This is a genomic window from Novosphingobium guangzhouense, from assembly GCF_002896965.1.
In the GTDB taxonomy this organism is placed as follows: Bacteria; Pseudomonadota; Alphaproteobacteria; order Sphingomonadales; family Sphingomonadaceae; genus Novosphingobium; species Novosphingobium guangzhouense.
Genome location: NZ_LYMM01000001.1, coordinates 1 through 115,343 on the forward strand (window position 1 = coordinate 1; position 115,343 = coordinate 115,343).

Annotated in this window: 92 protein-coding genes and 1 riboswitch (1 of these 93 running past the window's edge); of the genes, 39 read left to right on the plus strand and 53 right to left on the minus strand. The window is 63.9% G+C overall.

What is annotated here, in order from left to right:
* Nucleotides 1-102 precede the first annotated feature (102 nt).
* The 3 genes from pcaF to A8V01_RS00015 form a co-directional block, all read right to left on the minus strand.
* Nucleotides 103-1,311 carry a 3-oxoadipyl-CoA thiolase gene (gene pcaF, locus A8V01_RS00005; RefSeq protein WP_103093905.1) on the minus strand — a complete coding sequence of 403 codons (1,209 nt, stop codon included), beginning with the start codon at nucleotides 1,309-1,311 and terminating at the stop codon, nucleotides 103-105.
* Nucleotides 1,312-1,381: 70 nt separating this feature from the next.
* Nucleotides 1,382-2,038 (minus strand): 3-oxoacid CoA-transferase subunit B, encoded by a 657-nt coding sequence (locus tag A8V01_RS00010; protein WP_103093906.1) that lies wholly within the window; start codon nucleotides 2,036-2,038, stop codon nucleotides 1,382-1,384.
* A 14-nt stretch (nucleotides 2,039-2,052) separates the two neighbouring features.
* Complete coding sequence (locus A8V01_RS00015) at nucleotides 2,053-2,739, minus strand: 3-oxoacid CoA-transferase subunit A (protein ID WP_103093907.1); 687 nt, start codon at nucleotides 2,737-2,739, stop codon at nucleotides 2,053-2,055.
* 155 nt (nucleotides 2,740-2,894) lie between these two features.
* Here A8V01_RS00015 and A8V01_RS00020 point away from each other — a divergent pair, with 155 nt between their 5' ends.
* On the plus strand, nucleotides 2,895-3,632 hold the full coding sequence (locus tag A8V01_RS00020; RefSeq protein ID WP_245892161.1) for an IclR family transcriptional regulator domain-containing protein: 738 nt from the start codon (nucleotides 2,895-2,897) through the stop codon (nucleotides 3,630-3,632).
* Between the two features lie 4 nt (nucleotides 3,633-3,636).
* Here the strand turns inward: A8V01_RS00020 and A8V01_RS00025 are convergent, their stop codons facing one another.
* Nucleotides 3,637-4,401, minus strand: coding sequence for an IclR family transcriptional regulator domain-containing protein (locus A8V01_RS00025; protein ID WP_103093909.1), 765 nt, complete (start codon nucleotides 4,399-4,401; stop codon nucleotides 3,637-3,639).
* Between the two features lie 348 nt (nucleotides 4,402-4,749).
* Here A8V01_RS00025 and A8V01_RS00030 point away from each other — a divergent pair, with 348 nt between their 5' ends.
* From A8V01_RS00030 to A8V01_RS00045, 4 genes are all read left to right on the plus strand, one after another.
* Nucleotides 4,750-6,066, plus strand: a complete 1,317-nt coding sequence (locus A8V01_RS00030; protein WP_103093910.1) for a M24 family metallopeptidase — start codon at nucleotides 4,750-4,752, stop codon at nucleotides 6,064-6,066.
* Nucleotides 6,063-7,412: an MFS transporter gene (locus A8V01_RS00035; protein ID WP_103093911.1), complete on the plus strand. Its 1,350-nt coding sequence runs from the start codon at nucleotides 6,063-6,065 to the stop codon at nucleotides 7,410-7,412. Before A8V01_RS00030 ends, A8V01_RS00035 begins: the two co-directional genes overlap by 4 nt.
* On the plus strand, nucleotides 7,396-7,881 hold the full coding sequence (locus A8V01_RS00040) for a nuclear transport factor 2 family protein (protein WP_103093912.1): 486 nt from the start codon (nucleotides 7,396-7,398) through the stop codon (nucleotides 7,879-7,881). Before A8V01_RS00035 ends, A8V01_RS00040 begins: the two co-directional genes overlap by 17 nt.
* 258 nt (nucleotides 7,882-8,139) lie before the next feature.
* A complete protein-coding gene (locus A8V01_RS00045) occupies nucleotides 8,140-10,668 on the plus strand; it encodes a TonB-dependent receptor (protein ID WP_103093913.1) in 2,529 nt (842 codons plus the stop codon).
* A 53-nt stretch (nucleotides 10,669-10,721) separates the two neighbouring features.
* Here the strand turns inward: A8V01_RS00045 and A8V01_RS00050 are convergent, their stop codons facing one another.
* Entirely contained in the window at nucleotides 10,722-11,201 is a 480-nt protein-coding gene (locus A8V01_RS00050; protein ID WP_103093914.1) for a nuclear transport factor 2 family protein, read from the minus strand.
* Between the two features lie 227 nt (nucleotides 11,202-11,428).
* Between A8V01_RS00050 and A8V01_RS00055 the strand changes: the two genes are divergently transcribed.
* On the plus strand, nucleotides 11,429-12,544 hold the full coding sequence (locus A8V01_RS00055; protein ID WP_103093915.1) for a class I SAM-dependent methyltransferase: 1,116 nt from the start codon (nucleotides 11,429-11,431) through the stop codon (nucleotides 12,542-12,544).
* A gap of 51 nt (nucleotides 12,545-12,595) precedes the next feature.
* On the opposite strand, the gene A8V01_RS00060 is transcribed toward A8V01_RS00055, so the two are convergent.
* From A8V01_RS00060 to A8V01_RS00080, 5 genes are all read right to left on the minus strand, one after another.
* On the minus strand, nucleotides 12,596-12,895 hold the full coding sequence (locus A8V01_RS00060; protein ID WP_103093916.1) for a hypothetical protein: 300 nt from the start codon (nucleotides 12,893-12,895) through the stop codon (nucleotides 12,596-12,598).
* A gap of 37 nt (nucleotides 12,896-12,932) precedes the next feature.
* Nucleotides 12,933-14,375 (minus strand): MFS transporter, encoded by a 1,443-nt coding sequence (locus tag A8V01_RS00065; RefSeq protein ID WP_170065781.1) that lies wholly within the window; start codon nucleotides 14,373-14,375, stop codon nucleotides 12,933-12,935.
* A 99-nt stretch (nucleotides 14,376-14,474) separates the two neighbouring features.
* The gene (locus A8V01_RS00070; RefSeq protein ID WP_170065782.1) at nucleotides 14,475-15,680 is read right to left on the minus strand and encodes an MFS transporter; all 1,206 of its coding nucleotides are present in this window, start codon (nucleotides 15,678-15,680) and stop codon (nucleotides 14,475-14,477) included.
* Nucleotides 15,681-15,696: 16 nt separating this feature from the next.
* Entirely contained in the window at nucleotides 15,697-15,984 is a 288-nt protein-coding gene (locus A8V01_RS00075) for a hypothetical protein (RefSeq protein ID WP_103093919.1), read from the minus strand.
* Nucleotides 15,981-17,042: a class I SAM-dependent methyltransferase gene (locus A8V01_RS00080; RefSeq protein WP_103093920.1), complete on the minus strand. Its 1,062-nt coding sequence runs from the start codon at nucleotides 17,040-17,042 to the stop codon at nucleotides 15,981-15,983. The genes A8V01_RS00075 and A8V01_RS00080 overlap by 4 nt, the downstream gene beginning before the upstream one ends.
* A gap of 167 nt (nucleotides 17,043-17,209) precedes the next feature.
* On the opposite strand from A8V01_RS00080, the gene A8V01_RS00085 reads away from it, so the two are divergent.
* Nucleotides 17,210-18,454: a serine hydrolase domain-containing protein gene (locus A8V01_RS00085; protein ID WP_103093921.1), complete on the plus strand. Its 1,245-nt coding sequence runs from the start codon at nucleotides 17,210-17,212 to the stop codon at nucleotides 18,452-18,454.
* On the opposite strand, the gene A8V01_RS00090 is transcribed toward A8V01_RS00085, so the two are convergent.
* Entirely contained in the window at nucleotides 18,430-19,242 is an 813-nt protein-coding gene (locus A8V01_RS00090; RefSeq protein WP_170065783.1) for an SDR family NAD(P)-dependent oxidoreductase, read from the minus strand. The genes A8V01_RS00085 and A8V01_RS00090 overlap by 25 nt on opposite strands.
* 236 nt (nucleotides 19,243-19,478) lie before the next feature.
* On the opposite strand from A8V01_RS00090, the gene A8V01_RS00095 reads away from it, so the two are divergent.
* Nucleotides 19,479-20,858 (plus strand): FAD-dependent oxidoreductase, encoded by a 1,380-nt coding sequence (locus A8V01_RS00095; RefSeq protein ID WP_245892164.1) that lies wholly within the window; start codon nucleotides 19,479-19,481, stop codon nucleotides 20,856-20,858.
* Nucleotides 20,859-20,861: 3 nt separating this feature from the next.
* Here A8V01_RS00095 and A8V01_RS00100 read toward each other — a convergent pair whose 3' ends face one another.
* From A8V01_RS00100 to A8V01_RS00110, 3 genes are all read right to left on the minus strand, one after another.
* Nucleotides 20,862-21,995, minus strand: coding sequence for an acyltransferase family protein (locus A8V01_RS00100; RefSeq protein WP_103093923.1), 1,134 nt, complete (start codon nucleotides 21,993-21,995; stop codon nucleotides 20,862-20,864).
* The gene (locus A8V01_RS00105; RefSeq protein ID WP_103093924.1) at nucleotides 21,992-24,349 is read right to left on the minus strand and encodes an alpha-N-acetylglucosaminidase; all 2,358 of its coding nucleotides are present in this window, start codon (nucleotides 24,347-24,349) and stop codon (nucleotides 21,992-21,994) included. The genes A8V01_RS00100 and A8V01_RS00105 overlap by 4 nt, the downstream gene beginning before the upstream one ends.
* A gap of 101 nt (nucleotides 24,350-24,450) precedes the next feature.
* Entirely contained in the window at nucleotides 24,451-27,168 is a 2,718-nt protein-coding gene (locus tag A8V01_RS00110) for a TonB-dependent receptor (protein WP_103093925.1), read from the minus strand.
* Nucleotides 27,169-27,680: 512 nt separating this feature from the next.
* Here A8V01_RS00110 and A8V01_RS00115 point away from each other — a divergent pair.
* The 8 genes from A8V01_RS00115 to pnuC all read left to right on the plus strand — a co-directional run bounded on the left by A8V01_RS00115 (nucleotide 27,681) and on the right by pnuC (nucleotide 39,243).
* Complete coding sequence (locus tag A8V01_RS00115; protein ID WP_103093926.1) at nucleotides 27,681-28,703, plus strand: SIS domain-containing protein; 1,023 nt, start codon at nucleotides 27,681-27,683, stop codon at nucleotides 28,701-28,703.
* Nucleotides 28,700-29,854, plus strand: a complete 1,155-nt coding sequence (gene nagA, locus A8V01_RS00120; protein ID WP_103093927.1) for an N-acetylglucosamine-6-phosphate deacetylase — start codon at nucleotides 28,700-28,702, stop codon at nucleotides 29,852-29,854. Before A8V01_RS00115 ends, nagA begins: the two co-directional genes overlap by 4 nt.
* 34 nt (nucleotides 29,855-29,888) lie before the next feature.
* Nucleotides 29,889-32,429, plus strand: coding sequence for a phosphoenolpyruvate--protein phosphotransferase (ptsP, locus tag A8V01_RS00125; RefSeq protein ID WP_103093928.1), 2,541 nt, complete (start codon nucleotides 29,889-29,891; stop codon nucleotides 32,427-32,429).
* Between the two features lie 17 nt (nucleotides 32,430-32,446).
* On the plus strand, nucleotides 32,447-34,156 hold the full coding sequence (gene nagE, locus A8V01_RS00130; protein WP_170065784.1) for an N-acetylglucosamine-specific PTS transporter subunit IIBC: 1,710 nt from the start codon (nucleotides 32,447-32,449) through the stop codon (nucleotides 34,154-34,156).
* Nucleotides 34,157-34,261: 105 nt separating this feature from the next.
* Nucleotides 34,262-35,038, plus strand: a complete 777-nt coding sequence (locus tag A8V01_RS00135; protein WP_103093930.1) for a GntR family transcriptional regulator — start codon at nucleotides 34,262-34,264, stop codon at nucleotides 35,036-35,038.
* 64 nt (nucleotides 35,039-35,102) lie between these two features.
* Nucleotides 35,103-35,212: riboswitch (TPP riboswitch) on the plus strand.
* 32 nt (nucleotides 35,213-35,244) lie between these two features.
* The gene (locus A8V01_RS00140) at nucleotides 35,245-37,530 is read left to right on the plus strand and encodes a TonB-dependent receptor (RefSeq protein WP_103093931.1); all 2,286 of its coding nucleotides are present in this window, start codon (nucleotides 35,245-35,247) and stop codon (nucleotides 37,528-37,530) included.
* A 1-nt stretch (nucleotide 37,531) separates the two neighbouring features.
* Entirely contained in the window at nucleotides 37,532-38,665 is a 1,134-nt protein-coding gene (locus A8V01_RS00145) for a phosphotransferase enzyme family protein (RefSeq protein ID WP_103093932.1), read from the plus strand.
* A complete protein-coding gene (gene pnuC, locus A8V01_RS00150; protein ID WP_103093933.1) occupies nucleotides 38,665-39,243 on the plus strand; it encodes a nicotinamide riboside transporter PnuC in 579 nt (192 codons plus the stop codon). Before A8V01_RS00145 ends, pnuC begins: the two co-directional genes overlap by 1 nt.
* Here pnuC and A8V01_RS00155 read toward each other — a convergent pair.
* From A8V01_RS00155 to A8V01_RS00210, 12 genes are all read right to left on the minus strand, one after another.
* Nucleotides 39,238-40,737: an aldehyde dehydrogenase family protein gene (locus A8V01_RS00155; protein WP_245892166.1), complete on the minus strand. Its 1,500-nt coding sequence runs from the start codon at nucleotides 40,735-40,737 to the stop codon at nucleotides 39,238-39,240. The genes pnuC and A8V01_RS00155 overlap by 6 nt on opposite strands.
* Nucleotides 40,738-40,739: 2 nt before the next feature.
* The gene (locus A8V01_RS00160) at nucleotides 40,740-41,885 is read right to left on the minus strand and encodes an FAD-dependent oxidoreductase (RefSeq protein ID WP_103093935.1); all 1,146 of its coding nucleotides are present in this window, start codon (nucleotides 41,883-41,885) and stop codon (nucleotides 40,740-40,742) included.
* A gap of 15 nt (nucleotides 41,886-41,900) precedes the next feature.
* Entirely contained in the window at nucleotides 41,901-43,739 is a 1,839-nt protein-coding gene (locus A8V01_RS00165) for an alpha/beta fold hydrolase (RefSeq protein ID WP_103093936.1), read from the minus strand.
* A gap of 122 nt (nucleotides 43,740-43,861) precedes the next feature.
* Nucleotides 43,862-44,764, minus strand: coding sequence for a LysR family transcriptional regulator (locus A8V01_RS00170; protein WP_103093937.1), 903 nt, complete (start codon nucleotides 44,762-44,764; stop codon nucleotides 43,862-43,864).
* Between the two features lie 50 nt (nucleotides 44,765-44,814).
* Entirely contained in the window at nucleotides 44,815-45,273 is a 459-nt protein-coding gene (locus A8V01_RS00175) for an EF-hand domain-containing protein (RefSeq protein WP_103093938.1), read from the minus strand.
* A gap of 38 nt (nucleotides 45,274-45,311) precedes the next feature.
* Nucleotides 45,312-46,103, minus strand: a complete 792-nt coding sequence (locus tag A8V01_RS00180; protein ID WP_103093939.1) for a DUF4198 domain-containing protein — start codon at nucleotides 46,101-46,103, stop codon at nucleotides 45,312-45,314.
* Between the two features lie 32 nt (nucleotides 46,104-46,135).
* A complete protein-coding gene (locus A8V01_RS00185) occupies nucleotides 46,136-46,939 on the minus strand; it encodes an energy transducer TonB family protein (RefSeq protein WP_103093940.1) in 804 nt (267 codons plus the stop codon).
* A 16-nt stretch (nucleotides 46,940-46,955) separates the two neighbouring features.
* Nucleotides 46,956-48,944 (minus strand): TonB-dependent receptor plug domain-containing protein, encoded by a 1,989-nt coding sequence (locus A8V01_RS00190; RefSeq protein WP_103093941.1) that lies wholly within the window; start codon nucleotides 48,942-48,944, stop codon nucleotides 46,956-46,958.
* Between the two features lie 128 nt (nucleotides 48,945-49,072).
* The gene (locus A8V01_RS00195) at nucleotides 49,073-50,398 is read right to left on the minus strand and encodes a dicarboxylate/amino acid:cation symporter (RefSeq protein ID WP_103094170.1); all 1,326 of its coding nucleotides are present in this window, start codon (nucleotides 50,396-50,398) and stop codon (nucleotides 49,073-49,075) included.
* A gap of 79 nt (nucleotides 50,399-50,477) precedes the next feature.
* Nucleotides 50,478-51,107 (minus strand): glutathione S-transferase, encoded by a 630-nt coding sequence (locus tag A8V01_RS00200; protein ID WP_103093942.1) that lies wholly within the window; start codon nucleotides 51,105-51,107, stop codon nucleotides 50,478-50,480.
* 8 nt (nucleotides 51,108-51,115) lie between these two features.
* The gene (locus A8V01_RS00205) at nucleotides 51,116-51,700 is read right to left on the minus strand and encodes a hypothetical protein (protein ID WP_103094171.1); all 585 of its coding nucleotides are present in this window, start codon (nucleotides 51,698-51,700) and stop codon (nucleotides 51,116-51,118) included.
* Nucleotides 51,701-51,735: 35 nt separating this feature from the next.
* Nucleotides 51,736-51,978: a hypothetical protein gene (locus A8V01_RS00210; protein ID WP_103093943.1), complete on the minus strand. Its 243-nt coding sequence runs from the start codon at nucleotides 51,976-51,978 to the stop codon at nucleotides 51,736-51,738.
* Between A8V01_RS00210 and A8V01_RS00215 the strand changes: the two genes are divergently transcribed.
* From A8V01_RS00215 to A8V01_RS00225, 3 genes are all read left to right on the plus strand, one after another.
* Complete coding sequence (locus A8V01_RS00215) at nucleotides 51,977-52,474, plus strand: methylated-DNA--[protein]-cysteine S-methyltransferase (RefSeq protein WP_103093944.1); 498 nt, start codon at nucleotides 51,977-51,979, stop codon at nucleotides 52,472-52,474. The two genes, A8V01_RS00210 and A8V01_RS00215, sit on opposite strands and share 2 nt — an antisense overlap.
* A gap of 75 nt (nucleotides 52,475-52,549) precedes the next feature.
* Nucleotides 52,550-53,380, plus strand: a complete 831-nt coding sequence (locus tag A8V01_RS00220) for a hypothetical protein (RefSeq protein WP_103093945.1) — start codon at nucleotides 52,550-52,552, stop codon at nucleotides 53,378-53,380.
* 89 nt (nucleotides 53,381-53,469) lie between these two features.
* Nucleotides 53,470-54,435 carry a VOC family protein gene (locus tag A8V01_RS00225; protein WP_103093946.1) on the plus strand — a complete coding sequence of 322 codons (966 nt, stop codon included), beginning with the start codon at nucleotides 53,470-53,472 and terminating at the stop codon, nucleotides 54,433-54,435.
* A 3-nt stretch (nucleotides 54,436-54,438) separates the two neighbouring features.
* Here A8V01_RS00225 and A8V01_RS00230 read toward each other — a convergent pair whose 3' ends face one another.
* Nucleotides 54,439-55,497: a family 43 glycosylhydrolase gene (locus A8V01_RS00230; protein WP_425437237.1), complete on the minus strand. Its 1,059-nt coding sequence runs from the start codon at nucleotides 55,495-55,497 to the stop codon at nucleotides 54,439-54,441.
* Between the two features lie 166 nt (nucleotides 55,498-55,663).
* Between A8V01_RS00230 and A8V01_RS00235 the strand changes: the two genes are divergently transcribed.
* The 7 genes from A8V01_RS00235 to A8V01_RS00260 all read left to right on the plus strand — a co-directional run bounded on the left by A8V01_RS00235 (nucleotide 55,664) and on the right by A8V01_RS00260 (nucleotide 63,486).
* A complete protein-coding gene (locus A8V01_RS00235) occupies nucleotides 55,664-57,244 on the plus strand; it encodes a sodium/sugar symporter (protein WP_103094172.1) in 1,581 nt (526 codons plus the stop codon).
* Nucleotides 57,241-58,110, plus strand: a complete 870-nt coding sequence (locus tag A8V01_RS00240) for a 2-dehydro-3-deoxygalactonokinase (protein ID WP_170065785.1) — start codon at nucleotides 57,241-57,243, stop codon at nucleotides 58,108-58,110. The genes A8V01_RS00235 and A8V01_RS00240 overlap by 4 nt, the downstream gene beginning before the upstream one ends.
* Nucleotides 58,107-58,742, plus strand: a complete 636-nt coding sequence (locus A8V01_RS00245; protein ID WP_103093949.1) for a 2-dehydro-3-deoxy-6-phosphogalactonate aldolase — start codon at nucleotides 58,107-58,109, stop codon at nucleotides 58,740-58,742. Before A8V01_RS00240 ends, A8V01_RS00245 begins: the two co-directional genes overlap by 4 nt.
* Complete coding sequence (locus A8V01_RS00250) at nucleotides 58,739-59,785, plus strand: glycoside hydrolase family 43 protein (protein ID WP_103093950.1); 1,047 nt, start codon at nucleotides 58,739-58,741, stop codon at nucleotides 59,783-59,785. The genes A8V01_RS00245 and A8V01_RS00250 overlap by 4 nt, the downstream gene beginning before the upstream one ends.
* Nucleotides 59,786-60,289: 504 nt before the next feature.
* Nucleotides 60,290-60,979 (plus strand): TonB-dependent receptor plug domain-containing protein, encoded by a 690-nt coding sequence (locus A8V01_RS29070; RefSeq protein ID WP_245892171.1) that lies wholly within the window; start codon nucleotides 60,290-60,292, stop codon nucleotides 60,977-60,979.
* A gap of 9 nt (nucleotides 60,980-60,988) precedes the next feature.
* Nucleotides 60,989-62,749, plus strand: coding sequence for a TonB-dependent receptor (locus A8V01_RS00255; RefSeq protein WP_245892173.1), 1,761 nt, complete (start codon nucleotides 60,989-60,991; stop codon nucleotides 62,747-62,749).
* Nucleotides 62,750-62,811: 62 nt separating this feature from the next.
* Complete coding sequence (locus tag A8V01_RS00260; RefSeq protein ID WP_103093951.1) at nucleotides 62,812-63,486, plus strand: GntR family transcriptional regulator; 675 nt, start codon at nucleotides 62,812-62,814, stop codon at nucleotides 63,484-63,486.
* Between the two features lie 109 nt (nucleotides 63,487-63,595).
* Here A8V01_RS00260 and A8V01_RS00265 read toward each other — a convergent pair whose 3' ends face one another.
* Both A8V01_RS00265 and A8V01_RS00270 read right to left on the minus strand, forming a co-directional pair.
* Nucleotides 63,596-66,043: a TonB-dependent receptor gene (locus A8V01_RS00265; RefSeq protein ID WP_103093952.1), complete on the minus strand. Its 2,448-nt coding sequence runs from the start codon at nucleotides 66,041-66,043 to the stop codon at nucleotides 63,596-63,598.
* A gap of 176 nt (nucleotides 66,044-66,219) precedes the next feature.
* The gene (locus tag A8V01_RS00270) at nucleotides 66,220-67,017 is read right to left on the minus strand and encodes a DUF1838 family protein (RefSeq protein WP_170065786.1); all 798 of its coding nucleotides are present in this window, start codon (nucleotides 67,015-67,017) and stop codon (nucleotides 66,220-66,222) included.
* A 515-nt stretch (nucleotides 67,018-67,532) separates the two neighbouring features.
* Here A8V01_RS00270 and A8V01_RS00275 point away from each other — a divergent pair.
* The 4 genes from A8V01_RS00275 to map all read left to right on the plus strand — a co-directional run bounded on the left by A8V01_RS00275 (nucleotide 67,533) and on the right by map (nucleotide 71,478).
* The gene (locus A8V01_RS00275; protein ID WP_103093954.1) at nucleotides 67,533-68,162 is read left to right on the plus strand and encodes a GntR family transcriptional regulator; all 630 of its coding nucleotides are present in this window, start codon (nucleotides 67,533-67,535) and stop codon (nucleotides 68,160-68,162) included.
* Between the two features lie 107 nt (nucleotides 68,163-68,269).
* Entirely contained in the window at nucleotides 68,270-70,378 is a 2,109-nt protein-coding gene (locus A8V01_RS00280) for a TonB-dependent receptor (RefSeq protein WP_103093955.1), read from the plus strand.
* A gap of 102 nt (nucleotides 70,379-70,480) precedes the next feature.
* Nucleotides 70,481-70,693 (plus strand): ParD-like family protein, encoded by a 213-nt coding sequence (locus A8V01_RS00285; RefSeq protein WP_103093956.1) that lies wholly within the window; start codon nucleotides 70,481-70,483, stop codon nucleotides 70,691-70,693.
* Entirely contained in the window at nucleotides 70,690-71,478 is a 789-nt protein-coding gene (gene map / locus A8V01_RS00290; RefSeq protein ID WP_103093957.1) for a type I methionyl aminopeptidase, read from the plus strand. The genes A8V01_RS00285 and map overlap by 4 nt, the downstream gene beginning before the upstream one ends.
* Before the next feature lie 43 nt (nucleotides 71,479-71,521).
* On the opposite strand, the gene A8V01_RS00295 is transcribed toward map, so the two are convergent.
* The 3 genes from A8V01_RS00295 to A8V01_RS00305 all read right to left on the minus strand — a co-directional run bounded on the left by A8V01_RS00295 (nucleotide 71,522) and on the right by A8V01_RS00305 (nucleotide 75,933).
* On the minus strand, nucleotides 71,522-73,786 hold the full coding sequence (locus tag A8V01_RS00295; RefSeq protein ID WP_103093958.1) for a S9 family peptidase: 2,265 nt from the start codon (nucleotides 73,784-73,786) through the stop codon (nucleotides 71,522-71,524).
* Between the two features lie 93 nt (nucleotides 73,787-73,879).
* A complete protein-coding gene (gene pncB, locus A8V01_RS00300; protein WP_103093959.1) occupies nucleotides 73,880-75,184 on the minus strand; it encodes a nicotinate phosphoribosyltransferase in 1,305 nt (434 codons plus the stop codon).
* Between the two features lie 11 nt (nucleotides 75,185-75,195).
* Nucleotides 75,196-75,933: an NUDIX hydrolase gene (locus A8V01_RS00305; protein WP_103093960.1), complete on the minus strand. Its 738-nt coding sequence runs from the start codon at nucleotides 75,931-75,933 to the stop codon at nucleotides 75,196-75,198.
* Between the two features lie 80 nt (nucleotides 75,934-76,013).
* Here A8V01_RS00305 and A8V01_RS00310 point away from each other — a divergent pair, with 80 nt between their 5' ends.
* The 4 genes from A8V01_RS00310 (at nucleotide 76,014) to A8V01_RS00325 (ending at nucleotide 79,881) form a co-directional block, all read left to right on the plus strand.
* Nucleotides 76,014-76,598, plus strand: a complete 585-nt coding sequence (locus A8V01_RS00310) for a cysteine hydrolase family protein (RefSeq protein WP_103093961.1) — start codon at nucleotides 76,014-76,016, stop codon at nucleotides 76,596-76,598.
* A gap of 133 nt (nucleotides 76,599-76,731) precedes the next feature.
* A complete protein-coding gene (locus tag A8V01_RS00315; protein ID WP_103093962.1) occupies nucleotides 76,732-78,063 on the plus strand; it encodes an MFS transporter in 1,332 nt (443 codons plus the stop codon).
* Between the two features lie 2 nt (nucleotides 78,064-78,065).
* Complete coding sequence (locus A8V01_RS00320; protein ID WP_103093963.1) at nucleotides 78,066-78,884, plus strand: alpha/beta fold hydrolase; 819 nt, start codon at nucleotides 78,066-78,068, stop codon at nucleotides 78,882-78,884.
* 88 nt (nucleotides 78,885-78,972) lie between these two features.
* Nucleotides 78,973-79,881: a LysR family transcriptional regulator gene (locus tag A8V01_RS00325; protein WP_146037149.1), complete on the plus strand. Its 909-nt coding sequence runs from the start codon at nucleotides 78,973-78,975 to the stop codon at nucleotides 79,879-79,881.
* 7 nt (nucleotides 79,882-79,888) lie between these two features.
* Here the strand turns inward: A8V01_RS00325 and A8V01_RS00330 are convergent, their stop codons facing one another.
* The 6 genes from A8V01_RS00330 to A8V01_RS00355 all read right to left on the minus strand — a co-directional run bounded on the left by A8V01_RS00330 (nucleotide 79,889) and on the right by A8V01_RS00355 (nucleotide 89,038).
* Nucleotides 79,889-80,818 carry an alpha/beta fold hydrolase gene (locus A8V01_RS00330; RefSeq protein ID WP_103093965.1) on the minus strand — a complete coding sequence of 310 codons (930 nt, stop codon included), beginning with the start codon at nucleotides 80,816-80,818 and terminating at the stop codon, nucleotides 79,889-79,891.
* A gap of 33 nt (nucleotides 80,819-80,851) precedes the next feature.
* On the minus strand, nucleotides 80,852-82,219 hold the full coding sequence (locus A8V01_RS00335; RefSeq protein WP_103093966.1) for an LLM class flavin-dependent oxidoreductase: 1,368 nt from the start codon (nucleotides 82,217-82,219) through the stop codon (nucleotides 80,852-80,854).
* 19 nt (nucleotides 82,220-82,238) lie between these two features.
* Nucleotides 82,239-83,561, minus strand: coding sequence for an MFS transporter (locus A8V01_RS00340; protein WP_103093967.1), 1,323 nt, complete (start codon nucleotides 83,559-83,561; stop codon nucleotides 82,239-82,241).
* Nucleotides 83,551-84,723 (minus strand): M24 family metallopeptidase, encoded by a 1,173-nt coding sequence (locus A8V01_RS00345; protein WP_103093968.1) that lies wholly within the window; start codon nucleotides 84,721-84,723, stop codon nucleotides 83,551-83,553. The genes A8V01_RS00340 and A8V01_RS00345 overlap by 11 nt, the downstream gene beginning before the upstream one ends.
* A gap of 23 nt (nucleotides 84,724-84,746) precedes the next feature.
* A complete protein-coding gene (locus tag A8V01_RS00350; protein ID WP_103094173.1) occupies nucleotides 84,747-86,480 on the minus strand; it encodes an N-acyl-D-amino-acid deacylase family protein in 1,734 nt (577 codons plus the stop codon).
* Between the two features lie 77 nt (nucleotides 86,481-86,557).
* Entirely contained in the window at nucleotides 86,558-89,038 is a 2,481-nt protein-coding gene (locus A8V01_RS00355; RefSeq protein ID WP_103093969.1) for a TonB-dependent receptor, read from the minus strand.
* A 343-nt stretch (nucleotides 89,039-89,381) separates the two neighbouring features.
* Between A8V01_RS00355 and A8V01_RS00365 the strand changes: the two genes are divergently transcribed.
* Nucleotides 89,382-90,734 carry an LLM class flavin-dependent oxidoreductase gene (locus A8V01_RS00365; protein ID WP_103093971.1) on the plus strand — a complete coding sequence of 451 codons (1,353 nt, stop codon included), beginning with the start codon at nucleotides 89,382-89,384 and terminating at the stop codon, nucleotides 90,732-90,734.
* Nucleotides 90,735-90,816: 82 nt separating this feature from the next.
* Nucleotides 90,817-92,043 (plus strand): M24 family metallopeptidase, encoded by a 1,227-nt coding sequence (locus tag A8V01_RS00370; RefSeq protein ID WP_103093972.1) that lies wholly within the window; start codon nucleotides 90,817-90,819, stop codon nucleotides 92,041-92,043.
* A 34-nt stretch (nucleotides 92,044-92,077) separates the two neighbouring features.
* Here A8V01_RS00370 and A8V01_RS00375 read toward each other — a convergent pair whose 3' ends face one another.
* The 14 genes from A8V01_RS00375 to hutI all read right to left on the minus strand — a co-directional run bounded on the left by A8V01_RS00375 (nucleotide 92,078) and on the right by hutI (nucleotide 110,936).
* The gene (locus tag A8V01_RS00375; RefSeq protein ID WP_103093973.1) at nucleotides 92,078-93,001 is read right to left on the minus strand and encodes a diguanylate cyclase; all 924 of its coding nucleotides are present in this window, start codon (nucleotides 92,999-93,001) and stop codon (nucleotides 92,078-92,080) included.
* Nucleotides 92,998-95,835 carry a response regulator gene (locus A8V01_RS00380; RefSeq protein ID WP_103093974.1) on the minus strand — a complete coding sequence of 946 codons (2,838 nt, stop codon included), beginning with the start codon at nucleotides 95,833-95,835 and terminating at the stop codon, nucleotides 92,998-93,000. The genes A8V01_RS00375 and A8V01_RS00380 overlap by 4 nt, the downstream gene beginning before the upstream one ends.
* Nucleotides 95,832-96,209, minus strand: coding sequence for a hypothetical protein (locus A8V01_RS00385; protein WP_103093975.1), 378 nt, complete (start codon nucleotides 96,207-96,209; stop codon nucleotides 95,832-95,834). Before A8V01_RS00385 ends, A8V01_RS00380 begins: the two co-directional genes overlap by 4 nt.
* Before the next feature lie 121 nt (nucleotides 96,210-96,330).
* Entirely contained in the window at nucleotides 96,331-98,139 is a 1,809-nt protein-coding gene (locus tag A8V01_RS00390; protein ID WP_103093976.1) for a putative bifunctional diguanylate cyclase/phosphodiesterase, read from the minus strand.
* A 113-nt stretch (nucleotides 98,140-98,252) separates the two neighbouring features.
* Nucleotides 98,253-99,371 (minus strand): pectinesterase family protein, encoded by a 1,119-nt coding sequence (locus A8V01_RS00395; protein WP_103093977.1) that lies wholly within the window; start codon nucleotides 99,369-99,371, stop codon nucleotides 98,253-98,255.
* Nucleotides 99,372-99,373: 2 nt separating this feature from the next.
* Nucleotides 99,374-100,336, minus strand: coding sequence for an alpha/beta hydrolase (locus A8V01_RS00400; RefSeq protein ID WP_103093978.1), 963 nt, complete (start codon nucleotides 100,334-100,336; stop codon nucleotides 99,374-99,376).
* 72 nt (nucleotides 100,337-100,408) lie between these two features.
* Nucleotides 100,409-103,447: a TonB-dependent receptor gene (locus A8V01_RS00405; protein ID WP_103093979.1), complete on the minus strand. Its 3,039-nt coding sequence runs from the start codon at nucleotides 103,445-103,447 to the stop codon at nucleotides 100,409-100,411.
* 99 nt (nucleotides 103,448-103,546) lie between these two features.
* Complete coding sequence (locus tag A8V01_RS00410; RefSeq protein WP_103093980.1) at nucleotides 103,547-104,515, minus strand: FecR family protein; 969 nt, start codon at nucleotides 104,513-104,515, stop codon at nucleotides 103,547-103,549.
* Nucleotides 104,509-105,114, minus strand: a complete 606-nt coding sequence (locus A8V01_RS00415) for an RNA polymerase sigma factor (RefSeq protein ID WP_245892175.1) — start codon at nucleotides 105,112-105,114, stop codon at nucleotides 104,509-104,511. Before A8V01_RS00415 ends, A8V01_RS00410 begins: the two co-directional genes overlap by 7 nt.
* Before the next feature lie 73 nt (nucleotides 105,115-105,187).
* The gene (locus A8V01_RS00420) at nucleotides 105,188-105,715 is read right to left on the minus strand and encodes a HutD/Ves family protein (RefSeq protein WP_103093982.1); all 528 of its coding nucleotides are present in this window, start codon (nucleotides 105,713-105,715) and stop codon (nucleotides 105,188-105,190) included.
* On the minus strand, nucleotides 105,712-107,379 hold the full coding sequence (hutU, locus tag A8V01_RS00425) for a urocanate hydratase (RefSeq protein WP_103093983.1): 1,668 nt from the start codon (nucleotides 107,377-107,379) through the stop codon (nucleotides 105,712-105,714). The genes A8V01_RS00420 and hutU overlap by 4 nt, the downstream gene beginning before the upstream one ends.
* Before the next feature lies 1 nt (nucleotide 107,380).
* Nucleotides 107,381-108,193: an N-formylglutamate deformylase gene (gene hutG / locus A8V01_RS00430; RefSeq protein WP_103093984.1), complete on the minus strand. Its 813-nt coding sequence runs from the start codon at nucleotides 108,191-108,193 to the stop codon at nucleotides 107,381-107,383.
* The gene (gene hutH / locus A8V01_RS00435; protein WP_103093985.1) at nucleotides 108,190-109,719 is read right to left on the minus strand and encodes a histidine ammonia-lyase; all 1,530 of its coding nucleotides are present in this window, start codon (nucleotides 109,717-109,719) and stop codon (nucleotides 108,190-108,192) included. Before hutH ends, hutG begins: the two co-directional genes overlap by 4 nt.
* On the minus strand, nucleotides 109,716-110,936 hold the full coding sequence (hutI, locus tag A8V01_RS00440; protein WP_103094174.1) for an imidazolonepropionase: 1,221 nt from the start codon (nucleotides 110,934-110,936) through the stop codon (nucleotides 109,716-109,718). The genes hutH and hutI overlap by 4 nt, the downstream gene beginning before the upstream one ends.
* Before the next feature lie 89 nt (nucleotides 110,937-111,025).
* Between hutI and A8V01_RS00445 the strand changes: the two genes are divergently transcribed.
* The 3 genes from A8V01_RS00445 to A8V01_RS00455 all read left to right on the plus strand — a co-directional run bounded on the left by A8V01_RS00445 (nucleotide 111,026) and on the right by A8V01_RS00455 (nucleotide 114,780).
* Nucleotides 111,026-112,405 carry a formimidoylglutamate deiminase gene (locus A8V01_RS00445; RefSeq protein WP_103093986.1) on the plus strand — a complete coding sequence of 460 codons (1,380 nt, stop codon included), beginning with the start codon at nucleotides 111,026-111,028 and terminating at the stop codon, nucleotides 112,403-112,405.
* A gap of 2 nt (nucleotides 112,406-112,407) precedes the next feature.
* On the plus strand, nucleotides 112,408-113,115 hold the full coding sequence (hutC, locus tag A8V01_RS00450; protein WP_103093987.1) for a histidine utilization transcriptional repressor HutC: 708 nt from the start codon (nucleotides 112,408-112,410) through the stop codon (nucleotides 113,113-113,115).
* Nucleotides 113,116-113,238: 123 nt separating this feature from the next.
* Complete coding sequence (locus A8V01_RS00455; protein WP_170065787.1) at nucleotides 113,239-114,780, plus strand: glycosyl hydrolase family 79 N-terminal domain-containing protein; 1,542 nt, start codon at nucleotides 113,239-113,241, stop codon at nucleotides 114,778-114,780.
* Nucleotides 114,781-115,035: 255 nt separating this feature from the next.
* Here the strand turns inward: A8V01_RS00455 and A8V01_RS00460 are convergent, their stop codons facing one another.
* A protein-coding gene (locus A8V01_RS00460; RefSeq protein ID WP_103093989.1) for a M14 family metallopeptidase crosses the window boundary here: on the minus strand, nucleotides 115,036-115,343 show its 3' end. 2,293 nt of this gene lie beyond the right edge of the window; 308 of the gene's 2,601 nt are visible here — the last part of the coding sequence; its start codon lies off the right edge, out of view; it ends in the stop codon at nucleotides 115,036-115,038.

Consider the following 115,343-nt stretch of genomic DNA (forward strand, 5'->3'; position numbering starts at 1 on the left):
CACGCCGGACGTGGAGCAGCTGGCCGACGCGGGCGTGCCGCTCAAGGAACTGGTCTGAACCCATTCCTCCCCGAGAAAGCTCGGGGAGGAATTACCCACGGATCAGACCCGCTCCACCGCCAGCGCCAGGCCCATGCCCACGCCGATGCAAAGGGTAGCAAGGCCGCGCTTGCCGCCGGTCTTTTCCAGCTGATGGACAAGGCTCATGGCGATGCGGGCACCCGACATGCCCAGCGGGTGGCCCAGTGCGATCGCGCCGCCGTTGGGGTTCACATGCGGCGCGTCGTCCGGCAGGCCCAGACCGCGCATGACGGCAAGGCCTTGACTGGCGAAAGCCTCGTTCAGCTCGATCGCATCGAAATCTGCGATGGTCAGACCAAGGCGGTCCATCAGTTTGAGCGTCGCGGGCAGCGGGCCGATGCCCATGACGCGAGGCTCGACACCTATAGAGGCCATGCCGAGAATGCGCGCGCGCGGCGTCAGGCCATGGGCCTTGGCGGCGGCTTCGCTGGCGACGAACATCGCTGCGGCGCCATCGTTGATGCCCGATGCATTGCCTGCGGTCACGGTGCCTTCGGGGCCGAACAGGGGCTTGAGCTTTTGCAGCGCTTCGATGGTGGTGTCGGCGCGGGGGTGCTCGTCGATGGATACTTCCAGCGTCTCGCCGCGCTTCTTGCCCGGCACGGTGACGGGCACGATTTCCTCGGCGAAGAAGCCATTTGCCTGCGCGGCTGCAGCCCGCTGCTGGCTGCGCAGGGCGAAGGCATCCTGATCGGCACGGCTGATGCCGTGATCCTGCGCCACATTCTCGCCGGTGCGGGGCATCGTCTCGGTGCCGTAGAGGGCATCGAGCGCCGGGTTGACGAAGCGCCAGCCCATCGTCGTGTCCTCAAGCTTCTGCGCGCGTCCAAACGCGCTGTCGGACTTGCCCATGACGAAGGGCGCGCGCGTCATGCTCTCGACGCCGCCGGCAATGGCCAGCGCCATTTCGTCATTGCGGATCGCGCGCGCCGCCGTGCCCACCGCTTCAAGGCCGGATGCGCACAGGCGATTGAGCGTGACGCCGGGCACCGTATGCGGCAGCCCCGCCAGCAGCAGGCTCATGCGCGCGACGTTGCGATTGTCTTCGCCGGACTGGTTGGCGCAGCCGTAGAAGACCTCCTCGATGGCGGCGGGGTCGAGCGAGGGGTTGCGCTCGATCAGCGTGCGCATCGGCACGGCTCCGAGGTCGTCGGCGCGGATTTTCGACAGGCCACCGCCGTAGCGGCCGATGGGCGTGCGGATGGCGTCGCAGATGAATGCTTGCGTCATGTCAGGGTCGTCCTATGCCCCCCTTAGGGGTGCGTTGAGTGCCGTTAGGTGCCGTTTGGGTGCCGCGCGCTCAGGCGGCTTCGACGGACTTGGAAAAGTTCAGGTTAAGGCCGGTAACCCGCTGCAATTCCTCGATTGTCAGCCCTTCGACCATCTCGATGACGCTTGCTCCGTCGGGGCCGACGTCAAACACGGCCAGATCGGTATAGACCCGCGATACGCAGCCCAGACCGGTCAGCGGATAAGTGCATTCCTCGACCAGCTTGCTCTCGCCCTGCTTGGTCAGAAGTTCCATCATAACAAAGGTTTGCTTGGCGCCGATGGCAAGGTCCATGGCCCCGCCGACGGCCGGAATCGCATCAGGCGCCCCGGTGTGCCAGTTGGCAAGGTCGCCGGTTGTCGAAACCTGGAAAGCACCCAGAACACAGATGTCCAGATGCCCGCCGCGCATCATCGCGAAGCTGTCTGCATGATGGAAGAAACACCCTCCGGTTAGCAGCGTAACTGCTTGTTTTCCAGCGTTTATAAGTTCCCAGTCTTCCTCGCCGGGAGCAGGGGCGGGCCCCATTCCCAGCAGGCCGTTTTCACTCTGCAGGAATATCTCGCGCTCGGCTGGCAAGTAGTTGGCGACCTTGGTGGGCAGGCCGATGCCGAGGTTGACGTAGGCACCTTCGGGAATGTCGCGGGCCACGCGGGCGGCCATCTGATCGCGGTTGAGGCGATTCATTTTATCCTCTCCTTTCAGGCAGCTATGGCGATATTGTCAGAAACGATTGGAACAACGCGCTGGACGAAGATACCCGGCGTCACCACGACTTCGGGGTCGAGATCGCCAAGCGGCACGATCTGCGCAACCTGCGCGATGGTGGTCTTCGCTGCCATCGCCATGATCGGCCCGAAATTGCGGGCAGTCTTGCGGAACACGAGGTTGCCCCAGCGGTCGCCCTTGTGCGCCTTGATCAGCGCAAAATCGGCGTGAATCGGGTATTCGAGCACATAATGCTTGCCATCGATCTCGCGCACTTCCTTGCCTTCGGCCAGCAGGGTGCCATAGCCGGTCGGCGTAAAGATCGCGCCAAGCCCTGCCCCGGCGGCCTGAATACGCGCAGCCAGATTGCCTTGCGGAACCAGCTCCAGTTCGATCTTTCCGGCGCGATAGGCGGCGTCGAAATGGTGCGAGTCCGACTGACGAGGGAACGAGCAGACGATCTTGCGCACTCGTCCTTCGCGGATCAGCGCGGCGACACCGTGTTCTCCGTTTCCGGCATTGTTGTTGATGATGGTGAGGTCGCCGACGCCGCGTGCGATCAGCGCGTCGATCAGTTCATCGGGCATGCCCGCGGTGCCGAAACCGCCGATCATCACCGAAGCACCGTCATGAATATCTGCGACGGCCGCAGCGGCGCCGTCGATGGCCTTGTCGATCATCCGACTCTCCAAAGGCTTTGATTGATGTTGATTTGCATCTTGGCGCGGTCCGGTATTGCGTCAATCGGTAAACGTTATATTGTCCGGTAATCGGTTGATTAGGTGTGCCAATGCAGGATTTCGGACAAATGGATGCCCAAGGCGATCCGGAGTTCATGACCTCCCTTGCCCGCGGGCTTGCGGTTTTACGCTGCTTTGCCGATGGGGAGCGGCCAATGACGATTGCCCAGGCGGCGCGACTGACGGGGTTAAGCCGTCCGGCGGTAAAGCGCTGCCTGCACACTCTGGTCAGACTGGGGTACGCCGTGCAGGACGGGACGCTCTACGCGCTGCGGCCAAAGGTGCTGGCGCTGGGTTTCGCGTATCTTTCGTCCAGTAGCCTCGCGATGCGCGCGCAGCCTTTGCTGGACCAGCTTCGCGACGATCTGCACGAATCCTGCTCACTTGGCGTGATCGAGGAGGACGAGGTCTATTACGTTGCGCGGGCGGAAGTTTCGCGGATCATGTCTATCGCGTTGCGAGTGGGTAGCCGGCTCCCGCTCTACTGCACATCGATGGGCCGGGTCATACTGGCGGGGCTCGACCGGCCGTCGCAGCAGGCTTACCTACGGCGAACGGAGTTGACCGCGCGCACCGACCGGACGGTGACGGAGCCCTCGGCCTTGCTGGAGATACTCGATCACGTTGCACAGGAAGGCTACGCGATCATGGATCAGGAACTGGAGCGCGGCTTGCGCTCGGTTGCAGTGCCGGTAATCGTCGACGGCCGCGTGATCGCAGCCGTCAACATCGGCACGCAGGCAGACCGGGTGACGATGGCCGACCTGCACTCACGCTACTTGCCTGCATTGCGGCGTGTTGCGCGCGATCTTGCAGCCCTGCGGCCGGTATGACGGTTCAGTGCAAAGGTGTGGTTGCGATGGTTTCGGCGGAACTGCGCAAGCGGTCGAGGTATCGGTCGACAGCCACGGTTTCCTTCATGGCCGAGGCGAAATACGTCATTGTCAGCACATTTTCGACGCTGCCGTCACGCACGATCGGGATGGCCAGCGAGGCGGTTTTCCCGTTGCGTTCGTAGACCGACGGACGCCACGCATAGCCGTTCGTGCGCACCTGCTCCAGCGAACGCAGGAGTTCTTCGACATCGAACATATCGTTGCGGGTGTCGGGGTCCATCTCGCCACGCAGCAGATCGTGCGCGCAGTTTTCCGACTGGTACGCAAGCCAGGCCATCCCGGTCACGCTGCCAAGCACCGGAAAGGTGCAGCCAGGCTTCCAGTTGAAGAAGGTCAGCGTCGTTTCGTGATGGGTCGATGCACGGATTACGAAGCGGCGGCCGACGCGTTCGGACAGGAACACCGGCCAGCCGATCTCCCGCGTCAGATCACTCATCAGCGGTTGCGCGGCGGTGCGCAGCTTCTGCCCTTCGTAACCGCTGGCCAGCGACTGGACGAGAGCGGTCGGGCGGTAGCGCTTGCTGCGATCTTCGCGCTCGATCATCCCTTCGTGCAGCAGCGTCTGCATGATGCGGAACGCGGTAGGGTAGGGCAGATTTTCATGTCGGGCGATTTCCGACATCGACACGCTGCCAAATTCGTTGATTGTCCGAAGTACACCCAGGGTCCGGCTGACCGACCGAATGGGAACGCCGCTTTCCATCATCTGCCTTGCCCCTTTTTAGGCTCATCCGATCGGCTATAGCCCTCATGCCGTCGGTATGGCTGATTGTCTGAGAGCGATGACACGACAGTTTTTTGAAATCGCTCAGATCGAATTTGAATCTGTTCGCCTGTCGGACATTTGGCGCTCGATAACACGACGACTGGCGCACCGTGTCGTTGGAATGTGAAAATTGTCATCTTTAAACAATGATATAGCCGTAAATTTTCAACTAACGAATAACTCGCCGGGTTCTCCGTGACCGTCGCGCACCGTGAGTCAATCATCTCCAGTGAAAGCAACTGGGCGCCCACCGACCACTAGGCGAGGTGCCCGTCAGGAGTTGACGTGATGATCGATGGTGCGGACTTGTGCGAACGAACGCTGGCCGGGTGGCTGGCCCCCGAACTGATCGAACATACGCGCCGGGGCGAGATGCTGGTGCACCGCGACCGGGCCGATCGGATCATGGACAAGTACGGGCTCGACGGGCTCGTTGCGGCGCTCCCCAGCAACATCTACTACCTTTCCAGCCACCTCGGCATTTCGGCGATGATGGGGCGCCATTATTCGAGCTTCGCAGTGCTGCCGCGCAACCGGGAGGCGCCAGCGTCGCTGATCGTCAACGGATCGATGGTCTATCATCTGGACTACCGGCCGACCTGGATGCCCAATGTCGAGGTGTTCAGCTACCCGATCGGAACGGACGCAGCAGGACGGGCTGTTCCCGAACCTTTGCCGAGCCCCTGGGCCAAAGCGATCCGCGAAGACAGCATGACCGACCGTGATCGTCTGCTCATGGCGCTCTACGCCGAATATGAGGGCAAGACCAGCGTTTCGGCGGGCGGATCGCTGGCGAATGCGCTGGCCAAGGCGGGGCTGACGCGCGGGACACTGGGCTTCGACGACATGCGCGTTCCTGGCGTGTTAGGGGCCGATTTCCATGGCAGGGCGGTCGATGCGCTCAACATTTTCCGAGAAATCCGCATGGTCAAATCGGAGCCTGAGATCGCCATTCTGCGGCAGGCGGCAATTCGCAACGAGGCGGCGCTGGATGCGGCCATAGCCACCATGCACGTTGGCCAGCCGCTGCAGGACATCGACCTTGGGCACCAGCGCAAATGGGGCGAACTGGGCGGCAAGTCGCTGTGGCTCATCGTCAACCAGCGCGGACTGAATTCAGGCGTAGTCGAGAAGGATGAGCCGACCAAGATCGACAGCGTGGGCGAGTATCTGGGCTACAAGGGCGACGTTGGTCGCACGATCGTCGTCGGCACGCCGCCCGATGAAGTGGCGCGTCGGGCAGAGGCGAACACGGCTGCGCTTGCGGTTTTCTATGCGGAAGTGCGTCCCGGCATGACCTATGCACGCGGATCGGAGATCATCCGCGATGTGCTGTGTCAGCATGGCTTCGAGCGCGGGCTGGGTGGGGCGCATCCGGTAGGACTGGAGCATACCGACCAGCCCTGGCCGGTCGGGAGCGAGCCCGATCCCGCGTACTTCGAGGAGGTCATGGTGTTCGAGGAGGGCACCGTGTTCACCATGGACATGCCCTATCACGAGGTCGGCTATGGCACGTCCCATGTGGAGGACATGATGGTCGTGCGGGCGGATGGAGCGGAGGCCCTGTCCTCTACCGATACCTCGCTGCGCATCCTGCCGGCATGAGTGTGGGTACTGCCGAGGTAGACTATCCAAGCCGGTTGAGGGCATGGTGGGTGGTCGTGGCGATGTTCGCGGCGTCGATCGTATCGGTGATTGACCGGGGCATCCTGACGCTGGTGGTCGATCCGGTGCGGCGCGATCTTGGCATTTCAGATGTGCAGATCAGCCTGTTGCTGGGGCTGGCGTTCGGATTGTTCTATGCCGTTGCGGGTATTCCGCTTGGGCTCATGGCGGATCGTTTCTCGCGGCGGCGGCTTCTGATAGTGGGCATCGCGGTGTGGAGCGCGGCGACGTTCCTTGGCGGGTTGGCAGGCTCATTCGGAGAACTGTTCACGGCGCGTCTTCTGGTGGGGCTGGGCGAAGCGGCGCTGGCGCCCTGTGCGGTCTCGATGATCGGGGATATGTTCCCGCCCGATCAGCGTGGAAAGCCGATAAGCATTTACCTGCTTGGACAATCGTTCGCAGGCGGGCTTTCGATCATGCTGACCGGGGCGATTGTCAGCGCGGTTCCCGCAGGCCATTTTGCGTGGATCGGGGTGCTCGACGGACTGAGCGCGTGGCGTGTGGCATTTGTGCTGTCCGGGCTGCTGGGCATTCCGGTGATCGCGCTGCTGATGACCTTTCGCGAGCCGGTGCGGCGGGGCTCGGCCAGCGCTGTCGCACGCGTGCCGTTTTCCGATGTGCTGGCCTATCTGAGGCGCAACTGGACCGTATTCGTGCCCTTCTATGGCGGCTTCGCGATGCTGGTGATGATGACGTACAGCATCAACGCGTGGGGCGCGACATATCTGATGCGTCGCTTTGCGATGATCCCGGCTGAGGTCGGGCAGTGGCAGGGCTCGGTGGGTATGGTACTTGGCACACTGGGCGCCTTGCTGGCAGGCGTGATCGTCGACCGGGTGTCGCGTCATGGGCATCCGGGAGGCAAGTTCCTCTACCTTTTCGCCGTTTGCGCCATGCTGTTCCCGGCGACGCTGATGGTATTCATGCCGACGCCGGCGACAGCGATCATGACGCTGGGGCTTGTCAGCTTCTTCATGCCGATGATTGGTACAGGGATGGTGACCGGCGTGCAGGAACTGGTGCCTGGCAATATGCGCGGCATCTGCGTTTCGCTATTCGGCCTGTTCAACACGATCACGGGCCAGACGCTTGGCCCTTATCTGGTCGCGGCGGCGCGCGGTGGCGGCGCGGAGGACGGCCATGCGCTGGGTCTGGCCCTGACGCAGATCTGTTTGCCGGCGCTGACCTGCGCGGCGGCACTCTATCTTCTGGGCTATTTCGCCGTTCGCGCGCGCCTGCCCCACATGCTTTCTCGACACGGGATCGACCATGCGTTTCCATCGTAAACTGACGCTTGCGTGTTGTGTACTGGCGGCATCTTGCGGCTTGCTTGCCGCTGAGGCTTTCAGCAAGGCCAGCGAGGCCGCCGCAGTCCAGCGCATCATCTGGGCCAAGGAAATGGCCATCTATCAGGGCCGCAGCAAAGGCATGGTCGATTTCTACGTCGACAATGCCTCTCCCAACTTCCTGGCCTGGACCGCCGGAACGACGACGCCTTTCCGGATCGACAAGCTGCGCGCAGGCAAGATGGCGATGCGCGGGCGCGACAAGGAAGTCATCGAGACGACCTTCCGCGACTTCAGCCTCTCTGGCGATACCGCGATCATCTATTACCAGAACCACCGCACGCGGATGCCTGACGGCACGGCGGTCAACCAGACATACGATAACATCCACGTCTGGCAGAAAACGGACGGTGACTGGAAAGTGCTGGCCAGCATGTCACGCCCGATGCACGGCTGCCCGCTGAGCTGAATTCTTCGCAGACGCACTGGACGATGCCGGCCCGCGAATTTGCGGTCCGGCATCTTGTCATATTCACCAGGCGAGAGCCTGCATGCGTAATCCACGTCGCAAGTATCCACGATAAGAATATCTCGATCCGAACGAGTTGGCGGTTGGCGCCCCTCGGGTGAACTTCTCCCCTGTATCCCGCAGCCGGCGTATCCGCCTTGGCCGGGGACGATCGACACGTCGGTCCAGAACAATCAGATCGAAAAGGGGGCTGTATCCATGAAGAACTACGCCATCATGCGCGCGGCGAGCATCATCGCCCTTGCTCATGCCTACTCCGGGACAGCGCTTGCGCAGGAGCGCGGCTCTGCGCCGCGCACGGAGGAAGGCGGCCAACTGACCGAGATTACCGTCACCGCCCGCCGTCGTGAAGAAACGCTGCAGTCGGTGCCGTTGACGGTGCAGGCTTTCAGCTCCGATGCGATCGAAAGCAAGGGCATCCGCGACATGGCCGACGTCGTGAAGCAGACGCCCGGGATCTTCATGGACAAGGGCTTTGTCCAGCAGGACGTGCGCCCTAACATCCGCGGTCTTCCCGCCACGCGTGGCCGTCCTCCCGTGGGTATCCTGCTGGACGGGATCGACATCTCATCGGAATCCATCGCGTCTGCTGGCGGCGGCAACCTTGCCAACATGAAGCTTGTCGACCTTGAGCGGATCGAGGTGGTGAAAGGTCCGCAATCCGCCCTGTATGGTCGCGTGGCGTTCGGCGGGGCGATCAACTATATCAGCAAGGAACCGACGAGCGACCGGGTGGAAGGTTACGTCAGCGGCGAAGTTGCGACTTACAGCCAGGCCGAATTGAGAGGCGCGATCAATCTGCCGGCAACAGATACGCTCTCGTTCCGCTTCAACGGGGCCTATTCGTACTTCGACGGTTTCTATGACAACGACGTCACCGGAAAGCGCATCGGCGGCTTCGAATCCAAGGGCGGCGCGGTGGCGGCCAAGTTCCAGCCTTCCAGCGACGTCAAGCTTGTCGCGCGGGCCAGCTATTCGGACGACACGTATGAAGTGCGCCCGCAATACTACATCGGCGGCGCGCCCGAGGTGGACATGCGCGAGGCTATCCCTCTGCCCTCGGACGTGGCCGGGCAGCAGGTCGGGGTCATCGGAGCACCACAAACCACGCTGGGTTCGGTCGGCTACGTCGCGCAGCGCGGGAAGATCGGCAAGGGTATAGGGCGCGTGATGCTGTCGGCCGATCCGGCGACGGGAGAAGACTTTCCCGGCACGCATGTGAAGACTTTCCTATCCAGCCTGCGCGGCGAATTTTCCGTCAGCGACAGCATCGTGGTGTCCACCTGGACCGGCTTTGCCCGGTCACGTTCGCGCCAGCGGCAGGATGCGGACTTCTTCGGCCGCCCGCTGACATCCTATACACAAGCTGGCGTGACCCAGCTTGCCGAAGTTCCCGAAGGCGGCATCGCGACGGGCTTCTTCTTCTTCGACGCGGCGACCCTGACCAAGCAGTTCAGCCAGGAAGTGCGCATCGGCGATCAGGCCAGCAGCGGCTTTCGCTGGGCCGTTGGCGGGCTTTACTGGTGGGAAGACGTGACGCAGCAACTTGGCAGCATTTCAAATGCGGGCTTCAGCGTGGATGGCCAACCGGTGAACATCTACTCCAACCTGGCGCTACTGGGCGGCTATGGCCCGGCGCAGGATCAGGGGCGCACGACCAAGCATTATTCCGCCTATGCTCTCGCTGAATATGACCTGACAGATCAGCTGACGATCTCGGCTGAAGGGCGCTATGGCAAGGAAAAGTACGATTACCTCTTCGCGCGCAGCATAGGTATTTCCACCACGGCGGTGGACGGGGTCTACCCCTTCACGCTGACCGGCAGCGTGTTCGAGGCGAGCACGTCCACCAATTACTTCGCGCCGAAGGTGGGGCTGACCTACAAAGTTAACCCGGACCTCATGTTTTATGGCTCGTTCTCGCGCGGGATTAAGCCGGCGGGCATGTCTCAGGTCCAGACGCCGAACCCCGATGACGCGGCATTCGGCACCGAAAAACTCAACAACTACGAGATCGGCTTCAAGTCCAGCCTGTTCAACAGGCGCCTGCGGTTCAACGCCTCGATCTTCCGCATGGACTACAAGGACAAGCAGGAATCGACGTTGGTTCCGGTGCCTTACAGCGTGAACCCGCAAGGCAACGTCAGCCTTGTTCAGAACGTCGGCGGCGCGCGGATCGATGGCGCAGAAGTGGAACTGGCGGGCGTGATCGCGCCGGGCCTGACTTTCTCGGTCGGCTACACCTATCTTGATGCACGTTATACCGACTACGATTTACCTTCGACCAGTCCGATCACCATCGCCCTTGCCGGTGGTTGCACGATCCGTACCGAGGGCAATCTCAAGGGCTGCTTCGTCAATCTGGACGGCAATCGCCTGGAGGCATCGGCGCGCCATTCTGCGGTCGGCAGCCTGAACTATCGCACGCCGCTTACGGGGGATCTCGACCTGCTGCTGCAAAGCGATATCCAGTATCGCAGCCGCCGCTATCAGGACAACACCAATAGCTACTGGTACGCGCCTTATGCCAACGTCGATCTGCGGGCAGGGGTGGAGAACGATCGCTATTCGATCATCTTCTTCGTGACCAACCTGTTCGACAATCGCTCAATCCAGTCGGCGCAATCGGGCGGCGATACGCAGGCGCTTCCTTCCGGCGGGCTTGCGATGGCGGCATTCGCGGCGGACAAACGACAGTTCGGCCTGCGCGGCCGCTTCAACTTCTGATCATGAGGAAAGCCCCGGACATGCGTCCGGGGCCGCTTTGGCGATGGTGGTTTTCAGCGGGCCGCCGTGCCGGGTGTGATGCGCGCCATGCCCGCGAAGACGTGCCACTTTCCGTCTTCACGCAGCCAGGTGTGGGTGGTGTCGAAGTGATCGTCGCACGGCGTACCGTCCGCCCGGCGCGTGCGGTGGGTGTTGTAATAAATGACGGCGGTGTTCCCGTTCATGGAAAAATCCACGAAGGTCATTTCCAGCTTTTCCTGCGAGGTATGGGTGCTTGCAGCGCTTGCCTTGAGGGTCGTGGTGCCGAGCGGTTTGGTTGAGACGGGCGGCCAGGCAAGATAGCCCTTCGCAAGATTGTCTGCATAGCTGCTGAGGTCGCCCCTGGCGCGCCCCGCATAGATGGCGCGTTCCAGCGCCCAGATCTCGGTCCGGGCGGCTTCGATCTCGGCTACGCTTTGTGCGTTCAGGGTGGTTGGGGCGATCCCCGTAACAAGGCCCGCGCTAAGGGCCAACCCGATCATCGTGCGCTTCATGAAGCTTTCGTCCTTCCGAATGGTACGGGCCAGATGGTAGCGGCTGGCCTGCCCCCGATCGTGGAGCGACGCAGAGCGGCGCGAAACCGCGCGCTGAAACCTCTCTCATCAGCCGAAAGAATGCAGACGGATTTCACCTGACGAAAACCGCATGCCCTGACCGGCGACGGAGGGAGGGAGGCCATTGTATCCCTGGGTCCTGTCTTACCAGCGATGGAGCCGGGGTCATGGCCATGCAGATCAACACCACGTCGAACCCGAATTCCAGCAATATCCTGCAGCGCAGCAGGGCCGGTCTGGATGTGCTGGGCGCGATGCTGAAATATTCCTCCACCAGCCTGAGGTCCGTCGCGCGCGAAGATTTCCTTGCGACCGAACAGGGCGCAAAGCTGGCCCGTGAGCACGCCGAGGGCAATTCTTCGGCTGACGATATCGCCGAACGTGTCGACGCTGCGATCGATCTTGCCGCCAGCCTGCCGATCCATCGGATCGAACGCTTCGTCCAGCGCTATGTCGCCGAAGAGATGATGAGCCGCAATGTCGTTTCGGTAGAGGAAATGCGCGACTATCACATGATGCAGGATGCCACGCCGGTGCAGGGCGCGGGCGGAACGCTGGAACTCGACCCCGCGGCGCCGCTGCCTGCCTATTACGAAGGCGTCCACTACCACCTCTCGCCCCATGGTACTGACGATTATGATCTAGGCGGCAAGGGATCAGGGATCGGTCGGGTGTTTCGCTATGGCGGCTTTGCAGCTGTCCCACCCGGTTCGAACATTGGCGCGCAGCGGGTGAATGTGGTGCAGCAATTCCGGCAGAGCGACTTGAAGCGCATCCTTGAAATCGGGTGCGGCGGGATCTTCACGCTCATGTCGATCAATCGCGTGTTTCCCAAGGCCGAACTGATTGGTTGCGACCTTAACGGGCAAGGTCTTGTCGAAGGCTTCCGGATGGCGGAGCGCGTCGGTTTGAAGGTGACGCTGCGCCAATGTGATGCGCGCGATACCGGCGAGGCGGACGGCAGCATCGACGGCGTGTTCAGCTACGCGCTCCATCACGAGGCGCCGGTAGAGGTCAACCGCGAGATATTCCGCGAAGTGTTCCGGATACTGCGATCGGGCGGGGAAATCGTCATCTCTGATCCTCCGCCGTTCCGTGCGGTCGATATCTTCGATGCGGTCTTGCTGGAGTGGGACAACGATCACCGGGAAGAGCCGTATTTCCGCGAGACGTGCCTGGCGAATTGGGAAGACGAACTGCGCGCGATCGGTTTCGTCGATGTCGAAGGCTATGCGCTGGGGGACCACGGCTATCCCTGGGTGACCCGCGCCGTGAAGCCCTGACAGCTGCAAAAAAAGAGGGCGCCGTTACGGTCAGCCCTCCCTTTTTGTCCGTCACGCAGGCCGGGAATATCCCGCCCGTGCAAGCATCTGATCCACATGCCGTTCGCGCGCGCCCAGCGAGGCACCAAGGACGGAGCCGACCATCTGATCGCGCAGCGCTTCCACCTTTTCGGCCTGTTCCGGGGCCCAGTCGAACCCGTCGATCGTTGCGCTGTCGAGGATGCCCTGACGGGCCAGCAGTTCCTCCATCACCATCATCCGGTCACGCATGATCCATAGCTCGGACAGCAGGCTTGTGACCATTCGGCCAAGATCGTCGACGTTGGTTTCATCAAGATAGACGTTCGCCATCGGGCGGCTTCCTTCATTTCGAAATGGAAAGGACGGGTCAACGTGCGGCGCGCTGCATCAGGCGGCGTTCGATGATCGCATGACGGCGGCGGTCGATCGGAAAATTCCAGATGATCAGACCCCCGCCGATCTTCAGGATCGCAGGCACCACGGCGACCGTGAACAGGATACCGAAAGCGGCGGTTCCCGTATTCACCGCGCCTGCCGAGGCGTCGTACCCGAAGGCGCTGAGTAGCAGGAATGCCGTCCCAGCACCGATGGCGGTCGCGATCTTGCTGGTCAGCATGTAGAAGGCATAATAGCTGCCGGTGCGCTGTTCGTGGGTGCGCAGACGTCCATAATCGACCACGTCGGCCAGGATCGCCGGGCTCAGGACCATGATCGCGCTTGCTCCCATGCCGATGAAGAACACGATCACCATGCTGACCGAAACGATGAACTCCTGCGTCAGCGTGTCGGGATCGAGGAACCAGTAGCCCTGCGTAGCAAGGCTGACGATGGTGACCGACACCACGTAAGCGCGGTGCTTGCCGATGCGGCGCGCCATCCATGTCCACAGAGGCGTGGTGCAGGCCATGGTGATCGCGAACACCGTCATCAGATAGGGATACCATGAGCCCAGCCGCAGGTAGCCGTCATAGAACGTGAACATGATCTGCAGCGTGCCAAGCCCCATTCCGCCAAGGCAGAAGGCGGCAAGGTAGAGCCAAAGCGGCCGGTTCCCGCGCACGCTGCGAAGAAACGTCCAGAACCGGGGCCGCTCTACCGGCGGAGCCGTCCCCTGTGGAGCCCGCGCCAGACTGATCGCGGTCGTCAGCGGGATCACGATCACCGCGACGACGAAGAAGTACCCCAGAACCGGAATGGAATAGGCAGACGTGGCCACAAGTCCCGCCCATGCCAGAATGATAGGCAGCGCGTCGTTGCACAGGTTCCCGATCTGGCTGACCAGCCCGCGCATCCCGGTGATGCGAGACCGGGTGTCGTAATTGCTCGACAGTTCCGCGCCCCAGGACGTGTAGTTGATATCGCCAAGGGTGTAGGCAAAGTCGTAGAGGATCTTCCATCCGACAAGGTAGGCAAGGCTGGCCATCGGCGGTGGTCGCAGCAGGAAGAACGCGGCGACGAGGATCAGCGCTGCGCCTATGGCGATAGCCGGTTTTCGCGCGCCCCAGCGCGTCCGTGTGCGGTCTGAGATGAAGCCGATGACCTGATCGGTAAAGGCGTTGACGATCCGCAGCACCACCAGCGCAGTGCCAAGGGCGGCAAGGCTGATGCCGAATTCCTTGGCGTAGATCTGCGGGACATATAGCGTCATCGGGTTCAGCAACAGGCCGGGGCCGAACGCCGCAAGGCCGTAAGCGACGAGATCGGCCTGGCTGAGCTCACGCGGTGCGCCGCCTTCTCGGCGCGGCGCGCGGATATCCGGCTCGGCGGGAGGCTGCGTCACCTCAAGCACCAGTTCCGCCGCTTCGCTCATTGCCGTCTCCATCGATCAGGCGGCAATTAGGCGGTCGATTGGCGACGAAGTCGAATGGCGTTCGACGGTCTTTTCACCTGCCGAAATAGCAGGCAGATGTCAGGCCGTGCGCTGCGTGGCGACGACCGGGAACACGCAGGCCGCAACCAGCGTGCCCGCGAAGATTGCAGCGCCCCATAGCAGCGGGGCGGCTGGTCCCTGCAGATCGTAGAGCGGTCCGGCCATCAGGGGGCCGAATACCCGGCCCAGCGAATTGGCTGCCTGCACAAGACCAAGCCCCATCCCTTGCGCTGCGGCAGGGGTGGCGTGCGAGGTCAGCCCGGAGAGCGCGGGGTTGAGCAATCCGAAGCCCAGCGATGTCCCGGTCAGTCCGATCGCGGCGATGAAGACGTCATGCGCGCATCCCAGCACAAGCATTCCAGCTCCGATCGTGGCGAGCGCGACCAGCATCGTCCCGCGATCACCAAGGCGGCGTGAGCAGGGGCCGGTCAGGGTAAGCTGGGTGATCGTGGTGACCACGCCCATACCTGCGAACATGAGGCCGATGCGCAAGGGGTCCAGCCCCAGCACGTCATCGGCGAAAAGGCCCAGTATCGCTTCCAGTTTCGAAAAGGCTGCGGACGCCAGCAGGGAGATGAACGCCAGCGTGGCGAATGCCGGCAAGCGAAGCAGGGCAATGCTGCCGATTGCGGCTGGGGCGGAAACGGGATCGTGCTTCGTGCCGGTTTCGGGCAGCATGAACCATGTCATCGCAGCAGCGACCAGTCCCATCGCCGCGCCGACAAGCGAAACGAGGACAAAGGCGTGCTCCTGCCCGGTTACGCTGGACGCGAAGCCGCCGATGGCGGGGCCGAAGATGAACCCTAACGAGAAGCCCGAACTGACGATTCCCATATCCCGCGTTCGGGTTTCGCGCGTGGAGATATCGGATGCGACGGCGAAGGTGATGGAGAAGCAGCCGTTTGTCAGCCCGCTGACGAAGCGTACAACGAGCAAAGATGCTGGGGTCGTCGCGTAGATGTGCAGGACATAGACCAGCGCGCCGATGGCCAATCCCGCGAACATCACGTTGCGCCGCCCGTAGCGGTCGGAGAGACGGCCCCAGATCGGGCTCGACAGGAAACCGCCGAAGGAAAAGGCGGCTACGGTGCCCGCGATCTCTATGCCGCTGGCTCCGATCTGCCGGCCGTACACGGCAAACACCGGAAACATCAGCCCGAACCCCGCCAGAGAGACGAAGTTGACAAGCGTGATGGTGAACAGGGCGCGGCCGCGCGATGCGGCGGTGAGGGTGCTTTCGGTCATGGGCTGGCTATGGGCGTCAGGCGGTTTCGATGCCGCTGAGTGCATTCACCACCTGTGCGACAAGGCGCTCGCCCATCTGATTGAGCTTTGTCTGGAATTGGGCGTCGGGCTGGAAGGCGTCGATTTCGGCACGGATATCCATGCCGCGCCGGGCAAGGATTTCCTCGGTTACCGCTATCCGATCGGCCAGCACCCATACTTCGCGTGTCAGGGCGATGAGGCTGGCGGCAAGATGCCCGCTGTCCGCATCGGTCAGGGTGCGGCGATCGGGCTGGTTGTAGCTCTTGGGGTCGGGGTCGGTCATAGCGGCTTTCGGCCCTGGACAACGTGAGGATAGGCGCGTGGACCAAGGCCAGCGGCGCTGACGTCGACGAAGCCTGCTTCGCGGGCGACTGTGGCAAGGTCCAGGCTGGCGGATTCACGCCAGTAAGGTTCGCCGCCATAGCGGGCGCCGCTGTCGGCGCGCCAGACGCCCAGCCGGTCCATGTCGGCGTATCGGGTAACGTCGCTCATGATCATGTCCCCGCCCGGTTCAAGCACGCGGAACGCTTCGGCGAACACGCCGCGGATAGCGGCTGCGGGAAGTTCGTGCAGCAAGATGTAGGATGCCACAAGATCGAAGGAGCCATCGGCGAAGCCTGTTTGCTCTGCGGCGCGTTGATACAGGCGCCATGGCCAGCCATGTGCATTCGCCACCCGCTGTGCATGTTCGAGCGCGCGCAGCGAAAGGTCCACGCCGGTTATCTGTGCGGACGGGTAAGTTTCCTGAAGCGCGGCGGTGAAGTGGCCGGTCGATGCGCCCATGTCGAGAATGCGGGCATAATCGTCGCGGGGCGGCATCGCCGCGATGGCGCGCCGTTGCAGGAAGATACCTCCGGGATACATCGCTTCCACCAGTCTCCGGTGGACGATCTCGCCATGGATGTATCCTTGTTGCGGATGATCTTCCCATCCGCCGGCTGTGCGATGAAAATTTACACCCTGCCAGTAGGACGGGGCGCTATCTTCCGGTCCTGCGGGCTCCAGTGAGGCTGGGCCACCCGTCTGGTATCGGGCAATCGCAGGCTCAAGGTCGGGGAGCACTTCTTCGAAGGCTTCTCGGGCGATGAGGCCGTGCATGGTGGAATGCCATTCGCTGACGGCTTTCGACACGCGCCAGGCGCGGCTTGCGCCAAGGCTGGTTTCCATCCACGCGTCGCGCTCGTCCAGATCGTCCGGCAACATCGCAGGATCGGGAACCACGCCGGCGATTTCCCGCTCAAGCTGAGCGCGCACGCCTTGCGCCCCCTTGCCGAAGTGCACAAGAAAATCGACCGAAGCGCGACCGCGCTGCCTGAGAACGGGGGTGAGCGGAGTGTTCATGCGTCCTCGTCCCTGTGGTCTGGGTTTACGTTTCTTGTCTGGCCTGAAATGCCAAGCGTGGCGCGTGCAATGATCCTCTCTGTTCAGCAGATGAACAGAGACACTGTCCGCCGTTCGCAGGAACAGAGGATCGCGGCACTCTGCGGCTTCCGCATAGGGGACCTGCGATGAGACTTTCGTTGCCCGCCACGACGATTACCGGATTGGTCGCGTTTTGCCTGACGGCCTGTGCATCATCCATGCCTCCACCTTCTTCCCGCATGTCGGCAGGCGATGCGGAGGCACTCTACACAAAGCGCTATCGCCAGTACGCAACCGGCGAAACGGGACTGGCAGCATATGATACGCTGGCCCCGTTGCCGGGCGTGCGAAAATGGCATCCGCTGCCGGCCGGCCGATCGATTCCCCAAGCGGCGCTGGCAAAGGCGCGGGACTATGCCGCAGCAAATAACAGTTCCGCATTCATGGTCTGGCATCGCGGCAGGCTGGTGGAGCAGAGCTACTTCGGTGGTGTGCGCGATGATACCCCCATCATTTCAAAGTCGCTGTCCAAACCGCTGGCGGTCATCGCGGTCGGCCGGGCCATCGCAAAGGGGCATATCGCATCGCTCGACCAGCCGATGGCGGATTTTATAACGGAATGGCGCGGAACGCCGCGTGCGGCGATAACCATCAGGCAAGTACTGGGCATGCGGTCCGGCCTCCTGCCGCAAGGTGTGGCGTCGGACCCCGCCGACATCCTCAATCGTGCCTATCTGCACCCGTATCACGACCGCATCATCATCGATGAGTACCCGCTCGTCGATACGCCCGGCAGCCGATATGAATATTCCAACGCTAATGGAGAACTCATCGCGCCGCTGATCGAAAGGGCCACTGGCAAGCCGTTCGCGGACTGGATCGCGCGCGAAGTGCTGGCACCGATCGGCGCGCGCGGCGGGCAGATATGGATGAACCGTGCAGGCGGCACGCCGCATTCCGGTTGCTGCGCGCTCATGCCTGCGGAAACCTATCTGCGGCTGGGCATCCTCCTTGCCCGTGACGGCGTGTGGGAAGGGCGACGACTGCTGCCCAACGGGTTCGTCAGGGCGATGACCACACCGACCGAGCAGAACCCCCATGCAGGTCTGGGCGTCTACATCGGCAGCCCTTATGCAGAGTGGCGTGGACCGGCCAATCCGGACGTGACGTTCGGGCGCTCGTTCCACTCCGCGCCCTATGCGGCACCAGATCTGTTCCTGTTCGATGGAAACACGAACCAGGTGGTCTATATCGTGCCGTCACGCCAGCTGGTGATCCTGCGCACCGGCGAACGCCCGCCTACCAAGCCGGTCTGGGACAATGCGATGCTGCCTAACATCCTGCTTCACGCTCTTGGTGCAGATGATCAGGCCGGTGCTTCGGGAAAGTAGCGCGATAGCACGTCGCGCGGCCTGCCCTTGCGCCGGTCCCGGATCTTGCGCGGGGTCAGCCAGGTGAAGACCTTGGCGTTCTGCGCGTTGGTATCCAGGATGCGCGCCGCCCAGCGGCCGGTGGTCTCCGGGTGGTCGGCGATAAGGTTCACCCAGTCACGCCGCTGGCGCGCAGCCTTGGCATCCAGCTTGGCATGTTCGCGCAGGAAGCCTTCGGTGATGACAAGGCCGGGACTGATCGCGCCGACAACCACCGTGCTGCCGCTCATCTCCATGGCCAGTGAGCGGGTCAGATAAGTGACGGCGGCCTTGGTGGTTGCATAGCCGTTCATGAACGGCATCGGCGTTCCATCCGCGCCCGCACCCAGCATGTTATAGAGCGCGCCGGGCCTTCCGCTTTCCCGCCAGCCACGGATCGCCGTTCGGCAGCCGTGAACCAGGCCCATGACGTTGATATCCAGCATCCGCGCCATGTCCGCATCCGGCATCTCGATAAGGCCACCGCCGAGAGCCAGCCCTGCGTTGTTGACCCAGATGTCGATGCCGCCAAATCGCGTGCAGGCATCTTCCCATGCGGCGTGCACCGCATCGGCGCTGGTGACGTCGCAGGGGCCGCCCTCGGCGCGCGCACGATGCTGCCGCAGATCGCGGGCAGTGCGGCGGGCCTCTTCGGCATCCGAAGACGAAACGTAGACATTGATGCCCCTGTCCAGCAGCGCCTGCGCCAGAGCCTTGCCAATCCCGCGTGAACTGCCGGTTATGAAAGCGGTCTTGGGTTCTTTCCTCATGGCCGGACTCCTGCGCGTGGTGGTCACCAAAGGTGAGGCTAGCGTTCTCATCGCTGCCGGATGGATGACTTCGTGTGCACCTGTTCGAGCAGCGAATTTCTATCCAAGATCGTTGTTCGTCTGTTGAAAAGGCAGGAAGACGGCGCACGACAGTTTCGGTGCGCTTTCTCCATCTGCGTGTTCAGGCCGTCTTCGCACCTTCGTGGTCCGGCCCTTCTCGTGGACAGGTTTCGATCATGAGCGACACAATGCATTTCCCTATCGTTATCGTCGGTGCAGGCGGTACCGGACTGACTGCCGCCCTTGCTGCGCATGACGCCGGAGGCGAGGTGCTGGTGCTGGAACGGGACGCTTCGCCTTCCGGGTCGACCGCGATGTCCACCGGCATGATCCCGGCTAGCGGCACGCCGGAGCAGGCTGTCGCTGGCATAGTCGACACGCCGGAAATCTTCACCGCAGACATGGTGGCAAAGACAAAGGGCCGCATCGATCCCGAACTGGCAATGCATGTCGCCCGTGAATCGGTGGAGACGATCGCCTGGCTGCGTGACGGCCATGGGGTGCCGCTGGAGCTGGTCGACGGGTTTATCTATCCCGGACATAGCGTGCGCCGAATGTACGGGACGCCCAACCGGACCGGGGGCGAACTTATGGCGGCACTGGAAGCTGCCTGTGCCGAAGCGCAGATCCCGATACTGACCGAAGCAACCGTGGCAGAGGTATTGCATCACGGCGACCGCGTCACCGGTGTGCGTTATATTCGCCCTGACGGGAGTGCGGAGACTGTTACCTGCGATGCCCTGATCCTTGCGTGTTCGGGCTTTGCGGGCAACGCCGAGATGGTCGCGCGGTTCATCCCCGACATGGCCGAGGCAACGTTCCACGGGCATCCCGGCAACAAGGGTGATGCTATCCGCTGGGGCCTGGAGATGGGTGCAGCGGTTGCCGACATGACAGCCTATCAGGGGCATGGCGGGCTGGCGGTGGGCCATGCCGTGCCGATCCTGTGGCCGCTGATCATGGAGGGCGGCTTTCAGGTGAATGTCGAGGGGCGGCGCTTTTCCGACGAGTCCGCAGGCTATTCCGAACAGGCTGCCAAGCTGAACGCGCAGCCCGGTCGGGTCGGTTGGTCGATCTTCGACGAACGGCTGCACGTCCTGATGAGCGACTTCGACGATTACCGCGACGCCCTGCGCGCCGGGGCAGTAATAAGCGCGGCTACGCTGCAGGATCTGGCCGAAGTGATCAAAGTGCCGGCGATCGCGCTGGAAGAGACTTGCGCTGAAGTGGCCGCGATCGCGCGGGGAGAACGGGAAGACGCGTTCGGCCGGGCCTTTGCGCCGTCGCAGGTGCTGGCCGGGCCGTACTTCGCCGCCAAAGTCACCGGCGCGCTGTTCCATACGCAGGGCGGGTTGGTGATCGATACCCAGTCACGCGTGCTGCATGAAGATGGAACCGCATTTCCCAATCTGTTCGCAGGCGGAGGCGCAGCGCGGGGGCTTTCGGGCGACGGTTCCTACGGATATCTTGCAGGCAACGGCCTGCTTGCGGCGACGACGCTGGGCAAAATCGCGGGTCGCGCAGCAGTCCACTGTCTTGCTTCGGCTGTGTCCTGATCCTCAGGCTCTCAGGATCAGGCCCTTGCGGTCAAGCGCCCAGCCCACGCCCCAGCACACCATGGTATAGATGAACGCGCATAGCAGAGAACCGACGGGGCCGGGGACAAGCTGCTGGAACAGGGCGATGCCGATCCAGTCATAAAGGCCGCCGTAGCCCGGTATCCGCACAAGGTTCATGGTGATCACCAGCAATTCGGAAAACAGGTAGATCGCCAGAGGATTGCGCCCCAGGATCGTGAAGAAGCGCTTGCCTGCGGACACGCCCTTTACCTCGAAAAGCCAGCTTGCAGCCGCCAGCAGGATCAGCGCGATGCCGACGGTAAGCAGGACGAACGAGCCGGTCCACAGCTTCTTGGCGATCGGAAACCACGGGCTCCACGCCAGCGCGGCGATGACAAGTGCGGCCCCCGCCAGCGCGAGTGTCCGTAGCGTGTTCTGCAGCGATCCTGCCCGCAGGATGGCCACGCCCGCAAGATAGCCCGCGATCACGTTTACGGTTGCGGGGAGAGTTCCAAGGAATCCTTCAGGATCGAAACCGCCGTCCTTTTTGTAAAGGTGCCCCTTGGGCAGCAGGTAAAGGTCGAGGCGGGTGCCGGCATTGCCGAACTTGGAATAGGCTTCTCCGGGCAGGCTGAACGTCAGCAGGATCGCCCAGTAGCCCAGCAGCAGCACGACGCAGGCCGCCAGCAGCTTCTTCCAGTCAAGCCAGCGTACCATCAGGCCCGCCAGCACGTAACAAAGCGCAAGGCGCTGCAGCACGCCCGGAATGCGAGTGAGGGCGAAGGGCGCCATGCTCCATCCATCGGCGTCGTGGCGCACGAAGGGATACCAGAACATGAAGAAGCCGATGGCGAAGATGATCGCGCCGCGACGGAACAGGTGCTTCAGGTAAGGCCCGGTCGCGATGGGCTTGCGGGTCGCGAAACTCATCGCGTTGCCCATCGCGAACAGGAAGCAGGGGAATACGAGGTCGGCCAGCGTGAAGCCGATCCACTTGGCGTGGACCAACTGTGTGCAAGGCTTTGCTCCGGGCCCAGCCGTGTTGACAAGGATCATCAGGAAAATGGTGGCGCCCCGGAACACGTCCAGCGAGACAAAACGCTGCGGTTTGGCGGGGAAAGGAGCGGCGGTCATGGCCGGGTTTCCTCCAGCAGATCGCGGACGAGCCGGATCGGATCCTTGGGCTTCTTGCGTTTCCACTGGCGCCCATCGGCGATCCACTGTTGTTCCCATGCGCGAACGGCGCCGACGGCCACGGGTTCGTCAACCGGCTTGCCGCTTGCCCGCGCGGCGCGTTGCGCGGTCAGGAAGCTTTCCCAGCGCGGAAGGTAGTATCCTGCGTAAAGCCCCTGCCATGCGCGTGATGCGTAATCAGACAAGTGGCCTTCGCCGCCCCATACGGTGACGATCGCCTTGGCCTCTTCCTCGAAGCGGTCCTTTTCAGCGGGGGTGTCGCCGTAAGCGCGCGCGTCGGCGATCCAGGAACCCAGCGTTTCCTGCTGGTTCCCTGCCAGGGCGTCGATCCGCCGCGCCAGCGCGCCCATCTTGAAGCGCGCATGGTCACCTTCGTCGAGTTCGCCATCGCGGTAGGCCGTCAGCGTCGCCTTCAGCAGCCGGTCGAGTTCGAGGCTGGCGTAATGGCGGGTCAGGTCGACGATGTCGTATGTCAGAAGCGTCGAGGGCTGGCGCGGAGCGGCGGCGAGAAGCGCCTCGATGCCTTGGCGCAGTTTCGCCGGATCGCCGGGGGCATCGGGATAATCCGCACCGTCCGCCATCGGCCGCTTGAAGAACAGATAGGCGCCCGCGTGCTGCTGCCACCAGCGCGGTTCCCAGTAGCGGGTGCGATAGGCGCCTGCGGCCGCCTGTTCCCACGCCTTGACCAGCGATGGGGATGCTGAGCCGTAACGCGCGGTCAGGTGCTCGCCAAGCCATTCGGCCATCGGCCGGTCCGGCTCGCCCCAGGCAAGGTCATACGCGTAATCGTAGACCACCGAATTGCTGTGCAGCCCTTCGGGGAACAGACCAAAGCCGGTCAGTCGCCCCTTGCGCGGATCGGCGTGAAGCGCGGCCATGTCACGGCGGTAGAAGTCCAGATCGCCGTAGACGGGGTTGCTGCCGCCGTAATTGTGGACGTAACCATAGACCCACGCCTTGCCGTCGAAAGCATCGGTCTTTTGCCAGATGCCGGGATAGCGGTCGTTGCCGATGTCAAGGATCAGCATGCGGTCGTCAGGTACGCGGCTGAGGAATGCTGCGATAGCTTCGGGCGTCCAGAATGCCTTGTCGGCACCGAACAGCCAGCCCTGCATGACCCACGTAGCCTTGGGAGCGGCGGCGGTGATCGATCCGAAAAGCCGTTCGCCATACGCGGCAAGACGCGCATCGCGCACTGCGGGCGGCAGTGCCGCAGCGCGGGTGGCGGCGGTGTTGGCGATGGAGTCCCCGTACTCGGCGGCAGCGGCGTCGCTGCCGTCCTCCGCGATCGGGGGGATCATCTCGTTGAAGGCATCGGCAAGGTAGTATTCCCCCTCGCCGTAAGTGCGGTTGTACAGCGTCACGAAACGGGCCGCCAGTTGCGCGAACAGCGGGTCCGACGGGTCGAGCCAGTAGGTCGGCGGGAAACCTTCCCACGCGCGCATCTTGTATATCCGCGCCTTGGGGTGAGCCTTGGCGAATGCCTCGGGCACATATCCGGCGAAAGCGGGCAGGACCGGCTTCATGCCGAGCGAACGCATGCGCGCCAGAATGCGCAGCTGCAACTGGTGCTTCTTCTCGATCCAGCCCGACGAAAGCGGCGCACGGTAGCCCGCAAGGTTGCCCATGCGCTGCCACGGCAGGAACGGCGCTGCAGAGAGGCCATCTGCGATTGCGCTCTCGCTCATGCCGTTTTCGCGCCAGAGTTCGCGCCAGACGTATTCCTGGCCTTCCATTGCCAGCGGCGTGTCTACGCCGTGCGCGGCCATCCAGTCGATTTCCTGCTCCCAGCGGTCCCAGCCCCACCATGGGGTGGTATAGCCGTAAGTGCAGGTATTGAGATAGGCGCGCAGCGAGAAGGGGGATGCGACTTCGCCGGTATCCATGTCCGGCAGATCGTCCAATGAGCCAAGGCGGCGGCCTTCCCAGCTGACGTGAAGGCGCCCAAGCTTTTCCAGCGTGGCGACCACGCCGCGCACCAGCGCTACGGGGGAGGTGCCCTGTGCCTCGATGCGGCCGTTGCGGATGCGGATGCGATAGTGCGCCGCTCCGGCATCCGGCTTCAGGCTGAAGGAGAGCCTGTCTGCCGGGATGCCGAAGCGGGCCAGCGCGGCGGCGGCGGAATCGACGCCGGGCTGCTCACCGGCCGGAGGAGAGAGGGCCGATGAAACCGGGGGTTGCGCGTCTTGCGCGAAGGCCGCGAAAGGCTGCGCGACGGTGGCGAGCACCAAGGCGGTGGTCGCCCATCGCAAGCTCCCCCTCTTGAACGGACGCTGGATGCGGATCACGGTCATCGGGGGCATTCCTTCGGCAAAGCAGTCTTGAACAGGGTGGGGCCTGCATCTGAAGGCGTGCCCGGAACAGCCCGGACACGCCCCTTATCGTCACGTCGATGTCAGAGTTTCAACGTCGCCGAAAGGTAGAAGCTGCGGCCGTAGAAGCTGCTCTCCTGCCAGATTGAGGAGTCGGTGTAGTACGCTTCCTCGCAGCTGTTGTTGAGGTTGATGACACCCGCCGAGAAGCTCAGCCATTCGTTGGGCGAATAGCCGCCGCTGATATCGACCTGGGTGCGTGCGCGCACCGTATGACCGGCATAGGCGAAGAAGCTGTCGGCGCTGTTCTGCTCGTAGCCGCTGCGGTGGTTGATCGCCGCGCGGATGTTGAAGTGCTCGTTCTCCCAGTAGGGCACGAGGTTCCAGGTCACCTTCGACAGGTTGCGAATGGTGTAGCCGGTGCCGATCGCGACCTTCTGCGGATAGACGCGCGTGAAGTTCGCCATGATTCCGAAGCCGTCCACCGGCAGGAAGCGGTCGAACGACTGCGTCCAGCTGACCTCGAAACCCTTCACGCGGATCGTGCTGGGATCGTTGAGCGTCTGGGTGATGTCGTAGATGTTGCCCGAGGCATCGACGCATTCACCGCCGGAGTTGCTCGACAGTGCCGTCCCGTCGAAGGAGGACGGGCAGACCAGCGACGAATACGTGCCGTTCTTGATCCACTTGTAGAAGCCGTTGATCGAGAGCGCGTTACCGTGGTCATAGTACCACTCGACACCCAGATCGAGCTGCTTGGCGGTCAGCGGCTTGAGGCCCGCCTGGCCAAGATCGACAGTGACCGTGTTGGTTCCAACCGGATCGGTGTTGGCCGAAGTCGATGTGGTCTGCGCCATCGAGGTGCGCGAGTCCATGAACGGACGGACCAGAACCTTGGCAGCGGCGAAACGGACCTGCAGGTTGTTGGTCGGTTCGGCCACAAGGCTCAGGCTCGGCAGGAAGTTGCCGTACTTCTGCGTGACGGTGTACTCGCCGATCTTCTGCTGCACTTCCTCGTAGCCGTCGTCACGCGGTTCGGTGACGTTGCCCAGCACCTTCTGCTTGGTGTGCTCGTAACGCAGGCCGACGTTGCCGCGCAGCGGCATGCCCGCGATCGTCGTGTCGATATCCGCCATTGCGTATACCGATGGCATGTAACGATCGACGTTGTAGCTGGCTTCGGGCGCGAAGATGTCGGGAACGACGATCCCGGCTGCGGCCAGCGCCTTTTCATAGGCGTTGAGGTCCGGCCCGATCCACGCGGTCGGGATGCCAGAACTGCCGTTGAGGAAGCCGGACACCGGATAGTAGGTCGTCGTCATATCCGGGAACACGCTGCTGGTGGCGTCCGGCGCATCGGCCAGCGCAACCATGTCATGACGCGAAACATAGCGGCTGAAGGTTTCGTGGCGGTACTTCACGCCCGCGCTCAGCTTCGAGATCGGCCCGAAAGTGACTTCGCGGCTGACGTCGAACTGCGCGGACTTTTCGGACGAGTTCATGCGGCGGGTAGCGCCGTTTGGATACTCGTTACGCGTCAGCGTGCTACGCTGGTACAGGCTTGGGTCGGTCAGGTCCGTGCCGACGGTGAAGTTCACGTCGTTGGGGTCGCTGAAGTCGATGGATGCGCTGGGGATGTTGACGCCGACGATCGCAGCGCGTTCATCCTGATAGGTCGTGCCCTTGGTGTAGTTCAGCGTGGTGCTGGCAGCCCAGCCCGTGCCGTCATTCCACTTCGCGCCAAGGGTGTAGCCCTGGCTCGTGAGGTTGCGGTCCTCGTGCTGGCGGTTGTTTTCCATGGTGAAATTCGTGGCGGTCACATTGGTGGCGACGCCATTGTTCACTTCGTTCACGGTGATACGCGAGGTGTCGAACAGGAAGACCTGCTGGTTGAGGTCATAGTCGGTCTTGTCGCGCGCGTAGATCGCTGTTGCGTTCATTTCGAAGCGGTCGGACGGCTTCCACTGCACGCCGCCGCTGGCCATCAGCCGTTCGGTGTCGCGATCGATCCGGCGATAGCGCGGACGACGCGGCAACTGCACGCTCTCGCCATCGACGGTCGTGGTCGCCCAGCGGTCCATCCACATATAGTCGGCGCGGTCGCGAAGCTTCTGATAGCCCAGGTTGGCGTAGACGCCGATGGTGGCGTCAGCAAACTGGTCGACGTAGCTGCCGCTGATCTTGGGGGTGATCTTGCCGCCCGCGTATTCGGAGTTCTGACCCTTCACCGACAGGATGATCTGGCGGTCCTTGTAGTCCAGCGGCTTGGGTGTGGAGATGTTCACGGTGCCCGAAAGGCCGCCGGTGTCCATAGCGGCGGTGGGCGACTTGATCACCTCGATCGCGTTGGCGAGTTCGGTCTGGATGATGTCGTATCGGAAGCCGTCCGTGAAGTCGGCGCTCTTGAAGGTCTGGCCGTTGATCGTGGTCAGTGCATACTGCGGACCAAGGCCGCGAATGCTGATCGTCGCGCCGCGACCGTTGATGTTGGACATCTGCACGCCGGAGATGCGCTGGATCGCTTCGGTGATGTTTTCGGCCGGGAACTTGCCGATGTCCTCGGCAGAAATGCCGTCCGTCACGCGCACGTCATTGCGCTTTGCGTCGAGCGCGTTGGCAAGGCTGTTGCGGAAACCGGTAACGACGATGTCGGCAGCATCACCCTCTGCGGGCGCCGCAACCTCCTGCGCCGCAGCCGGTCCGGCCGGCACCAGCAATGCCGGGGCGCAACTGGAAAGCAGCAGGGCAGCCTTCACAAGGCGCCGGGCGATCGGATCGAATACGCGTTCTGAACTTGTCATGACTACCCCCTGAGACGTTTTTCCAGGAGCGGAAAAGCCGAGCGACTCTTCCGCACCTCCTGCGAACATTTTTTGATTTGTTACCCAATCATGTCACAAAGACCCTAAGGCAAGTCAAGTCCATTTGAAGACGAAAATGATTATTTTGGTATTGTCTTGCTCGACGATCCATTGCAGCCCTTGAGGGCCTCTGTTTCTGCCTGCGCATGTGGCCGAGAATAATCGGAAAGCCTGTCGAAATTCGGCATTTCAGCAACATTCCTGCTCACCGAGGCAAGCGGGCTATAAGGCCCGGGGGTCAGTCTGAGTGCGATTTGCCGGCCTGAAGGATACCTTTAAAATACCATTGTGTTATAAATTTCGCGCCATATGATGCCGATGTTCGATCGCGACATTGCCCGGACATATTCCGATTCGCTTCGGTGCCTGCCAGCTAGGAAACATCAAACGTGACAGCAGACGTCAGCCTCGATTCCCCCGCAAGGACACATGATGGATCGCGCGTCACGCTGATGCATGCCGAAGCATGCGAGGCCGGGGCGGCGGTGTCCCGTTTTCTGGCGCAGAACCGCAAGGCGCTGGATTTGCTGGGCGAAAGCCTGCGCAAGGATCCCCCCGCGCTGGTAATCACTTGCGCGCGCGGCTCTTCCGATCACGCGGCGACTTACGCGAAATACCTGGTTGAGACGCTGCTTGGCGTGCCCACGGTATCTGCTGCCTTCTCGACCGTTTCTCTCTACGACGCGCCGGTTGCCTCATCGCCGGGGCGGGTGTTGTGTCTGGCGATATCCCAATCGGGCCGCAGCCCCGACATGCTGGCGACCGTGGAGCGTCAGCAGGCGTCGGGCGCGCTGGTAGTGGCGCTGGTCAATGACGAGGATTCTCCGCTGGCCGCGATGGCTGATGTCGTGCTGCCGCTCTGCGCCGGGCCCGAGAAGTCGGTGGCAGCGACCAAGTCCTACATCACCTCGCTTGCCGGTATCGCCGCGATCGTTGCCGCATGGCGCGACGACGCGGACTTCGCATCCGATCTGGCAGACCTTCCGGCAAGGCTGAACGAGGCGTTCGCGCTCGACTGGTCGGCGCTGGGCGAGGGGCTGCGCGATGCGACGAACCTTTTCGTGATCGGGCGGGGCTATGGCCTGGCCGTGGCGCAGGAGGCTGCGCTCAAGTTCAAGGAGACGTCTGCGCTCCACGCAGAGGCGTTCAGTTCGGCCGAAGTGCGCCACGGCCCGATGGCGGTGGTGCGCGAAGGGTTCCCGGTGATCGCCTTTGCCGGCCCGGACAGCGCGGGTGACGACGTGCGCGCTCTTTGCACTGAGTTCGCCACCCGTGGCGCACGGGTCTGGCTGGCGTCGCAGGCTGATGGCGCGGAACCGGGCATCGGGCATCTTCCCGTGCTTTCGCTGCGGGCCGAACTTGCGCCGCTGGCGACGATTTCGTCCTTCTATCGTATGGCCAACGCCCTGTCTCTTGCACGGGGCAACGATCCCGACAGCCCACCCTATCTTGCCAAGGTGACGCGCACGCGATGACCGTTCTTCATGTCTTCAACGGCAATGTCCTTGCCGCCGATACTGTCCTTCCCGAAGCGCGCATCACTATCGAGCATGAGCGCATCGTTGCCATCGAACCGAGCTGCGGAGGTGCTGCGGACGAGCGGGTCGATCTGGCCGGAGGCTGGATGCTGCCGGGGTTCGTCGACGCGCAGGTCAACGGCGGCGGCGGCGTGCTGTTCAACGATACGCCCACGGTCGACGGCATTGCTGCCATCGGTGCCGCTCATGCGCGCTATGGGACCACGGCATTTCTGCCGACCCTGATCAGCGCCGACCCCGACGTCATCGCCCGTGGCCTGGATGCGGTGGACGAGGCGATCGCGGCAGGCGTTCCCGGCGTGGTCGGCATTCACGTCGAAGGGCCGTTCATCAACCCGCGCCGCAAGGGCATCCACGCCGAGGAACGCCTGATCCGGCTGGATGATGATACGATGGCGCTGCTTACCCGCCCGGCTCGCGGCAGGGTAATGCTGACGCTGGCCCCCGAACTGGCCGATCCCGCCGATCTTGAGCGCCTTGTCGCTGCAGGCGTGATCCTTAGCGCAGGCCATTCAGACGCTACCGCCGAACAGGCTGCGACCGGCTTTGCGCACGGCATCACCGGCGTCACCCACTTGTTCAACGCGATGGCGCCGCTGCATCACCGTGCGCCGGGCCTGATCGGCGCTGCCTTCGACGATGATGGCGTCTGGTGCGGCGTGATCGCGGACGGCGTTCATGTCGTGCCCTCGATCCTGCGGCTGACGCTCAAGGCCAAGTCGGCCGAGCGGGTCATGCTGGTAACGGACGCGATGCCCGGCGTCGGCAACGAAGGCGCGCCTTTCTATCTCGACGGTCACGAGATTTTCGTGCGCGATGGCATCTGCACCGATGCTGCAGGCACGTTGGCGGGATCGGGGCTCGACATGGCGGGTGCCGTGCGCAACATCGTGGCGATGACCGGCATTACAGTGCCCGTTGCTGCGCGCATGGCTGCGCAGACGCCTGCTGCCTACCTCGGGCTGGATGACGAATACGGCCGGGTGCAGCCCGGCTACCGCGCCGACTTCGCGATGCTCGACAGCGCGTTGAAGCCGATGCAGACGTGGATCGGCGGGCGTCGCCACGATTGCCCTTCTTACGCCTGATACCCTCACCGATCGCATTTTGCCGGGAACCGAGATGCCGCCCATTTCCCTTAGCGTACCCCTTGCCGGTTGGCTTTGCCCCTTGCACGAAGTTCCCGATCCGGTCTTTGCGAGCGGTATGCTGGGGCAGGGTGTGGCGATCGATCCGCTGGGTGACGTGCTCCACGCCCCCGCTGCGGGCGAGGTGATCGGTTTTCACGAAGCGGGCCACGCGGTTACCTTGCGTTTGCACGAAGGCGTGGAACTGCTGCTGCACTTCGGTCTGGATACGGTAGGCCTCGGCGGGGTGGGGTTCACGCCGCTGGTGCGCATTGGGGACAAGGTATCTGCGGGCCAGCCCCTTCTGCGCGTGGTGTTGGACGAGGTCGTCGACGGCGCGCGCAGTCTTGTCACCCCGGTGCTGGTCACCGAACCTTCAGGCCATGCGATCGAATGGGTGGCAGCATTCGGCCCGGTCGAAGTTGGCCAGCCCATGGCGTTGCTTGTGCCCGATGGCTTGGCAGCGCCAGCGAATGGGGATGCGGCGGCATTCGAGGAGCGGTTGAGCCGTGACGTGCGTGTTCCGCTGGCTCATGGCCTTCATGCACGCCCCTGCGCCCGGCTGGCCGAAACGCTGAAGGGCTTCGATGCGCAAGTGCGCGTGGCGGCGGCGGGGCGTGAAGCCTCCCTCGCCAGCCCCACTGCCATGTTGCGTCTGGCGGTGCGTCACGGCGATACGATCACTCTTCTGGCGAGCGGCCCGGATGCCGACGCTGCGCTGGCCGAACTGGCGCGGACGATCGAGGGCGGGATGGGGGAGGGCGCACCGTTTCCCGTTGGCTCTGCGACAACAGCCGAGGCCCATGTTGCCGATGCTGACGCTGCAGTCGTCCAGGTCACCGCGCCACTTGCCGGCGATGTCCTGCGCGGGGTAACGGCATCGCCGGGCATCGCGGTCGGCCCTGTATGGCGACCGGTGCAGCCTGAACCGCCAATCGATGCCATCGGCGCCGGAGCAGAGGTGGAAGCCGCGCGTCTTCACGATGCGCTTGCAGCGGTGCGGGCGAAGCTTGGCAGCGCAAACGGCGGGCAGGCAGAGGAAGATGCGATCCTTGGCGCGCATCTTGCCCTTCTTGATGATCCCGAACTGTCCGGTGGCGCGCTGGCCCTGATCGCGGAAGGCATGAGCGCAGGGCTGGCATGGCGGCGCATACTGCATGCAGAAGCGGCGGCATTGCGCGCTACCGGCGATGCGCGCTTCGCGGAACGGGCGGCGGATTTCCTTGATCTTGACCTCAGGGTCCAATGGCAACTGGTGGGCACCGAACCTCCGATAGTGGTCGCACCTGCAGGATCGATCCTGGTGGCGGATGACTTGTTGCCTTCGCAAGTGGCTGCCCTGCCCCCCGGCGGCGTGGCGGGGCTGGCAACCGCGCGTGGAGGACCGACCTCGCACGTGGCGATCATCGCGGCGAGCCGGGGACTGCCCGCGCTGGTGGCTCTGGGTAATGCAGTGCTGGGCATCGCCGACGGCACCACGGTAGTGCTGGACGCGGCAGGTGGAGCGCTGGAGGTCGATCCGGGAGCGGATCGTGTGAATGCTGCGCGCGCCGAAGCGGCGCTGCGCGAGGCGCGGCGGGCGGCGGCACTGGCGGCATCGTCGCGGCCGGGCGCGACGGCAGATGGGCATCGGGTGAAGGTTTTCGCGAACTTCGGCAAGCTTGACGACGTTGCGCCCGCGTTGGCGCAGGGGGCGGAGGGGTGCGGGTTGCTGCGCACCGAATTCCTGTTCCTCGACCGGGCGGATGCGCCTGACGAGGATGAGCAGGCGGCATGTTACGGTGCCATTGCAAAGGCTCTGGAAGGGCGCCCGCTGATCGTGCGCCTGCTCGATATCGGTGGCGACAAGCCCGCGCCTTATCTGCCCATTGCGGTGGAGGAGAACCCGGCGCTGGGCCTGCGCGGTATTCGTGTGGGGCTGGCGCGGCCCGAAGTGCTGTCTACGCAGATCCGCGCGATCCTGCGCGCTACCTCCTCGGGCGATATCCGGATCATGGCCCCGATGATCGCGCGGGTGGAGGAACTGCGGGACGTGCGCGAAGTGCTGCTGGCAGAGGCTGCGGCGCTGGGCGTCGCGGCGCCTGAACTGGGCGTCATGGTCGAAACGCCTGCGGCCGCTGTCATGGCCGATCGGCTTGCGGCGGAGTGTGATTTCCTGTCCATCGGCACCAATGATTTGACCCAGTACACGCTGGCGATGGACCGCGGGAATGCGGCAGTGGCCGGCGGCATCGACGGGCTGGACCCGGCGGTCCTGCGGCTGATCGCACAGACATGTGCGGGCGCGGATCGCTTTGGCAAATGGGTTGGCGTGTGCGGAGGGCTGGCTTCCGATCCGCTGGCGGTGGGGCTGCTGGTCGGCCTTGGCGTCGCGGAACTGTCTGCTGCGCCGGGGCAGGTGGCCGAAGTGAAGGCGACGCTTGCCGCATTGACGCGCGAGCACTGCGAAATCGTGGCGAGCGAGGCTCTGGAGGCGTCGAGCGCAGCGCAAGTGCGCGCGCTGGCGGCCAATTTGCTCAGGAAGGCGGGACTGTGAGGGACGCGATACGATCCATGGGCCAGCGGCTGCAGGGCCTTGGCCGCGCGCTGATGCTGCCGATCGCGGTGCTGCCGGTGGCAGCGCTGTTGCTGCGGCTTGGTCAGCCGGACCTTCTGGGGCTCGACTTCGTGAGCGCAGCGGGCAACGCGATGTTCGCTAACCTGGGCCTGCTGTTCGCCATCGGCGTTGCCACCGGCTTTGCCCGCGACGGCAACGGCGCGGCGCCGCTGGCGGGCGCGGTGTGTTTCCTTGTCGCCAGTGAAGGCGCGCGTGCGTTGCTGGTGGTCCCGCCCGAGGTGACGGCAGGTGTTGCGGCTGATGCGGCGGCAATCAAGGCGGCGCTGACTTCGGCGTGGAGCCAGGCGCAGATCGCGCGGCTTTCGGTGCCGATCGGAATCGTATCGGGCATCATCGGTGGCAGTGCGTACAACCGCTTCCACAACTTCCGCGCGCCGGAATACCTGGCGTTCTTCGGCGGGCGGCGGTTCGTGCCCATCGTCAGCGGCACTGTCGGCGTGCTGATCGCGGGCGTGGTCGGCGCGGCGTTTCCGGCGGTCAACAGCGGTATCGACGGGATGAGCCGCCTTGCCCTTGCCAGCGGAGAGTGGGGGCTGTTCGTCTATGGGCTGCTCAACCGCCTGTTGCTGGTGACGGGGCTGCATCACATCATCAACAACGTCGCATGGTTCGTACTGGGCGATTATCACGGCACCACCGGCGACTTGCGCCGCTTCTTTGCGGGCGACCCGGATGCCGGGGCATTCATGACCGGCTTCTTCCCGGTCATGATGTTCGGCCTGCCCGCCGCGTGCCTTGCCATGTATCGCTCCGCCTTGCCGCAGCGGCGCAAGGCGACAGGGGGCATGCTGCTGAGCCTTGCCGCCACGTCGTTCCTGACCGGCGTGACTGAGCCGATCGAGTTCAGCTTCATGTTTCTGGCGCCGGTGCTCTTCGTGGTTCATGCGGTGCTGACGGGCGTGTCGATGGCGCTGATGTCGGCGCTTGACGTTCATCTCGGCTTCGGGTTCTCCGCAGGGCTGTTCGACTATGTGCTCAATCTGGGCAAGGCGCAGAAGCCGCTGTTGCTGCTGCCGGTGGGGCTGGCCTACTTCGCGGTCTATTACACGGTGTTCCGCTGGGTCATCGTGCGCTTCGACCTTAAGACGCCGGGGCGCGAGGATCTGGTTGAGAATACCGACCGTACCGAACGTCCTGCCGGAGAGCGCGGCCTTGCCTTCCTCGATGCGTTGGGCGGGGCACAGAACCTGCGCGAGATCGGCGCCTGCACCACGCGCCTGCGTCTTGTGGTGGGCGATCAGGGGCTGGTCGACGAGGCTGAACTGCGCGCGCTTGGGGCCAAGGGCGTGATTCGTCCTTCCGCGCATGGCCTGCAGGTGGTGCTTGGTCCGATCGCCGATACGGTGGCGGACGAAATCCGCAATGCTTCGCACGGAGCTTCACAGGCAGCCGCTGCGGTTGCTGAGCCCGTGCCGTCAGGCCCGATGTCACTCGATCCCGCATGCCTGCCAGCAGTGGTCCGTACGGCTCTGGGGGAAGGCGCCCAGGTATGGACTTCGCACGGCCGCCTGCTGGTAGAGAGCGCGCGGGAGCCTGACCTCGATGCGCTGACCGCGCACGGCATGCGTGGCGGCGCGCGCATAGGTGCGCGCTGGCACCTGCTTTTCGCCCCTGAAACGATCGCAGACTGGCACGCCGCCCCTTGAAATCGGCAACTGGTGACGCAGTTTTCCAATACCAATGCGATACAGGTGATATTCGCGTTGTCCCGCCTTCGTTCTCGTCGTATCGCAGGCGGATAGAGGAGAACTATGTCAGCCCTGGATACGATCGGCCCACTTCGCGAAAGCGAGACAGGCCCCCGCTATATGCGCCTCCAGCGGCTCATCCGCGAAGCCATCGACAAGCAGCGGATCACGATCGGATCTGCGCTCCCCACCGAGCGCGAGCTGGTGGAGGAGTATGGCGTATCGCGCGTCACCGTGCGCAAGGCGATCGACGGGCTGGTGGAGGAAGGCATGCTGGAACGCCGGCAGGGCGCGGGCACGTTCGTTGCCGCCTCCAGTCAGGCAGAACGGCAGCACGGTGATAGAGGCCAGCGCGTGGAGAAGAGCTTCTCCATCATGTCCTCCTTTTCCGAAGACATGACCGCGCGCGGGCGCAAGCCCAGCAACGTGTGGATCGATCGGTCGGAGGGCGCCGTCACGCCTGACGAGGCCATGCTGCTTGGCCTCTCGCCGGGTTCGCGCATCCTGCGCTTCAGCCGTATCCGTTGTGCCGACGGGGAGACGATGGCGATCGAACATGCCGTGGTTCCCGGCTGGGCGTTGCCTTCGCCCGATGTGGTGGGGGATTCGCTCTATGCCGCGCTTGAGGGTCAGGGGCATCGCCCGGTGCGGGCGTTGCAGCGCTTGCGCTCGGTCGGCTTCAGCCCCGAACATGCCGAGATGCTGGGCATTTCCGCAGGTGACCCGTGCCTTGCCATCGAGCGACGTGCGTTCCTTCCCGATGGCCGCATGGTAGAGGCAACATCGTGCTTCTATCGCGGCGACGCTTACGACCTTGTCGTCGAGCAGGGCGATTACTGACCGCTTCCTCCCGCGCGCCTGCAAATAATAACGCTTTGCACTTGGCATCCGAACGCCTATGCGCCGCCCATCCCCGGGGGGCCGCTTATGCGTGGCTGAGAGGTGGTCTGCAGACCACGACCCGCTGAACCTGATCCGGTTGACACCGGCGTAGGGAGGGTTGGCGGCAGGTCCGTTGTCCCTCCGAGTGGAGTGGACGCGTGACGATGGCAAGTAAGTTCAAGTTCTTTTCCGGTGCAGTTCTGGCCTTCCCGGTGCTGTTCGCAGCGGTTCCGGCACTGGCTGACGATGCCGACAGCACCCCCATTCAGGTTATCGGTCACGCCGACCCCGAAGGATTGTTGCCCGATCAGACGGCACCCAAAGCCGTCAGCGCTATATCGTCGGAATTCATCGTCAAGCAGGCGCCGACGCTGAACGCCTTCCAGTTGGTCAACCTGCTGCCCGGTGCAAACGTATCGAGCAGCGATCCCTATGGCCTGTCCACCAGTTCCAGCCTGACGATGCGCGGGCTGGGGCAGGACCAGATCGGCGTGCTGATGGAAGGCGCGCCGCAGAACGACATCGGCTATTACTACGCCTACCCGTCGCAGTTCGCCGATGCCGAAAACGTGCAGCAGGTACGGCTGGCGCAGGGCGCGGCCGAGATCGACGCGCCTGTGATCGCGGCGGCGGGCGGCCTGCTTTCCCTGACGCTGGACGATCCCAAAGAGCGCATGGGCGGGCTGATCAACCTGTCCGTCGGCTCGTTCGACGAACGCCGCGCTTTCGTGCGTTTCGATACCGGAGAGATCGGGAACACCGGGCTCAAGGCCTCCGTGTCCTATTCCAACAATCGCGCGGACAACTGGCGCGGCCCCGGTTTCGACAAGCGCCAGCACATCGATGCCAAGCTGCTGGCTGAATGGGGAGAGGGTAATCGCGCGAGCGTCTCGCTTTCGTTCAACGAGGCAGAGACGTCAGCCTATCCCGGCCCGACCATGGCGGACTGGCGCACATCGGGGCGCGACTTCAACTACAGTGCGGATTACGCGGGCGGCGATACCGCCTACTGGCGGCTCTACCGCGCGCCGTTCCGCAACCTTTACGCCGCCGCGCCGCTGCACCTCAGGCTGGCGGAAGGGCTTACCTTCGACAGCACCGGCTATCTCCAGTTCGGCTACGGCAATGCGCCTTACGGCACGCAGCTGGCAACGACCGGCAACTTCCTCGGCACCGAGGAACTGGCGCAGCCGATCGAACTGCCCGGTGCCGTGGACGGCGTCGCCACGGTGATGGGCAACTGGACCGGCAAGCAGTTTCGCGGTGGTAACGTCAGCAAGCTGACGCTGGAAGCTGGCGCGCACACGCTGACGGCGGGTCTCTGGTTCGATTACGGCACGGACCGGGTGCAGCAGACATACACCTCGGTGGGCGAAGATGGCCGTCCTTTCGACAAGTGGGGTTATCCGGGCAAGGCAATCCGTACTGCCGACGGGCGCCTGCTTGCGTATGAGAACGCGCGCACCGTTACCGTGACCAAGAGTTTCTTCGTGGCGGACAGCATCGCCGTGACACCGCGCCTTGGCGTGGATATCGGGTTCAAGGGCGTGGACCTGCTGCGCAACGGGCGCAATCACCTGCCCGGTCCGCAGACGAAAGTGCGTACCAGCACGTTCGCCGCGCTGCCGCGCGCTTCTGTGCATTTCAGGTTGGATGACCGCCAGCAGCTGCTCGCCAACGTGACCACGAACTTCCGCTCGCCCAACGAATTTGCGCTTTATAACAGCTACTACGGCGGAGAAGTCGTCCAGCAGGGCACGGGCGCGCTGAAGAACGAGTATTCGGTGTCCGAGGAACTGGGCTACCGTTATATCGGGCCAAGCTTGTCATTCTCGGTCACCGCTTTCCACTATCACTTCCGCAACCGGCAGGTGGCGACGGTGATCAATAGCGGCGGCGCGCTGGTCAATTCCACGGTCAACGCCGGCAGCCAGACAAGTTATGGCCTGGACGGAGAGATTGACTATCGTCCGGCGAAGGGCGTCAGCATATACCTCTCGGGCGAATACCTGCACACCCGGCAGGACGATGATCTGGCGATCGGTGGCGACTATCTGCCTACCAAGGGCAAGCGCGCGGTATCCAGCCCCAGTTTCCAGTTCGCCCTTGGCACCACCTATGACGACGGGCGGCTGTTCGGCAGCACCGCGCTCAAGTACGTTGGCCGTCAGTATTCGACGTTCATGAACGACGAGAGCATCAAGGGCTATGCCACGCTGGATCTGGCGGTGGGCGTCCATCTGGCCGGGCTGATCGATGCGCAGCGCATGGACCTGCGCCTCAACGCGATCAACGTGACCAATCCCCGCGTGCTTGCGGGCGTGCAGACCGTGGGCGCCAATGCGCTGGATACGATCGGTCGCAACGGCACGCTGATCGCGGGTTCCGCTCCGGCCTATTACATCGGCGGAGGGCGCGCCGTGGTGGCCACGCTGTCGCGCGCGTTCTGATATGAGCGTGGCGCCACTGCCTGCAGAACACCGCGTTCACGGGATGGGCACGGCGCTTGAAGCGCCGGTCTGGCCTGTGATCACTGCGGCAGAAGCGCAGGATGTGCTGGCGCGGTTCGCGCAGGCGGGGCCGTTCGGCGGGCTCAACTGGCATTCGCCGCGTCCGTTCTCGGCCGCCGTGCTGCTTGACGCGGGCGATGAGACGCTGTTCCTCAAGCGGCATCACCGTTCGGTGCGCACGCCTGCCGCGTTGGCGGAGGAGCATGCCTTCATGGCCCACATAGGCGCGCGCGGAGTGGTGGTGCCGCAAGTTCTGCGCACGCCGGACGGTGCGGGGGCGATCGGGCACGGGGAATGGACTTACGAACTCCATCGCCGCGCGCCGGGGATCGACCTTTATCGTGAGCGCCAGTCCTGGACGCCCTTTCTTGCGTCCAGCCATGCTTTCGAAGCAGGTGCGGCGCTGGCCCGTCTGCATATAGCCGCGCGCGATTTCACGGCGCCCGCGCGTGGCGGCCATCCGCTGGTCGCCAGCTTCACCATAGTGCCTGCAAACGATCCGATGGCAGCGGCGGAGGCTTACATCGCTGGACGCCCGGCGCTCGCCAGCTACCTGAACGGCAAGCGATGGCGGCCGGAACTGGCGCGCCTGTTCGCAACGCTGGGCCAGGGCCTGGCGGAACGGCTACAGGGCTTGCCGGCGCTGTGGACCCATAACGATTGGCACCCCTCCAACCTCTTGTGGCACCCTGACGGCGCCGTAAGTGCCGTTATGGATTTCGGCCTTTCTACAAGGACTTGCGCGCTCCACGACCTTGCCACGGCGATCGAACGGACGGCCATTTCATGGCTGGAACCGATTGAGAGGACAGGAGATTGTAGCGCCGCACGGGCGATTCTGACGGGCTATCGGTCTGTGCTGCCGCTGTCACCCGAAGAAATTGCAATAATCGTGCGCCTGTTGCCGCTGGTGCATATCGAATTTGCACTTTCGGAGGCGGACTATTTCGCAGGGGTGCTGAGCGACAAGATGCAGGCCGACCTTGCCTGGCATGACTACCTTATCGGTCATGCGGAATGGTTCATGTATTTGACTGGAAAGGAATTTCTGGGCCAGATAGAGGCGGCGGCGTGATGTCCCCGCTGGAGATTTGCGCGGTTGTCGTCAGCTTCCTCGGCATCTGGCTGACGACCCGCCGCAACATGCTGTGCTGGCCGGTGAACCTTCTGGCATGCGCCTTGTATTTCAAGCTTTTTCTGGACGTCAGGCTCTATTCCGACATGGTGCTACAGGCCCTCTTCGGGCTTGCCATCCTCTACGGCTGGATCGCCTGGGCGCGCGGCAGGGACGATAGTGGAAGCGTGGTCGTCGGCCGCCTCTCCCCCTCGGCCGCGATCATCGGCCTTGCCATCGGAGCAGTGGGTGCGCTGGCAGCCGGGTGGCTGACGCACCGTTATACCGACGCGGCCCTGCCATGGATGGACGCGGCGCTGAGCAGCTTCAGCCTTGTCGCACAATACTGGACCGCGCGCCGCAAATCCGCCAGCTGGCTGCTGTGGATCGCGGTGGACGTGCTTTACGTCGGCATGTTCGCATTCAAGGACTTGTGGCTTACGGCTGGCCTGTACGCCGCGATGGTGGCCCTTGCGGTGCTGGGATACCGGCGCTGGAGAGCGGCGGCGGCACTGCAAGGGCGCGTCATCACATCATAGGCGCGCGGTGACCGCCTTGGTTTCCAGATAGGCGTCGAGCCCTTCCTGTCCGAACTCCCGGCCCCAGCCCGACTGGCCATAGCCGCCGAACGGAATGTTGGTGCCGACGGCGCCGTGGCAGTTGATCGATACCTGCCCCGATCGCACCCGCTTCACCAACCGGTGCGCAAAGGCCATGTCCCGCGTCCAGACGCTGCCGGACAGGCCATAAGGCGTATCGTTGGCAAGGCGGGCCAGTTCGTCGATATCGGTTGTGGACACCTTCTGCACGGCCATGACCGGGCCGAAGATTTCCTCGCGCATGATCGCCATGTCAGGGGCGCAATCGGTAAAAATGGTGGGCTGGACGAAGTTGCCCGCACGCGCCAGCTTTTCGCCGCCCGTCACCAGACGCGCGCCCGCTGCCTTTGCGGCTTCGATATGGCCCATGACTTTGGCGCAGTGAGCCTCTGAAATCAGCGGTCCCTGCATCGTCGCAGGGTTAAGCCCGTGGCCCATGGTCATTCCCGCTGCGAACTGTGTCAAACCTTCCATCAGCGCATCGTGGATTGCTTCGTGCGCGAAGATGCGGGTGCCGGCCATGCAGTTCTGGCCCTGCAGGAAGAACGTTGCCATTGCTACGCCCGGCACCGCGAGCGCAAGGTCGGCATCCGGCATCACGATGACCGGGCTTTTGCCGCCCAGTTCAAGGCTTACCTTCTTGAGATTGCCCAGCGCTGCGGTGACGATGCGCCGCCCGGTTGCGGTCGAGCCGGTGAACGAAATCTTGTCGACGTCCGGGTGCTCGGCCAGCGTCTGTCCCGCATCGGCGCCAAATCCGTTGACGATGTTGACCACGCCCGCCGGGAAGCCCGCTTCGCTGAACATGTCGGCGAGAGCGAGCAGCGAAAGCGGCGTTTCTTCCGACGGCTTGATGACGACGGTACACCCCGCCGCCAGCGCGGGCGCCAGTTTGAGGATCGCGGTTGAGAGCGGGACGTTCCAGGGCACGATCTGGCCGACGACGCCGACCGGTTCGCGCAGGGTGTACGTCAGCGCATCGGCTTCGGCGGAAACGTGGCGCGGCGGGGTGGTAGTGGTCCCTTCGATCCGCAGGATTGCGCCCGCGTAGTAGTCCACCATCTCCACGCAGTTCGCCGTTGTGAGCCCGGCGATGAAGCGCGGCATGCCGTTGTCGATGATATCGAGTTCGGTCAGCAGCGTGGCATTGGCTTCCATGATCCGGGCAAGGCGCTGCAGGATCGCAGTCCGTTCGGCCGCGGCCATGCGGCTCCACGGACCTTCGAATGCGCGACGCGCGGCGGCGACGGCGCTGTCGATCTGCGCTTTTCCACCGATGTGGAAGCGCGCGATGACAAGGCCGGTAGCGGGATCGCGCGTTTCGTGAAAGGCACAGCCTTCAACCCGCTCCCCATCGATCAGTAGCCGCATGTCGCGGGCGAGGAATGCGGTGGTTTCGGGGGAAAGGGCATGGCCGTCGAAAGGCTGGGTCATGGTCATACTTCCACCGTGCGGCAATCGTACTGGAACAGGCCCAGCGATTCCTCGTCCTTCATTTCACCCAGCCCGAACAAGGCGGCATCCTGCCCCTGCATCCGGTCCGCGTTGGCGTTGGATTCCGCCTGGATGAAGCTGGCGCGCTCATGCCGCGCCGCCTGATAACGGTGCAGGCCCTCACCGATCGTATCCGAGGCGCGCAGGGCACGGGCGAGAACGACTGCATCCTCGATCCCGCAAGCCGCACCATGGCCGAGGAACGGCGTCATGGCATGGGCGGCATCTCCGATCAGCGTCACGTTGTCATCGATGATCCAGTTGGGAAGCGCACTGCGCGCGTTGATCGCCCACTTGAACAGGGGCTGGCGGCAGGCCGCGTCGATCAGCGTTTGCGCATCGTCGCACCAGCCCGCGTAGATCTGGCGAATTTCGGCGGGGTCGGCGGGGATCGTCCAGCCTTCCTCGTTCCATCCGGCCTGCCTTGCGAAGAAGACAAGGTTCATGATCTTCGAGCCGCGAATGTTGTAGCGGTTGAGCATCGCGCCGGGGCCGATGAAGATACCGGGGAAGTCGGACAGTTCCTGCAGTTCCGGCGTCACCGGCACCAGCGCGCGCCATGCGACGTGGCCGGTGAAATGGGCAGGCGTGGTTTCGAAACGTTCCCGGATTACGGATTTCACGCCGTCCGCACCGACCAGCAGGTCGCCGGTGATGCGCGTGCCATCGGCAAGGATTGCACTCGGCCCCTCGCTGCCCACCACGTTCGCGCCGCAGCGCACTTCGACCCCGGCGGCAAGGGCTGCGCCGGTCAGGACTTCGTGCAGGTCGGCGCGGTGAATGGTGACGTAGGGCGCGCCATACTTGGCGCGCTGGGTGGAGCGATCCATCTGCACCAGAGTGCGCCCGTCCTCCCAATGCTGGATGCGCTGACGCGTAGGCTCGACGCCGACTGCCGCTGCGGTTTCGCAGACGCCGAGGAAATCCAGCCCCTTCATCGCATTGGGGGACAGGGTGACACCCGCGCCGATCTCTCCAAGCTGCGGTGCCGATTCAAGCAGCGTCACGCGGAAATCCTGCTGCGCCAGCGCGGCGGCGGCGGTCATGCCGGCGATCCCGCCGCCGACGATTACGATGTGCTTTGACATTCCGGGATACTCCAGTCAGGCCGCGCCGTTAAGGGTTACGATGACTTTGCCGAAGGCCCCCGATGCAGTGCGGGCATAGGCATCTTCGGCCTGCTCGAACGGGAAGACACGGTCGATGACCGGACGCAGCGCCTTGTCCTCCATGAAGGCGATGAGCGCTTCCTGATCGGCGCGCGAGCCGACCATGATCGCGCTGACGCGCAGCGCGGCGAAGATCATCGGCATCGCCGGAATGTCTCCGCCGAAGCCGTCAAGCGCGCCGATCAGGGCAAGGTGGCCGTCAAGCCCAAGGCTGGCGACGGACTTGCCCAACGTGCCGCTGCCGCCCAGTTCGACCACGTGGTTCACGCCGGCCCCGCCGGTGATCCCGCGCACGGTGTCGGCCCAGTCGGGGGTGTTGGCGTAGTTGACGCCGGAATGGGCACCCATCGCCTTCACCGCTTCGATCTTGGCATCGCTGGACGACAGGACGATGGCCTTTGCGCCTGCCGCCACTGCGATCTGCAGGGCGAACAGAGCGACGCCGCCAGTGCCGATGATCAGCACCCAGTCATCCTTTTCCAGCTTGCCCAGCGTCATCAGCGCGCGCCATGCCGTTACGCCCGCACAAGGCAGGCTGGCGGCTTCCTCCCAGCTCCAGCCTTCGGGGATGCGGGTGATGCCATCGGCCGAAAGCACCACGTACTGCGCGAAAACGCCGGGTCCGCCGCCGCCGAGCGCAGAGACGGCAGCAGGCAGCGTCAGCCGTCCGCCCGCCCAGTTCTGGCAGAACGTCGACGCCACGCGGTCCCCCACGCGCCAGCCTTCTACGCCCGCGCCGATGGCGACGATCTCTCCGGCCGCGTCGGACAGCGGGGTGAAGTTGTCGGCGCCGTTCACCGGGTAGCTAAGGTCGCGGACGCTCACGTCGCGGCGGTTGATCGATACCGCGTGCACCCGCACCAGAACTTCGCCCTGAGCGGGAGCCGGTGGCGGCGCGTCTGCCCGCGCAAGGTCATAGCCGTTGGTGCCCTGCTTCAGCGTATAGCGCTTGTTTTCCATGGTCTTGTCCGTTTCGTGTGAGGGCTGGATAAAGTCGAGCACCGCGCGGGCGAACTGACCCGGCTGGCGTTCGGGCGTGGCCAGAAAAGCCGGGCCTGTGGGATGGAAAGGAACTTCGGGAAAATCACTGCGGAAGCGGGCAAGCATGCCGCCAAGGGTTAGCGGGTCGTCGGCCGCCTGCACGACCTGCACGGGGCAGCGAACCTGCCGGAAGACCGCAGCGAAATCCTGCACGAAGATGGCATCGAAGGCCTGATCGCGCGCTCCCATTGCCGTGAGCGCGCCCATCGTTTCGGCATGAACGAGCGGGCCGTCATAGTCGAGGAACAGGCTTTTCATCAGATCCCAGCAATCGGAAACGTGTGACCCGTCGCGCGCGATCGGCGCGGCATTACCGATATCGGCGCGCAGCTTCGTACGCTCTTCGGGCGGCGCATAAAGCACGCCGGACAGGGTCAGCGACTGCACCCGTTCAGGAGCAAGGCGCGCCATTTCGGCGGCGAAATGGGTGCCGGTGTGATGTGCGGCCAGGTGAAAGGCATCAATGCCAAGGGCATCAAGCGCGTCAAGCAGCCAGCGGCCATAGTTTTCGGCAGAGGGCTGGCCTTCAGGGCGGAAGGACTGCCCGAAGCCGGGCGTGTCGAATGCAACGGCGGCATTGCGGCCGTCAAGATAGCGCAAGACCGCATCGAAGCTGGACGAAGATACCGGGGTGCGGTGGAGCAGGATCAGCGGAATGCCCGGTCCTTCGACCGAGCGATAGTGGATCTGGCCCACACCCGTGGATGCGTAACCTTTGGTCGGACCGGCCATGCGAACTCCCTTGACGTCCTCAGCCTGAACACGGCCGCGTCGCTTCTCGCCTTGGGGTCTACGGGGACGATGGGGTGCTAACCAGCAAATCGGGAGATTTTACGACAACTATCAGTTGTCAATCAATCGGTTGCATCCCTTTGCAGATAGGCTTTCACGATGTCGCAATAAGCGGTCACCAGTGGGGTAGGGCGGGCATGGCGGCGCGTTGCCATGACCAGATCCCAGCCTTCGTCTTGCGGTTCCATCGGCAGGATGGTCAGAATACCGTCGCGAACGTGCGGCTGCACCTGCCGCAGTGGTGCGATCCACCAGAATTCGCTGCGCCGCAGCCAGGCCATGGCGAAATCTATCGAGGCGGCCTTCAGCATCGGGCGCGGGGTGGGATTACCTGCGAAAATGCGCTCCAGATAAGCTTCACCGCGCGGGTAGTTATGGATCGCCAGCATGGGATAATCGGCAAGCATCGCTGACGTGACGGCCTTTGACTGGCCAAGCGGGTGATCCTTGCGCACCACCACCACGTTGCGGTCGCGTGCGATGACGCTGGTGGTGACAAGGTGGCGGGGCACCTGATCGGGGCTGGAGCACAGGATCAGGTCGAGATCACCCTGCAGCATCGTGTCGCGCAGCAAGGGGAAGTCCCCGCGATCGACCGACAGGCGCGTCTGCGGGTAGCGTTCGTGGAACGTCTGCAGCGTTTCCGGAATGGCCTCGCTCAACAGGTTTGGCGTTGCGCCGATCCGCAAATGGCCGAACTTGCGGCCCATGGTATCGGCAAGGGCATCGTCGAAGCGGCGCACATCGGCCAGGATATCGCGTGCATAGGCCAGCAGTTGCCGGCCTTCCTCGGTCAGCAGCACGGCCTGCCGGCCCCTTTCGAACAGGGTGACCGACAGGCTGCGCTCAAGCTGCAGGATGCTTTTGCTGACGGCCTGCTGCGAAAGGTTTACCCGTTCCGCCGCAAGCCGGAAGTTGCGGGCCTCGGCCACCGCGAGGAAGTGTCTGAGCTGGCGGATTTCCATCGCCGCCTGCCTACTTCATCGCGGCCGCCGCCGCCAGCCTGCCGTTGTTCTCAATACGAGCCCGAGGTGTCCGCAGCATCGACGACGCCGTCACCATTGCTGTCGAGCTTCTTGAACATGCGATCACCCGAGGCGTTGAATTCCGCCAGCGACAGATTGCCGTCCTTGTCGGTGTCCAGCACGCCGAAACGCACGTGCGCCTGCTTGAGCTGGCCCTCGGGCACCTTGGCATCCTTGAAGCGGGCGGTAAATTCGCCGACGTATTCCGCCTCGCTGACTTTGCCGTCACCGTCGAGATCGAAGGTGTGGTACTTGGCGGTGCGGGCGGCGGTGAATTCGGCTGCCGTCACGCGTCCATCGTGATCGCTGTCATTCTCGCGCAGGAACGCTTCCTTCCCGTGACCGGGCGCGGCGCGGCGTTCCTCGTTCGATTGAGCGGCTGCGCCCTGGCTGGCGGCGAGGGCAAGGGCAAGAGCGGCAATGCCGGTGCTGAAGTGGGTCTTGGTCATGGGTCTTCTCCGTTGAACTTAGCTTTGCTTGAATCGGCTTATTCTTCCACCTGGAATGTGAGTGAGGTGGTGTAGCTGCGCTCATCGGTGCCTGAGCCTGCAGGCGCAGCGGCGCGGTGGCGCGTCATCAGGACGTAAGTGCCCGGACGGTCGAACTTGAGGACAAGCTTGCCTGCCGCATCGGTCTTTACCTGCCGGTGGCTGAGCGCTTCCTCATAATCCGCGCCGCCGCGATCGAGGTCGAGTTCCTGTCCGGCCATCGGTTTGCCGTCGAACAGCACTGTCAGCGCGAACGGGGTGTCGAGATAGAGCTCGTTGGGGTGAGTGACCGGCTGGATGCGCAGGCGGCCGATGGCGACGTCCACGGGTGCACGGGTGGGCTGCTTCTTGGATACATAGGCATCGGCGACCGTCTCGGTCTGGCTGGTGCGGACCTGCGTCGCCTCCTTGGGCACTTCGCCGTGGACCGGGCGCCACTGCCCGCCGACAAGCGCGCTCTTGCCTACCCGGCCAAGGCGGACGCCGGTGGTGAAGCGATAGGTGCCCTCGGCGTCAAGCGCGCTTTCAAGCACGACCATCTGCTTGAGCGGCGTGATCGACTGGAAGCTGCCGCGCGAACCGTCGGGAAGGATGACGTGATAATCCTTTGCATCCACCGGCACTTCGGGGCGGAAGAACTTTTCGGCGAAGGCCGATTCCACCGTCACCATCTTCTCGGTGTTGGCCGCGAAGAATTTCGGCAGGAGGTACGATGTGTGGGCGCTCGCGGCGCCGGGCGCGATGCCCGCGGCGCACAGCAGGGCGGCGATACCTGCGGAAAGTCTGGTCATGGTCTGCTTTGTCCTCGTGAGAGAGCTAAGGGTCATTGCCCGGTAATTTCGAACGTGAAGCTGTGCGCGGTGCCATCCGGCGGACGCGGGAAGGGGGAGGCGCGGCGGACGAGCGCCATGGCTTCGTGATCGAAGCGCGAAGACCCCGATGTGCGCGCGACCTGTATCGTTCGAGCGGAGCCGTCCGGTTCGATGGTGAAGCCGATCAACGCCGCACCCGCGCCGATGGTGTTGCCCCGGCGATGGCGTTGCAGGTGCTGGTAGATGCGGCCCTTGAAGTTGCTGACGGCGGAATTGCCCGCCTGATCGGTACTGCCGCCGCCGCTGCCGCCGCGCCCGCGCGCCTCCGCCACGCCTTCAGCCGCGCGTGTCTGTGGACCGGGGGCGGAAATCGGGGTGACAAGCGTGGCGACGGGGATCAGCTTGGCTACCGGCAATTGCCGTGTCGTCGTTGCCGCCGTGCCATCGCCGGTGCGGCCCTGTCCGCCGCCGCCCGCCGGGGCTGCGGGCGCGGGCAAGGGCTGAACGGCGGGCCTTGGCTCGGTTACGACCGCTTGCGAGGGAACCTCGTCAGGCGGCGTCACTGCACGTTCCTGGGGTCTTTCCGCTTCGGCGGGAGACGGCGCCTTGGGGCCTGGCCCACCTTCGCGGGTGGACAGGTCGATGCTGACGAGGGTGGAGCGCGTGCCCCCTTCCACCAGCACCGTTTCACCCCAGGTGAAGACCAGCAGCGCTGCCACCACGGCATGCGCGGTGACCGAGGCGGCCATGGCGTTCAGGTCGATCCGCGCGAAAGGACCGGTCCCGAACTCGGATCTGCCCATCCAGTAACCCATGTCCGCCTCGCCCCCCTTAGAACATCTTCGAGAGAGCGGCCTTGAAGTTGCGGCCCACCGCCGGGCGGGTGGACAGCGCCGACTGGTAATAAGTGTCGAAGATGTTCTCCACGCTCAGGCGCAGGGCGACGTTGTCGAAGATACCGCCGCTGGGCGTGATCGTGGCACGCAGGTTGTGGACGTCGAAGCCCTTGTGCTCGGTGCCGTTGATGTTCAGGTCTTCGCCCAGCGTGCTTTCCCAGCGCACATCGAACAGCTTGCCGAAGCGCTTGCCCGCCGAAAGCATGTAAGTCTTCTGCGGCAGGTTGGTCCAGTCGTCGATAACGCCGGTAGTGCGCAGGCGCTCGCCGTCGGGAATCGTGGCGTTGAAGTCGAAGTAGAGGCCGTCCGCGGTGGCGTAGGACGCCTCGATCTCGAAGCCGTCGAGGTAGACTTCGCTTACGCCCGAATAGGCGGTGTTGTCGGTCAGTTCGGTGTCGTAGTAGTTGACCTTGATCGCCAGATGATCGCCCTTGCCCAGCAAATCGGTGCGGTCGAACGAGCCGCCCGCTTCCCAGGTCCGGCTCTTTTCGGGCTGGTTCATGTACGTGGCATTGTCGAGGTCATCGATGATCGGCAGGTTGCGGGTGCGCGCCCAGCTACCGAACGCGGCAAGGCCGAACGGCAGTTCATAACGGGCCGATACGCCGCCCATCCATGCCGTGTTGTTGTACGATACCGGCGTACCGGTGCGGTTGGACTTGATGTTCGAGGTTTCCCAGCGGATCGCCGGGCTCAGCGTGAAGCCGCGGAACAGCGCGATCTCGTCCACCGCAAAGGCCGCCATGCGGTTGTCGGTGCCGCCCGGCGCGCTGTTTGCGTCCGCACGAACCTTGTGGATGTATTCGACGCCGAAGTGCAGGTTGTGGCGGATCGGCCCGGTGGAGAACAGCGAGGCGTTCTTCAGCGTGATCTTGGAGGTTTCATACCGATGATCGGCATCCAGAACGGGCGAGATCGGCGTGCCGACGGCACTCTGGTCGATTTCCTGATTGGCATATGTGTACAGCAGCTGCAGGTTGACCGCGTCATTGTCGACCGGCTTGTAGCCGTAGGACACCGTCAGCACCTGGCTCTTGGTGTCGCGGTCCACGTTGCCGAAGATGCCCGCCGTGGTCCCGAAGCTGTCATACGGAACATCGCGGTCGCTGGTCGTCGTCTGGTTGAAGCTGGCAGCAATGGTGTGGGCGTTGTCCGCGCCGAAGTGGAATGCGCCTTTCACCAGGAAGCTGGGCAGGTCGAACGAACTGTTGCCGATGCGGTCGCCGTGGCCGTCCTTTTGAGTGCCCTGCGTGCGCCAGGTGTAGTTCGCCAGGAATTCGAACTGTTCGGTCGGCATCGCCGCGACGGTGGTTGAGGTCGCGAAGCCGTTGCGGTTGGTCTGGCCCGATACGGTCTGGCTGGCGGCAATGCCCGTCTTGCCGTGCAGGACGCTGGATGCATCGTTGGTTTCCAACAGCACGACGCCGCCGATGATGCCCGATCCCCATTCGAAGCTGCCCACGGTGCCGCGGATCACCTGCGCCTGCTTGTAAAGCAGCGGGTCGGTGAAAAGCTGAGTGCCGACGCGATAGATTTCCTCGGAGCCGGTGGTGGCGCCGTCAACCACGAAGGCTACCTTCTGGTCGGTGCCGTATGTGCCGTTGGCGCCGAAGCCGCGGATGTTGATCCCCGACCCGATCGGCGTGGACCCGTTGATGAGCGTCACGCCGGGCACGGAATCAAGCAGCTCGGCGATGGTGGATGCCTGGCGATCCTCGATCTCCTCGCGGTCGATCACGGTGATCGGCGTCGCGGTGTCGGTCTGGATGGCGCGGGTGCTGGTGCCGATGTCGATGGTGCCCAGGAAGTCGCCGGCCTGTTCCTCTTTCTCGACAGTGGCATCCTGCGCATGGACAGGAGCGGCAACGAAAAAGGCAACAGCGGACGCGCCGCCAAGCGCGCGGGCGGCAAAACTACGAAGCATGATAATTCCCCATGTCGCTAATGCGAATCGTATGCATTAGCGACATGGGGGGATAGAGCCTCGCGCGGTGTAGTAAAGGTGTAATTTGTCGCAGACTGACACATTTGCCCGTCGGGACTGTCCGGCAGTCAGGGCTCGGCGTGCCGCTCGCTTATGGCGGAGATCACGGTCGCGCACACAAGGTCGCCGATCACATTGAGAGTGGTGCGGCACATGTCGAGAAACCGATCGACGCCAATGATCAGTCCGATGCCTTCCGGCGGCACGCCGACGCTGCCCAGGATCAGCGCCACCACAGGCAGCGATCCCGCAGGAACTCCCGCCGTGCCGATGCCCGCAAGAATGCAGATCAGCATGACGTAGAGCTGTTGCCAGAGATCAAGTTCCACGCCGAAGAATTGGGCCAGGAACAGCACCGTCACACCTTCGAACATCGCGGTGCCGTTCTGGTTGGCGGTTGCGCCGATGGTCAGGACGAAGCGGGCGATCCTGTTGGGAAGGCCAAGTTCCTCATCCGCCACGCGCAGGGAAGTGGGCAGGGTGGCGTTGGAACTGGCGGTGGAGAATGCCAGCAGGCTTACCTCTCGGGTAGAACGGAAGAATGTGATCGGATTGCGGCGGGCTACGAAGGCAAGCAGCGCCGGGAACACGCCGAACATCTGCAATCCCAGCGCCAGCAGCACGACACCGGCGAATGCTGCCAGTTTGCCGAGCAGATCCCAGCCGAACTGCGCCGAAAGGTTGAACATGAAACAGAAGATCGCGACCGGCGCCATCTTTATGACGATGCCGATCAGTTTCATCGAAACTTCGAAGACGCCCTCGATCGCATCCTTCAGCGTGGTGGTGTGGGGGCTCCTGACCAGCAGCAGGCCGATGCCGAAGAACATGGCGAAGAACATGACGGCAAGGATGTCGTTCTCGCTCATCGCGGTGATCACGTTGGAGGGCACCAGCGCCAGAACCGCATCCACACCGGACGCGGATTTGCCGGAGGTCTGGAGAATGCTGCCTGCGGAATCCGCGCCTCGGGCCAGCAGATCGCGTGCGGCCTCGCGGTTGACGCCGTCGCCGGGGCGAAGGACATTTACCAGCGCCAGACTGATGGCAACCGCGATGCCCGAGACGACAAGCGTATAGGCCAGGGTAGCCAGCCCGACCCTGCGCAGCGCCCGCAATTCGCCCATTTCGGCAATGCCGATGACAAGGGCGGAGAACAGCAGGGGCAGGACCAGCATGAACAGCAGGCGCAGGAATATCTGCCCGATCGGTGTCGTCACATACTCCACCAGCGGCGCGATCCAGGCGGCATCGGGAGCCAGTGTGTAAGTCAGCAACCCCGATGACAGGCCCAGCACGAACCCGGCCAGAATGTACAATTGAAGCCGCTTGTGGCCCGTCCGATTGCCCGCGTCGGCCGAAGGGTCGTCGAAAGTCTCGCGGGACTGTTCCATGCGGGTGACTGCTTCCCTGTTTTGGCCCATGCACGGGCCGGCTTCTGGGAAACAAAGTCCGACAGCGGCAAACGTTGCCTCAGCAGGGAAAGGTGATCGGCGGCGTCGAAGAGGGTGTCCACGGCGACACCCGGACCATGACTGTTTCGAACAGGTCGGAAGTTGTGTGTTGCGAAAGCCATGCTTGGACGCGGGCAGGGCCGCTGTCAGCGAACCAGTCCCGATCCACCGCGGCAAACTGGCGCACGAACGGCATGACCGCGGCGTCGGCCAGTCCGCGTGCGTCACCCGCAAGATTCGCGTTCAGGCGGAGCAGGTCTTCCAGTTCATGCAGGAATTCGAGCCCGGCGGTTCGATGCGCATGCGGGTCGGCATCATGGCGTTCGGGGTACTTGTATCGATCGAGGTGGTGCTTGAACCGCGTGTCGTTGGCGGCGATCAGGTCCGGGGCATCGCGGTCCAGCCAGCCTTCGGGATCGCTGGTCGCAAGCACGCGGCGCATGATGTCGATGCTCTGATCGATCACTTCGCCATCGGGCATGATCAGGACCGGCACGGTGCCTTTCGGGGAAGCAACCAGCATGTCTTCCGGCTTGGCGGAAAGCTTGACTTCGCGCAGTTCGCATCGGGTCGCGCTGACTGCCACAGCCAGCCTTGCCCGCATCGCATAGGGGCAGCGGCGAAAACTGTAGAGGATCGGCAGGGCCATGGGCGGCGTCACGCGCCGGAGATCAGGTGATACGCAGCCGTCATGAGCCGGTTGACCTCATCGTCACTCAGGACGTACTGCGGCTCGTACTCAAGGCCCATCCGCCGGGAACGGCGCCATTGATCGGCATAGAGGCCCTTGTCCGGACCGAATACGGAATGGACGTGCCTGGCCAGTTCCGGCCTGCAGTCTGCAGAACGTGCCAGCCCGAAGATCGCCACGTCCACGATATGTGCGCCAACCATGACCCACACATGTCCGTCCCATACCGGCGGTTCTGCGCCGAACACATGCGGGCCATCGAAGGATGCGCGATTGCCGCGTACCGGCATGCCATCGATGCTGAGAGTACCCGCGACAAGATGCACCGGAGCGTCAAGATGACGTTCCAACTGCACCGCCAGCGCCGCGCTGAGAAGTATCCCGGTGCCGGGCTGCTGCGGAAAGACTTTCAGAAGATCGGCAGCGCAACCCGCGATCCGGGCCTGATCCGGTTCGGTCCAGGTGTATGCCTTGAATGCCTTTGCGGCAGCCCACCCGTGAGTGGCGGCCACGCGTTGGCCAAGTTGGGCAAGATCTTTGACAGGCAGCATGGCATTCTCGAAAGGGCGGTCGACAGCCACGGCCTTTAGTCGAGGGTGACGTTCCTGCTCAAGTCCATCCTGACAGGCAGTACCGCGGACAGGTCATCGCCATTCCTGACGAGGGCCGTGCGCCTGACAATACCGGGCAGGTCCACCACGGCGGCAAAAGGGGCGGTGATTTCGATCGGTGCCGGGTGACGCCCTTCCCGCCGGGGTGATAAAATGTTCCGGTTATGATCCGTCAGCGGATTGACACCCGGCGTTGCAGTGGCAAGGGAAGCCTGCATGGAACAGCCTCAGTACCGTTGCACGATGCCGTCGCCGGTGGGCGAACTCACGCTGGTGGGCGGTGACGCCGGATTGAGCGCGGTGCTATGGGAAAACGACCGGCCCGAACGCGTGCCGCTTGGCCCGCTCATCGATGAAGAACATCCGGTGCTTGCAATCGCGAAAGTCCAGCTAGGCGAATATTTCGCAGATGCGCGGCGGGTCTTCGATCTGCCGCTGGACTTTCGCGGCACCGATTTTCAGCGCAGTGTCTGGGCGGCCTTGCTCGAAATCCCCTTTGGCGAGACGCGTAGTTATGGCGAGATCGCTCGTGCGCTTGGCAGTCCCGGCGCCAGCCGGGCGGTAGGTGCGGCGAATGGCCGCAATCCTATATCGATCATTGCTCCGTGCCACCGCGTAATCGGCAAGAGCGGTAGCCTTACGGGCTTCGCCGGAGGAATCGAAACGAAAGCCTGGTTGCTGGCGATGGAGGAAGGTCAGCCCCTTCTGCTTTGATCACCATCGCGCCGACATGGTAGCGTAGCATGGCAGTCGTAAGCGCTCCTGCGATTCATCCAGAGGGGCGTTATCATGGTCCGTTTTCCGCTTTCGCTGCGCCTTTGCGTGCTTTCGCTGTTCGCATCGACCTCTGCACTGGCGCAAGCGCCGTCGCCGCAACCCGCCCCGGTGGTGAAGCGCATGGCGGTGCCGGAAGCGCATCAGGGTGCCGCATCGGATGGCACCTTTGCCTATGCGATCGACAACGACCGTATCGGCAAGTACCGCCTTTCGGACGGCGCGAAAGTGGACCAGTGGCAGGGCGAGCGCCGCCTGTTCCCGCACATGAACAGCTGCACGGTGGTGGATAGCAAGCTTTATTGCGCCGCGTCCAATTACCCGGCAGTGCCGCAGACCAGCGCCATCGAGATATTCTCCACCAGCCCGCTGAAGCACGACGGCACGGTCAGCCTGGGCTTCGGGCCGGGATCGTTGACCGTCATAGACCGGCATGACGGCAAATGGTGGGCGGTCTTCGCCAACTATGCCGGCAAGGGCGGCGAGCCGGGGCGGGATTATCGCTACACTATGCTGGCGCGCATGGACGATCACTTCCGGATCGAACAGACATGGGCCTTCCCCAAGGACGTGCTTGCGCGCATGGCGCCGATGAGCTGTTCGGGGCTCAGCTGGGGGCCGGACGGGCTGATCTACGCCACGGGCCATGATCGTCCTGAAGTTTATGCGATGCGGTTGCCGGAGGCGGGCTCGCAGCTTGAATTGGTCGGCACGCTTGGCATCGCGACGCCGGGGCAGGCCATCGACTGGGACCCCAAAGCCCCTCGTCGCCTGTGGTCGATCGCACGCGACCGCAGCGAAATGGTGGCGAGCGACATGCCCGAGGTGCTGGCTTCCCGTCCCTGATATCACGGCGCTGATCTTTCGCCGCCAGTCGAACATTCGCGCGCTTGCCGCAGGACAGCAGCGGGCGGCGGCAGTCATCCTGCCGGGCGATGATCATTCAGCCCATTCAGGAAGCCGTCGTCAGCACATTCGACATCGAACGGCTGGCCGCTCCTTTGACCCAGGTGTGCGGCTATGTCCGCGTGGATGTGCCCGACGCGCCACCTGCCCAGTTCGCGGCCTGGCAGGTGCCTGCGCAATGCACCCGGATCGAACATGCCCTGTTCGTGCCGGGCCAGACCGAAAGCGGGCGCGGCGCACTCAGGCTGGTGCGCTTTCATGGCGTGGAACAGAAGGTCATGCGGTCCAGCCAGCGGACCTGGGATACCGGCGGCATCTTCGACGTCGACATGTTCTCGGCCGATGTGGACGCGGTCTATCGCGGGCTGCAGCGCCATGGCTGGACGGCGTTCGGAGAGCCGGTAGACTATAGCGAGGCGCATTTCTCCGTGCGGCAAGTCGTGGCGGTGGGGCCGGACGGGCTGAACCTTGCGGTGATCCAGCGCTATTCGCCCGAAGTGCCGGGACTGGATGCTTCGGGGAAGCTTTCTGCTGTTTTCAATTCGACCCAGATGGTGGCAGACATCGAAGGCGCCATCGCCTTCTACGTGGACATTCTGGGCTGGCACAAGGATCTCGACTTCATGGTCGCGGGGGTGGCGGAACCGGGCGCCGACGTGCTGGGCCTGCCGCTGCCCGCCGCGATCGGGGTGGAGCGCCGGGTGGTGATCTTCAACCCACCGGGGCCCTCGGTGGGCGGCGTCGAACTGATCCACAACGCGGGGATGCACGGTCGCCGCTGCGATGCGGACTGCGCCGCACCCAACGTCGGTATCCTGTGCCTGCGCTTCGAGGTGGAGGACGCGCGCGCCTATGCCGGGGCGATCGTCGGCCGGGGCGGGGCGCTCTACACCGCGCCGGCAGCGATCGAAATCGCGCCTTACGGAACCGTCACGCAATTCGCGGTCCGATCCCCCGAAGGCGCGATCGTCGAATTCTTCAGCACCGGCAGTTGATCGTCAGCGGTTCGGGAATGCCTTGACCAGCGCATCGTACTGCGCCTTGCTGATCGCGATCATGGAGCCGTGGCGCAAGCCTGCGGGCATTTCATAGCGGTTCCACTCCGCAACGCCCGTATTGCCCGAAACCTGGAACCACGGCCCTGCAAGGCGCGGTGCCTTGGACAGACCATAGCCCATGCCGGCATACTGCTCATAATACATCAGCCAGTCCTCTCCGTTCGGCGCGCGGATGAGTGTGGGTGCTTCGCGGAAGTTGGGGCTGATCGGCGGACCGGGCTGGGGATAAGGGCCGAGCAGGCTTTTGGCGCAGGAAATCCGCACCGTCTTGCCGGTGGTCCAGTTGTAGCTGGGGTAGCGCTCGTCCTTGATCACCGCGCAATAGCCGCTGCCGTCCGCCTCGGGCTGGATGAAGGTGTCGATCGTCGCCATGTCCCAGTCGAACAGGCGGCGCGGCGGTTTGTCGAAATGCTTCAGATCGGGCGAGAGGACATAGAGCGTGCGCTGGCTGGCCCAATAGCGTTCCGGGTCTTCGGGCGCACCGGGCACGGTCGCGGTGTGCCAGGTCAGCATGAATTTGCCCGAAGGCGCGTCGAAGAACAGCTTGGGCGCGCCAATCCGCTGCATCGCATGGGGCAGGCCGGGGATATTCGACAGGTCCGGCCTGTAGGTGCCGTACTGTTTCCACGTCACCAGATCGTCGGACACCCAGAAGCGGATATACGGATCGTCGTCGCTCTTGTTGCCGACAAGATAATAGCGCCCGTCCGCCCCGCGTGCGATCGATGCATGGCCGTGGTAATCTTCGGAAACCGGGCGGCCACCGTTGATCTGCTGCCAGTGCAGCCCGTCGCGGCTGACCGAGTAATAGAGCACGCCGTAGCGTTCCTTGGTCATATGCGCGAAGAGATAGGCCCTGTCGGGATCGACGTAAGGCGTCTCCGGCGCACCGGGCGCCACTTCGGCCCGAACTGCAGTGCCTTGCGCGCTTGCGCAGGCCCCTGAAAAGCCGAACGTTGCCGCCGTTGCGGCAATCGCCATAGTGCGCACAAGGCGCAATCTGCCCCGAACCAAGTTCCATCTCCCATGACTGTCGCAGCGCCCGATGAGACGGCTCGACACGCGCATTGTCAAGATTGATATTATAAATACGCACCCCTATGCATGGCCGCATGATCAGGCCCGCATCCATCGCGATTCGGGTCGATGCCGTTGGGGAGACGAGATGGGACTGGCGACGATCGACATCACCGTGGTCGTGATTTACGCGATCGGGATATTCGGCCTTGCGCAATGGGTCAGCCGCGACAAGGCGGGGGCCGGGCCGAAGAATTCGACCGACTACTTCCTTGCCTCCAAGAACCTGCCCTGGTGGGCCATCGGCGCATCGCTGATCGCGGCGAACATTTCGGCAGAGCAGATCGTCGGCATGTCCGGTTCCGGCTATGCGATCGGCCTTGCCATCGCCTCCTACGAATGGATGGCGGCGGCCACGCTGCTGATCGTCGGCAAGTTCTTCCTGCCGATCTTCCTGCGCAACGAGATCTACACGATGCCGCAGTTCCTGGAGCGGCGCTACGGCCCCGGCATCCGGTCGCTGATGGCAGTGTTCTGGCTGGTCCTCTATGTCTTCGTGAACCTGACGAGCATCATCTGGCTGGGCTCCGTCGCGGTGACCAAGGTGGCGGGCGTCAATCAGGACGTGGCGCTGGTCGGCCTTGGCGTCTTCGCGCTGCTTTACCAGTTGCGCGGCGGCCTGAAGGCGGTGGCGCTGACCGACATCGTCCAGGTGACGCTGCTGGTCATGGGCGGCCTCATCATCGCGTTCCTGACGCTGGGCGAGATCGGAGCCGGACAGGGCATCGTCGCGGGCTTCTCCACCCTGCTGGAGCGCGCGCCCGATCACTTCGAGATGATCCTTGAGCCGTCCAACCCGCACTATGTCGACCTTCCGGGCCTTTCGGTGCTGATCGGCGGCATGTGGATCGCGAACCTGTCCTACTGGGGTTTCAACCAGTACATCATCCAGCGCGCGCTGGCCGCCAAGTCCATCGACGAGGCGCAGAAGGGCATGCTGTTTGCATCCTTCATCAAGCTGATCATGCCGATCATCATCGTGCTGCCGGGCATCGCCGCCGTCATCCTCGCGCCTGATCTCGCCAAGCCCGATGAAGCCTATCCCACGATGATGCGCCTGTTGCCGCCGGGGCTGCTGGGCCTTGTCTTCGCGGCGCTGGTGGCGGCGATCATCGCGTCCACCGCGTCCAAGATCAATTCGATCGCGACGATCTTCACGCTCGACGTCTGGGCCAAGTTCCGCAAGTCCGAGGCGGCGGGTGAGGCGCAGGAACGCAAGCTGGTCCTCATCGGCCGCATCGCCGCTGCCGTCTCGATCGTCATCGCCATCCTGACTGCGCGCCCGCTGGTCGGGTCGAGCGAACAGGCATTCCAGTTCATCCAGGAATTCACCGGCTTCTTCACGCCGGGGATCACCGTGATCTTCCTGCTGGGTCTGTTCTGGCGCCGTGCCAACGAACCGGGCGCAATCACCGCCGCGATCGCCTCCGTCGCGCTGTCGTGGGGCTTCAAGGTCATGGCGCCGGGCATCCCGTTCATGGATCGCATGGGACTGGTGTTCCTTGCCGCGCTGGTGCTGGCCATCGTCGTCTCGCTTGCCACCCCGGCACGGCCCGACAAGGATACGATCTCGACGGGAGACGTGCGCTATGCGACGTCGACCGGGTTCAATGCAGGAGCGATTGGAGTGGTTCTGGTGCTTTGCGTGCTTTATGCGGTGTTCTGGTGAGCGGGTCTTTCATCGCTGTTGACTGGGGCACGACCAACCGCCGCGCCTATGTGATCGAGGGGGGCGAAGTCGCCTCCACCGAGCGGGACGATCAGGGCATCCTGTCCGTCCCGGCAGGCGGGTTCCCGGCGGCGGTCGCAGACTTGCGCGCACGGCACGGCGGCTTGCCGATGCTGCTGGCGGGCATGGTCGGATCGAACCGGGGTTGGCATGACGCGGGCTACGTCACCGCGCCTGCCGGGATTGCCGAAATCGCCGCGAACCTCGTCTCCCCGGTAGAGGGCGTGTCCATCGTGCCCGGTGTCTGCCGTGACGGGGGCGACGGTCGCCAGGACGTGATGCGGGGAGAGGAAGTGCAGCTTCTGGGCGCGGTCGCGGCGGGGCTTGCCCCGGCGGATGCGCTGCTGTGCCAGCCGGGCACCCATGCCAAGTGGGCGGTCATGAAAGGCGGCGCGCTGGCGGACTTCACTACCGCGATGACCGGCGAAATCTTTGCCATGCTCAAGGCCCATTCGCTGATCGGCGCCGAAATGGCGGGCGATGTCGATGCCGACGAGGAGTTCCGCAAGGGCGTTGAGGCCAGCGCCGACGGCGACCTGCTTGCCGCGCTGTTCGGGGTGCGTGCAGCTTCGGTCCTCGGCGCGCGCGCTCCCGGCGGGGCGGCCGCCTATGTCAGCGGGCTGCTGCTTGGCACCGATTGCCGCGCCCGCGTGAAACCGGGCCAGACCGTCCATCTTCTTGCCGATGGACTGCTGGCGCGGCTCTATTCCGCCGCCATCGCCGCCATCGGCGCCGAGGCTGTCGTCGTGGACAGCCATGCCTCCTTCGTCGCGGGGATCACCCGCATCCGGGATATGACATCATGATCGACCTTGCTTCCGCGCTTGCCCAGCTTCCCCTCGTCGCAATCCTGCGCGGCATCCGCTCCGACGAGATCGAAGCGGCCGCCGACGTGCTGGTGGAGGCGGGCTTCCGCCTGATCGAAGTGCCGCTGAACTCGCCCGATCCGCTCGTCACGATCGAGAAGCTGGCCCGGCGCGTTGGCGATCAGGCCATTGTCGGTGCAGGCACGGTGCTGACGGTAGAGCAGGTGGCGCAAGTGCAGGATGCAGGCGGCGCGATGATCGTTTCGCCCAACACCGACCTTGCGGTGATCGCCGAAAGCGCAAAGCGCGGGCTCGTCTCGCTGCCGGGCTACTTCACGCCGAGCGAGGCTTTCGCCGCGCTGGCGGCGGGGGCCAGTGGCCTCAAGCTGTTCCCGGCAGAGGCGGCCAGCCCTGCCGTGGTCAAGGCCCAGCGCGCGGTGCTGCCAAAGGACGTGCCCTTGCTGGCTGTGGGCGGCATCAGCCCCACCAACATGGAGCCGTGGCGCAAGGCAGGCGCGGATGGCTTCGGCCTTGGCTCCGCGCTCTACAAGGCGGGCCTGAGCACAGCAGAGATCGCCGCGAACGCGCGCGCCTTCGCGCAGGGGTGGGCCGAGATGGAGGGGCGTGCGTGATCCGCACTTTCGCCACTCTGACTTTGGCCGCGCTGCTGGCGGGCTGCGCCACGACGACAGCCACGACGACAGCCACAACGCAGGGCGCTGCATCGACACAGACAGCAACGCTGACCAACCCGCTGCTGGCAAGCGGACCGGATCCGTGGATCGTCCATCATGGCAAGACCTTCTACTTCCTTGGCACCAAGGGTGACCGGATCGCGATCCGCCAGACGGACGACCTTGCGAAGCTGGCCGATGCGCCCGAGCATACGATCTGGACGCCGCCCGCAAAGGGCCCGAATGCGGAAGGCATCTGGGCGCCCGAACTGCACCGCCTCGACGGCAAATGGTACGTCTATTACACCGCCGCGCAGGACGGTCATAACGACGATGCCCATCGCGGCGTCTTCGTACTGGAAAACGCCGGCGCCGATCCGCTCAAGGGCGAATGGATCGACCGTGGCCGCATCAACACGGCAATGACCGGGCTGGATGGCACAGTGTTCGATCACGGCGGCAAGCGCTGGTTCGTCTATTCCGCCTATGACGGCCCGGACAGTGTGCTTGCCATCGCGCCGATGGTGAACCCCTGGACCCTGGGCCCCGGCGAAACCGTGATTGCACGCCCCGATCTGCCGTTCGAACGGCAGGGCGGCCGCCAGATCCTCGAAGGGCCGGAATTCCTCGCGGGTCCAAAGGGAGACTTGTTCCTCGCCTACTCCGCCAGCGCCTGCTGGTCGGACGATTATGCGCTGGGCATGCTCCACGCGAAGCCGGGCAGCGATCCGCTGAACCCCGCAAGCTGGACCAAGTCGCCCCGTCCGGTGCTGGCGAAGGCGCCGCAGAACAATGTCTACGCCACCGGCCACAACGGTTTCTTCACCACCGATGGCGGGCGTCGGACCTGGATCGTCTACCACGCCAACGATGGCGCGAACCGCAAATGCACCGGCGATCGCTCCCCCCGTGTACAGCCGATGGAATGGAGCGCCGGCGGTTTGCCGGTGTTCCCGGTCCCCTCTCGCGCCGGGCAGCCTGTGCCCGCTCCGCAACCTTAGGCGACAGGACAAGGACAAGAGCTGCAAGCCGTGCGCGACAGTACCGTCTGCCGCGTACGGCTTGCGCTCGCGTTGCCGGGGGTGATCCGGCGAAGGTTTCGTCCGCTGACAGGCGTTTCAAATGTCGGAGCCTGACCACCGCTGAGGCAGATTGCCGCTGGTGGGCGTGTGGCTGTTTAGGTGCCGCTTGGGTATCGTTGTGGCACGCTAGGTGCCGCTGTGTGCGCTCATTGTTCAGGCCGGGTGCCGGAGCGATCTACTTCCAATTTGGTGTACAAAACACCGTGCAGATGGCCCTTTCTGGATATGGCCTTGTGCTAATTCCATGAATTAAATTGGATTTATGATCATATCCGATCTCTCCCGTAAATGCCAAGGATGGCATTCAAATTTTTTGTGTACAATATTTCAAATGTGAGTCAGGTTTGCATTGCTCAGGGTCGAAAACGACCGGGCGCAGGGCGGACATCACCAATCGTAGTGCTCAACAGGGGAAGCAATTCGATGGCTCACGCACGTGCATACCTGTATTGCGGGATCGCGTTTTCCGCGCTTCTCGCCGCTCCGTCCTTCGCGCAGTCTGCGCCCGGCGGCCTTGCCGAACCGGCCTCGGAAATCACCGTAACTGCCCGTCGCCAAAGCGAAAAACTTGCCGACGTGCCGGCCTCCATCACCGTGCTCACCAGTCAGGATCTGGCGACGAAAGGCATTGTCACGACTGAACAGGCGATCGCCTCGACACCCGGCGTCACGATCGTTTCCAACGGCGCGCAGATCGGCGATCCGCAGATCAACATTCGCGGCGTAAACGGCGCGCGCGATGCTGAAAACAACGTCGCACTGGTCGTCGATGGCATCCTCAAGACCAATATTTCCGCGGTAAATCAATATCAAGGCGCGCTTGAACAGTTCGAAGTGCTGAAAGGTCCGCAGGGCGCCTACTACGGCCGGGGGGCCACCGCCGGCGTCCTTGTCATGAGCACGAAGAAGCCGTCCGATCATTGGGAATTCAGCGGAAGAACGTCCTATGCTACGCAGGACAGCCAGCTTGCCGAAGGATCAATCGCAGGGCCGGTAGCCGAAAACACCGGCATCGTTCTTTTCGGGCAGTACCGTCATACCGACGGCTTCTATAGCAACACCGGCCCTGATCCGCGCACCCAGGGCAAGACCATCGACAACTATCGGGGCTAGGGCGCCGGCGTGCGGTTCTATTCCGAACCGACGGACAGACTGACGCTGGATGCCAAGTTCCGCTACAACAAGGTGAAGGCGGCGGCCCTGAACTTCACGGCGATATTCGCATTGCCGGACTTTGCATCCGCGCTGGGAAATCCGGACTTCTTCCAGAATATCAACGATCACAAAGACTTCGTCTACCAGCGCAACGTTCCTTCGATCGATAATCAGCGCACCGTCGAAGGATCGTTCAAGGCCGAATACGCCTTCGATGGCGTCAAGCTGACGGCGTGGGGCCTGTTCTCCGACATCGATGAAATCTTCTACGCCGATACGACAGCCGCCGGGCTGGGCCGGTTCAGCGGGCAGGCTTCCTGCATCGCTTCGGTGGCGGACCTGTACGCCCAAGGCATCACGCTGCAATCGCCTCTCTATCTCGGGCCGACGCCGGGCGCCTCCACGCTTGGCGCCTATAGCCCGACCACTTGCGACGGCATCCAGATCACCCAGCGCGACCAGCGCGACATCAGCGGGGAAATCCGGCTTGCCTCGGACACTGACGGGCCGCTGCAATGGTCTTTGGGCGCCTACTACCTGCACATCAACCGCCACTACGGCACAGCGGTGAACGAGGATGACGGCGGAGACGTGGTGGTTAGCCTGTACAATGCGCCCGGCACCCGCCAGCAGACGTCGCAATTGTTCAACGACCGGTTCAAGACCGACGTTTTCGCTGGCTTCGGCTCGGTACAGTATGCGCCGACCGACAAGCTGACGCTCTCTGCCGCACTGCGCTTTGATCGTGAGGAGCGGCACGTGACGCCGCTGGTTCCCAATGTGCCCGATCCGGTCACCGGCGATCCCATCAATCCCGGCTATCTGGTGGGCACGCTTGTCCCCAAATCCAAGGCGTATCAGCAGGCCCAGCCCAAGGTCACCTTGCGTTACGAATTCACACCCGCGCTTAACGTCTATCTGGACTATGGCGTCGGTTTCAAGGCGGGCGGGTTCAACAGTCAGGGCAGTGCCGCGCTGGTGCAGACCTATTTCAACGATCTGCTGGGCTCGAACATCGGGGTGCAGGACGATTACGGCAAGGAAGTCTCCCATGCGCTGGAGGCGGGCTTCAAGGCCAGCTTCATGGGGGGAGATCTGCAGATCAACGGTGCGATATATCGAAATATCGTTGAGGATATGCAGTTCTTCGAATTCTACACCGGAACATTCGGCATTCTTCGCGTCGTATCCAACATCGACAAGGTTCAGTTGCTTGGCGCGGAATTGGGGGCAACGTGGAAAGTGGCTCCGGGATTTACGCTCGATGCCGGCGGAAACCTGCTCGACAGCAAGATAAAGGCGAATTCGGTCAGGCCCGATACCGTCGGCAACAAGTCGCCTTACTCAGCGAAATATACGCTCAACGTCGGCGCTTCGGTGGAGCAGCCGATAAACGACAAGCTCGATTTCACCTTCCGTGCAGATTACCGCCTGACAGGCCCCACGTGGTTCCATGTCGTGCAGGACCAGACCCGCAGGACGGTCTTCGACCTGTTCTATCCGGGAATTGGCACGGCGGATTACTCGGGTACCCGGCGTGACCCATACGGTATTCTCAACTTGCGCGCGGGCCTGAAGGGGCAAGGCTGGCGACTGACTGCGTTCGCCAACAATTTCCTCAAGAAACAGTACATTGAAGAGATCATTCCTGCGCCGGAATTCGGGGGTTCATTCGTAACGCCCGGCGCCCTGCGGACCATAGGGGTTGAAGCGGGCATCGACTTCTGAAAGGGCTGGCACAAGGGGGCTACCTGTTCCCTGTGCCCCCTGCCGCCGCGGAGCCCGGTCGCATGAAGAAGACATCCGACGACGTCTATCGACGCATCCGCAGCGGCATCCTCTCGGGCCACTTTGCGGCAGGCTCCTTCGTGCCGGAGGACGAGTTTGCCACCTATTGCGGCACCTCCCGCACGCCGGTGCGCGAAGCGATCTCCAGGCTTGTATCGGAAATGCTGCTTCAGCGTTCGGGAACGCGGCGGGTCTTCGTGCCGCAATGGTCGGACAACCAGATCGAGGAGCTGTTCATCCTGCGTGCCGGGCTGGAGCAGCATTGCGCCCAGCGCGCGGCAAGGCTCATCACCGCCGATCAGATCGCAGCGCTGCAGCTGCACTGCGACTTTATCGACGGCGCGATCAGCGCCTCGGATGGCCCGGATATTCCGGCCTTCGTAGAGGGTAACCGCCGCTTCCACTCCGGCATTCTTGAAGCCGCCGATTCCGAACCGCTCGACAAGCTGATGCGCATCGTCGTCAGCCAGGTCATCATCCATCGCACTGCCGAACGCTATTCGCTTGGCGACATGGAGCAGAGCCAGACGGATCACCGCGATCTGATCGCCGCCTTTTCCGTAAAGGACAGCGACTGGGCAGGAACCATCGCGCGCAACCATATCCTGCGCGCGGCCCATGCCTATCGCGTGCAGGCGCTCAGAAAAGTACGGGACTGTGCTGAAGGGGCCGATTGAAAGGTACTGTGGAGAGGGCCGGGCACGCTGGAGGTGCCCGGCCAGGAGGTTCTCCCGCCGGCGATGAGGGACTAGCGGATCGCCGAACAGGAGAAGTCGGTGTCGCAGATCAGAACTTTACCTTAAATTCGACGCCCCCGGTGCGCAGTTCCGGCAGACCGACAAGAACGGCGGAATATGTCGACATGTAAGCGTAGTTCTGTTCGATCGTCCAGTTGTCGGTGGCGCTCGTATAAGCCTTGTTGTTGAACAGGTTGGTTACGAATACTTGTATTGATGCATCGCCCCAGCCAAGTCCGGCCCGAACGTTTACCTTATGTGCATCGCTGGTTTTCGCCAGGTTGGCCTGACTGCTGTAGAAGCCCGACTTGAAATTCCAGTCCGCTCGGGCAAACCAGGTGGTATCGTCCTGCCCCTTGACGTCGCCGCCAAGCTGAATGCCGATATTGGCGGAGTACTTCGAGGTATTCGGCATTTCCTTGCCGCTGTAGTCGGTGATGCCCGACAGCGCCGTGATCGTCGGGCTGGCGAAGTCGCGGATGTCCGTGACGTTGATCGCGCCGCCCCCGTCGATCGTGATGAGATCGATCGGCCGCCATGCGAATTGACCTTCGACACCGTAGAGATTGACCGAGCCCGAGTTGGCGTAGCCGCTGACGAACGACACGTTTTCCACACCGTTGGTGAACGTACCATTGGGCAGCGTCAGCAGGATCGAATTGATCTGCCGGCGCCACTGGGCATAGTAAGCGGCCAGCGAATAGGTCATTCGCCCGCCAAACAGTCTGCCCTTGGCGCCGATTTCATAGTTGGTCATCTTTTCGGGATCGACAGTCAGGGCCATTCCGGCGTCAGCTGCGGCCTGTTGGATCGCAGCCGATTCACTCAGTATCCCGGTATTGAATTGCGCCGGATTTATGCCCTTGGCCCACGATGCATAGAGCATCAGTTCCGGTGAAACCTGGTAGTTGGCGATGATGCGAGGTGTGAAATTCTTGAAGGTCCTCTTCGCCAGCAGCGTCCCCGCAGCGTAAGTGCCCGAGGGTACGAAGACATCGGACGCCACCGTAAGGCCGGAAGAGCTTACGTAAGATGCCAGCTTGTCGACCTGATACCGTCCTTCGGCGCTGAGCGAGAGGCTGTCAGTGAAGTCATAAGTCAGGCCGAAATAGGCGCCCTTGGTTTCGCTCTGGTCCTTACCGCCCTTGTAGAAACTTGCCGCCGATGCGGTAGAAAGAGCACTGCCGCCGCCGGAATACGAACGCGCGTAAAGATAGCTGGCCCCGACCACGCCACGCAACTTCCCGAAATCGAAGTTGATGCGCCCTTCGGTGGACCAGTCCTTGTTGTCGCGCTCGATGAGATACGGGAAGTCGAAGTACCCATATGGCGAATAGGCCGATGTCAGCATCGACGTGTCAAAACCGTCGAGGTCGATCAGCGTCGACCACTTCTCACGGTTGAATCCGCCCAGCAGTGACAGCGACAGTTGATCGTTCAGTTCATAGTCCAGGGTGCCATGGGCGTGGCGTGTATGACGCAGTAGCCCGTAGTGATCGACGGTATCGTCAGGAGAAACGACGCGGTTGGTGTCAATCGCCAGCAGATTGCGGATGTTCTCGCTCATTTCGGTGTTGGCCGAGACGCCATTGCTGAACCGGGGCAGGGTGCCGCAGATGAAGGGGTTGCCGTTGACGGTGCAGTTGGACTGGCTGGCGTAAACGGTGGTGCCGCCAGGGGCGACGATATTCTGAGCCAGGATGCGGGTCTGTGCCGAAGGGCCGTCCTCATCCCGTGCGATCATGCCGAACAGCTTGATCGTCAGCTTGTCTGTCGGCTTCGCCACGATCAGCAGGGTTCCTGTGGCCGATGACTGATCACCAAGCGTTTCGCCGTTCGTCTCGTTCTTCCATGAGCCGTCCTTTCCGAACTTTTCGCCGGTTGCGCGGAAAGTCAGCGCATCTCCGATAATCGGCCCTTCAACTTCCACACGCGCGCGATAGTTGTTGCGGGTGCCGGCCATGCCCGTGACGGTGGCTGACCAGTCCCCATCAGGAACGCTGTTCACAACGTTGACCGCGCCGGCAAAGGTATTCCTGCCGAAGTATGCGCTTTGAGGGCCTTTCAGGATTTCGATACGTTCCGGGGCGCTGATTGCCGTGAAAGCCGAAGGGGAGGCAATCGGGACGCCGTCGATGAACAGCGAAGTGGTGGTCGCCAGCGTCGTCGAAGGCGTCATGCCGCGCAGGATGATCTGCTGGAACGAACGGTCGGCATGGCCGGAAGAGCTGTCGTTGATGTTGAGCCCCGGCGTCGATGCGGCAAGGTCCTGCATCGTCTTGACGCCTTTGATGTCAAGCTGCTCGCCGGTTATCGCAACGACCGTAACGGGCGTCTTGAGAATGTCTTCCTCACGCTTGCGGGCGGTGACGATGATGTCACCGGGCAGCGCGGAAGCCTGTTCGCTCGACTGGGCCAGAGCGGGGCTGCCTGAAAGCCCCGCGACCATGGCCGATGTGGAAATGAGAGTGGCAACAAATTGCTTGACGTTATTCATTGCGATTTTCCCTGAACTGATTTTTGCGGCAAATATGTATCGAACTGGATATTTATTCTGTTCGGCACATGCTTGTTCACTTGCCCTGCGAACGTGCGGCCGAGGCCATCGTTAGACTTTAATGCGCCGGGTCATTCCCGGTCGGTGTCTTTCGTATTTCAGGATGCGCGGGGCGTTCAGCCCTTCCAGATGCTGTCCAGAAGAGAACCCGGATCGTCCAGAATGGCCGGAAACTGCTTGCGCGTGGCTTCGATCCAGCGCTGCGGCAGTTCGGATAGCGATACGCCGTACCGGCCACTGCCGATCGCGGTCAGGTGACCGGGGTGCCCGTCCATCTCCATCCACGGACGCCAGTCGACGACATTGGTGAAGGCGGTCGAGCACGGTACGCGGGGCAGGTCGGTGCGCGCCAGATCATCGGTCCGGGCGTGCATCGTTATCATCTCGTTATAATGGAATGGACGCCTGCCCGCCGCTGCCGGCATGCCCACGCGGGTTACTTCCGTCATCCAGACGTCGCTGCCCCGCACTTGCGGCGTGTGGATCACGTGATCGAAGTGCGTGCCGGGTACGAGGTTGGGCACTGCCATTTCAAGGCTGGGCAACAGGGTGATCCGGCTTGGCGGCATGTTCCTGCGCGGATCGATGTTCCACTTGCCGGTGTAGGGATTAAGGAATCTGCCGGGTGCCTCGCCGGTCTGCGGATCGAGGAAGTGGGCGATTTCGCCGGTTACGCCAGCATAACTGCCATCCGGTTGCTTGCGGTAACGCGCGAAGGTGGCGCCCACGACATCCCACAGCGGCGTCATCTCGGCATCTACGACGCCAAAGTAGCTGCCGCTGACATAGCCGATGACCAGTTGCTCATTGAGCGCCCCGCGCATCATCATATAGGCCCGAAACCGTTCGGACGGTGTGTCGAGGGGAACCCCCCGCGTCGCCGCGATACCCGCCGCCCATGCCGATGAGGTCATCAGTGCGGTTCCTGCCCCGATGGTACCTGCAAGAAGCCCTCGCCTTGATACGGAGGCGGCATCCTTCGTGCAGGATGCGTTGCTGACGATGCCCACCGTCATGGCGCGTCGTGACGCTGAACAGACGATGGCTCGTTTACTTGGCGAATCCGCTTGGGTTTGTGTGCCACGTGCTTTTCCCCTGTTTGACTTACGGCATTCTGATGCTCGCACCCGGCGCGCTTTGTTGTCGCCGTCGTCTTGGGAAAGCTGACTTTACGTACACAATTACGAAATTGTCTTTCTCGCGTCACTCCGCCTGTCGGATAATAACAAATTGCATAAATGAATAAATATAGTGCATATATCATTGATTATTATGATTTATGTTGAGAAAAGCGATTTATTTTCACGGCTGAAAGCCCCGATCGATAACACTGCGGTTTCGTGAAATTTTGCATACAAACTGTATCGCTATGGACCTTTGCATACAATTGTGGTGAGCCGGCCTCTCTGGCGGGACCTGGAGGGCGATCATGTCGAAGGCGGGCGAACGGGCCTACAATGCTATTCGCGACCAGATTCTGGATGGCACGCTGGCACCGGGATCACAGGTGCGTGAAGAGGATATCGCCCATGCCTGCGCCACCTCACGCACGCCGGTGCGTGAGGCGATCAGGCGTCTCGAAGGCGAAAAGCTGATCGAGCGGGACCGGCAGCGTTCCTATGTGCGGGTATGGTCGGAGGCGGCAATGCGCGATGTGTTCGCGTTGCGGCTGATGGTGGAGCCTTACGTAGCCGGGCAGGCTGCCAGGCTGATCCAGCCAGAAAGTGTCGATGTCCTGCGCCGTGCGAACGACATTTACAGGCGCGAATTGGCCATGGCTCGTCCGGACATTTCGGTCATCGTCACCCAGAACAACCTTTTTCATGAAACGCTGCTCGATGCGACGGGCTCGGACGTGCTGCAGATGATCCTGCCCCGGCTCATCGCGGTCCCGATCGTCCCGCTGTCATTGCGGCGATACGATCGGCCACAGCTTGAGAAAGCCCTGGAAGAGCATGACGAACTTGTGATGGCTCTGGAGGCGCGGGATCCAGAATGGGCAAGCATGATCATGACCGGGCACATCCATCGCGCCCGGCGTGTCTTCTTTGAAACGTGACATTCTGACTGGTTAACCCAACCTTATGGAATGCCCCCTAGTTGCCCGGTGGAGAACATCGGCAGGTGGATGCGCCAGTGCGTCATCCCGCACATGAGGGTTATGGTATGGTTCGTCTGGTCAGTCATGCGGCGCTGATCTGTGTCGCGGTAATGAGTACGCAGGCACAGGCACAGGCACAGGCACAGGCACAGGAACAGGGGGCCGGCGCGCCGCAGGGGGAAGGCGCCGACATCATCGTGACCGCCCGCAAGCGGGAAGAGCGTGCCGTAGACATCCCCGTCGCGGTGACGGCGGTGAGCGGCGCGGCACTGGAAAGGCGCGGCGCGGCCAATCTGGCCGATTTCCTGCAGGAAGTTCCGGGGGTGGGTACTTACGATGGTGGATCGGCGCTCGGCACGAAGATCACCATTCGCGGCATATCCGCATCACTGGGGGCCAACGAGAACGGGTTTTATCTGGACGATCTGCCGTTCACCGGCGTCACCGTGCCGCTCAGCCCGGACGTCCGCGCCTGGGATCTTGACCGGGTAGAGGTTCTGCGCGGGCCGCAGGGCACGCTGTTCGGCGAAGGGTCCATGGGCGGCACCGTGCGCATCCTGACGCGCGGCGCGGATCTGGATACGTGGGAGGCCAAGGGCCTTGGCATGGTGTCCGATACGCGTGGGGGCGGCACCAACGGGGGAGTCAAGGGTGCCTTCAACGCACCTATCGTGCCCGGAGTGCTGGCCGTGCGCGTTGCCGGCACGCATGAGCGTTATCAGGGCTGGGTCGACAACAGCGACACCGGAACGACCAATGTCAACGATCAGACTTACGATACCTTCCGCGCCCGCCTGCGCTTCGATCCCTCCGATAAGCTGTCGATCACCGGCAGCTACTGGTGGTCGAAGTCCGATTTTCCCGCGGGCGGATCAAGCGCGCGCGACGATGACCAGCAGACGCGCGGCACGGTGCCCTACAGCAAGAGCCGGATGGAGCTTTACGGCGCCACGGCCCGCTACGATCTGGGCGGGGCGGAGCTGTTCTATTCCTACACCCACAGCGATTTCGGCGTTCCGCAAAGCGGCGTGTCTTCGGCCGGCAGCATCGACACCAACATCGACATCGCGCTTGATGCGCATGAGTTGCGCCTTGCCTCTACCGGCGATGGGCCGCTCAAGTGGACGGTGGGTGCCTATGCCCGCGATTCGCAGCGCAACGATACCGTCAAGTTCCCCGCGCGGGGGATAGACAACGATGCGCAGATCAATTCCCGCGCCCGCGCGCTGTTCGGAGAGGCGACGTACACGTTGCCGGGCGTCCCGGTCGATCTGACCGCCGGTCTTCGCTACTTCGAGGATCGTCTGCGCGGGTTCGAGGCCAATTCCGGCGTGATCACCGACCAGCCCGGCGACACGTACAAGTCATGGAACCCGCGTTTCTCCGTCGCGTGGCATCCGGTTGAAAACACCACGATCTATGCCAGCGCGGCCAAGGGGTTCCGATCCGGCCAGTTGCAACCCACCGTGCCGCTGGCGCTTGCGCCGCTCTATGACGTGGAACTGCCCGCCGCGCTCAGCCAGGATTCGATCTGGACGTATGAAGTGGGCGCCAAGGCGGACCTTTGGGAGCACAAGCTGTCGATCGAGGCTGCCGTGTTCTACAGCGACTGGAAGGATGTGGCGGTTCGCATTCCCATTCCGGGCACTTCGTTCAACGGCCTGATCAATTCCAACGGCACCCATACGAAGGGCGCGGAACTGAGCCTCGTGGCGCAGCCGGTGAAGGGCCTGACGCTTTCCGCAGGCGGCGCCTATGTCGATGCAGAGTACACCGATGCGGTTGCCGGCACGGCCATCGTCAAGGGCTCGGCCGTGGACGATGTTGCGAAGTTTACCGCCAGCGCCGCGATCGACTATGCAGCTGCGATCACCGATACAGTGCAGGCGTTCGGCCGGGTTGGGTGGCAGCACAGTTCACCGCGCCGCAATTCGTCCTACGCCGCATTCCTGCCGGGCGACACGATCGACCGCGTAGACGCGCGGATCGGTGTGGAGTTCGCCCAGCTGACCATCGCGCTGTTCGCTGACAACCTGACTGACGAAAACGGGGCGACCAGCTTCCGCCAGGTGCAGCAGACCGGCCCGGCCAGCTTCGATATCACTTCCAACCGCCTGCGTCCGCGCACTCTGGGGCTGGAAGCCAGCTTCCGCTTCGGCGGCCCGGCGCGCTGATATTTGCCCGCCCCGTCGCATTTTCGTCGCGACGGGGCGGGCTTGCGATACTCGTGCCTGCGGATATATGATCCATATACGAATCGTATATAGGAATTACCCATGGGCATCGTGAACATCGATGACGACCTGCACGAACAGGTCCGCCGGGCAAGCAAAGTCGCCTGCCGCTCCATCAACGCGCAGGCCGCCTACTGGATCAAGGTGGGCATGCTGTGCGAAACCAATCCCGGTCTCAGCTTCACCGAAATCATGGAACGTGAACTGGCCTGTGCCGGAGTGCAGCCGCCAACGCTGGCGACGAGGGCGGCGTGACCAAGACCCCTGAAGAACTGGCGCTGATGGCGCAGGCAGGAAAGCTGCTCGCCTCTGTGTTCGAGATGCTTGATACCGTGCCGCTGATCGGCAAATCGACGCTTGATATCGATACGCTGGTCGAACGCTTCATCGTCGACGAATTGCAGTCGCGGCCCGCCAGCAAGGGGCAGTACGGCTACGGCTTCGTGCTCAATTCCTCGATCAACGACGTGGTCTGCCATGGCGTGCCGTCATCGTCCGATGTGCTGCGCGACGGGGACATCGTCAACTTCGACATTACGCTGGAGAAGGACGGCTTCATCGCAGATTCCAGCAAGACCTACATGGTCGGCAATGTCGATCCGGCTGCGCGCAGGCTGGTGCAGGTTACTTACGAAGCTCTGTGGATGGGCATCCGATCCGTGCGTCCCGGCGCAAGGCTGGGGGATATCGGCGCTGCCATCGAAAAGCATGCGAAGCGCAACGGCTATTCCATCGTGCGTGAATACTGCGGCCACGGCATCGGCCGTGAAATGCACGAAGACCCACAGATCCTGCACTTCGGCAGAGCAAACACCGGGATCATGATGCGCGAAGGCATGGTGTTCACGATCGAACCGATGCTGAACCGTGGTCGGCGCGGCGTGTGGACCGAAGATGACGGATGGACGGTGCGCACGAAGGACGGCTCGCTGTCGGCCCAGTTCGAGCATACGGTAGCCGTGACCGCTACCGGCGTATCGGTGCTGACACTGCGCAAGGACGAACACGATATGGTGCGGCGCAGGAAGGCCGCCGCCTGACCCCTGGGATCAGGCGGCGCGGCCGGATCATGGCCTCGGCGCCTTATTCCTCGGGCTTTACTCCGTTGCGCTCCAGGAAGCCGAAGATGCTGTTCCACAGATGCACGCTGATGCGCGGGCCGCGCACGGCATGGGTCTGGCCGGGATAGAGCATCATTTCGAATGGCGTTGCTTCGCCCTGCATCTTGGCGATGAGCGTGGTGCTGTTTTGGAACACCACGTTATCGTCCGACATGCCGTGGATCAGCAGCAGCGGGTCGGCGATCTTCCCGGCATCGTCCAGCGTATCGGCCTTGCGATAGGCATCGCCCACCTTGCGCGGGTCGCCCATGTAGCGTTCGGTGTAATGGGTGTCGTAAAGTTCCCATTTCGTTACCGGAGCGCCCGAGATGCCCGCTGCGTAAAGGCCGGGATCGGCCTCCAGCATCTTGAGCGTCATGTAGCCGCCATAGGACCAGCCGTAAGTTGCGATCTTGGCCGGGTCCACGAAGTCCAGCGTCTTGAGGTATTCCGCCCCGGCACGCTGGTCCTGCACTTCCACGGTGCCCATCGCCTGATGGATCTGGGATTCGAAGGCCACGCCGCGATTGGCGCTGCCGCGGTTGTCGATCTCGAAGTAGATGTACCCCTTGTCGACGATCGCCTGTGCCAGCGCGCCTTTCCACCCGCGCGTGACGGTCTGCACGTGCGGGCCGCCGTAGTGCTCGAAGAACACCGGGTAGCGCTTGCCGGGCTTGAGTGGCGGGGTGATCATCATCCAGTGCAGGTCCGAACCGTCCGCCGCCTTGACGGTGCCGAACGTGGTCGGACGGTGGCTGGCGATGTAGGGCGCGTAAGGATGCGCGGCGTCCAGCTTGTTCTCTTCCACCCAGGCCAGACGCTTGCCGTTCTCGTCCGCGATGTAGGTCTGCGAAGGCTGCGTGGTGGAGGAACGGGTGACCAGCACCGTCGATCCATCGCGGCTGCCCGATGCCGAATTGGCCCAGCCTGCCTCGGTCAGCTGCTTCGGAGTACCCGGCTTGCCAAGGTCGATGGCATAGAGCTGCGGCGCCAGCACGTCGTCGCGGTTGCCAAGGAACAGCACGCGGCCCTTTGCCTCGTCCACCGAAACCAGCTTGGTCACCATCCACTTGCCGGTGGTCAGCTGCTGCCACTTGCCGTCCCGGAAGTGATAGAGATGGCCATAACCGTCGCGCTCCGACCACCAGACAAGGCTGCCATCCTTGAGGAAGCGGTAGTTGTCGGTCAGGTTGACCCAGCTGCCCGCAGCCGCTTCTTCGGTGAAGAGAACGCGGCTCTTGCCGGTCGCGGGATCGACGGCCAGCATGTCGAGGCGGGTCTGTTCGCGGTTCTGGCGCTGGACGTAGAGCGTCTTTCCATCGCGGGCCCAGTTGACGCGGGCAAGGTAGATGTCACGGTCCGGCCCAAGGTCCACTTCAACGCGGCCGCTGCCGTCCGGCTTCATGACGTGGAGCGAAACCAGGGCATTGGGGGTGCCTGCCGCCGGGTAGCGCTGCTGATAAGTGCGGGTGGCGTCGGCGCCGATCGCGGTGCGGGTCACCACGCCCACGGGCGCCTCGTCATAGCGTTCGACGGCGATCAGCTTGTCGTCGGGCGACCACCAGTAGCCGTCCATGCGCGCCATTTCCTCCTGCGCGACGAATTCCGCCTCGCCCCAGTGGACGGTATCGGCGGTTTCCTGCGGCGTGATCGGCTTGTGATCGGTGCCGCCCAGCGGGCCGACATAGAGCCGCCCGTCACGCACGAACGAAACGTAGGCCCCACGCGGGCTCAGCGCGGCGTTCAGTTCGTCTTCGGGGGAGTTGGTCAACTGGCGCACCGAACCGTCGATCCCGGCAAGGTAAAGGTCGCCGTCCAGCGGCACCAGGACCGCATCGCCGCCTTCGGTCCATTCGTAAGAGATGATGCCCTTCAGGCTGCCCACGCGCTGGCGTTCGCGTTGCATTTTCTCCGCCTCGCTCAGCGCCCGGCCAGAGCCCAGCTTGAGGGAATCGACCAGCATGCGCCATTCGCCGTTGCGGCGATCGTAGGCCCACAGATCGTAGCGGTCCTTGTCTTCGGCACGGCCGCGCAGCAACGTGATGTAGCGCCCGTCCGGTGAAACCTTGACCGCGCGCGGCTGCGGGCCGTCCAGCGAAGGGCTGGCGAAGACGCGGTCGAAGGTCAGATCCTGTGCGGTTTGGGACATGCTGGAAGCGCTCCGTTCGGCGGGGGCGGCGAAGGCGGGAAGGGCGGTGTAAGGCAGCGCGGCGAGGATGCAGGCGCTCAGCAGACGGGCTCTGTTCATGCCCGTTCCCTAATGGGTGACGCGGGGCAGGGGAAGCCACCGGCTCATGACAAGCCACGTCTATATGTGGATCGTCCGTGGCCCCAGCGCCCGTCACACCAACACTGCGGCATCCTGCCTGCCCGCCGCCCCGAAGATCCGCAGGTAGCGCTCTATCTCTGACGGAGAGCCTGTGGCCTTCGATGGATTGTCCGACAGTTTGACAGCCGGCCGGCCATCCGCCTCCACCACCTTGCAAACCAGCGAGATCGGATCGAGGCCGCTCGTCTCGAAAGGCGCGCAGCCGCGAAAGTCGTTGGTCAGGTTGGTGCCCCAGCCAAAGCTCATGCGCACCCGGCCGTGGAAGTGGTGGTACGTGGATTCAATGCTGTCGATGTCCATGCCGTCGGAGAAGATCAGCAGCTTGGTGCGCGGATCGCGGCCTTTCTCCTGCCACCAGCGGATGATCTGTTCTCCCCCTTCGATCGGCGGTGCGCTGTCCGGGCGGAAACCCGTCCAGTCGGCCACCCAGTCAGGCGCATTGCGCAGGAAAGAGGCCGTGCCGAATGCATCGGGCAGTGCGATAAGCAGGTTTCCGCCGTAGTGCGCGCTCCAGTCCTGCAGCACACGATAGGGCGCGCTGGCCAGCGCATCGTCGCCATCGGACAATGCGGCATAGACCATGGGCAGTTCGTGGGCATTGGTGCCGATCGCCTCAAGGTCTGCGTCCATCGCCAGCAACACGTTGGACGACCCGATGAAGCGGCTTCCCAGCCCCTCCTTCAGTGCTTCGACGCACCAGCGTTGCCACAGGAATCCATGGCGCCGCCGGGTGCCGAAGTCCGAGATCACGAGGTCGGGCAAGGCGGAAAGCCGCTCCACCTTCTCCCATAGCTTTGCCTTCGCCCGCGCGTAGAGCACGTCCAGTTCGAAGCGCCCGCGTCCTTTCATGGCCGCGCGCGAGCGCAATTCGTTGATGATGGCCAGCGCCGGGATTTCCCACATCATCGTGTGCGTCCAAGGCCCATGGAAGCGCAGTTCGTACTGGCCGTCATGCTTGCTCAGTTCATATTCGGGCAGGCGGAAATCGGCCAGCCAACCGATGAATTCGGGACTGAACATCTGCCGGCGGCCGTAGAAGCTGTTACCGGCAAGCCAGATCAGTTCCTTCTTGCCGAAGCGCAGCGTGCGGGCGTGGTCCAGCTGCGCGCGCAGTTCCGCCTCGTCGATCACATCGGCCAGGCGCACGCCGCGGGTGCGGTTGATCAGTTCGAAAGTCGCTGACACATCCGGATGAAGCTGCCGGATCATCTGGAGCATCAGCAGCTTATAGAAATCGGTATCCAGCAGGCTGCGCACGATCGGGTCGAGCCGCCAGTTATGGTTGTAGGTGCGCGTGGCGATATCGGTGAAGACCATGGAATACCTGCTCAGGACGTGACGGGGCTGGGACGGTGGCGAAAGAGTTCGGCCGGGCGGAACGACGCGCCGGTTTCACGCTCCCCGGTCGGCTGAAGCCAGCCACGGTCGAGCATGCGGCGCCGGAACGCCGGTTTGTTGAGCGAAACGCCCAGTATCGCTTCATGCACGTCCTGAAGGGCGCGCAAAGTGAAGCGTTCAGGCAGAAGCGCAAAGGCAATGTCGGAATAGTCGATCTTTCCGCGCAGCCGCGTCATCGCCACGGACAGGATTTCGGCATGGTCGAAGGCAAGCGGCAGCACGCCCTGCCTGCCCCTTGCCTGCAGGCGGTCTTCACCTGACGGCGCGAACGCGATCCGGGCAAGGGTCAACGCGGGGTCCGCTTCCAGCGCGGCGGCGAAGCGATCGGCGGGAAGGAGCGCGAAGTAGGCGACGCTGATCACGCGCATGCGCGGGTCACGGTCCACCGCACCGAAGGTATAGAGCTGTTCGATGTAGGCGCCATCCAGATGGGCCTTGTCCGAAAGGATGCGCCGTGCGGCTGCGTCCAGATCTTCGTTCATCGGGACGAAGCCGCCGGGCAGCACCCATTGGCCGGCATGGGGATGCTCCGCCCGCTGCGCGAGCAAGGCCGCAGGGGCGCCATCCACCACTGACATGAGCACGAGATCGACCGCGACCGAGGGGCGGTCATAAGCCTGTGGATCATAATCCGCCAGAAATGCCGCCTCGTTACCAGGCATTGTCATCACCCTTATATCCTCAGTGCACTTTACTTATTTCCATGATGGATATATGTCAAGCGCATCGCGGGTTTCAGGAGGCATCAATGACCGACTTCGTCATCGTGGTGGACATGCAGCATGACTTCGTGCGCGCATCGGGCGCGCTGCCGGTGCCGGATGCCGAGGCGATCGTCGCCCCCATGCAGGACTGGCTTGCATCGCTTGATCCGGGCGACGTGGCCGGCGTGCTTTTCACGTTCGACACGCATGCTGCGGCCGATTATGCAGGCTCGGCGGAAGCCGCGCAGTTCCCCATCCATTGCCAGAAGGGGACTCCGGGATGGGAAAGCGTGCTGGACGCCTCCGCAATCGCCCCTGCCATTCCCGTCCATACGCTTGAAAAGCACGTGTTCGATATGTGGGAAGAGGGCGGCGTGCGCATTCGCGGCGATGACGGCAAAGAGGCGGAGCGCGACGGGTTCTTCCGCGACCTTCGCCAGCGCGGCGTCGATCGGGTCATCGTCACCGGGGTGGCAGCCGACTACTGCGTGCGCTGGGCGGCGCAGGGCCTTCTGGCCCGCGGCTTTTCCGTGGAAATACCTGCACGCCTGACGCGCGGGATCAGCAGGGATGCGCGTGCAGTGGTGGAGGAACTTGGCGGGGAAGGTCAGCTTGCCCTGACCTTATGAGAAACCCTTGCGCTGATAGATAAATTCACTCCTTTGCCAAGATTGCCGTCCAGTGGATAATCACGGGCGCATCCGTGATCTCGCCTCATGATCGGGTAGAAGTTCAAGCACGCCCATTCGAGGAAGGATAACGATGCGATTAGACGAGGCCGGCGCGCGCCCTGAAACTGCCAGGGCAATCGGGCCTGTGGTCGCATGGATAACGGTCGCCACGCTGTTCCTTGCGCAGATCGTGTCCACCATCGATCGTGGCATGCTGGCGCTGGTGATCGATCCGGTGCGCCGCGATCTGTCGATCAGCGAAATGCAGATCGCGCTGCTGCAGGGGTTCGCCTTCTCGATCTTCTACGTCACCGTCGGCCTGCCGCTGGGCGCCGTGGCGGACGTGGTGAACCGCCGGCGCCTGCTGATCGGCGGCATCGTGATATGGAGCGCTGCGACGATAGCCGGCGGCTTCGCGCAAGGGTTCGGATCGATGTTCGCATCGCGCCTGTTCATCGGCGTGGGCGAAGCGGTGCTGGGGCCTTGCGCGGTCACGATGATCAGCGACCTTTTTCCGCCCCATCGACGTGGACGCCCCATGGCGCTTTACGTCTTCGGCAGCATGATCGCCTATGGCCTCGGCTCGCTTGTCAGCGGCGTAATCCTTGATCTTGCCCCCAGGGGAGTGTTCGCGGGCCTGCCGATCATCGGCGAAATGGCCCCATGGCGTATCGCTTTCGCGCTTGTCGGCGGCTCGGGCCTGCTGATCGTCATCCTGTTGTTCCTGCTGCGCGAACCTGCACGCCGGACCGACGATACGCCCGGTGCCGAGCCGAAGCTTTCGTTCGCCGAAGGGCTTGGCCTGCTGGCGGCGCAGCGATCCGTGTTCGTGCCGCTTTACGGCTCTCTGGCGCTTTATGCGATGGCAGGTTCCGTCGCCACCGGATGGGGTGCAGTGTTCCTGACACGCGCCTTCGGATATCAGGTGGGTATGGCCGGGCAGGGGCTTGGGACCAGCCAGATCGCATGGTCGGTAGCCGGTGCGCTTGTCGCCAGCGTCGTCGTCGATCGGGTCGGCGCAAGGTCGGGTGCGCGGGGGCGCATGCGTCTTGCGGGCGGGCTGTCGCTGGTCGGCATCCCTTCCTGCCTGCCGCTGCTTGCGGGTAGCGGGCCGCTGGCGATGATCATGCTTGGCGAGATCATGCTGGTCAGCGCCATCTATGGGACCACGATGCTGTCCGTCATCTCCGAGATCGCGCCTGCCAAGGTGCGCGGCTTCGCGGTTGCCCTTTATGCCTTCGTGATGACCATAATCGGAGCATCGCTTGGGCCCCTGGCAGTCGCCTGGCTGACCGAAACGGTCTTCGCATCGCCGCTGGCGGTGGGCCGATCGATGGCCATCGTCGGGGTCTGCGCCTTCGTTGCGGCCTCATTCCTTGCCTTCCGCGCGGCTTCGCGCATCACTTCTGACGAACGGAATTGACGATGTCGAACATCCTGCGCGGTTATGCTCCAAGCCGTTTCGGCCAGCTCCACTACCGTATCGCAAAGTGCGACAGCGCCGATGCCCTGCCGCCGCTGTTGTGTCTTCACCAAACGCCCAGCAACAGCGGGGACTGGGTGCCGGTGATGGAACCGCTCTCTGCCCGGCGAACCGTGATCGCGGTCGACACGCCCGGCTATGGCATGAGCGATTCCCCACCCGAACCCGTCACCATCGAAGACTTCGCCCAGATCATGACGCAGTTCATGGCCGACCTTGCCGCACAGGGCGTGATCCCCGCCGGACAGTTTGACGTCATGGGCTTTCACACCGGATCGCTGATCGCCACGCAGCTTGCGCGCAGCCTGCCCGACCGGGTGCGGCGCGCGGTTGTCTTCGGGTTGGCCGCGTATCCGGCCGAACTGCGTGAGGCCAAGCTGGCCAACCTTCTCACTGCCTTCCCACCGCCGGGCCCGGATCTGGCCCATGTCGAAAAGCTGTGGGCGATCATCGGCCAGCTCAGCGATCCGCGCATTTCCTACGAAGAACGCCACATCAGCATGGCCGAATGCCTGCGGTTGGGCGCACGGATGCCCTGGGGTTACATATCGGTCTATCGCTTCGACTTCCTCAAGGCGATGACCGAGGTTGCGCAACCCGTGCTGGTGATGAACCCCGAAGATGACCTGTGGGAGCCGACGCTGGCCACATCGCATCATTTCCCCAACGGCCGCCGCGTAGATCTGACTGGAGTGAAGCATGGCGTTCTCAAGCTGGAAAACGCGCGCGTCGTCGGCGAGATCGAGAACTTCCTGAACTGACATTTCCGCCAAGGGGCTTGAGCCGGGCGCCGGGCATGCCACAGTGGCAGCCCCGTCCGGTCCCGGCCCTGAAGGAGCAAGATATCCCGTGAATCTCGTGCAGCTGAAGCGAATGATCGCGATCTACGAGAGCGGGAGCTTGCGCAAGGCGTCGAAGGCTGTGGGCATCACCCAGCCCGCGCTCACGCTCAGCATCCGCCAGCTGGAGGAGGAGTTCAACACCAGCCTTTTCGAGCGCGGCCCCAACGGCGTGCGGCCGACCGAAATGTGCGAAAAGCTGGTCCAGCGCGCGCGGCTCATGCTGATGGAAGAACAGCGCATCCTGCACGATCTGGCCACCGCCAATCGCGTGCCCAAGGTTGCGATGGGCGTACATCCGATCATCATGAACGACACGATGAGCCGCGCCATGCGCCAGTTCGTGGAGCAGGCAGGCCACATCGACATGTGGGTGCGCGAAGGGTACACCACGCAGCTGCTGGAATTGCTGTCATCGGGCGATCTGGACTTCGCGTTCTGTGGCCTGCCCGAAGGTTACGCGGACGATACGCTGGAATTCGAGCCGCTGTTCAAACGTGAATATGCGGTGATTGCGGCCCCCGACCATCCGGTCTTTTCGCTGACCGAAAGCGATTTCGCGCAAGGCACCGACTTCGTCTGGGCGCACGTCAGCGCGTATGAAACCGCCGACCCGATCGACAACGACGATGTCGTGAACATGCTGCGGCGCTTCGGTTACGGGCCGGAAAGCAAGTCTGTGAAAGCCTCTTCGACCACGTTCGTGAAGGCGATGATCCTGCATTCGGGCATGATCGGCATGGTGGCGTGCGAGGCGGTGGCCGATGAACTGGCGAACGGCACGTTGAAGCGTCTGGCGGGCTCGGAAATCCCGGCGCCCGCCTTCGGCTTCATCACCCTCAAGGACCGCTACGAAACGCGCACCATCCGACTGCTGAAGGCGACCATCCGGCAATGGTGCGCCCGCAAGCCGAACTGAGGCCGGGTCACGCTTCGGCGAGGAAAGCGTTGAGCACGCGGGCGGTCGCGGGCGGGTTGTCCTGCATCACGAATGCGCCCGAGTTTTCGACTACGGCGGTCTTGCCGTGCTTCAGCTGGGCCTCCGCGTCGGTGCGGAACTTGAGGTACGCCTTGTCGAACTGGCCATAGACCAGCAGCGTCGGGGCTTCGATCCGGCTCATGGTTCCGGCGATTTCCGTGATGGCAACGCCGCGCTCCGACGGCTGGATCCACTTTCCGGCGGCCTTGCGGCTCAGGATGCCATCCGCGTTGATGGGGCCGGTATTGATGATGCCGAAGGTCCTGGACAGCAGTTCGGGCGGAGTGGGCACCGGGTCGCCATTCTTGTCGAACAGCGCGCCCTGCTTGTCGTCCACCGCGGCCTTCATTTCGGCCAGCGAACGGCGATGGCCCAGCGCGCAGGAGACGAGGGCAAGCTTGTTGACCCGTTCCGGCCAGAACGCAGCCAGCGGCACGGCAAGGCATCCACCCAGCGAAGTGCCGATCAGGTCCACCTTGTCGAAGCCAAGTTCGTCGAAGGCACCGACCAGCAGCGCGGCCGTTTCGCCAAGGGTCTGGATGTAAGGGGCAGGGCCATCCCAGCGCGAACCACCGTGGCCGGGCAGGTCGAACGCGAAGACCTGCCGCCCCTCGGCCAGCATCGGCGCCACGAAGCGCCAGTCGGACAGCCACCCACCCAGCTTGTGCAGCAGCACGACCGGCGGCTTGCCGGGGACCGGGTCGCCGATCACGGCATAGTGCAGCACGCCGCCTGCGCGGCGCAGATCGCCAAAGCGCGTCCACTGGCCTTTGGGCGGCGTCGGCAGGCTTGCGGCCTTTTGCGCGGCAAAGGCAGGCAGCGCGCTGACGGCTGCGGCCAGACTTATGCCACGGGCAACATCACGACGGCTCAACATGATCCTATTCCTCTTCGAGAGTGACGGTAGCGGTCAGGCCCACATCCGGGGTTCGCACCCCAGCGCGGGATTGGCGACGAAGGCATTTTCCGGACGCGGCAGGCCAAGGTTCTCGCGCAGGGTATCGCCTTCGTATTCGTTGCGGAACAGGCCCCGCTTCTGAAGGATGGGGATGACCTGGTCGACGAAATCGTCCAGCACGCCGGGCTGGTAGTTGGGCGAAAGCGAGAAACCGTCCGCGGCACCAGCACGGAACCAGTTCTCGCACAAGTCCGCCACCTGTTCGGGCGTTCCGGTGTACGAGAAGCTGGCGCGCGAAACAACGACACGGCGGGCCAGCAGGCCGATCGGCAGGTCTTCTTCGCGGGCCATGCGGATGATGGATTGCTGCACCCACTTGCCGCCGTTGGTTTCAGGCAGGTCGGGCAGGCGCTCGTTGACCGACAGGTGCGAGAGATCGACGCCCAGCTGAAGGCTGAGCGTGCGCAGGGCCAGCGCTTCAGGCACCAGGTCAAGCAGTTCCTCGTCGGCACGGCGGGCCTCGGCCTCAGTGGCGCGAACCATGAGCTGGACCGAGGGGATGATCTTCACGTGATCGGGGTTGCGGCCGAAGGCGACGGCGCGGGCACGCATGTCGTTGCGAAACTCCTTCGCGACCTCAAGCGAACTGGCGGCGGTGAAGATCATATCCGCCGTGCGCGCGGCAAGGGCGCGACCGGGGCCGGAGCCGCCTGCCTGAACGATGATCGGGTGCCCCTGCGGCGGGCGTGCCACGTTGAGCGGACCGGCGACGGTGAAGTGTTCCCCCTTGTGGTCAAGCTCGTGGACCTTGGCGGGGTTGAAGTAGCGCGCCGCCTCGCGGTCGCGCAGGATCGCGCCGTCTTCCCAGCTGTCCCAGAGGGTTTTGCAAACGTCCACGAACTCTTCGGCACGGGCGTAGCGCGCTTCGTGGTCCATGTTCAGGTCGCGGCCGAAGTTGCGCGCTTCGCCGTCACTGGCAGAGGTGACGACGTTCCAGCCCGCGCGGCCCTTGGATATGTGGTCCAGCGAGGCGAAGCGGCGGGCGATCGCGTAAGGCTCGTTATAAGTGGTGGAAGCGGTGGCGATGAGGCCGATGTGCTTCGTCACTACGGCCAGCGCGGCCAGCAACGTGGTCGGCTCCAGCTTTCCGGCATAGTCGGTGGCGGCAAAGGCGTCCTTGCCCGAAATACTGGGGAAGCCTTGTGAATCGCCCGAGAAATAGCAGTGCATCTTCCCGCGTTCTGCCGTCTGGGCAAGGTGCGCGAAATGCGCGAAATCGTGCTGGTCCACCGCCGGTGCACCGGGCCAGCGCCATCCGCCGGGATGTGCGCCGCTGTTGTGGATGAAGGTCGCCAAAATCATCTGGTTGGGATCGGGCATGGTACGGGCTCCGGGAAGATCACAGGTGGCTGGCGCCGATGACGCGCGCCAGTTCGCCGTCCGCCGGGGCGGTGCGATAGGCGCGCGCGGCGGCCGCGAAACAGGCTGCCGCCAGCACAAGGCAGGGCAGGACGATGAGGACGAAGGAAGCGGCGATGCGCGAAGGATCGCCCAGCACCTTCTCCGAAACGAAAGCGATTGCGAACGGCCCACCTGCACCTGCGGGCAGCGCCGCGACGACGCTGAGGAAGGCGTAGGAAAAGCCGCGCATGTCGTTGGGCACGATCTCCTGCACGGTGGCGTTCATCGCGACGTTGAGCATCGGCGTGGTCAGGCTGATCGTGGCCAGCGCCGCGATGGCAAGTCCCAACCCCGGCGCATAGCCCGCGAACGCGGTGGGCAAGGCCACCAGCGGCAGCACGGCCATCAGCCCGATGCGGCCTGCCTTGCGGGTATCCGCCGCGAAACCGCCGAGCAGGTAGCCCGATACACCCGCGACAAGCATGCCAAGGCCCAGAAGGTTGGCAATCTGCGGCAGCGTCAGGCCATATGTGCGCATCAGCAGCGGCGCGGTCCATGACGTGACACCAACGAAAGCGACGTAATAGAGGCAGAAGCCGGCGAACAGGGGGACCACCAGCCTGCGCTGACGCCCCAGATAGCGCAGCTTCTCACCCACCCGCGCGGGCGCCTTTGCCTCTGCCGGAAGGCCGCGCCTGGCGGGCTCGCGGATGGTCAGGAAGGCAAGGCCAACTGCGGGGCCGACGATACCGCACAGCAGGAATGCGCTACGCCAGGGCACGACGACGCCATAGCCGGGCAGGGTGATATGCAGGTTGGCGGCAAGGATCGCGCCGGGCACGACCGATGACAGGGCCGTGCCGATGGTTGCGCCGATAAGGTAGGCGCTGAGCGCGCGGCCGCGCCGGTCGGGCGGGAACATGTCGGCGATCAGCGACATTGCGGCAGGCGCAACGGCCGCCTCGCCAAGCCCGACAAGGGCGCGGAAAACGAAGAACGTCTCGAAATTGGGGGCAAGGCCGCCAAGCGCGGTGGACAGGCTCCACACGATGATCGCGCCGCCCAGCACGCGCTTGCGCACATGGCGATCCACCAGCGAACCCAGCCACAGCCCGCACACGCCGCTCAGCAGCGAATAGGCAAGGCCCATGAGCAGGCCCATGCGGATATCGTCGATGCCAAGGTCGGCCTTGATCGGCTCGGCCAGCACGCCGACGATGGCCTTGTCGATACTGTAGAAATTGGCCGCCAGAAACAGCAACAGCATCGGCCACAGCGTCTGGCGAACCGGCGGGAAGGGCACCGGAGCTTCAGTCGACACGGACGGTGCGCCCGTCGATGCAGGCCATCAGGCGGCCATCGGCGTCGTTCAGGATCTCTACCGTGTCGCCGTCGAGGTAGATGATATCCTCGAAGTGGAACTTGCCGATTTCCGGGCCGATCCAGGGCAGGTCGCAGCTCAGGACCATGCGGTCGACCAGTTCGAAGCTGTGCATGCCGCCGCCCGGATGCGGGTGATCGGTGTGCTCCAGCCCGACCGAGTGCAGGCCGCAGGCGCGAAATTCCGGATTGCCGTGCGCCTGGATGGAGGCGACGACGGCTTTCTCCACGTCGGTTGAGAGGCGACCGGCGCGGAATTCGGGCAGCGCCGCCTGCCAGCCAAGACGGGTGGCGTTATAGCGCTTGAGCTGTTCAGGCGAAGGCTCTCCGATCACGGCGGTGCGGCCGATATCGCTGGTGTAGTGCGAAAATTCCGCAGTGGCGTCGAACGTCACCATGTCGCCGTGCTGCAGTTCGGCATTCTTGGGCAGGCGGCCGAAGCCGGGGCGGTAGGGGGTGATGAGCAGGAACACCGGACGGCCACCTGCCAGCGCTGCGGCCGACCAGAACACGCGCTCTGCTTCGGCGCAGGTGGCCCCGGCGGCCAGCGCCTCTGCCGAAAGCTGGAGCGACAGTTCTGTCTTGCGGGCGGCGGCGCGCATATTCGCCATCTCGGCAGGCGTCTTGACCATACGCATGTCGCGCAGGAGATCGCGCGCGGGAACAACGTCGATCGTGCCGCCCAGCAGTTCGTTCACGTCAAGGCCAAGGCCGCGATCCTCGAAGGCAACGCGCGAGCGGTCGAGGCCGAGTTCGCGCAGGTATTGCGCCACGGCTTCCTGATGGTTCTGCGGCAGTCCCTCGGCCGTCAGCGCGGCCTGCACCCCGCCTGCGCCGATGCCGGGCTTGCGGGCATAGCCGCGCACGGCCATCCACGTGCCCTGCCCCTGCTGGGGCTGGCCCATATCGACCTCCACCGTCAGCACGGCGGCGTCCAGCGCATGGTCGCGCGGCAGGATCGCCAGTGCAAGGTCGCCAAAGCCCCAGCTGGCATCGGTCGCCCAGCTGGAGAGGTAATAGGTATTGATCGGGGTCGAGGCGACGACGACCGCGATATCCTCGCGGTCCATCAGGGCGTCGGCGCGTTCTCGATTGATAAGCATCAGGTCAGTTCCGTCTGGAGGTATCAGGCGACTGGCGCGGGGCGGCGGCCACGCACGAGGCGGCCGGGCAGGGCGCCGGTGGGGGTATCGTCTCGGGCGGTGACGACGCCGGAAAGGATCGTTGCAGCATAGCCGCTTGCTCCTTGTGTCAGGCGGCGGCCACCGGCCGGAAGGTCGAAGCTGGCGCGCGGCGGGGCAAGGCGCAGGCGGTCGTAGTCGATGACGTTGAGGTCCGCCTTGTAGCCGGGCGCAATGATCCCGCGATCGCCGAAGCCGCCGACGCGGGCGGTGTGACCGGTCATCATGTGAACCGCTTCGGGGATCGGCAGCCGATCGCCCACCCGGTCGCGCGTCCAGTATGTCAGCAGGAAGGTCTGCATACTGCCGTCGCAGATCGCGCCGACATGCGCGCCGCCATCGCCAAGGCCAAGCACGGTATCCTCGCGCCGCAACATGTGATGGACGACATCGAGGTTGTAATGCGTGTAATTTCGGGCCGGGAAGTAGAGAATGGCCTGGCCGTCCTCTTCGAGCAGCGCATCATAGGCCACTTCCTCGACGCTGCAGCCGCGCTGGGCGGCGATGTTGTCGAAGCGGGCGCTTGCGGGCGGGGCATAGTCCGGGTTCTCGCCCATGGCGTAACACTGCGAAACTTCGCGCATGAAGGCGGGATACTTCTTCGGATCGAGCGGCAGGCCCATTTCCGAAAGGATCGCGGCCTTCACTTCGGCCTTGCGCATCTCCAGCGCGCGGGCGGTGACGGGCAGATGCTCGATCGCGTCGTAAGTCGGGCAGCCGCGAAAAGGGTTGAGCGACAGCTGGTGGCCGAACAGCACGCCGACGGGGCGGCCCACCACCTGTCCGTAGATGTCGATCCCCTGCGCGCGGCTTGCGGCGCAGGCATCGGCGATCTCGCGCCAGCGGCCCGGCGCTTCGTTGTACTGCAATAGCGGGAAGGTCACGGTCTGCCCCGAAGCCTCTGCCACGCGCGAAAGCATGCGAAATTCGGAGGAGAAGCCGTTGCCGGTATCGAACTCCGATGCGGACATGAACAAGTGGCGCCCGAAGGGCTTCATGGCCATGGCGATGGTGAGAAGTTCATCCTCGCTTGCGGTGGTGACGGGAAGCTGATCGCCGCTGGCGGTGCGGTGGCCGATGACGCGGGTGGTGGAGAAGCCGAAGGCGCCGGCCTCAAGCCCCTCGCGCACGATGGCGGCCATCGCCTGCATGTCGGCGCCGGTCGCGGGTTCACGCTCGATGGCGCGCTGGCCCATGACGTGGACGCGCACCGGGATGTGCGGGACGGCAACGGCGAAGTCCGCATCCATGTGCCGCTGCTCGATGGCATCCATGTAATCGGGAAAGCTTTCCCAGTTCCATGGCAGACCCTCGGCCATCACGATGCCGGGGATGTCTTCGACGCCTTCCATGACGTCGATCATCTGTTCGCGCATGTCGGGGCGGCATGGTGCGAAGCCGACGCCGCAATTGCCCATGAGCACGCTTGTCACACCATGATTGGTCGATGGCGAGAACTGCGTGTCCCAGGTGACCTGCGCGTCGTAATGGGTATGGATATCGACGAAGCCGGGTGTCACCAGCTTGCCGCGCGCGTCGATCTCTTCGCGCCCGGAACCGGCAACTGCACCTGCCGCCACGATCACGCCGTCGCGCAGGGCAACGTCGCCTTCGAAAAGGTCTGCTCCCGTACCGTCGGCGATGGTGCCGCCACGAATGACCAGATCGTATTCGCTCATCGTCGTATCCATCTGTTCGAGTTGAAATACCGTGCGCGGCAGGACGCAGGCTGCACCCCGCCGCGCATCGGCGCTCGTCAGAACTTCACGGTTGATCGCACACCGAACGTGCGCAGATCGCGCAGCGCCACCGCAACGCCCGAGAACGGCGAGAGGTAGGAGTTGGTGCGTTCAAGCAGGGTAAAGTCGATGGCGGCCGGATAAGCCTTGTTGTTGAACAGGTTGGTTACGAAACCTTCGAACGTGAAGCGATCGTTTCCGAAACCTGCGCGCAAGTTCACCTGCGTCATGTCCGGGGTCTTCGTCAGGTTGGAGGCATTGGTATAGACCCCCGACTTGTACGTGAAGTCGGCGCGGGCGAAGGCTTCCACATCATCGCGCAGCGGCATCGTGTAGTTGGCCGAAACCGAGCCCGACCAGCGCGAGGCCAGCGGATTGTGATTGCCGCTGAAATCAGTGATGCCGGTAAGGGCGGTCACCGTCGGCGCGCTCAGCTTGCGGATGTCGCTTTCGTTGTACGAGCCGTTGGCCGACAGGGTCAGGCGGTCGGTCGCCGCGAAGGAGAAATCGCCTTCAAGGCCGTACATCTTGACCTTGCCGGTGTTGAGCTGGGCCTGGATATTGTAGACCACGCTTGTCGCCGGATCGACCAGCGTGATGACGTTGGCGTTCAGCTGGTCCTTCCAGATGCCATAGTATGCCGCCACGGCGTAGCGCAGGCGATTGTTGAACGCCTTGCCCTTTGCGCCGATCTCGAAGTTGTCGAGCTTTTCGGGCTCTACCGCGATGCGCAGGCCAGCGTCTGCCGCCAGCACCTGAGCGGCAGGGCTCAGGTTGGAGAGGAACACGGTGTTGAACGCGGCCGGGTTCACGCCCTTCGAGTACGACGCATAGACCATCATGTCGGGCGTCACGTCGTAATTGACGATCACGCGCGGCGTAAAGTTCTTGTACGTCTCTTTGGCAAGGATCGAGCCTTCTTCATAGAAGCCCGGCGTTGCGAAGGCGGCCGAAGCGATAGTCTGCCCGCCCGGACGGGCATAGGCGTACATCGTATCGATCTGGTAGCGGCCGTCGAAGTTGATGCTGAGATCCGGCGTGATCTTGTAGCCAAGGCCGAAGAAGGCGCCGAAGGTGCGGTTGCGGGTCTTGCCGGAAACAACGCTGAACTGGCTGGTGCCAAGCGCGCCGTTGTTGCCGCCGCCGCCGCCCTGGAACGTCGCGTTCAGATAGCTGCCGCCCAGCGTTGCGGTGAACGGTCCGCCATCATCATAACTTGCGCGAAGTTCCTGCGAAAAGTCCTTGCTGATGGCTTCGACAAGGTAGGGATAGTCGAAGTAGCTCGGCGCGTCCGGAGCCGTGCCCACCGCGTTGGTCGAATTCGGCGCGGTGGTGTTGTAATACAGGTCAAGGTCCGACAGCTGGCTGCGGCGCTCGTTGTTGTAGCCGGTGAGGGAGGACAGCGTAATGCCGCTGCCGACTTCCCAGTCGACGTTGAAGTGCAGGTGATAGAACCGGCTGCGCAGGCCATAGCCCTGAACGCCGTCTTCCGGGTCGATGAGGCGGCCGGTCGGATTAGCCAGGAAGTCCTTGATGAAGGGCGTGTTGACCGTGTTCATCGAAGGCGCGCCGGCAGGCAGGCCGGGCAGGGTGCCGCAGAAGTAACGGTTGTTGCCGAAGGCGCAGTTCGACGAATCCGGCACGATCACCGCTCCGTCGCTCGGGTTGGTGACGGCGTGCGCGGCCAGCAGTCCGGTTGCGTTCGGACCGTCATCGTTTTTGGAAATCATCGCGAAGGCCCTGGCCTTCAGGTTCGATGCGGGCGTGAATTCCATCGCCAGAGTTGCGGCGCGGGTGCGCTGGTCGCCCAGCGTCTGACCGGGCACGCCCTGGTTCTTCCACGAACCGCCCTTGGCCGTTTCCTGCACGGTGGCGCGGAAGCCGACAAGCCCTTCGATCAGCGGAGCGCCGATGGATGCCTGAATGTCATGATTGTCACGCGTACCGATCATGCCCGAGAAGCTGCCTTCAAGGCGATCGGGCGTGGACTTGGTCACGACATTGACCGCACCGGCAAAGGTCTGGCGGCCGAAATAGGCGCTCTGCGGCCCCTTCAGCACTTCGATGCGCTCGGGATCGGAGATCGTCTGGATGGCGGTAGCGGTCGAAACCGGCACGCCGTCGATGAACATCGAGGCGGTCTGGACCGAGGAACTCGACGGGGTGAAGCCGCGGATGATGACCTGCTGAAACGAACGGTCGTTGCGGCCCGAAGAGCTGGACACGATCTTCATGCTGGGCGTGAACGCGGCAAGGTCGGTGACCGACTGCACGCCGCGCTTCTGCATGTCTTCGCCGGAAAGGGCGGTGACCGAAATCGGGGTCTTCAAAATGTCTTCGCCGCGCTTGCGAGCGGTGACGACGATGTCACCGGGCATGCTTGCGGTAGTATCCGTGGTTGCATCCTGGGCATTGGCGGCAGACGAAATCCCTGTTGCGACGACGATCGACGAACAGGACAAAAGAACGGCGCGACGTAGCGCCGACGTGCTGGTCATGATAGCTTCCCCATTTCGATCCCCGGCCATTATTGGCCTGAGTATTGAGATCGTTCTTCCTGCGTGAAACTTTTCTTATGTTTCGGTTTTTAAGCTTGTAATCGAGCACTGGCGCTGCGGAATGTCATCAAACCGCCGCTTGACGAGTGCAACGTAACATCGGTTTTTTCCGCGCCGGAAATCAGAACCCCTTATCACCTCCAAGGAATCCTGATTGGCGTCGGCGGCGAAGTCGTGCTCGTTATCCGAACATGTCAGGGGGTAGGGCTGGCCTTGCCCGTCATACCCGGACACATAGTCATCCCACAGGATCAAAACTTCGAGGCGAGGCGCGAAAGACGTCATGAAACTGCTTGCGTTCCTGATGCAGACCGGCGGCCACATTGCGGGCTGGCGACATGCCCGTGCGGCCGACAACGCGCTTTGCGACGCCGACTATTTTCGTGCACTTGGCCGCACAGCGGAGAAGGGCCTGTTCGACGGCGTCTTCCTTGCGGACTATCTGGGCTATCATCCGGTCAGGGGCGCATCGGTGTTCGCCGGGCTGGAGACGCCCAAGCTTGACCCCCTTGTCGTGCTGTCGATCATCGCGGCTCAAACCCGCAACCTTGGCCTGATCGGCACGGCATCCACCACGTACAACCATCCCTACGACCTGGCCCGCCGTTTCGCATCGCTTGACCACATGAGCGGCGGCCGCGCGGGCTGGAACATCGTGACGTCGACGATGGAGAACGAGGCCCACAACTACGGCTTCGACAGCCATCTTGCGCACGGTGATCGCTATGCCCGCGCCGAAGAGTTCGTGGCCGTGGCACGCAAGCTGTGGGACAGCTGGCAGGACGGCGCGGTCGTCGCAGACAAGGCAGCCGGCCGCTACACCGATCCCTCACGCATCAGCGCGGTTGCGCACAAGGGCGATCATTTCAACGTGGCAGGCCCGCTGACCGTGCCCCGTCCGCCGCAGGGGCACCCGGTTCTGGTTCAGGCCGGCGCCTCCGCCACAGGGCAGCGGTTTGCCGCCGCCAATGCGGAAGTCATATTCACGTCGCACCCGACGATCGAAACCGCAAAAGCCTTCCGCTCTGCCATGCACGAACAACTGGCGCAGTTCGGCCGAAGCGCCGCCAGCCTCAAGATCATGCCCGCGGTCACTCCGGTAGTCGGCCGTACCCGCGCCGAAGCCGAAGACCTCAAGCGCGAGCTTGATGACCTGATCCCGGCAGAAATCGCGATATCGAAGCTGGAAGGGCTGCTGGGCAACATCGACCTTTCACAAGCCGATCCGGATGGCCCCTTGCCCCCGCTCCCCGAAGCGGCGCTGGCAGGGCAGAATTCGACGCGGGACCGGGTTCTCGAACTGGCCGAGCGTCAGGGTCTGCCCGTCCGCGAACTTGCGCGGCGGGTCGCTGCGGGGCGGACCGGGCATACGATCGTCGGCACTGCCGAAGAGGTCGCCGAAACCCTTATGCTCTGGGAAAATGACGGCGCGGCCGACGGCTTCGTGATTTCCGCGCCGTTCCTGCCGGGCGGGCTGGAGGACTTCGTCGACCACGTCGTCCCGATCCTTCAGGATCGCGGAGCTTTCCGCAAGGCATATGAAGGCACGACCCTGAGGGAGAACCTTGGCCTGACGGTGCCAGAGAACCTTTTCGACGTCGATCCTGCCCTGAGGTCGCGTCCCGAAATCTGGTGACCCGAAGCCTTGCCCTTTCGTGAGCACTGCGCGCCGATCGTGTGCGCCGTGCCCGTGCTTGCGCCTCCTGGAAACATGACCGATGCCCTTGCTTGCCCCGTTGATCAATCGTAACGTCACCGAACGCGTTCTCAACGCGCATGGTGTCTCCGCGCTTGTCCTGTCCGATCCCACTAACATCTATCATGCCACCGGCTTCTGGCCGCAGATGGTCCTGATGGGGCAATCGGGGGCGGCGTTTGCCGTGGTTCCAGCCTCTGCGGACAAGCCCGTGGTGCTGATAACCAGCCAGTTCATCCATTATCTGCATGATGTGGAAGACCCAGCGGCGGGCGGCCCGCTGGACATCCTGCTATACACTGCGCCCGATGGCCTGGAAGGCGACGCGGCGCCCCCGATCTTCCTTGACGAGCCGCCCGGCGGCAGGCCCGACCCGCTCGACAACTTCAGCCGTACCGCGACGCTGGGCGTGCTGGCACGCAGCCCCGCGTTTCCCAATGCCGCATCCGCCCTGCGGGCAGCGGTCGCTCCTTACGGGACGAGCTGGGCGCTCGACACGCTGAACGCGGCGGCAGCGCTTGGCCTTTCCGGCACCTCGCGCCCGGCAGAACCGCTTCTGCGCCGGATCCGGATGATCAAGTCCCCGCGCGAGATCGCCTTGATGCGCCATGCAGCGAAGAACAACGTGGAGGCCGCGCGGGCCGCGATATTCTCCATGGCGGCCGGTTCCACATACGAAGACCTGCGCCTTGCCTTCTTCACGGAAACCGGACGGCGCGGCGGTGTACCGCTGTTCATTTCGACGGACAGCATGGCCATGCGGCGGCGCGATGGCGTTATCAGGGACGGGCGCAGCTTCCAGATAGACGCGGTCAGCCACTACGCGGGATATCACGGCGATTTCGGACGCACGGTCTTCGTGGGAAATCCCGATCCCATCGTCCTGCGCATGGTGGAGGCGGCCGTCTGCGCAAACGATGCCATCGCGAAGGAACTACGGCCGGGCCTGCTCTATTCCGACGTGCGCAGGATCGGCCACGAAGCGGTTGCCCGCAACGGCTATGACGTTGCGGTGTCCTGCGCCACGCACTCTGTCGGCCTGTTCCACACCGATGAGGCTTTCCGCGGTGGCTCGCTCAATTTCGACAAGGATGATCATCGCATCGAGGCAGGCATGGTGGTCAGCGTGGACTGCCCCGTGCTTCACCTGGATGCCACCGGGAACGTGCATCTGGAAGACCTGTGGCTCATCACCGAGGACGGCTGCGAGGCGCTGAACGATCGCAGCGAGCCTTTCCTGCAAATCTGATCGGCCTGCGCAAGCCCGCAGGCCCCGGCCGACCCTAGAGGTTGTCGGCCACGGCTCCGAATTCGGTGGTGGTCACGCGATTTCGGCCGTCCTGCTTGCTGCGGTAGAGCTGACGATCCGCCTCCTTCAGCCACATTTCGGGCGTCATGTCAGGCACGCAGCGCGCGCTGGCCACCCCGATGCTTACCGTGATGAACGGGCTGATCTGCGAACGTTCGTGCGGGATGTTGAGCGACTGCACGTGCTGGCTGATTTCCTGCGCCACCAGCGCCGCGCCTTCCGGGTCGGCGCCGGGCAGGATGCATGCGAATTCCTCGCCGCCATACCGCGCGGGAAGGTCGGAGGCGCGCCTGACGGCACGGGTCAGGGCTGCGCCGACCATGACGATGCAGCGGTCCCCCGCCGGATGGCCATATGTATCGTTGAACTGCTTGAAGAAGTCGATGTCGATCATGATGACCGTCAGCCAGTCCCCCAGCCGCGTCAGGCGTCCGACTTCGGCGTGCAGCGCCTGTTCCATCTGGCGGCGGTTGCTGAGGCCGGTCAGGGCATCGGTTACGGCAAGGCTGGCCAGCTGGTCACGCAGGCGCTTCGTTTCCACGTGATTATTGACGCGGGCGCGCAGGATCGCGGGCTGGATCGGCTTGGTGACATAGTCGATAGCGCCCAGCGACAGGCCGCGCATTTCATCGTCAGTGTCACCAAGCCCGGTGGTGAAGACGATCGGGATATCGGCAAGCTGCGGGTCGGCCTTGATCTGGCGGCAGACTTCGAAACCGTCGATCCCCGGCATCAGCACGTCAAGCAGGATCAGGTCCGGCGGGGTGTCCCGCACCGTCTCCAGAGCCTGCTGGCCCGAAGTGGAAAAGCAGACTTCGTAATCATCTTCCAGCACCGCATTCATGATTTCGATGTTGGAGATTTCGTCATCGACGATGAGGACGGTGCCCTTGCTCATGCCGTGGCTCCTGTCTGAGCCATCGGCTCGGCGGGGGTGTCTTCGGTGCCGATCAGTTCCAGCGCGGTATCATAGTCCAGCTTTTCGAGCGCGCGACCGATCGGATGCGCGGCGCGTTCATGCTCGGCAAGGCCAAGCGCCTGCGCATACCGCCCAAAGCTGGCGCGTGCACCAAGACTGCGACGGCGCAGCAAGCCGCGCAGTTCGTTTCGCGCCGCGCTTGCGGCTTCGGCGTCATGGCCGCTGTCCTGCGAAACGGGCGCCGGGGCGGCGGTTGCATCAAGGCTGCGCGCCGCTGCCACGGCCGGCGCAAGGAAGCCTTCAAGCTCGGTTATGGCGGCTTCGGCCTGCGGCACTGCACCAGCCGCCAGCATCTGCTCTATCTCCGCCGCGCTGCGATGAACCTGTGACAGTTCCAGCGAGCCCGCGACGCCCTTCAGCGTGTGCGCGAAACGCCGGGCATCGACCAGCAGCCCGCCAGCGATGTAAGTCCGCAATTCCTGGCCTGCGTCCGCGTAAGTCTGCCCGAAGGTCAGGATCAGTTTACGCAGCAGCGCAGCCTTGCCATTCACGCGAAGCAGGGCAGCGCGCAAATCGAACGGGGGCAGGGTTTCAGGCAGTGTCCCATCCTGCACGACCGCCGACGCGGGCGGTGTCGGCGCTGGGGCCTGTGGTGGGGCCTGTACGTGGGCCTGTACTGCGGAAGGCGATGCCAGCGGGGAAGCGGAGAGCACGGGCTTAAGCCAGCGATCCAGCATCCGCATCAGCATCGCCGGATCGACCGGCTTGGAGATGTGGTCGTTCATGCCCGCATTGAGGCAGCGCTGGCGCTCTTCCTCGTGGGCATGGGCCGTCATGGCGATGATCGGCAGGCGATCGGCCGACCATGTCCGGCGAATGTGCTGCGTGGCGGCGATGCCGTCCATCTCGGGCATCTGAACGTCCATGAGGATCGCCGCGTAATTGCCCCCGGCGGCCTGAACGCGGTCGCACCCGATGCGCCCGTTTTCGGCCTGATCCACGACAAGGCCCGCCTGCGAGAGCAGTTCGATCGCGATTTCGCGGTTGATCTCGTTATCCTCGACCAGCAGGACGCGCGCGCCCTTGAAGCGGTCCGCCACGGCGGGGGCAGCTTCGGGTGCTGCAAGTACAGTCGATCCGGTGTCGTTGGACGCGACCTCGATGATCGTTTCCAGCAGGGCGCGCGGGGCGATCGGCTTGGTCAGCACGGCTGCTACATTGGCCGGCAGAGTGCCGGGCGAAAGGCTTTCGGCGCCGTAAGCGGTGACGATCAGGGTGCGGGGAAGCGGCGCGCGATGATCGATGGCCTGCATCATCTCGACCGTTTGCAGGCCGTTCAATCCCGGCATCTTCCAGTCAAGCAGAACGATGTCGTAGGCTTGGTCCGCATCGTCGGCACTGCGGATCGCGCTTAGCGCCTCGTCACCCGAAGCGACCAGATCCAGCGCGATTTCCCAGCCTGCGAAGATATCCTCCAGCACCTGCCGGGAGGCGGCGTTATCGTCCGCCGCCAGTATGCGCAGCGCCTTGATGCCGGCAGGGACCGCCGGTTCGATTGCCGCGGTTTCGTCCTCGCGGGCCATCTGCATGCGGGCGATGAACGTGCTGCCTTCGCCGGGCGCGCTTTCGACCCGGATGGAGCCGCCCATCTGCTCCACGATCTGGCGGCAGATCGCAAGGCCCAGTCCGGTGCCGCCAAAGCGGCGGGTGGTGGAACTGTCGGCCTGCGAGAAGGACTGGAACAGCGATTGCTGCTGTTCGGGCGTCATGCCGATGCCGGTATCGCGCACGGTCAGTTCAAGCGTGACGAGATCGCCTTGCTCAGCAACGATCGAAAGCCCCACATGAACGCGGCCGTCCTCGGAAAACTTCACGGCGTTGCTGACAAGGTTGAGCAGCACCTGATTGAAGCGCAATTCGTCCCCCCGCAGGCGATGGGGAAGGGCGCCCGATACCTCGGAGGTGACCTGCACGCGCCGGGCCTCGGCATCGTTGGCCACCATCTGCAACTGGTTGGCAACGGCGTTGCGCAAGTCGAAAGGATTGGCTTCCAGCGTAAGCTTGCCTGCCTCGTTCTTGGAGAAGTCGAGGATATCGTTGATCAGCCGCAGCAGCGACATGCCCGCCTGACCGATCTTGCCCACGTAATCGCGCTGTTTGGGATCAAGGTCCGTCCGGCCGATCAGGTGGCAAAAGCCGAGAATGGCGTTCATCGGCGTGCGGATTTCGTGGCTCATGTTCGCCAGGAACATGCTCTTGGCGCGGTTGGCTTCCTCGGCCTCGCGGGTACGTTCGCGCAGGGCGAAGGATTCCACCAGCTGGTCGCTCAGGAGCACCAGAACGCTGGCCTGGAAGGTCACGATGACGGCGTGAACGATCACCCGACCCAGATTGCCGCCGCCGGCGAACACGACCGAAGGCAGAAGGTAGAGAAGCAGCAGGTGATGCAGCGCCACCGAGATCGCAGCCACCAGCACCGCACGGCGATCGCACCAGCCGATCGTCAGCGTCAGCATGGCGAAAAAGTACATGTGCATGTCCATCTGCCACGGATGGCCGCGCAGCAGGACAAGCAGGATCGCCGGTTCCGCCATGAGGGCAACGGCGGAGAGGTAGCGCGTGGCGGGCGCGATGCCGTGGCGCCACCACATCAGGTGATAGCTGCCCGCGACCAGTGCCCCGGCAAGAGCGGCCATGACCGGGCCGTGCCCCGTCAGGAAAGCGACGCCCGCAAAGAGGGGGACATGCGCCCAGAACAAGGCCAGCAGCAGGCGGCCTGACTGATAGCGCAGTTTGTCGAGTTCGGCGGTCAACGTGCCTGCTCCTGCGGTAAGCCTGAAGGAATGCCGCATCCGGCAATGGGGGGGACGGAAACCGCAAGCCACGCTCCGGCCCTGCGCATGGAAGCGGCGAAGTCGGCGTGCGATGAACCTGCGATCAGGACGTTGGGCAATGCGCCGGTTGCCGCAAGGCGTCCGCCGTGGCCGGTCACCAGATTGACGCTGTCAACGAGGGATGAGGACGGGGCGGTAACGATCAGATATTGCCCGGACTTCGTGCCCGACAGCAGCCAGCCTGCGGTCAGGGCCAGAAGCACCGCGATCAGCAGCGCGGCGGCAGGCAGAAGATCCCGAACACCGCCATCGGAGGCCCCGAATCTTGTTTGATTGCAGGCGCGCGACTCCATCCGACGATATCCTCCTCCTGATATTCCAGGAGGCCCCTTAGGACACTATGGCTATTTTTTGGTTAAGATTTGTAAAAAATCCTGCCGACTACCAAATGTTAATCAGTCATCTGGCGGTCCGTCAGCTGCCCGTCAGAGTAATGGGAAACTGGCTGGCCTGCGCGGCCATGAGCATCGCGGCTTCATCGCGCGGGACTGCGCGCGAATACAGATAGCCCTGGCCCAGCGTGCAGCCCAGAGCCGCCAGTTTTCGGGCCTGCCCGGCCGTCTCGATCCCTTCGGCGACCACGCGGATGCCAAGCTTGGTCGCGATATCGATGATGCCTTCGGCAATGATCTGGCTGGGCGCATGGCTGACGATGCGATCGACGAAGGACTTGTCGATCTTGATGTAATCCACCGGCACGCTCATCAGGTGGGTAAGCGAGGCGTAGCCGGTGCCGAAGTCGTCAAGCGCAACCTTGAGCCCCTTGGCGCGGAGCGCCTCGACAGACTTCTGCACGGTTCCCGCCTGATCCATGTAAACGGATTCGGTGACTTCAAGGCTGACATGCCGAAGCGGCACGTTGGCCCGCCCGAATGTCTCGCTCAGCAGGGTGTAGATCGAAGCGCCGTGAAAGTCCGCCGATGCCACGTTGATGCTGACTTGCGGAACGGCGATGCCGTCATCAAGCCATCTGCGGATGTCGCGGGCGACCGCACGCATCATTCGCCGTGTGAGGGCGCCGGCGATCTGCGGATCGGTCGTCGCCTCATGGAAGGACGCAGCCGGCAGCGTCTTGTCGCCGACCCGCATGCGGCACAGCGCTTCCAGCCCCACGATTTCGCCGCTGCGGATATCGACGACGGGCTGGTAGTGCGGTTCGATGCGATTTTCGCGCAAGGCTATGCCCACGTCCCTGATCGCGGTAAGCCGCTGCATCATGCGGCTGCCGATCCCCGGCCAGTACCGCACGAAGCTGCCGCGCCCGTTTTCCTTGGCGTGATAGAGCGCGAAGTCCGCGTGCTGGCGGATCTGCTCGGCGGAAAGCTGCTCAGTCGACATTTCGGCAAGGCCGACCGTCGCCTTGGGTGAGATGACATTGCCGCCGCAATCGGCAGCCGCCGAAATCTCGTCGAGGAACTTGCGCGCTGTCTTCTCCAGATCGCGCAGTGCCGGTTCGCTCTCCACGATGATGGCGAATTCGTCTCCGCCGATGCGATAGGCCCTGTCAGGGTAGGCGGCGATCGTCAGGCGATCCGCAACCTGACGCAGCAGGATATCGCCGGCGCAGTGCCCGAAGGTGTCATTGACCGCCTTGAGGTTGTCCAGATCGAGGAGATAGAGCGCCCACGACCCTTGCACCCTGTCGTCAAGCGCGCGCAGGGCCGCGTTAAAGGCAGCACGGTTGGCAAGCCCGGTCAGGGCATCGATGTTGGCGCGCCGCTCATACTCCTCGACGCGGCGATGGCGGTCGATAGCGATCGCGCCCAGATGAACGCACTGGTCGACGATTTCGCGTTCAAGCGCGGTGGGGCCCCGCTTTTCCTTATAGTAGAATGCAAAGGTGCCCATGGTCCGCCGGCGTTCATCGAAGATCGGATGGGACCAGCAGGCTTTCAGGCCAAGCGGCAGCACCAGATCCCGGAATGCGGTCCACCGCGGGTCATTGGCGATGTCGGGCGTGGTGATTTCCTGCCCCAGATAGGCTGCAGTACCGCAAGTACCCACATTGGGGCCGATCTTGAGGCCGGTGATCGCATCGCTGTAACTTTCGGGAAGGCTGGGCGCGGCAAGAGAATATAGCCTGCCCCAGCCATCCACGGTCACCACCGAACAGCATGCGCCGGGAACAAGGCGTTCCACCTCATGGCATAGCCGCAAGGCCGTATCGGCCAGCGGTTCGCCTCGGGCAATCATTTCCAGGATCGTGTTCTGCAACTCTGTCATCTGGCTCGCAGTCTTTTCTGCAGTGCCAGTCTGCGGCGCAATGGTTAATTATCTTCCCACATTTCTGGCTGGAGCGACGGCTTTGTGCGGGCTTACCCATCTGTTCATCGCATTTACCCCGCGGGTTGCCAGTCCCCGAGCAGTTCCCGGCGGATTGCGACGATGCCGGCCGTTTCCCGCCAGGTCATGCCGATGTCCCTTGCTTTCGAGCCGGGGCCGTTGGAGCCGCTCTCCCAGAACCGGGAATCCTGGGGCCTGAATACGTCGGTCATGGTGCCATCGCGGGCGGTGCCGTTCATGGTCGTCCAGTGCTCTGGATGGATGTGGCGATCCATGAAACAGTCGATGAAAAGCGCGGACCCGACAGCGGAAGGATTGGCGTAGCGTCCGTCCGGGAACCGGGTGGTGGGGTGCCAAGGACGGGCCAGAGCCACCGCTCCATCAGGCACGCCAGCCTCGCGGGTCAGGCGCGAGCGGTATACGACGATGCCATAAGGCTGCGACAGCAGCGTCGAGGGGGCGGCGATGAAGGATTGGAACTCTCCGGCGATATAAGGCGCACTGCGGGGGCGCGAGCGCACTTCGCTGTCCTCGATCAGCAGCCTGCCATTGCCGAATATGAAGTCGATATTGCCCGCCACGAGGCTGCGGCGAACCAGCGCCCTGCCGCCGTTGGCGAAGAGCGTATCCTGATATCCGAGAACGGCGGAGCGATCGATCAGCACCCGGTCGCTGTGGACGTCAAGCAGCAGGGCGACGGCCTGCGGGTTGCCCAGCCGCTCCGCACTGCCCTGCGGATGGCGGTCGTTGGCAAGGTAATCGAACGTGTTCTCGATCGTCAGCCCCTGCACGACGACATCGGCGGCATCGATCGTCAGCGTGGCGGAGCCCGGCGTGCCCCAGTTGTCGCGGTGCCAGCGCCCGGCCGTCTGCGCGACTGCGCCGAAGTGCAGGCGCGTGCGCCCCGCTCCGCTTCCGATCAGCCGGGTGCGACCGCGAGAGACGACCGGCTTTTCCTCATACTCTCCCGCAGCGATGCGGATGGTGATCCAGCTGTCGGACGTATCGCGTGCAGCGGCGTCCAGCGCGGGCTGGATGGCGGTATAGCACGGCGCCTTGCCATCTCCGCAGGACGGCTGCACGACGTACTCGGTCGGCGCCGCCTGCGCAGGAATCCCAAGGCCCGCGGCCAGAGGGACAGCTGCCAGGGCGACGGCCAGAATGCGGATCATCGTTATGCGTCCTTCTTCTTCAGCGCCACAAGGAACCCGTCGATCTCCTGGGCGACCTTGTCCAGCCATGGATCGAACAGCCAGAAATCGTGAGGGGCGCCGGTGAAGGCGAACCAGCGGTTAGGGATGCGATTGCGCTCCAGTTCGGCGATGACCTTGTCCTTGCCTTGCGTGAAACGCGCGATGCCGCTGCTGATGATGAGCGTTGGGGGCGACGCTGCTCCGACATGGCTGGCGGCGCTGGCTTCCTTCCAGCGGGCGCCGGCATTTTCGTAAGCCCCGCCAAGCCAGCGCGCGGCGGGCGATGCGTCCCCGGCGGCATTTTCGAAGCGCAGGGCTTCGGGGTCGGTGAAATCGAGTACGCCGTCAAGGTCGATCAGCGCGGCAGCGGTGCGATCCGCACCGGCACCGAACAGCCCCGAAGGCCCCGCGTAAGCCAGCAGCGAGGCCATCTGACCGCCCGACGAAGCCCCGCCGATGGCGATGCGGGCAGGGTCGACGCCGAATTCGCCCGCATGTGCGCGCGCCCATGCCAGTGCATCACCGATGTCGGTCATCCCTGCCGGATAAGGCGCTTCCGGCGAAAGCCGAAATTCCGGCAGGAACACGGTGTACCCGCGTTGGGCCAGCAGGTTGGCCAAGGCATAGAAATGCGTCTTCGCCCCCGCGCGCCAGCCTCCGCCATGGACTAGGACGATGCCGATCCGGCTGGCGTTCGCCGCAGGACGGAACACATCGATATGCAGATCGCGGGTGCCGGTGTTCTTGTAGGGCCGGTCGAACAGCACCGACTGCCCCGCTTGCCAGGTCACCGCCGGCCAGGCGATGCCGGGGAACTTGTCCTGATATTGTGCGAAGCGCTGGCCGATCGTGTAGCTGTCATCCACTTCCCGCGCCGGACCATGGCCCGACACCAGCATGGCGGCAAGCGCCAGTACCCATGCCAACTTGCCTGAACTTCGCACCGCATCACACTCCCGCAAAACGAAAAAGAGGACCGCCGCCCGAGGGGTATTGGGCGGCGGTCCATCAAGGTATCAGAACTGGTAGCGGGCGCCCACGAACCACTGCGCGCCGGTCTTGGAGTATTCGCGCACCAGATACTGAGTACCGTCGCCGGTGCCGTAGATGCGTTCCTTTTCGTTGGTGACGTTGATGCCCTGAATGTTCAGGCTGATCCGCTTTGTCAGGTTGTAGTAGGCCGAGATGTCCACCTGCGTCGGGCCGTACTTGCGTTCCTGCACGTGGCCGTTTCCGCCCGGCTGGCTCAGCAGATAGTCGTCGCGCTTGTTGACCGACACGCGAAGGCCAAGGTCACCGGTGTCATAATAGGCGGTGAAGTTGTAGGAATTGGGCGACAAGCCCGTGGAATCGCGCGCCGAGACATGGGTGTAGTTGGACGCGATGCCGAAGTACGAAAGCGCACCGGGAAGGAAGGTGAAGGGCACGTTGAGGGTGGCCTCCAGTCCCTTCACGCTGTTGCCGTTCGATGAATTGACGGTGCTGTAGAAGGTGTACTGCGTCGTCGCCGGGTCCGCCTGATACGATGCGTCATAGCGCGGGTCGGCATAGATCGCGGCCCAGTATTCCTGCGGGACCGACTGCTGCACTACCGAGGTCGTCAGCGAGCTGATGATGTTCTTCTTGAACACACCCAGCGAAATCAGGCCGCCCTTGCTGAAGTACCATTCCACGCCAAGGTCGAAGTCGTTCGACAGATAGGGCTTGAGCGCCGGGTTGCCCAGGTTGCTGACCGTGCGCGTCGAATATTCGAACACGGGCGCGGCGATGTTGAGCGAGGCAAGGCCGGGCCGCGTCATCGAACGGGCATAGGCGAAGCGCGCCACAAGATCCGGCGTCACGTTGAGCGCGGCGTTGAACGAAGGCAGGAAGTTGTCGTAGTGCCGCTTCACCTCGACCGGAGAGCCCGAGATCACCGCACGCGATTCCACGTCGGTGCGCACCCAGCGCAGGCCGCCGTCAAGCCGCAGGGTCATCGCGCCGATGTCGATTTCGCCCATAACTTCGCCGTAGCCGCCGGTGGTCTTCTCAACCACTTCCCAGCCCGCCGCGACATTGGTGGTATAATTGCCCGAAAGCAGGTCGGAGGCGGCGATGGCGTCGAAGTCGATCACCGCGAACGTCGGCAGTCCGCCCGAAACCACGCCGCGCCCGAAGTGGCTGATCGGGAAGCTGGTGAGGTAGCCCGCCGGATCGAAGTTCGGCAGATCGCCCTGCGCCTCGGAATAGCCGACAAGGCGGCGGTTGTAGGCAAAGCCCGCTTGCGCGGTGAAGCGGCCCTTGGTGAAGGTGGCGTTGGCCTTGGTCGTGAAGTTGTCCTTCACAACGTTGTTGATGCGGTTCGACGGGGTCGTCGCGCTGATGAAGTTGGTCGGATCGTTGGGATCGTAATCGCCGTAATCGACGGTCGCCACGTCCTTGCTGCCCGAATAGTCATAAGCGTAATAATGCGGGACAGAGCGGGCATAGAAGCGCAGTTCGGTGCGGTCCGCCGTGTCGCGCGCCTTACCGATCATCGCGTCGATCTTGAGGTTGCTCGTCACCTCGTAGTCGCCCGAGAACACGAACTGGCGGAACTTCGACGTCGAGGTCTGGTGGCGGCTTTCGTACCACGAAGTCACATCATCGAAGGCGGCGGCGACAAGCTGCTTGCCATCGGGCGCGACGGTGAATGACAGCGGCGTCTGGCCCACGAAGTTGCCCGGCTCGCCATGGGTCAGCAGCCATTCCATCGAGTTGTAGTTGTACCGCTCGTTATCCAGCTGCGAATAGAGCGCGTCGAAGCTGAGCGTCAGCCCGTCGATCGGCTTGGCCTGGATCGATCCGGTCAGGCCAAGGCGTTTCTGGTCGTTCCCGAAGAAGTCCGCGCGCGGCAGGCGCGGCGCCCACAGGCAATCGAGGCTGTCCGCCGCGCCGCAATCCTCGGGCGTGCCGGTGACGGTGGGGTTGCTGTCTGCCCAGCTATCGCCGTTCACGTAAGGAGAGGTCCAGCGCACGCTGGAGAAGCCCTCCTGATAGACCGTGCGCTCCGAATAAGCAGCGGAAAGCAGGAAGCCGATGCGGTCGTCCGCGAAAGTGTCCGACACCATCACGGTGGCGCGCGGATCGACCTTGCGGGTCATCGCGTTATAGCCGCCCTGCGCCGAGCCGACGACGTGGAATCCCTTGAAATCGAACGGCTTGGCCGAATAAAGGTCAACCGTACCGGCAATGCCGCCTTCCTCGATCGAGGCGCGCTGGGTCTTCTGCACGTCGATGCGGTTGAACAGTTCGGATGCGAAGACGTGAAAGTCGAAGGCGCGGCCCGCGTTGATGGTGAAGCCGCCGGAATCAAGGCCGTCGCTGCTGGCAGGTACTTCCATCCCGTTCAGCGTCGTGCGGGTGAAATCGGGCGAGAAACCGCGCAGGGTGATGTTGCGACCTTCGCCGCCCTCGCGCGAAATCGCGACGCCGGGCAGGCGCTGGATCGATTCCGACAGATTGAGGTCGGGCATCTTGGCCATGTCTTCGGCCATGATGCTCTCGGTCAGGTTGACGGCGCGGCGCTTCAGATCCTGCGCCTTGGCAAGACTGCCGCGAAAGCCGGTGACAAGGATTTCGGAATTCGCCACCGGCTCCTCATCCGCCGCCGCGACTTCGGCGGCCGGGGATGCTGCCTGTGCGGAGGCGACAGGGATCGTCACGGCGGGAGCTGCGCTGAGGCTGGTCGGCGTGAGAGTGCGGGGCGACATCGGTGGCGTGGCGCGAGCCACGATCGCGTAGGAACCCGGCCCGGTGCGGCGGGCGGCAAGGCCGGTTCCGGCCAGCAGGCGGCCCAGCGCTTCATCCACGCTCATCTCTCCGCGCACGGCATTGGTGCGGATGGCGTGCGTCAGGCGGCGTGCGGCGATGATCTGGATATCGCCCTGCCGTCCGAGCTGGCTGATCGCGGTTTCGGCAGGCTGCGCCTCGATCGCGAACTGTCGCGTCTGCGCAGCGGCCTGAACCGGCGATGCCACCATGCACATGATCGCAGAAGATGCGAACAAGGCGCTCCGAATGTCCGAAGTATTCATTATCCCTCCCAATGTCCCGATCCGTCAGGTTTCTTTTCACCTGTGCCCTTTAAGAGTCTGCGGAGCGGATATTCCTTCTCGTCATCTCGAAAATTTTTGTCATTCGATCCGAATGAGGTTCGGATTGCTGGTGTCCAGAGACACCCCCAGACTGGCCTTCACCGCTTCGGCAAAGCCTTCAGGGTCGTTGACCCGGAACAGGCCGTCGAACTCCTCACGCGCGATGCGGGGATCGGCGATGATGATCTGGCGCTGGTTATAGCGGTTGAATTCGTCCGCCGCGTCGTAGAGTGTGCGGCCGTTGAGGTCGATCATGCCGCCGCGCCAGGCCAGCGCCCGGTCGACGGAAGAGGATATGCCGGTTTCGTAATCGATCACGGCATGGGCGCTCAGCATCGCGCGGTCCCCGGCTTCCAGTTTCATGCGCAGGTTCTGGTCGCCATCGGCCCACGTCTCCACGATGCCTTCGGTGACAAGGATCTCCACCCCCGTTTCGCGGCGCCTTACCGAGAAGGCGGTGCCCACCGCGCGCACGCGCACGTTTCCGGCGGCGACCACGAAGGGACGTTTGGCGTCCTTGGCAACCTCGAACCATGCTTCGCCCTGCGCCAGTTGCACTTCGCGCGTTCTGGCGGCCATGGTGACGGTCAGTTCGCTGCCCGAATTCATCGTCATCACCGAACCGTCGGGCAGTGGCAGACGGCGGATTTCACCAAGTCTTGTGGCGTAGGCCGCCGGGGTCTGGCTCCAGCGCAGGCCGACGAAGGCCAGCGCGGCCGATGCCGCCATTCCCGCCAGCACGCCGCGACGGCCCCAGCCCGTGGACGCGGGTTCCGCCTCTTCTTCGACGGCCGTTACAGGTGGCGCGACAGGTGCCGCAGCCTCCGCTTCGGGCGTCAGCGCCAGCCATTGCGCCTGCACCTGCAGCAGCAGGCCCTGTCGCAGCGGGTCTGCGGCCAGCCATGCCTGAAGTTCGGCTTCGTCCGCCCCGGTCCAGTCGTCCGCGTCCATCCGCGCCACGAAGCGGGCGGCGTCATCGCGCGCCTGATCGTCTATGCGCGTCACCATGACCGGGCTTCCCGCAGATCAGCGCCCAGCATCCGGTTTTCGCTTTGCGCTTCGGCCTGTGACCATGCATCGCGGATGGCGCGCACGCCGGTCCAGACCTGCTTTTCGACCGCCTTTTCGGTCATGCCGAGGTGGACGGCGATTTCCTTCTGCGACCAACCTTCGATCTTGCGCAGTTCCACCACGCGGCGGCAGCGTTCGGGCAGGCGGCCGATGATCGCCAGCACGCGTTCGTAGCTGATCCGGCTTGCCGCCTGTTCTTCGGGAGAGGGGGTTTCGTCCTGCCAGGTTTCGATCTCGCTGACCGCTTCCAGCACCACCACCTGCTGACGCTTGAGACGGCGCAGCAGGAGGTTGCGGGTAATCGAGAACATGTAGGCCAGCGGCCGGTCGATGTGGTCGACCGAGGGCAGCATCGCGATCCGGCAATAGGCTTCCTGCATCACCTCGTCCACGTCCTCCGGCGAGAGGCGCGAGCGGGCCAGCCAGCGACGGACCCGCGCCTCATGCGGCACGATCTCGCGCGCGACCCAAAGGGCCGTGCGGCGTCGCCGTGCAAATTCCTGGTCAGCCTCCCCTGGCGTGGCACCCTCCCTCAAGGCGTTCGGATTTCCCGTTTGCCATGAAAGAGACCCGGCGCGGAAAATTCCTTCCGCGCCAGTGCAGATTTTTTTAGGAGAGGAAGCGGACCAGCAATCCGGAGCCGGAAGTGGTGACGGGGCCGTCGATCCGCGCGCAGTCCAGATAGCCGAGATCGGCACCGCCAAGCGCCTGCGGTTCGAGGGCGAGGAGGAAGGTCGAACCGTTCGCGCCAAGCACTTCGCCGGGGCCGAGGCGCTGCATCTCGCAAGTGAAGGCGCCGCGCCTGACCATGGCGTTAAGGTCCAGCACCGGCCCGCCCGGCAAGACGCCCTCGACGCTCGCACCGCCGTCGAACGGGAAGGGGGCACTGGCAGGATCGAGCATTGCGCCGACAGCGCCGGTCAGGTGCAGGGTGCCTTCCAGCACCGCCAGTGTCCGGTCCACGCCCGCGAACACGGAGAACGGACCTGCCGCCTCGACCCTTGCCATACTGAGGCGCCAGAGGAAGTCGTCCATCCCCGCGCCGGGCGGGAAGACGGCGATTTCGCGCGTCGTCCCGCCGCCGTTCTTCCACGGCTTTTCCGGGCAGTCTCCTGCCCGGATTACCGTTACGCTCATCCAAGGATGCCCGGCAGGTCGAGGCCCTTTTCCACCGCGCAGTCCCGCGCGATGTCATAGCCCGCATCGGCGTGGCGCATGACGCCGGTGGCGGGGTCGTTCCACAGCACGCGCTCAAGCCGCGCCGCCGCTTCGGGCGTGCCGTCCGCCACGATCACCATGCCCGAATGCTGCGAGAAGCCCATGCCGACGCCGCCGCCGTGGTGCAGTGAGACCCATGTGGCGCCGCTGGCGGTGTTGAGCAGGGCGTTGAGCAGCGGCCAGTCCGAAACCGCGTCCGACCCGTCCTGCATGGACTCGGTCTCACGGTTAGGCGAGGCGACCGAGCCGCTGTCGAGGTGGTCGCGGCCGATCACCACCGGGGCCTTCAGTTCGCCGTTGGCGACCATCTCGTTGAAGGCGAGGCCAAGGCGGTGGCGGTCGCCCAGACCGACCCAGCAGATCCGCGCGGGCAGGCCCTGGAACTGGATCTTCTCGCGCGCCATGTCGAGCCAGTTGTGCAGGTGTGCGTTGTCGGGCAGCAGTTCCTTCACCTTAGCGTCGGTCTTGTAGATGTCCTCCGGATCGCCCGAAAGCGCGGCCCAGCGGAACGGCCCGACGCCCCGGCAGAACAGCGGGCGGATATAGGCGGGGACGAAGCCGGGGAAGTCGAAAGCGTTGGTGACACCCTCGTCCAGCGCGACCTGGCGAATGTTGTTGCCGTAGTCGGTGGTGGGCACGCCTGCCGCCTGAAAGTCCAGCATCGCGCGCACGTGCTGCGCCATCGATGCCTTGGCGGCCTTGGCGACTGCCTCGGGTTCACGCTCGCGCCGTTCGATCCATTCGGCGACGGTCCAGCCTGCGGGCAGATAGCCGTTTACCGGATCGTGGGCGCTGGTCTGGTCGGTCAGCAGGTCGGGGCGGATGCCGCGCGCGTAGATTTCGGGCAGCAATTCGGCCGCGTTGCCCAGCAGGCCGACCGAGACGGGCTTGCCGTCCGCCTTCGCCTGATCGATGATCGCCATCGCCTCTTCGATGGTGGTGGCCGACTTGTCGAGGTAGCCGGTGCGCAGGCGCATCTCGATCCGGCTGGGCTGGCATTCGATGGCAAGGCACGATGCGCCCGCCATGACCGCCGCCAGCGGCTGCGCGCCGCCCATGCCGCCAAGACCCGCCGTCAGCAGCCACTTGCCCGAAAGATCGCCGTTGTAATGCTGGCGGCCCATTTCCACGAAAGTTTCGTAAGTGCCCTGAACGATGCCCTGCGTGCCGATGTAGATCCACGAACCGGCGGTCATCTGCCCGTACATGGCAAGGCCGCGCTTATCGAGTTCGTTGAAATGTTCCCAGTTCGCCCAGTGCGGCACGAGGTTGGAATTGGCGATCAGCACGCGCGGTGCATCGGCATGGGTGCGGAACACGCCCACCGGCTTGCCCGACTGCACCAGCAGCGTCTGGTTATCTTCAAGGCGCTGGAGCGTCTCGACGATCTTGTCGTAGCTTTCCCAGTCGCGCGCGGCGCGGCCGATGCCGCCGTAGACCACCAGTTCCTCGGGCCGCTCTGCCACGTCGGGGTGAAGGTTGTTCATCAGCATCCGCAGCGGCGCTTCAGTGAGCCAGCTTTTCGCGGAAAGCTGCGTGCCGGTGGCGGGCTTGATGACGCGGGTATTGTCGATACGGGTCATGTCAGGATTCCTGAAGGGCAAAGGCGCGGGCGGCCTTCATGATCTGGGAAAGGGTTTGCGTGATCGCGGCGGCACGGGCCGGATCGAAGGCGGGGGGCCAGTTGGCTTCGGTGGGCACATCGGGTTCGTCCATGTAGCCCCGGATGGCGAGTTCTATCTGGATGGCGTGGACGCCCTTGTCGGGCTCTCCGTAATGACGCGTGGTCCAGCCACCCCGGAACCGGCCGTCAAGCACGTGGCTTTCGCCCGAAGCCGCACAGATAGCCTGCACGGCGCTTGCAAGGCCAGGATCGCAGGTCTGTCCGCCGTTGGTGCCGATGTTGAACTGCGACAGTTCGCCGTCGAACAGGCGCGGCACGTTGCTGCGGATCGAGTGCGCGTCATAGAGCACCACCCGGCCGTGCACCGCGCGCAGCCGCTCGATCTGGGCCTGCAGCGCGGCATGGTAAGGATCGAACCACAATGCGCGGCGACGGGCGATCTCGGCCTCGTCAGGCGCATCCCCGGCATAAAGCGGCTCGCCGTCGAAGGTCGTCGTCGGGCACAGTTCCGTCGTCGCCTGCCCCGGATAGAGCGAGGCGCCCGAAGGATCGCGGTTGAGGTCGATCACGCTGCGCGAGATGCGTGTGCTGATCAGCGTTGCGCCCATGTCGGCAGCGAAGGCGTAGAGTTTGTCCACCCACCAGTCGGCATCGCGCCGCGCCAGCCACTCGGACGTGAAGAGGTGTCCCACATCGGCCAGATCGGTGCCCACGTGGGGAAAGGCGACGACCAGCGGCGCGTCGCCTTCGATGACATTCAGCCAGTCGCTCACGCTACACCGGGAAGGCTGTCACCCGCCGATGCGAGCAGCGCGCCCGAACGGATGAGCAGGTTCGCGGCCTCCATGTCCGGGTGGAAATGGCGGTCGTCTTCCAGCGAAGGCACCTGTTCGCGCAACGTCGCGCGGGCGGCCTCAAGCGCGTCGCTGGATGCGAGCGGAGCGTGGAAATCCACGCCTTGCGCTGCGGCCAGCAGTTCGATGCCCAGCACGGCGGTGGCGTTCTGTGCCATGTCCAGCAACCGGCGCGCGCCGTGAGCGGCCATCGAGACGTGGTCTTCCTGATTGGCCGAGGTCGGGATGGAATCCACGCTGGCCGGATAGGCGCGCTGCTTGTTTTCGCTGACCAGCGCGGCGGCGGTCACCTGCGGGATCATGAAGCCCGAATTGAGGCCGGGGCGCGGGGTCAGGAAGGCGGGCAGGCCGGACAGCGCCGGGTCCACCAGCATGGCGATGCGGCGTTCCGCGATGGAGCCGATCTCGCAGATGGCCATGGCGATCATGTCGGCGGCGAAGGCGACGGGCTCTGCGTGGAAGTTGCCACCTGAAAGCGCCTCGTCCGTCTCCGGGAAGATCAGCGGGTTGTCGGAGACGCCGTTGGCCTCGATCTCCAGCGTGGTCGCGGCCTGACGCAGAATGTCGAGCGCGGCGCCCATGACCTGCGGCTGACAGCGCAGGCAGTAGGGGTCCTGCACGCGCGCGTCGTTCTCCAGATGGCTGGCGCGGATGGCGCTGCCGGTCATCAACCCGCGCAGGGCATCGGCAACCTCGATCTGGCCGCGATGACGGCGCAGGGTGTGGATGCGCGGATCGAACGGCGTGTCGGACCCCTTGGCCGCCTCGGTCGACAGTGCGCCGGTGACAAGGGCGGAACGGAACAGCAGTTCGGCCTCGAACAGCCCGGCCAGCGCATTGGCGGTGGAGAACTGGGTGCCGTTAAGCAGCGCCAGCCCTTCCTTGGGGCCCAGTTCGGTGGGTTCAAGCCCCGCCTTGCCCAGCGCCTCGGCGGCGGGCAGGCGCTCGTCCCGATAGAAGATTTCGCCCACGCCGATCATCGTTGCGGCCATGTGGGACAGCGGGGCAAGATCGCCGCTGGCGCCGACCGAGCCCTGGCTGGGCACCACGGGCGTCAGGCCCTTGACCAGCATCGCTTCCAGCAGCGCCACCGTCTCGGGCCTCACGCCCGAGGCGCCCTGTGCCAGACTGGCCAGCTTCAGCGCCATCATCAGGCGGATCACCGGCACCGGCGAAGGCGCGCCCGTGCCCGCCGCGTGGCTCAGCACGATGTTACGCTGGAGCGTGGCGAGATCCTCGTCTCCGATGCGCACGCTGGCCAGCTTGCCGAAGCCGGTGTTGATGCCATAAACCGGCGCGCCCTTGGCCAGAATGCGCGATACGGCGGCGGCGCTTTGTGCCACGCGGGGGGCGCAGGCCGGGTCGAGCGAAACGGCAGCGCCGCGATAGATCGCGCGCCAGTCCGCCAGCGGGACGTTACCGGGGGTGAGCGTAACGGGATTCATTGACCACTCCAGATGCGGGCATGGAGCGGATTGAACCCCATGCGATAAATCAGTTCGGCAGGACGTTCGACGTCCCAGATGGCAAGGTCGCAGCGCTTGCCCGCCTCCAGCGTGCCGCGGTCGGACAGGCCGAGGGCGCGCGCGGCATTGCGGGTGACACCGGCAAGGCATTCGCCAACGGTCAGGCGGAACAGCGTCGCGCCCATGTTCATCGTCAGCAGCAGCGAGGTGAGCGGCGAGGTGCCGGGGTTGCAGTCTGTCGCCAGCGCGATTCTAACCCCGGCAGCGCGCAAGGCCGCGACCGGCGGCAGTTTGGTTTCGCGCACGAAGTAATATGCCCCCGGCAGCAGCGTGGCGACGGTACCCGATGCGGCCATGGCGGCGATGCCAGCTTCGTCCAGATGTTCGAGGTGATCCGCCGACAGCGCACCGTGACGGGCGGCCAGCGCCGCGCCGTGAAGGTTGGAGAGCTGTTCGGCATGAAGCTTCACCGGCAAGCCATGGCGCGCGGCAGCGGCGAACATCCGCTCCGTCTGCTCGACGCTGAAGCCGATGCCCTCGCAGAAGGCGTCCACCGCATCGGCAAGGCCCAGCGCGGCGACTTGCGGCAGCACTTCGTCGCACAGGAGGGCAATGTAGCCGTCCGCATCCTCGGCATATTCCGGCGGCAGGGCGTGCGCGCCAAGGAAGGTCGTGGCGATGGAAACCGCGCGCTCCGTGCCCAGGCGGCGGGCGGCGCGCAGCATGCGGATTTCGGTTGCGGCATCAAGACCGTAGCCGGACTTGACCTCCACCGTCGTCGCGCCTTCCGCGATCAGTGCATCGAGGCGGGGGAGCGCCGTTGCGACAAGATCGTCCTCGCTGGCAGCGCGGGTGGCGCGCATGGTGGAGACGATGCCGCCGCCGCTGCGGGCGATCTCTTCGTAGGAGGCACCGTCAAGGCGCATCTCGAACTCCGCCGCGCGGTCGCCGCCGTGGATCAGGTGGGTGTGGCAGTCGATCAGACCGGGCGTGATCCACCGCCCTTCGCAGTCGATTACCTGCTTCGCGTCGAGCGCAGGAGCGTTGGCGGAAGGCCCGGCGTAGACGATCACGCCGTCCTTTGCCGCAATCACGCCATGGTCGAGGGCGCCGATGCCGTTGCCTGCCCCGTCGCCTGCCCCGTCGCCTGCCATCGTCGCAAGTCGCGCGCCTTTCCAGACGGTGTCGTACAGCATGATTCCGTGGCCCTCGTTTGCCTCGCCCATTGTGATTGCACCGTTCAAAATTAATGTATAGACAAAAAATCGAAGCAAGGAGCAGATTCATGTCGGCAAGGTTGGACAGCTCGCACAGGTCATTGTTTTTCGAGCATTGTCTGCTGCCCGCCGGTTGGGCCCGCAGCGTGCGCGTCACGCTGGCGCAGGGCCGGATCACTGCCGTTACGCCGGGTGCGGAGGCTTTGGCACAAGATGAGCGCCACCTTTGCGCGCTGCCTGCAATGCCCAACCTGCACAGCCACGCCTTCCAGCGCGGCATGGCGGGTCTTGCCGAACGGCGCGGCCCGTCGAACGACAGCTTCTGGACATGGCGCGAGATCATGTACCGCTTCGTCGACAGGATGAGCCCGGACGACGTGCGCGCCATCGCCGCGATGGCCTATGTCGAGATGCTGGAAGGCGGCTTCACCCGCGTCGGCGAATTCCATTACCTGCACCACGACCGCGAGGGCCATGCATTCGCCGACCCCGCACAGATGAGCGCGGCGGTGCTGGCTGCCGCCGGGGACACGGGCATCGGCATGACGCTGCTGCCGGTGCTCTACAGCTACGCCGGCTTCGGCGCGCAGCCGCCAAGCCCGGCGCAGGCGCGGTTCATCAATGATCTGGACGGCTATGCGCGGCTGCTCGAAGGGGCTGAGGCCCATGCCCGCGCACTGCCGGATGCCGTTGTCGGCGTGGCCCCGCATTCCCTGCGCGCCGTATCGCCCGATCAGCTGCGTGAACTGGCGCCGCTGACGCAGGACCGTCCGGTCCACATCCACATCGCCGAACAGGTGAAGGAAGTGGACGATTGCCTTGGCTGGAGCGGCAAGCGCCCCGTAGAATGGCTGCTGGACAATGCCGACGTGGATGCCCGCTGGTGCCTTGTCCACGCCACGCACATGAGCGAATCCGAAACCGCTGCCGTGGCCCGCAGCGGCGCCGTGGCGGGGCTCTGCCCGATCACCGAGGCGAACCTTGGCGACGGGCTGTTCCCGGTGGAATCATTCCTGGAGGCAGGCGGGCGCTATGGCATCGGCAGCGATTCCAACGTGCTGATCGACGCGGCGGAGGAACTGCGCCTGCTCGAATACGGCCAGCGCCTGACCCGCCGCGCCCGCAACGTCATGGCGCGCGGCAGCGGGCACTCGACGGGGGCGGACCTTTACGCGGGCGCGCTTGACGGCGGCGCGGCGGCGCTGGGCGTCAAGGGCGGCATCGCGGTGGGCCTGCCCGCCGATATCGTCAGCCTGAACCTTGCCCATCCTGCCATGGCGCATCGGCAGGGCGACGCGATCACCGACAGCTTCGTTTTTGCCGCCGGGCGCTCGGCCATTGACTGCGTGTGGCGCCATGGCGACAAGCTGGTAAGCGAAGGGCGCCACCGCGCCCGCGACCGGGTGGTGCGCGATTATGCCAAGGTACTGGAGACACTGATCGCGTGAGAATGCCCCTTCACGAACGCATTCGATCGGATTTCGAGGGACGCATCCTCGGCGGCGAACTGGCTCCCGGCGATCGCCTGCCGATCGAACAGGAACTGATGCAGGAATACGGCTGTTCGCGGATGACCGTGAACAAGGCGCTGTCGGCACTCGTCGCGGCGGGCCTGATCGACCGGCGCAAGCGCGCGGGGACGTTCGTGGCGCGCCCCAAGGTTCATTCGATGGTGCTCGACGTGCCCGATATCGCCGCGCAAGTGCGCGAACGTGGGCAGGACTATGCCTTCCGGCCCATCCGCCGCCGGGTGCGCCCCGCAGGCGACGATGAGGAGGAAGCACTGCTGGCGGGCGGCGGGGACCTCGTCCACATCGACGGGCTCCATCTGGTGGACGGCGCGCCGCTGGGCGTCGAGTTCCGACTGGTAAGCGCGGCTGCGGTGCCCGATATCGTCGGCGCCGACCTTGACGCGGTGCCGCCGGGCACCTGGCTGTTGCAGCACGTCCCCTGGACCGAAGCGGAAACGCGCATCTCTGCCGTTGCCGCTTTGGGAGACGAGGCAGAGTGGCTGGGCGTCACCCCCGGAACGCCGTGCCTGTGCGTGGAGCGCCGCACCTGGCGTGGGGCGGAGCGGATCACTTACGTACGCCAGCTGTTCCTTGGCGACGCTTACGACATGGTGGCGCGCTTTGGCCCGGGGGCTTCGGGGCGCTAGCACGCGACAGTCAGGCCCCATCCGGCTTTTCCGACAGGCAACCAAAGACGCACGGCCCCTTCGGCAAACCGCGTGCACGCTGCGACCTTCACGCCGGTTGACCACGGCATGCGAGGCGAAAAATTGATTCGGAAGCGTCTTATCCTGTTCACCGGTTGCGCCATGACGGCGCTCGGCGGCTGCGCCACCACGCATGAGGCCGGGCCACGCCCGCTGGACGTCGCCCGACTGCCAGCGGTGGGCATCGTCAGCGAACGCTTCCTGTCCTACAACGTCGAAATGCTGGAACTGACGGGCGGGCGCTTCTGGAAGCCCTATGCCAGTACGAACAGCGCGAAGACGGACCTTTATGAAGATCGCCCTCCGATCGATCTGACCAATCCGCGCCTGCGTGCTCTCGCCAGGGCGCTGGGGCCTGCCTATGTCCGCTACAGCGGGACTTGGGCCAACGGAACGTTCTTTGCCGACAGCGAAACTGCGCCCGCAACGGTCCCCAAGGGCTATGACGCAGTGCTGACCCGCCGCCAGTGGCGACAGGCGGTGGAATTCGCGCGCGACAGCGATGCGCAGATCGTCACTTCCATGCCCACCAGTCCCGGCGCGCGCGACGCTGACGGGAACTGGACACCGCAAGCCGCCGAACGCCTGTTCGCCTATACGCAGAGCATCGGCGGCACGATCGCCGCGTCCGAATTCGCGAACGAACCCAACCTGATCGGCGGCACCAAGCCTCCGGCGAACTATGACGCGGGGCGCTATCGCGGCGATTTCGCGAGGTTTCACGAATGGCTGCGCAAACGCTCGCCCGGCACCCTGATCCTTGCTCCCGGCGCTTTCGAACTGGGCAAGGGCAGCACGTTTCCATCGTTCATCAAAAAGTTGCCGACTGCGGACGTGGCGCCCACGGCGGCGCACCGGCCGGATGCCGTCTCGTTCCACTTCTACGGTGCGCTGTCGCAGCGCTGCAACGGGCTGAAGGACATCGATCCGCAATCCGACACGTGGCTTTCAACGATCGACACGGCAATCGCGGACACCGCCGCGCTGCGCGATGCGATCAGCCCCGACGCGCCCTTGTGGCTTACCGAAACCGCCGATGCGGCCTGCGGCGGCAACCCGCAGGCGAAGACCTTCGCGGATAGCTTCCGGTTCGTGGACCAGCTTGCCCGTGCGGCACGGCAGGGCGTTCAGGTGGTCATGCACAATACGCTGGCGGCAAGCGACTACGCCCTGCTTGACGAGCACGACTTCGCGCCGCGGCCGAACTACTGGGCGGCTTACCTGTGGCGCAGGACGATGGGCACGACGGTGCTCGACGGCGGCAGCATCGTGCGCGGTGATGGCCTGCGGATCTATGCGCATTGCCAGCGCGGGCGGTCAGGCGGGGTGACGGTGCTGGCCATCAACCCCGACCGCGCCAACGCGCGGACCCTGCACATCGCCGGGCGGGCCGAAGTCTTCAGCCTGACCCAGCCGGAGGGACGGCCCGGCAGCGCGGCGCTGAACGGTGTCGTTCTTGAACTTGGGCAAGCGTCGGGGGCGAAGGATATCTTCCCTCGCATGGAGGCGCTGCTCCGGCGCGGCGGGGTGACGGTCCCGGCATCCAGCATCAGCTTCATCACGATACCGGATGCGGCCAATCCGTCGTGCATGGTCAAGGGCTGAGCCGGGCTTTCCTACAGGCCGGGTGAAGCGGTAGATTGCGCGGCATGATCGCGCCCCTCGTTTCACTATACCGCAAGGTTACACATCGACCATGCAAGGTGACACATCTTACGCCAGATGTGTCACCTTATGCCCTCCAAGGTGACACTTCCCGGCGCAAGGTGACACCTTTTCCCTCTGGACCGTGTAAACCGTGTAAACCTGTCACCTTGTAAAAAAAAGGGGCGCCGCTTTCGCTGGCGCCCCAAGGGTGGATCACTTGCCCGCGCTGTCGGGGTAAAGCGTGTTGAAGAACACCTTGTACGCCCCGTGCGACTGCCCGCGCCATTGCGGACGGAAGCCGTAAAGGTAGACCTTGCCCTTGCCATACTCGACCACCACGGCCGCCGCCTTGCCCTGGATCGCTTCGGGATGGAGCAGGACGCCGCTGCGCAGCGGATTTCCGGCAGGCGCGTAGGAGGCCAGAACCTGGCCCTTGAAGCCGGGCTTGGGCTCGAACGCGGGGCCGCGCTCGAACATCACGATGGGGTCGATCGGCATCCCCGCCGCCACCTTGGTGCCGG

Excerpts from the sequence above, each read along its gene's own strand:
- pcaF (WP_103093905.1), bottom strand. The coding sequence starts at position 1,311 with ATGACGCAAGCATTCATCTGCGACGCCATCCGCACGCCCATCGGCCGC.
- A8V01_RS00010 (WP_103093906.1), bottom strand. The coding sequence starts at position 2,038 with ATGAATCGCCTCAACCGCGATCAGATGGCCGCCCGCGTGGCCCGCGAC.
- A8V01_RS00015 (WP_103093907.1), bottom strand. The coding sequence starts at position 2,739 with ATGATCGACAAGGCCATCGACGGCGCCGCTGCGGCCGTCGCAGATATT.
- A8V01_RS00020 (WP_245892161.1), top strand. The coding sequence starts at position 2,895 with ATGACCTCCCTTGCCCGCGGGCTTGCGGTTTTACGCTGCTTTGCCGAT.
- A8V01_RS00025 (WP_103093909.1), bottom strand. The coding sequence starts at position 4,401 with ATGATGGAAAGCGGCGTTCCCATTCGGTCGGTCAGCCGGACCCTGGGT.
- A8V01_RS00030 (WP_103093910.1), top strand. The coding sequence starts at position 4,750 with ATGATCGATGGTGCGGACTTGTGCGAACGAACGCTGGCCGGGTGGCTG.
- A8V01_RS00035 (WP_103093911.1), top strand. The coding sequence starts at position 6,063 with ATGAGTGTGGGTACTGCCGAGGTAGACTATCCAAGCCGGTTGAGGGCA.
- A8V01_RS00040 (WP_103093912.1), top strand. The coding sequence starts at position 7,396 with ATGCGTTTCCATCGTAAACTGACGCTTGCGTGTTGTGTACTGGCGGCA.
- A8V01_RS00045 (WP_103093913.1), top strand. The coding sequence starts at position 8,140 with ATGAAGAACTACGCCATCATGCGCGCGGCGAGCATCATCGCCCTTGCT.
- A8V01_RS00050 (WP_103093914.1), bottom strand. The coding sequence starts at position 11,201 with ATGAAGCGCACGATGATCGGGTTGGCCCTTAGCGCGGGCCTTGTTACG.
- A8V01_RS00055 (WP_103093915.1), top strand. The coding sequence starts at position 11,429 with ATGGCCATGCAGATCAACACCACGTCGAACCCGAATTCCAGCAATATC.
- A8V01_RS00060 (WP_103093916.1), bottom strand. The coding sequence starts at position 12,895 with ATGGCGAACGTCTATCTTGATGAAACCAACGTCGACGATCTTGGCCGA.
- A8V01_RS00065 (WP_170065781.1), bottom strand. The coding sequence starts at position 14,375 with ATGAGCGAAGCGGCGGAACTGGTGCTTGAGGTGACGCAGCCTCCCGCC.
- A8V01_RS00070 (WP_170065782.1), bottom strand. The coding sequence starts at position 15,680 with ATGACCGAAAGCACCCTCACCGCCGCATCGCGCGGCCGCGCCCTGTTC.
- A8V01_RS00075 (WP_103093919.1), bottom strand. The coding sequence starts at position 15,984 with ATGACCGACCCCGACCCCAAGAGCTACAACCAGCCCGATCGCCGCACC.
- A8V01_RS00080 (WP_103093920.1), bottom strand. The coding sequence starts at position 17,042 with ATGAACACTCCGCTCACCCCCGTTCTCAGGCAGCGCGGTCGCGCTTCG.
- A8V01_RS00085 (WP_103093921.1), top strand. The coding sequence starts at position 17,210 with ATGAGACTTTCGTTGCCCGCCACGACGATTACCGGATTGGTCGCGTTT.
- A8V01_RS00090 (WP_170065783.1), bottom strand. The coding sequence starts at position 19,242 with ATGAGGAAAGAACCCAAGACCGCTTTCATAACCGGCAGTTCACGCGGG.
- A8V01_RS00095 (WP_245892164.1), top strand. The coding sequence starts at position 19,479 with ATGAGCGACACAATGCATTTCCCTATCGTTATCGTCGGTGCAGGCGGT.
- A8V01_RS00100 (WP_103093923.1), bottom strand. The coding sequence starts at position 21,995 with ATGACCGCCGCTCCTTTCCCCGCCAAACCGCAGCGTTTTGTCTCGCTG.
- A8V01_RS00105 (WP_103093924.1), bottom strand. The coding sequence starts at position 24,349 with ATGACCGTGATCCGCATCCAGCGTCCGTTCAAGAGGGGGAGCTTGCGA.
- A8V01_RS00110 (WP_103093925.1), bottom strand. The coding sequence starts at position 27,168 with ATGACAAGTTCAGAACGCGTATTCGATCCGATCGCCCGGCGCCTTGTG.
- A8V01_RS00115 (WP_103093926.1), top strand. The coding sequence starts at position 27,681 with ATGCATGCCGAAGCATGCGAGGCCGGGGCGGCGGTGTCCCGTTTTCTG.
- nagA (WP_103093927.1), top strand. The coding sequence starts at position 28,700 with ATGACCGTTCTTCATGTCTTCAACGGCAATGTCCTTGCCGCCGATACT.
- ptsP (WP_103093928.1), top strand. The coding sequence starts at position 29,889 with ATGCCGCCCATTTCCCTTAGCGTACCCCTTGCCGGTTGGCTTTGCCCC.
- nagE (WP_170065784.1), top strand. The coding sequence starts at position 32,447 with ATGGGCCAGCGGCTGCAGGGCCTTGGCCGCGCGCTGATGCTGCCGATC.
- A8V01_RS00135 (WP_103093930.1), top strand. The coding sequence starts at position 34,262 with ATGTCAGCCCTGGATACGATCGGCCCACTTCGCGAAAGCGAGACAGGC.
- A8V01_RS00140 (WP_103093931.1), top strand. The coding sequence starts at position 35,245 with ATGGCAAGTAAGTTCAAGTTCTTTTCCGGTGCAGTTCTGGCCTTCCCG.
- A8V01_RS00145 (WP_103093932.1), top strand. The coding sequence starts at position 37,532 with ATGAGCGTGGCGCCACTGCCTGCAGAACACCGCGTTCACGGGATGGGC.
- pnuC (WP_103093933.1), top strand. The coding sequence starts at position 38,665 with ATGTCCCCGCTGGAGATTTGCGCGGTTGTCGTCAGCTTCCTCGGCATC.
- A8V01_RS00155 (WP_245892166.1), bottom strand. The coding sequence starts at position 40,737 with ATGACCCAGCCTTTCGACGGCCATGCCCTTTCCCCCGAAACCACCGCA.
- A8V01_RS00160 (WP_103093935.1), bottom strand. The coding sequence starts at position 41,885 with ATGTCAAAGCACATCGTAATCGTCGGCGGCGGGATCGCCGGCATGACC.
- A8V01_RS00165 (WP_103093936.1), bottom strand. The coding sequence starts at position 43,739 with ATGGCCGGTCCGACCAAAGGTTACGCATCCACGGGTGTGGGCCAGATC.
- A8V01_RS00170 (WP_103093937.1), bottom strand. The coding sequence starts at position 44,764 with ATGGAAATCCGCCAGCTCAGACACTTCCTCGCGGTGGCCGAGGCCCGC.
- A8V01_RS00175 (WP_103093938.1), bottom strand. The coding sequence starts at position 45,273 with ATGACCAAGACCCACTTCAGCACCGGCATTGCCGCTCTTGCCCTTGCC.
- A8V01_RS00180 (WP_103093939.1), bottom strand. The coding sequence starts at position 46,103 with ATGACCAGACTTTCCGCAGGTATCGCCGCCCTGCTGTGCGCCGCGGGC.
- A8V01_RS00185 (WP_103093940.1), bottom strand. The coding sequence starts at position 46,939 with ATGGGTTACTGGATGGGCAGATCCGAGTTCGGGACCGGTCCTTTCGCG.
- A8V01_RS00190 (WP_103093941.1), bottom strand. The coding sequence starts at position 48,944 with ATGCTTCGTAGTTTTGCCGCCCGCGCGCTTGGCGGCGCGTCCGCTGTT.
- A8V01_RS00195 (WP_103094170.1), bottom strand. The coding sequence starts at position 50,398 with ATGGAACAGTCCCGCGAGACTTTCGACGACCCTTCGGCCGACGCGGGC.
- A8V01_RS00200 (WP_103093942.1), bottom strand. The coding sequence starts at position 51,107 with ATGGCCCTGCCGATCCTCTACAGTTTTCGCCGCTGCCCCTATGCGATG.
- A8V01_RS00205 (WP_103094171.1), bottom strand. The coding sequence starts at position 51,700 with ATGCTGCCTGTCAAAGATCTTGCCCAACTTGGCCAACGCGTGGCCGCC.
- A8V01_RS00215 (WP_103093944.1), top strand. The coding sequence starts at position 51,977 with ATGGAACAGCCTCAGTACCGTTGCACGATGCCGTCGCCGGTGGGCGAA.
- A8V01_RS00210 (WP_103093943.1), bottom strand. The coding sequence starts at position 51,978 with ATGCAGGCTTCCCTTGCCACTGCAACGCCGGGTGTCAATCCGCTGACG.
- A8V01_RS00220 (WP_103093945.1), top strand. The coding sequence starts at position 52,550 with ATGGTCCGTTTTCCGCTTTCGCTGCGCCTTTGCGTGCTTTCGCTGTTC.
- A8V01_RS00225 (WP_103093946.1), top strand. The coding sequence starts at position 53,470 with ATGATCATTCAGCCCATTCAGGAAGCCGTCGTCAGCACATTCGACATC.
- A8V01_RS00235 (WP_103094172.1), top strand. The coding sequence starts at position 55,664 with ATGGGACTGGCGACGATCGACATCACCGTGGTCGTGATTTACGCGATC.
- A8V01_RS00245 (WP_103093949.1), top strand. The coding sequence starts at position 58,107 with ATGATCGACCTTGCTTCCGCGCTTGCCCAGCTTCCCCTCGTCGCAATC.
- A8V01_RS29070 (WP_245892171.1), top strand. The coding sequence starts at position 60,290 with ATGGCTCACGCACGTGCATACCTGTATTGCGGGATCGCGTTTTCCGCG.
- A8V01_RS00260 (WP_103093951.1), top strand. The coding sequence starts at position 62,812 with ATGAAGAAGACATCCGACGACGTCTATCGACGCATCCGCAGCGGCATC.
- A8V01_RS00265 (WP_103093952.1), bottom strand. The coding sequence starts at position 66,043 with ATGAATAACGTCAAGCAATTTGTTGCCACTCTCATTTCCACATCGGCC.
- A8V01_RS00270 (WP_170065786.1), bottom strand. The coding sequence starts at position 67,017 with ATGACCTCATCGGCATGGGCGGCGGGTATCGCGGCGACGCGGGGGGTT.
- A8V01_RS00275 (WP_103093954.1), top strand. The coding sequence starts at position 67,533 with ATGTCGAAGGCGGGCGAACGGGCCTACAATGCTATTCGCGACCAGATT.
- A8V01_RS00280 (WP_103093955.1), top strand. The coding sequence starts at position 68,270 with ATGGTTCGTCTGGTCAGTCATGCGGCGCTGATCTGTGTCGCGGTAATG.
- A8V01_RS00285 (WP_103093956.1), top strand. The coding sequence starts at position 70,481 with ATGGGCATCGTGAACATCGATGACGACCTGCACGAACAGGTCCGCCGG.
- A8V01_RS00295 (WP_103093958.1), bottom strand. The coding sequence starts at position 73,786 with ATGAACAGAGCCCGTCTGCTGAGCGCCTGCATCCTCGCCGCGCTGCCT.
- pncB (WP_103093959.1), bottom strand. The coding sequence starts at position 75,184 with ATGGTCTTCACCGATATCGCCACGCGCACCTACAACCATAACTGGCGG.
- A8V01_RS00305 (WP_103093960.1), bottom strand. The coding sequence starts at position 75,933 with ATGACAATGCCTGGTAACGAGGCGGCATTTCTGGCGGATTATGATCCA.
- A8V01_RS00310 (WP_103093961.1), top strand. The coding sequence starts at position 76,014 with ATGACCGACTTCGTCATCGTGGTGGACATGCAGCATGACTTCGTGCGC.
- A8V01_RS00315 (WP_103093962.1), top strand. The coding sequence starts at position 76,732 with ATGCGATTAGACGAGGCCGGCGCGCGCCCTGAAACTGCCAGGGCAATC.
- A8V01_RS00320 (WP_103093963.1), top strand. The coding sequence starts at position 78,066 with ATGTCGAACATCCTGCGCGGTTATGCTCCAAGCCGTTTCGGCCAGCTC.
- A8V01_RS00330 (WP_103093965.1), bottom strand. The coding sequence starts at position 80,818 with ATGTTGAGCCGTCGTGATGTTGCCCGTGGCATAAGTCTGGCCGCAGCC.
- A8V01_RS00335 (WP_103093966.1), bottom strand. The coding sequence starts at position 82,219 with ATGCCCGATCCCAACCAGATGATTTTGGCGACCTTCATCCACAACAGC.
- A8V01_RS00345 (WP_103093968.1), bottom strand. The coding sequence starts at position 84,723 with ATGCTTATCAATCGAGAACGCGCCGACGCCCTGATGGACCGCGAGGAT.
- A8V01_RS00350 (WP_103094173.1), bottom strand. The coding sequence starts at position 86,480 with ATGAGCGAATACGATCTGGTCATTCGTGGCGGCACCATCGCCGACGGT.
- A8V01_RS00355 (WP_103093969.1), bottom strand. The coding sequence starts at position 89,038 with ATGACCAGCACGTCGGCGCTACGTCGCGCCGTTCTTTTGTCCTGTTCG.
- A8V01_RS00365 (WP_103093971.1), top strand. The coding sequence starts at position 89,382 with ATGAAACTGCTTGCGTTCCTGATGCAGACCGGCGGCCACATTGCGGGC.
- A8V01_RS00370 (WP_103093972.1), top strand. The coding sequence starts at position 90,817 with ATGCCCTTGCTTGCCCCGTTGATCAATCGTAACGTCACCGAACGCGTT.
- A8V01_RS00375 (WP_103093973.1), bottom strand. The coding sequence starts at position 93,001 with ATGAGCAAGGGCACCGTCCTCATCGTCGATGACGAAATCTCCAACATC.
- A8V01_RS00385 (WP_103093975.1), bottom strand. The coding sequence starts at position 96,209 with ATGGAGTCGCGCGCCTGCAATCAAACAAGATTCGGGGCCTCCGATGGC.
- A8V01_RS00390 (WP_103093976.1), bottom strand. The coding sequence starts at position 98,139 with ATGACAGAGTTGCAGAACACGATCCTGGAAATGATTGCCCGAGGCGAA.
- A8V01_RS00395 (WP_103093977.1), bottom strand. The coding sequence starts at position 99,371 with ATGATCCGCATTCTGGCCGTCGCCCTGGCAGCTGTCCCTCTGGCCGCG.
- A8V01_RS00405 (WP_103093979.1), bottom strand. The coding sequence starts at position 103,447 with ATGAATACTTCGGACATTCGGAGCGCCTTGTTCGCATCTTCTGCGATC.
- A8V01_RS00410 (WP_103093980.1), bottom strand. The coding sequence starts at position 104,515 with ATGGTGACGCGCATAGACGATCAGGCGCGCGATGACGCCGCCCGCTTC.
- A8V01_RS00420 (WP_103093982.1), bottom strand. The coding sequence starts at position 105,715 with ATGAGCGTAACGGTAATCCGGGCAGGAGACTGCCCGGAAAAGCCGTGG.
- hutU (WP_103093983.1), bottom strand. The coding sequence starts at position 107,379 with ATGACCCGTATCGACAATACCCGCGTCATCAAGCCCGCCACCGGCACG.
- hutH (WP_103093985.1), bottom strand. The coding sequence starts at position 109,719 with ATGAATCCCGTTACGCTCACCCCCGGTAACGTCCCGCTGGCGGACTGG.
- hutI (WP_103094174.1), bottom strand. The coding sequence starts at position 110,936 with ATGCTGTACGACACCGTCTGGAAAGGCGCGCGACTTGCGACGATGGCA.
- A8V01_RS00445 (WP_103093986.1), top strand. The coding sequence starts at position 111,026 with ATGTCGGCAAGGTTGGACAGCTCGCACAGGTCATTGTTTTTCGAGCAT.
- hutC (WP_103093987.1), top strand. The coding sequence starts at position 112,408 with ATGCCCCTTCACGAACGCATTCGATCGGATTTCGAGGGACGCATCCTC.